Origin of the sequence: Vibrio rumoiensis, from assembly GCF_002218045.2 — a bacterium.
GTDB classification, from domain to species: Bacteria; Pseudomonadota; Gammaproteobacteria; order Enterobacterales; family Vibrionaceae; genus Vibrio; species Vibrio rumoiensis.
Window position 1 is genome coordinate 2,474,779 of sequence record NZ_AP018685.1, and the last position, 115,343, is coordinate 2,590,121.

The window sequence follows — 115,343 nt, forward strand, 5'->3', positions numbered from 1 at the left end:
TTTGAGCCGTTCTGGGTAAGGAATTCAGCTAGTTCTAGATAGCTTGCACCGTCATCATTACCGTCAAAATAAGACAATTGCGTCATTGCAGAAGTGAAATGAAGCCTTTTACCATCACCTTCACGGTCAAACCGCTTGGTAAGAAAAATATGGTGATGCGAACCAATGCTTTCTACCTTTGATTCTGCCATATTAATCCCAGCATCGAGAGCCATTTGGTAAACAACAAATTCCCATAGCCCTATGTCATAATCATCATAACGGCTTGGGAATTTAGCCAACCAAAGGGTGTTGTCAACATCTCTCACGGATGCTTTCGGGCGAGCGCCACCTAGTGATGAACCTGGAGAGATAAGCATGTTAAGCCATTTGAGATAATCTGGGTTATCAAACTCAGGTTTATCCTCCACACCATTTGCTGCTTGCTGCAGTTCAGTCAGTGATATCATCGCTGGCGCGGCCAAGTCTTCATTTTCATCAAGGAATGGGCCGTCATGCGAGGTACGGAAGCGTAGAGCGCCCATACGAAACGAGTCATGCACACCCAATAGATAGTCTGTTTCAAACAGTTTGTTTGCTCTACGTTTTTCGTGACGTGCTATCACCGCTTCTCTGCGCTGCATCAGTAATCGGCCCCAGCGATCAGGGCATGAATCCAGAAAGACTTTGAAGTTTCTGTCATCTCCTGAGTGCTGCTCCCCCACGTACAATTGAAGCGCTGGATCGATTTGGTATATGTACTTGGAAGCCAGCCACTCCTCGGCGTAATTAAAGCTAAAATGTTCCTTACCGCGAATTACAGAAGACCGTAACATACCTACAAGCATAGGTTCGCCTGTATCAATCCAACCAGCGTAGACGTAGATTTCCATTCGTTAGCAGTCCTTATCGTTTTCTTTGTAATAGCTCTATATCTTGAAGCTTCCTACCAAGCTCATCATCAAGTGCTACCTTGCCTAGATCCGCTAATAGGTCAAGTACAGCAAGCACATTAACATAGTGGCCGATAGACACTGAAGGATCACCTTTAGCTATTTTCCTCAGTGTAGGCTTGGAAATACCAGTCCTCTTGTGCATCATGTCTTGGGTTATTCCTCGGCGCATCATAGCCAACGTTATGTTCTCGCCCAAGTCATGTAGGATTTTCAGATTCTTCGGGAACACTACCGCCCCGCGCTTAGTCTGAGTGTTTTTGATGATCATATTGAAACTACACTTTCACTTTATGTATTTTAATGAAATTATAGTTTCATAATTGAGATTGGGTCAATGATATTTTCGACAAATTGAGACTAGAAAACAGGATAGGCATAATATTTAAAAAGGAAACTGCGATTTCATTTAAATGGCACTTTATGAAACCGCAGTTTCATTTATACTTTTACTGACAGTGTTTATATCTCACTCTTGTTAGTAGGTTTTAGAAATTCGTATTTTCGCCTTGCGTGTAAATTGTTGGCAAAGCATTTGCTGTATTTATGTAGTTCTTACCATCTTGGGATACGTATGGAAAAGGTGTGTAATAAATATAAAACCCATCAGGTAATACTTTCGGGATGCCGCTTATCACGACATCAAATACCCCCTTATCCCCTACTGTTCGGGCAATTAATGATGGTAAAGGTGCGGTAACTAATGTTGTGTATAATGTTGAAATTTCAGTACCATATCCATACGTATATGCTTCAACTAACTTTCCATCAAGTAGAACTTTACGTTCAGTGAGTGAGTAAGTCTGTAGTAACAGATTCAGATTGAATATTTAGCCCATTTCTTATCCATTGGCCGTCAATTTGAACTAAAAAGGTTTCCCACGTTGGCTTATTTTTGAATGCCTGCTCTACTTTAACTTCACCGTACTTCTTAAGGTTCATAACAACCTCGAATCAACGAGGCTGTTAGACCAAACAATCCCAAGCTTTATACACCGATCGCGCGGCCAAAAACATAGCAATGTAGTGACCAAATTCACTATGCCACTTCACATATCCCTTAGTAGGGACTACGTCTATATTATCCTCACTAAGGTATTAAAGTGAGACTATCCGCTTTTAGGTATATTTAATTTATTAGCCGAGTAATACGTGGATTTTTCTGTTGTAGAGTAAAGGCCGTTCACAACCTCAATGCATCTTTAATTAACACCCTACAAATCCACACTTTAATAAAAACTTAGGTGATTTCTTACATAGCCTTTTTGCATGGTTCTGGACTTAAATTTGTCAGTGCTTTCAGAATAAATAACAGATTCCAATTCCATGAATATAATAATATACTACTGTCGCTTGCTATGAGAAACGCGGCTTCGGCCCCACTCGTAGACAAATGAATTCAAATAGCCCTTTCTCTTCCGCTCATAGAGTATTGATTGCAGGTAGCACGTAATAGAGCCACTAGCTATAGTGGCTTTTGTCGTTTCTGGTATTCGTCTTGTTCACCCTTATCAAATTCAATTCGGGAAGAGTCAAAAACATCGGGTCGTTCAACTAGAAAATCGCTATCTGCCTTATCCGCATCTTCCGAATAAGTCCCCCAACTTTTTTCACTTGCAATAGAGAGTTCATCAGTGTGTGCAGTATGGCTTATTAAGCCTTCTAAAAGGTCTTTTTCTGACAACCGTTTTTTGCTCATAATTTACCTCTCGACTCAAAAGTGACTTTAGATAATTTATAGCATAATGATTAGCTATAAATTAGCCCTGAAATAAGGTATGGGGGGCAAAAACCATGTTAGTAAGAAAATCCCAATTCAAATCTGAGGGATAATTATTTAGACCTCTACGCAATACCCTGAATATAACCCTTAGCACTACCAACCGCATGTTTGAAGCCATTAGTACCGACAGCTGCCCAACTTGTTTTTGACATATCGCTTCTTTGCCCCACTTTGAAATTTGATAGGGCAATCAAATTAACAATGCAATATATTGCTAGTAATCACTTAAAAATAACCTATTTGATTCTTCTGCTATCATTAATTTGAGTGCGGGTGTCATTGGTGCTTACCTTACCACCCTTGTACTCAGGGTGCGGGTGTCATTGATGCTTACCTTACCACCCTTGTACTCGAGGATGCCGGACTCGTTACCTTTGTAATAGTTAACATCCTCTGGTCTAAAAGTCGTAACTCGAAACGCCAATCCGCAGTGCGAGGCGGCATAGGACGTAATCCGCAGAGTTGATACCCAATAAAATGCATATTATTTAAAAGCCTTTTTCCAATCATAAATTTAACTCATTGTTTTTAGTTGGTTTTTATTCTTATCAAAAATAAAAGGTAAAAATAACAATTTGTAACTAACCTTATGATTATAAAGAAAATAACGTCTTTTATGTTCAGTGTGCTATCGGGTGTGTGGCTAGTAAGTCTTGAGAGTGGAGCTGCTTTTCGCAGTATAGGTGTGCTATCGGGTGTGTGGCTAGTAAGTGATCAGCAAATGGGTCATCTTGACGCGCTGCGTGTGCTATCGGGTGTGTGGCTAGTAAGGTTACCCGGTTAACCTTGTAAATGGAGGTATTTAAAATGCCCAAAACTAGACCGCCAAAAGGAAAGAATGTATGTATTAAAACCTACCGATTTGAACTGCATAACCTTTCTAACAAAAAGAAAAAAACATTACTCCAAACTTTTAAACAATCTGAAATGGCGTATTACAAAGTGCTGTCGAATTGTGAACAAGACGCCAAAGCTTTACTTAAAATGGAAAGTAAAGTAGAACGTAAGAAGGGGCTGATAAACATCAGAAAGAAGTTGCAATCCCTTGTTAGGCCCCTACCATTTGGTTCTGCGTTAAAGGCCTCTACAATTGAATCCGTTTTAGCTCAGGTTAGTTCGTACGTGGAGCTTACACTTTCTGGCCAAGAGGCATCCTTCCACACAACACTCCCTGATATTATTGACTATAACCACTGGCTCAATGAGTTATGCCTATCATCCGATGAAGAAATCGAAACCGAAGCCCGTAATAATCTGACCTCTCTGCGTAACCCTAGACATCGGCCTCTGACGTTTGAAAAATACCGAATCTCTGATGGGTTTATGATAAACAGAGATGACAAAGGTAGATTGTTCGCCTTTCTTAACCTCTGGAGTGCGAAAGATAAGCGAGCAGAGCCGTTGGAATTGGATATGATAGATACCAGAGAAAATAAAAGAGTTAAATGCAAAACATCTACAGGTATGCTCGTACCTTTATCCTGCTCGCCGACCCAATTGAACGCACTAGAGCAAGGTCAAGCTAAAGTAGCCAAGTTAATAGCAACAGCCGACGAACGATTCTTTTTAATGGTTAGTGTTACCTTCTATATAAAAAAACGCAGCCCTGAGACTGTTATGGGGATCGATCGTGGTATTAAAGAAATTGCGGCTTATTCAGTTAGAGATCCGATATCGGGGGCTATCATTTTTACCGGATCATGCACAGGTAAGCACCTTAAAAAACACCAGCAGATCTATGAGGAAAAGCAGAAAAACAATCAAAAATTAGGAAAACGGTTTATCGATGCCTATTCTAATTACACCATTAACTTAATGCATCATCTCGCCAACGAAATTACCGACATTGCAGATAAGTACAATTGCCAAGTTGTGTTAGAGGACTTGTCTAACCTAAAAAACAACCCGAAAATGAAACGGAAACCTTTTACGAAGAGAAATAATTATTCTCGCATCCTATCTCGTCAACAATATGGGCGACTTGAAACGCTCCTGAAATATAAATTGGCAATGAAGGGCCTCCCTGAGCCGAAGTTTGTTAATGCCGCATACACGAGTCAGTGCTGCCCTGCCTGTGGCCATACAGATAAAAATAACCGACATGATCGTTCTTTTTCATGTACAAACTCAATATGTCAGTATCAAGAGCATGCCGACATAGTTGGGGCGAACAATATTGCAGGTAAACACATTCATTTTAAACACATCAAAAGTTTGATCGTTAAAGGAGAGAAATTACCTCATGATCTGAAATATAATCATTGGATAAAGGATAACCTTAGACTTTAATGAGCAACTTAACTTAAATAAATCGAAACGTTTTTCGTCCCAAAGCGAAAAAATCGCCAAAGGCACATTCAATGAAGCTGAGCAGCAAAATACCCTTCCTAAAACCAAGCCAAAGCATCATAAAAAAGGTCGAAAACCTCTCCCTAAGGAGCTTGATAGAGAAGTGATTCAACATCAGTTGAATACGCCTTATTGTGGCTGCTGTGACGCTCCTTTGCATGAATGTGGCAAAGAAGTCTCAGAAGAACTCAAAATTATTCCTCAAAAAGTCACTGTGATCCGCCATGAACGCACTAAGTACGCATGTCGACAATGTGAAAAGACTCAAACTAGTAGCAAAATCATTACGGCGCCAAAACCCGCGAGTATGATCCCCAAAAGTATCGGCAGCGCCGATGCTTTTGCCGCCATCGTAACAGCAAAATATGTGGATGCCTTACCGCTTTATCGTCAAGTTGACATCCTTAATCGTTCCGGTATCGATATTAGCCGCAGCACACTGGCTAATTGGTGCATTCAGCTTGGCAGCAAAAGCCAAATGATCATTGATGCTATGAAACATAAGCTACTACAAGAAGGGATCATTTGTGCAGATGAAACTACGGTTCAAGTGCTACGAGAAGAAGACCGTGCCGCTCAATTAAAATCTTATATGTGGGTGTATCGAAGTGGTGAGTTTACCGACTCTCCGGTTGTTATCTACGATTACCAACCAAGCCGTGCCGCCGCCTGTGCTAAAGATTTTTTAGGGCATTATAATGGTTACTTATTAAGTGATGGTTATGCCGCTTATGACAGCTTAGAGCATGTCACTCAAGCGGCTTGCCTTGCTCATGTAAGACGAAAATTCACAGATGCGCAGAAAGCGAGACCAAGCAAAAGGCAGGAAAAATAGAGAAGGCACTGAATTTTATCGCTAAGCTCTACAAAATAGAAAAAGAGACCAAAACCTTATCCCGCAGTGATCGGCAAGCTGTCAGAGAAGAGAATGCACAACCTATTTGGGAGGAGTTTCACCAATGGTTGCTTCAAGCTCAAAGTACCGCTTTACCAAAAAGTGCGATAGGAAAGGCGATCAACTATACGTTAAATCAATGGCCAAAACTCCTCACTTATATGAAAGATGGAGATATCAGTATTGATAAGAACGTAACCGAGCGTGATATCCGTCCGTTTACAACGGGACGGAAAAACTGGATGTTTTCAACATCAGTAGGAGGTGCCAAAGCGAGCGCCAATTTATACAGTCTAGTAATGACTTGCCGGGCAAATGATATTAACCCTTATTATTACTTACAACATCTCTTTACTGAGCTACCGAAGCGTCAGCCTACCGATGATCTTACCGATTTAATGCCTTGGAACGTCAATATCAGTGAAGCCGAATAAGGCTTCACCGGTTAATTGCGCGTTTACGAGTAAACTTATCAGCCAGTAGAAAGGCCACTTCAATTGAAATGACCTTTTTCTTATAAATTTATTCACAATCATATATATCTGCTTTCTATAAGTATGAAAGTAAAAAATAATGACTTTATTTTATAATACTTGTAACGGTTCAACCGTTGTCTCTAACACTGGCATCGAACTATTACGACTGCCCCATGTACGTAAAAATGTTTTCAATTTTTCTGAACACGGTTTTGAAAATAGTTCGCTAGGCGGACCTTGTTCTTCAACCTTTCCATCGGCTAAAAAGATGATCTTATCTGAGACTTGGGCGGCAAAACTCATTTCATGTGTCACGATCACCATAGTCATACCTTCTTTCGATAACTCGGTGATCACTTTTAGTACCTCTCCAACTAACTCCGGATCTAAAGCTGATGTAGGCTCATCAAACAACATAATTTTGGGTTCCGTAGCCAGAGCCCTAGCAATAGCAACTCGCTGTTGCTGCCCACCAGATAACTGATTCGGGTAATAATCCTGCTTCTCTAACATCCCCACTTTATCTAACATTTTTCTTGCCAACTCTTCGGCTTTTTCTTTCTGCATTTTTTTGACAAGAAGTAATGATTTAGTAACGTTCTTTAAAACCGTTAAATGAGGCCATAAATTAAAATGTTGAAAAACCATACAAACATCGGATAAATCCCTTTGAACAAATTTAGGTGATGCTAATAAATAATTGCCTTGGCTATCCGTCCCATACCCAATTAATTTTCCATTAACTCTCACTTCACCTTCATTATACTGCTCAAGAAAATTCATGCATCGCAGTGTTGTACTTTTTCCAGAACCAGAGCCACCAATAATACATACAACTTCACTTCGGTTAACACTAAAACTGATCCCTTTAAGAACTTCGTTTTCACCAAAACGTTTTCTCATATCGACAAGTTCAATAATTGGCTTTGATTTCATGCGAATGCCCTCTCTTGCTTATTTTGATTTACACTTAAGTATTTAGTTGTTTTGGTTTCAATCCATTGCCCAAACTTACCGACACAATACGTGATCGTCCAATAAGCTAATGCGAGTAATATATAAGGTTCTACAACACTAAATGTTTCTGTTGCCATCTTAACTGCTGCAGTCGTGATCTCTGGGACAGTGATAATTGATAAGATAGCTGACTCTTTAATTAAAATGATCGATTGGTTGGTGATAGGCGGAATAATCAACCCCAACATTTGTGGTAATTGAATATGGATCAACATCTGAAATTTAGAAAGACCTAAATCATATGCTGATTCAATCTGTCCTTTTAGAATACTATTAAATCCCGCTCTATAGATTTCAGAAAAATAAGCAGATACATAAAATCCCATACCTAAAATACCTACTTCTACAGCTTCTAGGTTCAAGCCAAACATAGGCCCACCGTAATACAATAAATAAACTTGTACTAATAATGGTGTACCTCGAAAAATCGTAATATAAGCATGATAAATATAACGTAAAATCACATAACGAGAATTGGAAATTTGGTAAATAAAAACACCAATCACAAGCCCAATAATTAAAGCTACCAAGCAACTATAAACCGTCACTTTTAGTCCTAAGAGTAACAGTGGTAAATAGTGAAGAATAAGTTCAATATCCATTAAAATTTCCTTATAAGTTCAATAACTTACATTCAATTTTTTTGCCGATAAAACTCACTAAAACCGTCAGCAATAAATATAAAATGCCTGCAGCCATGAAGAACTCTAACGGACGGTAGGTCGTAGATGAATAAGTTTGAGCAATACGCATTAAATCTACTACTGCAATCGTTGATATCAACGCTGAGTTTTTAATAATATCAATGGTTTCATTGACCAGGGCAGGCAAGGTCATTTTTATAACTTGTGGTAACTGTATGTGCCAATAGGTTTGATTTTGAGTAAGCCCACACGTCCAGCATGCTTCAAGTTGTCCTTTTGGGAGCCCTCTAAATCCACCTCTCAATATTTCTGCTTGGAATGCACCGGTATTCATACTTAATGCCATGACTGCAGCAATTACAGAAGGAATAAAAATGTCGATTAATGGCAAAAAATAAAAAATAATTGCAAGTTGCACCAACAAAGGGGTCCCACGGAAAAAGCTAATGTAAATCCGAGTCATCCCCCTTAAAGCAGACGACTGAGCATTCCTTAAAGAGCACAATCCCAATCCTAAGAAAAAACCCATAAATATAGACAATAAAGAGACCCATAATGTTGTAAATAGCCCCTCTAACAATGGTTTGTAATAAGGAAAAACAACCATAATATCAAACATAGACATCCTCATGATTATAGTGATGTATATACCCTATTAAATTAATCAATAACTGGGCTGCTAATGTTGCTGTTACCTCTGCAGGGTCATAGGCAGGAGCTACTTCGCACAAATCAACACCAACAATCGTATTTTGTTGGCATACCTTTTCTAATAACTCTTGGATTTCATAATAAAGAAATCCACCATGACTCGGAGTACCAGTCCCTGGCGCAATCGACGGATCAAATCCATCAATATCAATAGTGATATATACTTTTTTTCCTTTAGGGATGGTTTCTAATATTGCTTCCAGCCCAACCTTTCGACACTGTTGAACGGACAAGATAGTAGATCCGGCTTCTACTGCATCAATATAATCACTTGAACTTGAAGAGGACGTATTTCGAATACCGAGTTGAGTTAGCCCCGTAATATGACCCATCTCGCTCGCTCGACGCATACAGTTACCATGACCATACTTAACACCATGTCGTTCATCGACAAAGTCTAAGTGAGCATCAATTTGTAGAACATGGATATCAGAATATGAATCATAAGCGGCTAATGTAGCTGCTGTTATGGAGTGATCACCACCTAAAATCACAGGGATCGTCTTGCTTTGTAAGAGTGTTTCAATCGCTTTCGTTGCGTTATTTAATGACTGTTCACTATCGGTATGGATCATGTCCACGTCACCGACATCTACAATTTTGACCTGCTCTGACGGTAGAAATAGCGTTTTCCGTTCATGGTCATACGCTCCATTATGCCCAAATGAAAATAATGTTGATGCCTGACGAATTGATCTTGGACCGAATCTCGCTCCCGAACGATATTGGCATCCCATATCAAATGGCACCCCAATAACCGCAAAATCTGCATCAATATTTTCATCACACTCTACAATTGGACGCTTTGCAAACGTACAGTGGCCAGTAAACGGTAAATTAAGTCGAGGTTGGTTTTTATAAGACATATTAATACTCACTACAAAGAAGAAAAAGATATGGTATGAAGGCAGTTATCGATGTTATCTGCCTTTATTTAGCAAAAACGTTATTAACTAGCTGGCTCTGGTACGTATCCAGTAGGGACATCCATCGTGAAACCAAACCACTTCATTTGTAACTCTGCTAGCTTTCCACTTTTATTCAATTTCTCAATTCCATCACTAAAGAATTGTACAAGGGACGCTGAATCTTCACCTTGACGTCCAGCCCATGCGTAATAAGTATCAGGGCCAAAAGCAGGTTGAACAATTTCAAACAGATCTGGACGCTCTTTAATAATAGGGGCTAAGTTAGGGATAGCTTGAGGAACCACATCAACACGACGAGACGCAAGAGCAGCATAAGCTTCGTTATAATCGGTAAATTCTTGTATCCTCTTAACTCCTTCACCACGCTCTGGAATTAGAGTGCTTTCTTCGTAGTTTTTAACAATTTGAACTTGTGGGGATCCAGCTTGCCCACCAATTACTTTTCCAGCCATATCTAAAGGCGAATTGATCCTGCTATCCCCTTTTCTTTTCAACATGGCAACAGCAGCACTAGAAATAGGGTAAGTAAAACTGAATTTATCTGCTCTGGCTTTTGTAATAGTGAGTGACGTTACAACAAAATCGTATCGTTTAGCGGATAACCCCGCCAAGATCCCCTGTAAAGGTAAGTCTAATTGGGTTAATTTAACGCCTGGAAGATCACGCAGCACCTCATCAAGGATATCTTTTGCGTAACCAACAATCTTGCCATCTTCGAGCATTTCAAATGGAGTGTAACGAGCTTCAGTCGCAACAACAATTTCACCTTTATCTTTTATATCTTGTAATAAATCAGCATTGGCTACTGAAGTTGTGGTAGCCAATATACCAAGTGTTAATGCACACTTTTTTATTACCTTATTCACATCCATGGATAAATTGGTCATAAAGAGTTCCTTTCATTTAATTAACAGACTGTAGTTTGCTGCATACCAATAGGAAGACTCAATCAGTGATTCCTTATCCATACATAAGGATATTTAATGCACAATAGAAAGCCATTAGTGCAATATTCCGCACCAATATCGGGCAATATATTAATCACTTAATGCTATCTCTATATTTTCACAATAAAAACCAAAATAAATGTGGCATTTTTCTTGCTATTAAATCTCATAAACCGATTACTCCCATACGAGGCGTTATATGAAGCTCCCTCCATTAGAAGCTGTTCGATATTTTGAAGTATCAGCTCGGCATCTTAGTTTTACGCTGGCAGCAGAAGAATTATTTGTGTCACAAAGTGCGGTAAGTCAAAAAGTTATCTTATTAGAAGAGCGTTTAGGCTATAAGCTTTTTGAGCGAAAGCCTCGACAACTGACCTTAACCGAAAAAGGAAAGCAATTATTTCCGGTAGTAAATGAAGCCTTAAATCAATTACACGATGGCTTTAATAACTTACAAGCACTATCCAATACCAGAGCAATACAAGTGTATTGTATGCCGTCATTTGCCACGCAATGGCTCATGCCGTTACTCAGCCAGTTTAAAGCAACACACCCGCACATAGAATTAAACTTGGTTGCCGATATAAAAGAACCAACCTTCAATAGTGGCCGTTTAGACATTGCAATTAATCATGGCTTTGGTGATAAGCCACAAATGATACAAAAAGAATTATTACGAGACTATATTTACCCTGTTGCAACCCCTGAAATGATCGAAACCTATCAATTACATGACTTAAATAACCTAAATAAAGTTACCTTACTTCATGATTCAGTACCTCAAGCAAAACTCTCTACATCGTGGCAAAAATGGTTATTAGACAATAATATCAAACATGTCGATGCAAGAAATGGTTATCGATATAACCAAGCAGATTTAATTATTAGTGCCGCACAATCTGGACAAGGCGTTGCATTAGCAAGGCATGTATTAGTGGCAAAGAAAGTGGCAACTGGAAAGCTACTACCTTTAATAAATGACGTTACTCCAGATCAGAGTGTTTACTTAACCTATCTTAAAAAATGGTCAGAAAACCCAGAAATGATATTTTTTATCAAATGGCTAGAGGGAAAATCCAGAGAGTTTGAATATAACTACCATGTCAATCGCTTGGTATTAAATCAAGAGATAAATAAGGATGTATTATGTGCTCATTAGTAAATATTGTTTGATGGGATAATGGTTTTCTTTCACTCTAAGTCGACATTAATCGTAGGTTGATTTGGAGATAATAATGAAAGATATTTTAGAAATAAAAAATGGAAGCAAAACTAAAGGGACATTCTCTCCAATTGAGATGCAGTCAAGATTAACCAAGTTAAGAGAGATGATGGCAGTCAATAATATTGATGCTATTTTATTTACCTCTTATCACAATATTAATTATTACAGTGATTTTTTATATTGTGCATTTGGCCGTAATTTTGGACTTTATGTTACTCAAGAAAGCTCAACAACCATCACCGCAAATATTGATGGTGGATTAGGTTATCGCCGTAGTTTTGGAGAAAATGTTGTCTACACAGACTGGAAACAAGATAACTTTTACAGAGCCATTAAATCGTTAAGTAATAATGAAAAAACAATCGGTATAGAGGGGGATCATGCCCCTTTAATCGTGCGCGATAAATTAGCAAGTACAGTGCCAACAGCACAATTAATTGATATCAGCTCTGATGTAATGAAAATGCGCATGATTAAAAGTGCTGAAGAGATAGCGATCATTAAGAATGGTGCGCGTATTGCAGATATTGGTGGATATGCATGTAAAGATGCCATCCAAGAAAATGTAGGTGAGCATGAAATCGCCATAGCATCAACCGATGCAATGATCCGTGAAATAGCTAAAACATATCCTCATACAGAAATTCGAGACACTTGGACTTGGTTCCAATCGGGGATAAATACGGATGGCGCGCACAATGCCGTAACAACCCGACAACTCCAAAAAGGTGATATTCTCAGCCTTAACTGTTTCCCAATGATTGCTGGTTACTATACCGCTTTAGAAAGAACACTCTTCCTTGATTATTGTACCGATGAACAATTAAAAATATGGGAAATTAACTGTGAAGTTCATCGTCGTGGTTTAGAACTACTTAAACCGGGGACTCGCTGTTGTGATATCGCGGCTGAACTAAATGATATTTATCGCCGACACGGTGTTCTAGACTATCGAACATTTGGATATGGTCACTCCTTTGGTGTCTTAAGTCATTATTATGGTCGAGAAGCAGGGTTAGAACTTCGAGAAGATATCCAAACAGTATTAGAACCGGGAATGGTGATATCGATGGAGCCTATGTTGATGATCCCTGAAGGTGAGCCTGGTGCTGGTGGTTATCGAGAGCACGATATTTTAGTACTTACAGAAAACGGCAATGAAAATATTACTGGTTTTAAATTTGGGCCTGAACATAACATAGTGAGTGCTTGATGAAACAGTACTTACCAATATTATCGGCAATGGTGACAATTTTAATGTGGTCATCACTAGCCAGTTTAACGGTGGGCATCAACCATATACCAGCCTCTCTTTCTGTGGGTATTGTATTACTTATCGCCATGCTTCCTGGAATTAAATATTACCGTAACTGGAAGTTACCTATAAATGTATGGCTTACAGCGATCATTGGTATGTTTGGTTATCATTTTTTGCTATTTGATGCGTTCAGTCGAGCACCTGCGGTAGAGGTCAATATGATCCAATATCTATGGCCATTATTTATAGTTATTGGAAGCCCGTTATTTGGAGGGGACAAGCTCAATCCTGGTCATATCATTGGTGCAATCATGGCATTTAGTGGAGTGGTTCTTGTTATGTCTAGTAACCTTGAAGAACATAACAGTGCATATTGGTTTGGTTACCTTGAAGCGTTTGCAGCAGCATTACTTTGGGCAGGATACACATTATCTAACCGGAAGCACAAAAATATGCCATCTTCTGCAATTGCTGTTGTTTGTGGTATCTCTGGAATTTTATCCTTATGCGTTTTCGGATTGACCTATGTTGAAGTTCCTCAAATAAGCTATTTAGATTTACTATTTATATGCTTACTAGGGCTTGGTCCTATGGGATTAAGCTTTTATACATGGGACTATGCCATGCGTAATAGTGACCCTAGATTTATCGGTTCCTTAACGTATTTAACGCCACTATTATCTACTGTGATGTTAACTATTTTTTATAATAAATCAGAATTAACCTTCGAACACTTAATGTCCTTAACCTTAATTATCACTGGTTCATTCTTAGGAAAGTTATTTATGATGTTACAAAAAAATCACCAAATAAAAACGACATAAACGTAAACCCACAATTAACCGGTGAAGCCTTATTAGGCTTCACTGATATTGACGTCATTAAAGATGTGTTGGAAGTAATAATAAGGGTTTATATCATTCGCCCGACAAGTCATTACTAAACGGTATAAATTGGCACTCGCTTTGGCACCTCCTTTCAATTAGAAGAATATCAATGACTCAATAGACATTAATACACGACTTAGAGTAAGAAATGACGTTCGAATTGCCTGAAACTATGTGGCCAATTTTCATTGACCGCTACACCAAGGACAGATAATCCATCCATGGATTTTCTCATCTAACTGAACCACTGCCAAGACAGCACGGTATAAAAAACCACCAGAGATAGTTTGATCAAAAGGATCACGAAAATGAGACGTTTTCGATCTAATTAAAACCTATAAAAGCAAGCACTTAGATTAAAACAACAATAGACGCTGGCCACCTAGTTATAGGTGATATCACCACCTCGCAAATCATTAGGTGAATAGAAAGTAAAAGCGCTTAAATTCACTCATGCCAACCGGATCTACTGGTTGGCATTTTTAAAACCACAATCAACGGCTAAACTGATTATCTAACCAATTAAATGCCTCTTCTTGCATATCCCTGATTTCAGATAATAACTGCGACATTCATGGAATGGTGTAGAAGAGGAAACCAACTGCTGAAAGTGGTACGCTCTTCTCGCCAAAGAAACAAGCGGACTACCATGAATTATCAGCAGTTGACCGAGGGAAGACGATACCAGATTTCTGCCCTTTTAGAACAGGGAATTTCAATTTCTGAAATTGCCAAAACCGTAAAATGTCACCGCTCAACTCTCTATAGAGAGTTGAGACGATGCGGTACAAAAGAACAATATTCACCAGATACAGCCCAGCAACTATCTAGGGCAAAGCGATTAAACGCATCTAAGTATCGAGTACCGCAACAACGTGTCGAATTTATTGAGTTTTTAATAACGCAAGACTGGAGTCCAGAGCAAATATCTCACGTTCTTACTCGTATTGGAGAAAAAGTCAGTCATGAATGGATTTACCGTTTTATTGCCTGCAATAAACGGCAAGGCGGTAAACTGTTTCGTCATTTACGCCAAGGTCATAAACGCTATAGAAGAGGCAAGAAAGATAAAGCTCCCGCAATAAAAAATGCCATTTCAATAGATGAAAGACCCAAAGATGTCGATAATCGTACACGTTTTGGTGATTGGGAAATTGATACAGTTCTTGGTAAACATGGTACGGGCGCTATTGTCACAATCTTAGAGCGAGCCACACGGTTTTATTTAGTAAAAAAAGTGCCTTCAAAATCAGCAGAAGATGTGACCAGAGCGACGATAGACTTATTACGGCCATACAAACGATTTGTTCATACTATAACGGCCGATAATGGCAGAGAATTTGCGGGTCATATGGAAGTAGCACAAGCCTTAGAAACCGATGTGTATTTTGCTCACCCTTATAGTTCTTGGGAGCGCGGTGCTAATGAAAATGCTAATGGCCTGTTGAGACAATATATCAAGAAAGGAACAGATTTACGGTCGGTGAGTGATGATGAAGTTGAGCGAGCCCAACTTCGGATAAATTATCGTCCAAAGAAGTGTTTAGGGTTCAAGCAACCAGCCGTCATTTTTAGCAAAATGATGTTGGCTGCTTGAAATTACAAATGTCGCAGTTCGGAGTTGAATTTGGGTCTTTTGTAAAAGTATGCCCTTTATCCGGCCAAATTTTTGTTTCTAATTTATCGCTAGCTTGATTGGCCTCCCACACCGCATGCAAAGTATCAAAAGCATCATTAACCGACTCAGTAGGGAAAAGACCATCTTGCCCACCCGCATAAACTAACATTGGTTTAGGAGCACTCAATGCAGCAATATCGGGATAATCCAGATAACGGGAAATATAAGGGTGCAGCATTGAAAAGGCCGATTGCCCTTTTAATTGATTATTTCCTGGTACCATTAATCCTTTCATTGTTCCCATCCAACAATCAACAATACTGGCCGTTATAGCATCCGATAATGCGGCAAGCTGCCAAGATCTGAACGCCCCCATTGAGAATCCAACCGCAGCCACCCGCTCTTTATCCACTTCAGGACGACTCGCGAGAAATTCAGAAGCCCGAAAATCTTCTAAAGCAATAATTCCAGCAAAAGAAGCTCCTAAGTTAAAAAGATTTGCTGCAAGCGCCTGCTGTGAATTGGTGGTAAAGCCTAGCACCGAGCGATCTCCCCACCCTAACGCATCGATAGAAAGGACAACATACCCACGTTTAGCTAATTCGTCTCCCGGAAAACGGCCAGAGAAAAATTTATCAGCCCATGCTTGTGATGAAGCTAATCGAGCATCGTCATTCCAGGTTTGAACGAATTTTTCTTTTCCAATATCAAATTTACTACCATGATCATGCAAGAATAATGCAGCAGGGAAAGGCCCCTTACCTTTAGGAACTAATAAAAAGGCAAGCACCCGACTTTCATCACTGATATTAAAAACTACTTTTTGGGCGGTATAACTTCCTCTATCCACTTCATCTATAACAATAGGCTCAAAAGGTGTCGTATCTTGATAAGGGAAAATGATTTGCCGCGCTTTTTCTTGACCATTTATTCTCCATTGTTCTGGTGAAAGAGTATTCTTTTTCCAGCCCAAAGAAAAAGTCATTCTCTCTTTTAGCTTATTGTAAAATAATGGAAAGCTTCGTTCTGGACTATCAATGGCTTGAGTTTGATATTTCGCTTTACTGACTGTGTCGTCCGCCAACAGCGTGGACGAAAAAGCAACCAAAATAGACATTAATGTCGGAACGACTAAATGACTCTTCATAAAAAACCTTTTAATAATGAAACGGCTTTTTAAAAATAAGGATTAATAGTTAACTTTTTCGTTAATCTCATCACAAATCTATTTTTTACCTAATAGTGCAATCTGTTATGAGAGATCACTCACGTTCAAAGGTTAAATGAATAATACGTTTCTTTTTGACCCCTTTTAATATCCCCTATCTAATTTGGTTCTTTTATGAACTAAAAAATACCATTTTAGCTCGCAAATGAACCATTACCACCACACTATAAACAAAAGGCTCACGATTGAATCATGCCTCCTTTACTTGGATCTTTTATGGTCTTATATTGGTACTGTAGAGATTATAAAGCTCAATTAAGAACTCTGGTATAGGCAAGATTATGAACCCAAAAGTGTTACAGCTACGCGATCAGGTAAATTCACTTGAATCTCATATGCATTCTGTTCTTGAAGAACTGTTGCACAATATAGAAGATTCCGTTGACCGTCCCATATCGACATATCCTATCTACGATAAAAATAGTCTGGTTGCGGATATGCAACGACGTAAGAAAGCAATCTCATTAGAAGAATTAGAACTTCAAACTGATATTTCTAGTTCAACGATAAAGCGCATGCTTAAAGATCCAAGTAAAACATCGCTAGATAATTTTTTAACCATTGCTAATGAATTAGGCATGAAGATATGGATAGAAAAGTAAAAGTTCTACTGTATGGGAAGTTTTGCGGTGTACTAACCCAAGATGTGCATGGGTTTACCTTTGAGTATGATGCTTCGTATAAAGGACGAAGCTTGTCACTGAGTATGCCACTAAATGAAAAGATATTTGAGAGCAAAGAGTTACACCCATTCTTTCTTAGCCTTGCGCCAGAAGGTTGGCTGAAAAAGCGCTATTCTGAGTTACAGAAAATTGATGAAAATGATCCGCTTGGTATGCTTTTGTCAAATGGCAAAAACTTACTTGGCGCAGTACAACTGATGAGGTTAGAAGAGTAATGTATCCTAGTAACAGAAGCCTTATCAGCTTAGTTGATCTTAATAACTCTAATCGTGAGCAAGAAGAATATAAAAAAGGCGAGATAAAAGCTCTGCTTGGTGCAAGTAAGTATCAAATGCGTTTGCCTTTTACACGTGAGGAGTTTGTTAATGAACTGCCCAAAAAACAGAAAGGCATGAGTATTTCTGGTTATCAACCAAAATTATCGTTAGCAATTAACGATGAAAATGAGCTCGGAGTTGTAGAAGAGAAGGCTTTGTTTATTCTTAAACCTTCGCCCACAGAGTTTCCTTATTTAGCGGAAAATGAGCATGCCACTATGTTGGTGATGAAAGCGCTTGGTTTTGATTTACCTCCGTTTGGTTTGGTTCGCTTTCGTGAAGAGGACGAAGACAGCGAGCGCGCTTTTATTATTAGACGTTATGACCGTTTAAAAGCAGGCGAAGAAGCGATCCATCAAGAGCAGCTAGATGCGGCCATGAGTGTTAGCGAAAAGTACGGGAAGATAAAAGATGATGGTGAGGGTTATATTAGCTACGAGCAGGCCTGCAAATTCTTAATCAGTCATGTAAACAGTAGCTTGTCATTTAAAAGGGAGCTGTTTAATCGGGTACTAACCGCATATTTCCTTGGTAACAATGATCTCCATTTGCGCAATATCGGCATACTTTTGCCAGAGAAAGGCGCAGCACAACTCGCGCCTATTTATGATTATGTATCGATAGCTCCTTACCCTGACTACATTGCTAACGAAACCACATTAGCACTACCGCTTTTAGCTAGCGAAGAAGGTGATAATGGAAATACGAGCGGCTATATTTCACATTGCACCTATACTGGCTTTGATTTTCTCACGTTTGCTGAAAATATTGGGATTAAGCCAAAGTTAGCTAAAAAATGGATTGAAGAACTTTGTGCAAATACAAAGAAGATTAAAGACATCTACCAGAATAGTTTCATGCCTGAAGCACATATTGTAAAGGTGACGGAGTGGATTGATAGTCGGAAGAACTACTTACTTCAACTTGAACACGTAGACATCGATTAATTCTTTTAAGGTACCGTAACGATAATCAATATTGTTGTTATAGCGGACAAATGCCATCGTGAGATGTTGAACATTTTATACCCCCACCAGAGAATAACGCCTCATTTATACCTTATAGGGGATAATTGAGAGTATATCCTCTAGTAGGGATATACTCTCAATAATCCTCACCAAAGGATAAATACATCTATTTAGACCTATCTAACGCTATCCGAGAGCAGTAGTAGCACAAGCCTTAGAAACCGATGTGTATTTTGCTCACCCTTATAATTCTTGGGAGGTAACTATTCACCCGCGAGCTATTGACGTCGGTTTATGCTAAGAATACTGGCGTCTGATAATCCTCTTTAAGCATATGGTGCTCGACGATTTTACGCAGCCACTTATAAGCTGAGATTTTCTGAAGCTTGGCGGTTTCTATCAGTGAGAACATTCGCTCACGGAACAGATCTCCTCGATATGAGCGAGTCACGTAACAGCACTTTCTCATCAATATATAATTACGCAGGACTCGCTCTGCAGCGTTGTTTGTTAACGGGCACTTGGAGTCATCCATAAAACGCCAGACCATAGTGTCATCAGCGATGAGGTTTCGACATCTACCTCTATATCGTTTTGAGCATTGATAACTGCCCAATTTGAGCCAATGAAGCCAGCTCTTTCGTAACCGCCGGAGTCGGCGGTAATACTGGCCTTCGGTAATTTTTCCTTCGATATACCGGTGGTGACACCTGAATACGCTATGAGCGATTAAAGCGAGTTTTTCTCCGATTTTTTGGTTTTCAGGACAAACGCTCTCCTCGATTGCAATGAGGTTCCTTAATATGTGAGCCCAGCATAATTGCCGCTTAGATTCGTCGATATATTTGTAGGCAGAATATTGATCCGTCACTAAAAGGTGTAAAACCGCTTCACCAAGTAGTCGTTTGGCAGCATGTTGGCTTCTTCCGCTGTTAATTTGGAAAAAGGCGACATCATTGCTTAGTGCGGCCCACATCCAGCTTTTATCCTTATTGCGCTGATGCGAAGTCTCATCAGCCATAATCAGTTTAGATGCTTTGACTGTTTCATGGATTTGAGCATGCGTATCGGCTAAGTATTCCGTGACTCGCCCTTGTGCCGCAGATATTGCACCTGTTGAGAAGTTAAGTTGGAAGACATCTTTCAACATAGATTGTATTTTACCTATGCTTTGGTGGTGCTGGGTTGCTTGGATTGCGATAAAGCTATGTAGATTTGGCCCCATTTGAACATCAGGCACATACTCTGGAAGCTCCGCTTGATGCTTATCACCACACCATGAGCACTCGCCTTTAAAGACTTGATGCTCAATAAGTGTGTACGAAATATCAGGCAAATCGAAGATTTGATGTCGTTTGTAGGGATGTCGATTTGGAACAACACAGCCACCGCAATGGCATGTCTTGTTTGGTAAGTATTGCTCAACCGAGGCACTGTCTTCAACGGGGTGAAGCAGTCGGCGATGGCCTTTATGACCTGGTTGAGCTCCTTGCTTTTTTCCTGATTTCTTCCGATTAGGTGAAGTATTCTTAGCTTTATTATGCATCCGATTAGGTGAAGTATTTTTAGCTTTATTATGCAAAGGCTGCTGTGATGGTGGCACAGAAGAGTTTCGACTATTTTGATTTAGTCGGTCTTCAAGTTCAGCCAACTTATTCCATAAAAAATGGATGATATCTTTCGCTTCTTCAGGCGAATCGAAATCTGGCGGAGGTGGTAATGTTTTCTTATTCATACCTCCAGATTGCCACCGAAAAAAGATCACTCAAGTTGAATGTGGGATCAAGTTAACCCGGTCACATAACTTTAGTGTCAAGGCCTCGCGGGTGAATAGTTACGCTGAAACTGTTGTAAAAATTATACGAAACGGTTTATTCCTGCATTAGCTGCGGAAACTCGGATATTGAATTCGCTGTTTCACGAGTAAATTTTAGGTAATGATTCACCCGCGAGCTATTGACGTGGGTTTATACGAAGAATACTGACATCTGATAATCCTCTTTTCTCGACCATTACATTTTGATACAAAATGTTTGACTTTGTTACAGGCAGCCTTAAAATGCCACCATAATGATATTAATTATCATTATCACCATAAGGACGAAGGTAGTTATGAATTTTAAAAAAACATGTTTCTCATTGGCATTTATTGCCACGCTTAATATGGCGGCGCCCACTCAAGCTGCGGTCAACATTGATGCAGGTCTTCAAGAATACAAAACATTTTCAGTCGATAAAATTGATGATCTTGTGAACCAAACTCAAACATTTGTCGATTATTTACATGCCGGCAAGTTAGAACAAGCTAAAGCTTTATATCCAATTGTTCGTATGAACTTTGAAACTGTCGAGCCGATCGCCGAAAGCTTTGGTGATTTAGACCCTAGAATTGATGCACGTAAAGCGGATTTAGAACCTAATGAAAAATGGACAGGCTTTCACCCTATCGAGGAAATTCTTTGGGTACAAAACACCACCGAAGGCACTGAAAAATATACTGAACAGTTAATTGCTGACGTAAAAGAGTTGCGAGCCAAAGTCTCAACAGTAGAAGTAACACCAGAATTAATGGTGCAAGGTGCCGTGGATTTATTAAACGAAGTATCAACCAGTAAAATTTCTGGTGAAGAAGAAATTTTTTCCCATACCGACCTATATGACTTCCAAGGCAATATTGATGGTGCCGAAAAAATCTATGTGATATTCAAACCGCAATTAGCCGACATGGATCCTACTTTAGTTAGCACTCTTGATGACCGTTTTGCGAAAGTTAATCAATTACTTGCACAGCAAAAAGAAGGTGACAAATTCAAAGATTATACTGAACTCAGTGATAATGATATTGCAGGTTTAGCGGAAGCAGTCAATAAATTAGGCGAACCTCTTGCTCAAATGGGCATTATCTTGGAATAAATAAATGACCAGTAAACGACAAATTAAATCATCTATTGAACGTTCAAGCATCTCTCGTCGTCTACTGCTAAAAGGGGCCGCTTTAAGCGGCTCTTCCCTATTACTGGGAAAAGCATTAGCAACGCAAACGACATCAGATACCCAATCCCAAACATTACCCACAAAGCAGCAAGCGACCAACAGCCTCGCACCTTATGCTGAAGGTTATGTTCCATTTTATGGACAACATCAAGCTGGGATCACCACCATTCAGCAACGTCATATTTATTTCATGGTGCTGCAATTGGACAACACAGACAAGCAAGCGGTTATTCAATTACTGAAACAATGGACAAAACAGGCGGCCTTATTAACGCAAGGTAAAAATGTTGCCAAATATAGCAAAAATAAATATGTCCCACCTTCAGATACTGGCGAAGCGGATAATTTGCATCCATATAATTTGAGCTTAACTTTTGGCGTATCACCATCATTTTTAGACAAACTGGGTCTACAAGATAAAGCACCGGCTGAATTCACCCCACTGCCTCACTTTCCAAGAGACCAGTTGCAAGCACAATATACTGGCGGCGATATTTGCATTCAATCTTGTGCCGATGACCCACAAGTTGCTTTCCATGCAGTAAGACAACTTGTTCGTTACGCACGAACCTCGATGGTTTCTATGCTATGGGCACAAAGTGGTTTCAATTCCTACGACAAACAAGACACTCCTCGTAATTTATTCGGTTTTAAAGATGGCACCGCCAACGCCTTAACGTTAAAGCAAGCCGATAAATACATTTGGGCCGATTCACCAAACTGGATGCGTAATGGCAGCTATATGGTGGTTCGTCGTATTCAAATGCATTTAGAAACTTGGGATCGCACCAGTTATGGCGAGCAAGAAAATACTTTTGGTCGTAATAAAGCAAGCGGTGCCCCTATGGGTCAACATCATGAATTCGATCCTATTGATTCATCGTTAACCTCAGAAAAAGGTGAACCGATAATGCCGATTGACTCACATGTTCACTTGGCTCACAGCACAGGACAACAATTATTACGTCGTTCATTTTCTTATGTGGAAGGCATCAATACCCGTACCAGTCAATATGACTCAGGGTTATTGTTTGTCTCTTTTCAAAAGTCTCCACAACAATTTATCGATATCCAAAATGCATTTGGAAAAATCGACAAGATGAACGAATACATTACCCATATCGGCAGTGGACTTTTTGCCTGTTTTGGTGGCGTAAAAGAAGGAGAATACCTTGGACAATCATTACTTGAAAGTTAACCCGATCCCCCTTGTAAAACGCTTTCTTCTTTGTGTTTTAATGTTGGTGAGCTTCTCAACTTTGGCGGCGGATAAAATCAATTTTTCGCCGGCTTATATCTCTCTTTCCGACGCTATTGGCGCGACTAAAAAGGGAGATACAATATCGGCGCAACAAGATTTACAGCAAATGGAGCAATACTTACATACCCTAGATATTGCTGATACCGCTAATAAGAAAAATGTCACTGATGCTATTATTCAAGCGAAGCAAACTCCAAGCGTTGCACAATTGACCTTAGTATCATCATCATTAATCAAGCTTGAAAAATATGTTAATCCAGTGGATTACGCGACGATGCGCAAACAATTTATTAAGCGTGTAATGCCAACTTATCAAGCAATGGCAGCAGCAATTGACCAACAAGATATGAGCCAATTGCAAACCACATTTCGAATGTTCAACCGCGCGTGGGCTAAGCGAGAACGTGTCGTGCATGAAACCAGCATGGGACATTATGGAAAAATAGAGACCGCCCTTGCTTTATTAAATGTTGAAAAAGCAAGATCCGAACCCTCCTGGGAGCACATTAAACAACAAAGTGATGCATTAGGAGCGGCCTTAACCAGTTTTAATAATGGAGAAGTGATTGCAACTAGTAATAGTGATATGACTCTCAATGACGGCATTGGTATTTTGAATACAGCATTAAGTGATTATCAACAACAAAATTCACTATCAGGTAATCAAGAGTTGCTAACTTTTATTCAAAACTGGCCAACCTTTGAAAGTGTGGTAAGTACCCGATCTTCTGCTCTTTATACACGAGTAGAAAATCAACTCCCATTAATCATTGCGGCTAACGGAAACCCTAAACACCAACAACAATTACAACAGATCATCACTGATCTCTCACAATTGGACCCTGCTGGACATTACAATGCTGTCGATGCTGCTTTGATATTATTAAGGGAAGGATTAGAAGCCTTATTGATCGTTATTGCTTTGTTTTCAGCAATGAAAGCGACAGAACAAAAGCGCGGACAATATTGGGTTATTTCTGGTGCCATATTGGGCCTTATTACCAGTTTTGTATTAGCGTGGGCTTTAGTTCTATTCTTACCAACCAATATGGCTGGTCATACTAGAGAAACATTAGAAGGCATCGTCGGTTTATTTGCAGTCGTCATGATGCTATTTGTCGGTATTTGGCTTCATAATAAATCTTCTGCCGATTCATGGAAACGGTTCTTACAAAAACAAACGACGCAAGCTTTAACTATAGGAAGTTTTCTTTCTTTAGGTGCATTAAGCTTTTTGGCGGTGTTCAGGGAAGGTGCTGAAACGATTTTATTTTATGCGGGTATTTTACCTAACATTGAACTCAATCAATTCTTGTTAGGTATGACTATCGCAGTGACCATTTTGGCCCTAGTGACCGTTATAATCTTAAAAACTTCGGTCAAGCTACCGACTCCAATCATTTTCAAAATGTTCACATACCTGATCTATTTCTTGGCATTTAAAATGTTGGGAGTCAGCATTCATGCTTTGCAGTTAACCGGAAATATAAGCATCCATGTCATTGGGTCACTGCCAACAATCAACACGATAGGCTTTTATCCAACCATAGAAACTATCATTTCACATTTGGTTTATGTCCTAATTTTTATAGGATCTATGTACTTACAAAAGAAAAAGTCAAAAGGATAATTTACAGAAATCATCCCAAAAAGATGAACAACCTGATAGGTTTTTCTGCACTGAAGAAAAATACTTTAGAAGCGGCTATACGAGGTAATAAGAAGATAATTGGAACAAATCACACATTAGAATTGACCAATCAACGGCAGAAAATGTTGATCAATTGTTCCATTTCAAATCGTTTCACTCACCTCGGAATGCTCAATAGTGACCGAGTCGCTTAACTGTATCAAAAGATCTCTTAAGTTGAGTATTACAACACAGCCCATATTTATTAATAAGAACGACTTAACCAGTAAGGCTATGAGAAATCGACTCTTGCTGGTTAGTCTTTTAAAGGTGACTCTACCCTAATTACCTTTAATAATGGTCGAGTATCCAGTTAGTGGAATAAATCGATAAAAAGATAAGGACAATCAGAAGGACTGGGATCGCGAGTACCATTGCCAATTTTTTCATAATGGTTGGTTTATCAAATACCACACCGGCTTCTTCTCTCACTCTTCTATCTTCATCAAAATGCCATTTAATGGCGAAGTAAGCACCAATAGCTAATACAATTAACTTTAAAGCGCCAGCAAGATACGGAAATACATTAGCCCAATTACCGTTCATTATTTACCTCCATTTAACAAATACAGCCACAATTTTACCACTGTATTGACTTAATAAAAAATTCTCACTTAAAGAACTATCGCTGCCAAATTCGCTATTCCACTCAAATTCACTATTCCACTGACATTCACGATGCCACTGAAAGTAACCTGTAACACCAAATAGTAGTGATTCGACGTAATGACATAGGCACGCACATCAATCGCAAAAACTTGGCTTAGCAATCTCATTGCGCTTTATTGGTTGTAAATAAGTTATTTAACTATCATAGTTTATGAAGAAGATTAGATTTTTTCGGAAAAGCTGTGCTGTTTAACATTAACTGATGAGTAAAAGAGTAATCAATCGCATAAAAGGCCTGATTTCAGATAATAACTGCGCTTATGGTGAAACGCATATTTTCAATGCCCTTAAGGGCATTGCAGGGGTTTATAGATTCTGTATTTCAACTTGCTCAAGTCCCACTCACTTGTCCCCATTATTCCTGTATTAGTCGCCGGGCTAAAGAAGTTGAAGTCTCATTCAAAACAAAAACTCGTGGCACGATACAGCACTTAGCCATTGATTCTACTGGCCTCAAGGTTTATGGCGAAGGTGAATGGAAAGTAAGGAAACATGGTACCGATGGGAAGCGTCGGATCTGGCGTAAATTACACCTTGGCGTTGATATTGTTACCCATGAAATTATTGCGGCAGAATTAACTTTATCGAATATCAGTGACGGAGAAGTTCTACCAAATTTGCTAAAGCAAACACGTCGAACCATCTTAGAGATATCAGGCGATGGCGCTTACGATACTCGACAATGCTATGAAGCCATTCGGATCAAAAAAGCCATCCCACTTGTGCCTCCAAGACTCGGTGCCGTCTTTTGGGAAAAGGGACATCCACGCAATCTATCCGTTGGTTTTCAGCGGTTTTATGGATCAAATAAACAGTGGAAAACCCGGTTTGGGTATCATAAAAGGTCAATATCAGAAACGGCGATGCATCGCGTCAAAAAGCTATTGGGCGGAACACTAAGCTTAAGAAATTATAATGCTCAAGTTGGAGAGGCTTACGCAATGATCAAAGCTTTAAATAAGCTAACAGGGCTAGGTATGCCTAAAACTTACCGAGTTGATCAAAATAACACCATTCAGGTATTTTTACCTCTAAATGTGAATTACGCAACAAAACCGAAACTGAGCCCCATTTTTTAACAAGAAAAAAATCGACGATATAATTGATTCTACGATTGAGTACGTGTCAACTTGGCGTCAACTTGCTAATGAATGGGATGTACCAAAAACACTGATAGATGAAGTACAAAAAAATTTGCGACGCGATATTTAGCTTAGTGGAACATTTAGGTCATTAAAGTACCACAACATATATCCTATGCTATTGAATTTATAATCAGTTACTATTAAATAACACCATAAATATAAATACATGCAATGCTATCTAGGACAGAGACATGCCATATATTCAAAACACAATCAATGCGCTACAGCACAGTAGTCCTGCGCAAAAAGAATTTTATCAAGCCGTCGAAGAAGTGCTCTCTTCACTCGCTCCTCTCATCGAAAGCAACCGTCAATATCAAGACCAAGCCATTATCGAACGCATTATTGAGCCAGAAAGGCAAATCTTGTTCCGTGTGCCATGGGTGGATGACCAAGGTAAAGTACAAGTGAACAAAGGCTACCGTGTCGAATTCAACTCAGCGCTCGGTCCATACAAAGGTGGCCTACGATTCCATCCATCAGTAAACGCCAGCATCATCAAATTTTTAGGCTTTGAACAGATCTTCAAAAATGCACTAACCGGTTTGCCAATCGGTGGCGGCAAAGGTGGTTCGAACTTTGATCCTAAAGGAAAATCTGACGGTGAAATCATGCGTTTTTGCCAATCCTTCATGAACGAGCTTTATCGTCATATCGGCCCAACAACAGACGTCCCTGCAGGTGACATCGGCATTGGCGCACGTGAAATCGGTTATATGTTTGGTCAATACAAACGCTTAACAGGACGTTACGAAGGCGTATTAACAGGAAAGAGCTTATTGTGGGGCGGCTCATTAGTACGCAAAGAAGCCACAGGATATGGCGCGGTGTACTTTGCAGAATACATGCTCAATGACCGTGACGACTCGCTGAAAGGTAAAAAGTGCTTAGTATCAGGTGCAGGTAACGTAGCAATCTATGCCATCGAAAAACTGTATCAAATCGGGGCATTACCGGTGTCATGTAGCGACTCACGCGGCACGATTTATCACGAGCAAGGCATCGACCTTGAGTTACTCAAAGTGCTAAAAGAAGTGAAGCGCTGCTCGCTAGAAGAATACCTAAACACTTATCCAGATGCAGTGTATACCGCAGTTGATGATTACCCAAGTGACGGCCATGCTGTATGGCGTTATCAAGCGGATGCGGCCTTCCCATGTGCCACCCAAAATGAATTAACATTAGCGGATGCACAAGCACTTCTCAGCAATGGTTGTCAGCTTGTTAGTGAAGGTGCAAACATGCCAACTACACAAGAAGCGGCCAACGCAATTGTGGATGCTAAAATCGCTTATGGGCCAGCAAAAGCGGCCAATGCGGGAGGCGTTGCAACCAGTCAACTAGAAATGGCGCAAAATGCCAGTATGCAAAACTGGACCTTTGAAAAAGTCGATACTCATTTGCAAGAGATCATGAAAAACATTTTCACAACGGCCAATGAAGCAAGTAAAGAGTTCGGTCAACCTGGCAATTTAGTCCTAGGGGCTAACATCGCAGGCTTTAGAAAAGTGGCTGACGCTATGATTGAACAAGGTATAGTGTAACGCCTAGTCGATCCCCATTCCTCTGAGCTTAGGCTCATGTTTATACATCGCCCTCAAGGTTAATACATATAAAAATCCGATAAACACTTAATATGTTTATCGGATTATATTCATTTATTAGTATTTCACAGGTCAACTCATTATTGTTGAGCAGACCAATATTTCAACTAATGTCATAACTTTATAGTCTTAAACAAATCTGCTTAAAAAAACAAATTTATTGATTCGCCTCTAACCATTGAGTATATAAACCAAACGCCAATTCTTTGTTTTCTGTTAGGATACGTGGCATAAGATCTTGAGAGTCTTCATAAAACACCATGAAGTCATCATTACTCATTGTCGTAGGCGATATAGACAAAAGACCATCCTCTGTAACACCCGTAATATGAACATGATAACTAGGATTATGCGCATCATCGGTTAAATACCAGAACATATCGTCCCCGAAGCTTGAGTCTACGAGTTCAAACTTACCAGTGCCTGGATTGTAGTCTGAAATTTTCATTCTTGGATACTCAGTTCCGCTAAAATCAATAAGGTCTCCAGTAAATTCCATTTTGACAATAAATGGCTTTGTTCCTTGGCTATCCCCACTCGAATCATCCATAACATAATAAAATGTTTTTCCAATAAAATCGGATTCGACAATGTTATGAATTGGATCTAACCCTGTGGTGAAATCCATTTTTGAATAAAAAGTCATATCACCTTGATCGGCAATCGCTAACGCAAACTCATCACTTTGATAAATGACACGCTCCATTCCATCAGATCCACCATCATCATTAAGGAAGCTAAAACCATTGGCGTTGTATTCAATATCATAACTATCGCTGCCTAAACTGACGGCATTAGTCTCAGCAGAAAACGTCACCTTTTGAACACCTTCATTATCCGAGGAATGATAATATTCACTCATACTCGTTATATAAAAGCTGTTTCCTTTAAAGTAGTCTTCGACTGTTTTCGGTGCTTCCGTGACCTCAAAAACATCGTCTGTTTTGGTGATCACAATATCATCCAAATCGGTACCATTATTAATCGCATCATTCAATTGGGTCAGTATGTCCTTTGAATCCGATAACAATGCCTCTTGATCCGCACCATCACCAATTCTCAGAGTTAAAGAGCGTGCTAATGCGTGGATTTTTTTGGCTGAGTCTGAGCCATCCGCTTTTGATTTGACATAATCACCAGACAGAATGCTTTCATCCACACCAAGTTGTGTCGCAAGCTCTGATAATGACATGTTATTTTGATAAGCAATGGTTGAATACGGGGTAATATAACTTGCAGAAGAAGGCGCAATAAAATCAAAAGAAGCCGTTAATTTACCCGCTTTATCGCTATCCGATGTTTGTCCGGCAATCGCTTTAATAATGACATCATATTCACTGTCTGACTCAGGGATCACAAACACACCTGAATCATCTGTTAGGCCCAAATACTCATCGGTGTCGGCTACCGTATTTTCATTTCGGTCCACATAGACATCAGCGGCAGAAAGATAACCATCAATAGCCATAATCGACTTCCCTGCATCTGAGGTGCCGTCACTTGATGAGGTATCGTCTGAATCATTACCACCACAACCGGCTAATATTAAAGCAATCGTTATGCTTAATGTTGACACTGCTTTCTTATTGAACATCCTTTATTCCTATATTTTACGATAAGATCGACCATTTCAATTGATGAACCTGACAAATGTCAGGGCCAGGTCAATTCTACACATAGCTAGAATAGATTTACTCAAGAAAACAACTGATTACATAAATCACACAAACCAACAAAACATTGATCACACAAATACAATAAACCCCACATATATGGCTGGATTATTGATTTATTTCTGTGCTAACACCCTCGATGGATCAAACGGCATCACTAAACAGGTCAAAATGAAAGAGCAATGTAGAACCTTAACCGATAAAACAAGCCATCAAAAAAGCGCGAAATCAGTGCAACGTACTTTGCGGTCAATAGTGCGTGAACATTTTCGCCGGTTTGCTGAGACAGATGTTTATCAAGAGCACAAAAGTTATTGATAAACCAACTAACACTTGCGCCAGCGGTCATGGCACCGCCAAACATATAGATCCCTTGATGACCATTCACTACATGTGGCATGGAAACTAATCCATTTTTAGCGTTGGCTTCATGATGAATGAACCCCCAACACATAGAAGACCCAATCATAGCGACATGCTCACCTGGACCACAAACCCCAGCGGCATAGGTTGACATAGCCGCATCCACGCCTCCTGCTAAGACAGGTAATGTGTTCGGCAGTCCGAACAATGTTGACATTTCATTGGTTAAATGACCGACTACTTCGCCTGAGTAAAGGAGTCGTTGTGGCATCATTGATAGAGGGATCCCCAATAAAGAAGCGGTTTCTTCTGACCAGTCTCGATTATGCATATCATAGAGGCCACCAATATTCGCTGCCGAAGAGTGGTCTATCGCTATCTCGCCAGTTAAGCGATAGTTTATATAACTATTGGGCGGTAGAAAGTAATGCGTTTTTTGCCAAACGTCCGGTTTATGCTCCTTCAACCTAAGCATTTTGGTATAGCCGAAATAGCTATCACAACCATTACCAGACACAGAAAATAGCCGTTGGGTATCCACATTTTGATTAATTTTATCGACTTGATCAGTTGCTCTGCGGTCCATCCAAATTAAACAGGGATGAATTGGCGTGATAGAGCGGTCCACTGGAACACCCGCACCACCATAGAGTGTACTCACGCACAAAGCACGAACGTCATTACCGTCAACTTTTGCTAAGATCTCATGAATTATTTCTGCAACTGCATTAAACCAATCGTCGGGGTTTTGCTCAGCCCACAAAGGATAAGGTTGAGATAACGGATATGCGCTAGAAGCTTGTTCTATTATTTCTCCTTTTCGATTCATCAATAAGCCTTTGGCACTTTGAGTACCAACATCAATACCAACAACGTAACTCATGACCAGTCCTTTTGTGCCTACAACACCATCATATTAAACAAATTCACAATATGCACTCATCTTCTTCTGTGCTTCTTCCATTGTTGGCATGGTTAATGCTGTACCATGCTTTTCTACCGCACAAGAGGCGTAAGCCGAAGCAAATATGACCGCTTTTTCTAGAGTATCTCCGTCAGCTAAACGAGCCGCTAATGCACCGTTAAATGAATCGCCAGCGCCAGTGGTATCAACGGCATCAGCGGGAATGCACGGAACAAGCTGCGTCCGACCTTCGTGTGACAACAACGCCCCCTTTGATCCTAAAGTAATAATGACGTTCTCTACTCCTTTTTGATGTAACACCGCAGCAGCTTTCTCTGCGCTAGTACGATCGATAACTTCAATACCTGTAAGCAACTCAGCTTCAGTTGTATTAGGAGTAATGAGGTCAATTTTCGCAAAGAGCGGTTCTGGTATTGGTTGGTATGGTGCCGGGTTAACAATGGTATAAACAGATTCACGATGCGCTTTTTCAATTAGCGCTTGTAAAGCATCAATATTATTTTCAAGTTGAGTGAGTAAAATATCACTGGCTTCAACAACTTTCAGTGCACGTTCAACCTCTTCATGAGTGATCGTCATATTGGCACCTGGATGAACCGCAATCATATTTTCGGCACCGTCATCAGAAACAAAAATTAACGCTTTACCAGTGGGTACATTTTCAGCCGTAAATAACGTGAAAATTTCTAACCCTGCATTATCTAACATACGGTGGCAAATGTCGGTGTACTCATCTGTACCAATTTTTCCAATGAAATGAATTCGAGCACCAGCTCGAGAAGCAGCAATGGCTTGATTGATACCTTTACCACCAAGGCCAGTCATGCTGTCGTGAGCAATGAGAGACTCTCCGGGTTTTGGAAAACGTGGGACGTTAACTACAGCATCAATATTGAATGATCCAAATACACATACACGTCCTTTCTGGTTCATATAGCCTCCATAACGGCTGTTGCCATATCATCGACCATTTTTTTCCACGAGCTTGGTAAGTCACCGTTGATACCAAATAGCCCACTTGAACCCATGACCAACACTTCAGCTCCTGCGGCGTACATACGCTGATAAGTTGTTTTATTGCACGAACCATCCACTTCGATTAAGTATTTATAACTATGCTTCTCACGCAGTTTGACTAACGCGCGGACTTTATCTAGGCTTTCAGGAATAAAAGTTTGACCAGCAAAACCAGGATCCACTGTCATCACTGTCACCTTATCAAGATGACTAAGGTAAGCTTCTATTTGATTCAGAGGTGTTGCGGGGTTAATGACAATACCCACTTGTTTTCCAGCTTCTTTTATTTTATTAATAAGTCTAAACGCTTGATTTCCAATCACCTCACACTGCATTGAGATCATATCGGCTCCGGCCGAAATCAAAGGATCAATCAAGTTTTCAGGATTGGTAACCATAAGATGACAATCAATGGGCGCGGTAGTGTATGGGCTGATCTGACTGACAAAATAAGGTGACAAAGTCAGATTTGGCACAAAGTGGCCATCCATAATATCGACATGATAAAAATCTATACGTTTATTGAGAAATGCTAATTCGGATGGCAGATCCATTAGATTCATACACATTAGTGATGGTGCAATTTTAAAGTTCATTACTGTTATCCTCTCACCGTTTCGTCGGCGACCTTTGGTTTTTTTGATGCTAATTTGAGTTTTAGACTATCTGCATGTTTATTTTTCAAGAAGCGGTATACCAAGACAAAAATGAGCGCGAGGCCCCACATCGCGAGACTAAAGTGCGAAGACACCCCCATCAGATTGAGTCCCGTAGAGATAACTTGGAGCACAACTAAAGCAAGCACGACATCGAGCACTTTGCCGAAACCACCAAAAGGGTCCGTCCCGCCAAGAATGACGGCCAATACTGTGACCAGAAGATAAGAATCACCATATCCCATGCGAGCTGAGTTAAATCTAGCCATCATGACTAGCCCCGCCAACACACATAACACATTAGAAATGATGTAAACATGTGCCATGACTCGATGTGTATTGATGCCACTGAAATACGTTGCGTTGATGTTCGAACCAATTAAATAGACCGCTTTGCCATGATGTGTTTTTTCTAAAAAGACATACAGTGCAAACGACACGGCTAAGAACAATAACAGCGAGACAGGTATGCCCATCCAAGTACCATTACCGATAAAGAGCACCACTTCTGGCATATTACTAATGGCGGCGCCGTGGGTGAGCCAAATACCTAGGCCACTTAGTGTTGTCATTACCGCCAGTGTCACTAAGATAGGATGAATACCGATGCGGGAGATAAAGTAAGCCGATAACCATCCAACCGCGATTGCTATAATAATTGCGCCAATTAACCCAATCGTTAAGAACACACTTTGCGTGACCAACCCTGCTTCCGCTGGCATAAAGTGGACTAATATCCAAGCAATGAACAAGGCGGTTATATTTGAGGTGGTAATAATAGATAAGTTTAAACCACCTGAAAGCATCGCAATGAACATGCCTAAAGTAATGAGTCCCAACTCTGGTAATTGAAATGCCATGCTACTGAACGTGACAGAAGCAAGGAATTTTCCTGGGATCAAGAAGGAAAATACCCCGACGACAATCGCAATTAATCCCAGTAAACTTAGGGTAGTCTCACCCAATTTATTTACGAATTTCATATCTGCTCCTAACTAAAGCCGACGTTAGTTTCTTGACGTTTGCCGTAATGCGTAATGACAATCGCCGCGATAATGACGAGGCCCACTGCCACGTCGGAAAAATAGTTTGAAACGCCGATGATGTTCAGGCCATTTTTAAGTAAACCGATTAAGAATACGCCCATAAGCGTTCCCCATACTGTCCCTTTACCACCAGATAAGCTTGCACCGCCCAAAACCACCGCTGCTAATACATCCAGTTCGGTTCCAACTAAGGCGTTTGGGACAACTTCGGAAGCGCGATAGATCTGTACTAACCCACCGAGTGACGCCATCGCACCACAAAAACCGTAGGCGATAAGATGAATGACACCCACATTAATACCGATGCGACGAGCTGATTCTGGATCACCACCCGTGGCATAAATTTTTCTACCAAGGTTGGTTTTCGTCAGTACAAACCAAGTGAAGAATGTCATTACTATAAGGACAGTGAGAGGTACGCCAAGTTGATAGGATTGTCCATTCCACTCAAAAGGAAAAACGGTGTACCAATCTAATAACCAACCTGGTAAGTCGTATAAGCTGTGACCTTTGGTTATCCACATTAACAACCCAAACAGCACCGATTGCATACTGATAGTGATAATGATAGAGATGATATTGAAATAGTAGATAAGCACCGCATTGATCAAACCAAAGCCAATGCCAAGTACGATGCAAATGACCAAGGACAACAGCGGGCTTTCAATACCAAGGCTCATCGCGATAGTCACCACCATGTATTGTGTCACTGATGCGATTGCTGCGAATGAGATATCGATACCGCCAGTTACCAATACAACAAATAACCCCAAGGCGAAGATCCCGGTCACGGAATAACTTTCCGCCAAGTCGAGAAAGTTGCGTAACGTTAAAAAGTTATCGCTTAAGCTTGAAAAAAACAACACCATGAGTGCAATGACGACGATAATCCAAGCTTCAACTGATTTGGGTAACACCCGTTTAAATTTATCCATTGATGGTCTCCATCAGTTCATGTTCTGTAACAGAGTGTGTATCAAATTCCGATATGATTTTTCCTTGTTCAAAGTGGAAAACTTTATCGCAGTTGTAATACACCTCAGACACTTCATCAGAGATCAAAATAACGGAAACGCCTTGGCGAGAAAGCTGCTCAACTAATTGATAGATACTGTCTTTAGCGCCCACATCCACACCGACTGTTGGTGAATCTAAAATAAGGATTTTCGGTTGGGTCAAGATCCATTTCGCAAGAACAACTTTTTGTTGATTTCCTCCCGACAAGGATGAAATGGGTAAGGAGAGATCAGCGACCTTTACGCCCATATTTTGAATCCATTCCGAGACGGTTTTCTGTCTGAGAGGTTCATCAATAAGCCCCGCAGGAGTGACGAGCTGATCCATAATCGAGACCACGGTGTTATCACTCACGGATTGTTCGAGAATGAGCCCTAAAGTGAGTCGGTCTTCTGATACATAACCAATCCCTTTTTTGATAGCGTCCTGATGGTTTTCAAATTGCGTTTCTATGCCATCTATAAATATTCGGCCAGAATCCGGTTTGGTAATACCAAACAAAGATAACGCCAACTCGGTGCGACCCGAGCCTAATAAACCACATAGGCCAATGACTTGTCCTAGCTTGAGTTCGAAATTAATATCTTGGTATTGATTAGCGCGAATTAAACCTTCTACTTTCATCACAACGGGGGCATCTTTTGCTACTTCAACGTTACGCTTTTGGTGTGAAATACTAAGTCCTGTCATTAACTCGGTTAGTCGTAACGGCGTCACTTCGGCAGCAGGATAGGTACCGACCATCACTCCATCTTTGATGACAGACACGTTGTCGGAGATCTCTAGCACTTCATCAAGTTTGTGGCTGACAAAAATGACTGCAATACCTTTAGCTTTAAGACGATTGACAGTCGAGAGTAGTTGATTGACCTCTGTACGCGTCAGTGAGGCCGTAGGTTCATCCATTATCACGAGCTTAGCTTCAGAGACTAATGCACGACAGATGGCGATTTGTTGTCGCTGTGCAATAGGCAGATCTTCTACTCGGGCATCAAGGTCGAGATCAAACTGAAATTCCTCTATTAGACGTTGAGCAATATCATGAGCATTCTTACGTTTAAATAAGGAAAAGCGGTGCGTCAACTGAGTTGTAAACGCAATATTTTCAGCCACCGACAAGTTGGGAAAAAGAGATAAATCTTGATAGATGACCTGTACGCCAAGTTCACATGCTGTGTTCGGCGTAATATTATGTGTAGCGACACCATCAATACTGATTTGAGCGCCAGGATCGGGCTTATGTACACCACAAATAATTTTGATAAGTGTGCTCTTACCTGACCCATTCGTGCCAGCTAAACAACGAACTTCGCCATAATTAAGTGTAAAGTCCACATCATTGAGAGCTTTGTGCCCTCCAAAGGATTTGGTTAGTTTTGATATACGGATGTAGTGATCCGTACCATCATTAAAATGAGTATCCATAGCATGTCCTTATCGGTGAAGCGGTTTGCGGGAGCATCCTCCCACAAAGTTTGGGCTATAGACCCAATGCGACTAAGCGCGGTAGGTTTTCTTCATTGAGTGGTTCTAATTTATTACCGTAGATATTGTTATCAGTCACAACCACAGGGCCTAATCCTTCTATAGTCATTCCTGTTTTAATGTTATCGTTGTTCATTGTCATTTCAGCGATGCGAACAAATACTTCACCTGCAGTGAGTGGATTCCAAATAAATCCTCCTTTTAAGGCTCCTGATTTTACTAGGCGTTGACCTTGGCTTGCAGAGAATGGACCAAGGACACATGTTTGATCTATTTTGTTTTGGCGTTGAACCACACGTGCCGCACCGATTGGGCCTTGAGAACCAAATCCAACAATACCTTTCAGATCAGGGTATTTTGCAAACAAATCGTTTGTTGTACGCATGGTGTCATCAACAGATTCTGCCACACCAAACGGGTCAGATATTTGAGTCATTTTGGGATAATGCTCGTTAATATAATCGACCATTGCTTCATGCCAATCCATATGCAATTGCACTGTTAATCCACCAACATAAGTCACATATTTACCTTCTTCCCCCATGCAACGTGCAAGTTCTTTCGCATAAGTCTCGCCATAGATTTTTGCATCTGCTAACTCGAAGTCCCAATCAGCAAACTTTTGATTCGGTGACTCATGCACAATTACTTTAATGCCTTGTTCTTGTGCTTTCTTTAAAACAGGTTCTAGCACGGTTGGATCGTTAGGCACAACGCCGATAACATCCACTTTTTGCGCAATTAGGTCTTCTATTGCACGTACTTGTTGAGCTGGGTCGGCTGCCGTTGGGCCAATCATCCACGCATCAATACCGTGTTTCTCAGCTTCAAGTTCAATACCCTTTTCCATTGCATTAAACCAAGGGATACCACCAACCTTTACAACAACCCCCATGCGAATAGGATCATTCGCTAAAGCGGCACCAGAAAAAAGAAGAGTAGAAATAATTGTCGTAGTCAGAGCTTTCACTTTCATGAGTAAACCTTTTGTTATGTAATAAGAGGTGTCACGTTGTTCCAGGCGAATTCTCGCCTAAGATCTGCTCCTGGTTCATTGTCTAAGATCGCTACATCAATTTTATTGAATCCTACACATTGATAAGGAGCTACATTTTTATATTTCGCGTTATCAGCAAGTAAGTAGACCTTCTTGCTCACTTCAATCATGGTCCGCTTTAATTCCATCGTATGTTGGCTGGTTTCACTAATTCCTTCTTCGTTGTATCCAGAACAAGAAATAAACAACTTATCAACGTTAAATTCACTTAATGCACGTTGAGCCAATTTGCCCAAGAAACACGAGTCGGTCGGTGAAAAATCACCACCTAAGCACACCAAGCGTATGTTCGACTTGGAAGCAAGCGCATGAATATGTTCAAGCGATGGTGTTAGTACTGTCATTGTTATATCGGGCAACTGCCTAGCTAAGAACCATGAAGTCGAGCTACCATCAAGTAAAATAAAATCATGCGGTTGAATATGAGAGAGAGCAATCTTGGCCAGTGCCATCTTTGCTTCCGCATTTTGTTGTTTTCGGCGATAAAAACCGACTTGTTCTTTACCTATGGGATGTTCGTTGCTTACTAAATTGGTTGACGTTTTCTCGTTATGATCAACACTTAACATGGCATTGGAATACAATGCACCTCCGTAAGTACGTACCAGCAGATGCTGTTTTGTCAGTGCTGTTATGTCGCGTCTTATTGTCTCTTTAGAGCACTGAAGCCGTTCGGCTAAATCGTTAACGATAACGGAGCCGTCCGTCTCTGCAATTTTTAGAATTTCAGCCTGTCGAACTTGTTGTAGCATGTATCCCCCGATGTCCAATGTATATTAAGGTGATTTACGCCCAGTCACTGTGGGCATGTTCATAAACAAAATATACGAGACTGCATAAGCTCGCTTTGTGATAGAACACTCAGCGATTCGCCTGGGTAATGTGATAAATCTCTAATTTCATAATATTCATGACCGTTTTGGTTTTTTTTTTGTGAACTGAATTCATTGATGAGTGACAACAAAAGTCAAAAACGGTCATGACTGCTTGTGACTGTTTTTGTTTGTTATGACCGATTAAGTAGAAATGCACTGAAAAAGAATGTTATTTCAATCGTTGTTCACCAAACCTTATTGAGATGAACATGTGATTTCATGCACTTGAGTTAACTTTAGATATTGAGGGATTACGTTAAGGCTTCACCATGGCGACATGATCAGAAAAAGCACCTAAATACCAAGAAAAATCACATTTAATTTTTGATTTAAAAGAAAAAATGATTTAGATGAGTTATGAGGACAATTTAGGCACTATGAAGACAAGTTAAATAGCAGATCCAAAAAGTCAATCGGAGAGTCCTAAAGATCGCGATGAGTAAAAAGAGGAAAGCTGTGGGGTTCACAATTCGGGGGGAATTTAAGAAGCCCACACAGGGTATCAATGAACGTGGGAGACCAATACTTGGACGAGTGAAAGTTACTCAGTTCTCATGCCTATAACAAAGACAATGTGAGCAGTGAACTACTCTTTGTTTACTTTTTGATATCACAAGCGTGATTAAGAAGATTTGTACATGCCTTTAAAATACGCTTCCAAAGTGATATCCCCAAACGCGGGCGCTATCGTATCCTCAGCACTTACAGTAAGAAAAAACTCAGCAGGGCCGCCAATGCGTTCGGGGAGTTTTGAGCATATTACCAGAGCCAACTTCCTCAAGCCGTCCGGTAAAAGGGTGATCTTCGCTTCTTTTTCTTGGCAACGAAAAGCCAATTCGGCTACCTCCATTACCGATAAAATTTCCGGTCCTCCCGCATTCAGCTCTCTTTCCTCCTTGTCGATGGCCATAGATTCACTTCCAAACAAGTTGTCTTAATCGGTTGGCATGCACAGCACAATCTTGCTTAAGAGTATTTTGCTCTTCTACAGAATTTGCACTTAAACCTAATTGGTAAACAGTCGTCACCCAAAGATACAAAGCTAAATCCTCAACAGAGCCGAACAGCACGAAGCGAGTAACATCCTCACAATAAGCTTGGTACTCATCACGACAATCCTCCCAATCATTTACACCGATAGGGTCCCATTGTAACCATAGATATTCATCAACACGATCTACAGCCGTTTGGTGGCGAACTGGCTACTGCGCCGTTGCTTCATAAGCAATACCAGTAATTGGATTTTCTGACTCTAATTCTAGTTTTCGAAGTTTCGAAAGCTTTTCATACATTGAAGTTAATAATACTTTGCTTATTTGTCCTTCGGTAGTTTCAAAAAAGCTGATTCTACCTTCATAAAAAAATTGGTCATGGGAAAGCTGGCTATCTGAATCAACTGCATTTGAATATAAATATCCAACCAAGGGATACTCATCCTTTTGCGCATTATAATCGACACAAGCTACCTTTTTGTTTTGTAACATAGGCTCTCCTGACAAGGAGTAATGACCAATGAACTCCGGTTTCGTTACTGGTTTACAGTCGATATCAGTAATAGGGATATCGGGAAGTAATGAGCGATATTTATCCTCGATTAAGGCTAACTCTCGATAAGTACGAGCGGTATCATTCCGAAGGAGAGATTAGGAATCAAGAACAGTGTGCCCCATTGGGACAACCTCCCCCTCTCCTCTTCCAGCCCTTACCCGCCAAGCCTTCCCAGCGATTCACTCAATCCTCTTGAGACAGAAAAGTCGCTCAAATCAGAACAATGAGACGCTCTGGGTCGAAAATTTCTGACTATGAATGTGGCAAAAATGGCACCGAACAATCACATAACGACAGCACGGGGTGTTTTGATGATCTACATGTCATCAGAGATTTCTTGATCAATATGGTGCGTTTTATTAAGAGAATTTTAAAATGGATAACATGCGGTATAGCGTCTTATGTCGCACAATTCATTTTCTAATTACGTAGCCTAGGCTAACGCACTTGTCTCGATGGTAAAATATCCAAATTGAATAACACCAAAGGCTCACCTATGAGCCATTAATGTTAATAAAAAAACATAAGAGTCACTAGTGAAACAAAAACCATTTACAAAGACTATTTTTGAGCTTATATTTTAAAAAATAAATAAAATGGACCATATCTGAAACACTAGGAGTTACGCTATGAATCCTAAAGTGCTACAACTTCGCAATCTCACCAGTAAGCTTGAGTCCGACATTCACGAAGTTTTCGAAGAGATGCTTAGCAACGTAGAAACCTCAAGCAACCGTCCTATTTCAAGTTACTCAATTTACGAGACGAACACTCTGATTGATGATATGCAATCACGAAAGAAAAGTATCTCATTAGAAGACCTTGAATTGCAGACGGATATTTCTAAATCAACGATAAAACGAATGCTTAAAGATCCAAGTAAGACTTCGCTAGATAACTTTTTAGCCGTTGCTAGTGAACTAGGAATGAAAATATGGATAGAAAAGTAAAAGTTCTTTTGTACGGTAAGTTTTGCGGTGTATTGTCTCAAAATGAACAAGGTTTTATATTCGAATATGAGCCTAGTTATAAAGGCCGTAGCTTATCGCTGAGTATGCCTGTCGCCGATGGGCCATTTGAGAGTAAAGAACTCCATCCTTTTTTCCTCAGTATTGCCCCCGAAGGATGGCTAAAGAAGCGCTACTCAGAACTACAAAAAATTGATGAAAACGATCCACTAGGTATGCTTTTATCCAATGGCAAAAATTTACTTGGCGCTGTCCAACTGTTGAGGTTAGAAGACCATGAATCCGAGCAATAGAAGTCTTATTAGCCTTGATGAGCTCAATGAGCAAAATAGAGAGCAAGTCGAGTATAAAAAAGGGGAGATCAAAAAACTACTAGGTTCAAATCGATTTCAGATCCAATTACCTTTTTCGCGAGCTGAATTTGTTACGGAGTTACCAAAGAAACAAAAAGGGATGAGTATTTCCGGTTATCAACCGAAGCTTTCTCTTGCGATTAATGACGATCATCAGCTAGGGGTGGCGGTGGATAAGGCTCTATTTATTCTCAAGCCTTCACCAGAAGAATTTCCTCATCTTGCCGAAAACGAACACGCAACAATGTTAGTCATGAAATTCCTCGGTTTCGATACACCTCCATTTGGATTAGTTAGGTTCAACGATCAAGACGGCGAAGGTGAACTCGCCTTTATGATTAGGCGCTATGACCGCTTAAACGCAGGTGAAGAGGCGATCCATCAGGAACAGCTGGATGCCGCAATGGGTGTACGGGAGAAGTACGGGAAGACAGAAGGCGATGCCGAGGGATATGTGAGCTACGAGCAAGCCTGTAAGTTCTTAATAAATAAAGTAGACGGCAGCTTAAACTTTAAAAAAGAACTATTTAACCGAATACTCGTCGCCTACTTTCTCGGTAATAATGACCTACACCTTAGAAATATTGGTTTACTGCTACCGGAACAGGAGAACACTCGACTTGCGCCAATCTATGATTACGTGTCTATAGCGCCTTATCCAGGCTACATCGCAAACGAGAGCCCATTAGCATTACCTCTTCTCGCTAGTGAAGAAGGCGATAATTGCAATACCAGTGGCTATCAATCACATAGTACCTACACCGGCTATGACTTTTTAACCTTCGCACAAAATATTGGTCTCAACCCTAAACTAGCGACTAAAATGATCAAAGATTTGTGTGCTAAGCAAGAGGCAATTCTCGATATTTACCGTAATAGTTTCATGCTGCCAGAGCACGTAGAGAAAGTAGCTGAATGGATATTTAGCAGAATCAACTATTTGGGTCAATTAGAGCATGTTACTATTTAATAAATCGACTCTGTTATAAATAGTGTAGTGCCTAAAATATTTTCTCGCTACTTGTTTCAACCCAAACAATGTATCGAGAAATTAATACAATGAGCACTAATATGTATCGGAAAATCGATACAATAAGCACCAATATGTATCGGAAAATCAAGCCCTGTAATCTTCCGCTCAATTGGGGCTTTGGGTTGTGCTTTGATTACTTACGCAATGTAAAAGGTTACAGTTGGAATCATAAACGCGTTTATCGTATTTATTGTGAGTTAGCCTTAAACCTCCGAATTAAGCCTCGTCGGAGATTAAAGCGTAATAAACCCGAGCCATTAAAAGAGCCACTTCGCTCTGATCAAGTTTGGTCGATAGATTTTATGCACGATCAACTATCAGATGGGCGAAATTATCGCTTATTTAATGTTATAGATGACTATCGCCGTGAAGGTTTAGCGATTGAAGCCGGTTTTTCTTTACCAGCTTTAAGAGTTATTCGCACGCTGGAACAGCTTTTAGCATGGCGAACAAAACCCATCGCAATACGATGTGATAACGGACTACCTATTGAGTCAACCATTTTTTTAATAAAATCATCCTACGTCGCTTTTAATAGGCAACGATGATAGTAATCAGTTTACTTACGCCGTAATGTAAAAATATTGCTAACCATGATGTACAGGTGTTTATAGGTTTATTCACTAAATGGCTTTGGGGCAGAATTGAGCTAGCCAAAATAAGCTAGCTCGAAGATGGACATTTTTGAGTTACCGATTTTACTAATTTAGTAAATTACGGATTAGTTGGTGTATGGGAAAAATAACGCCCGCTTAAGCGGACAAAAATTGTTGGTTATAATGTGGAGCGAAGCGGAGCCTAACCAACTGTTTTTGTCCGTTTAAAGCGCTTGTTATGCCTTTACTAACCAGTATAAAACAGATGTTTTTACACCAAAAGCACTACCGCCATTCAGTTCACCAGATGAGATCACATTTCTACCCTTAAATTTTTTATTTACGGCCTCAATTGCTACTGATTTCACTCGATCAGCAGTGCTAAACTTTTTTATAGCTCGGTTTATACCTGAATCATATTTGACGATTCCTCTGTAATTAGGAGGCACCTGCTCAGGGTGTGTTGCTAACAGCACTGTATATATATCAGTTCTAGGAGTAGCTAATTTTTTAGCTTTTATTTCATCTCTTGCCATTGCATCAGTAAACCCTCCTATTTCATCGGGATCTAGTGCTGCGTCAAAGGTATACATAGCTTTAAGTTCGATAAGCGATTTTGGCGAGTTATTTTGTAGAATGGCTAAATCAGTGCGCTTCCATTCCCTTGAAACAGTTAAAGTATGATCTGTAAAGCTGTTATATAGGAGAAAAGCCCAGCGATCCCTAAAAGGTAGTTCAATTTTAGTCGTCAATGCTAAGTAAGCTAGCTCATCTTCTTGGAACTCCTTAGCTAACTTTTCTAAGCTTCCGATAATTTCACTCTGCAAAATTAACTCCTGAGGCATAACCGCCCAATTAACGTGTGAGCAGTGCAGGCACTGAATTTAAACACTGCGCCGTAAACACTTAACTCAACCCGAAGTGAGAGCACCAAGCGTTGCGAATCACTGTTGAATTGTTTGTTATGTTTATATTTTTCCTAGCGCTCGATCTACCGCCTGTTGCAAATGAGGTGGTTGTTTGACTGGATATCTTTCTTCAATTATCGAGCCAATTGCAACTTGTAACTCTTTTGAAAGCGAAACAATACCTGAGCCGATTGTAGGTACGTCGACGGGTTCAAACATATAACGTGCGTTGGTAAAAATATCTTTGTATAGTTCTAATTTTGACTCTAAATCTACGTGCGGCAGTCTTTCTTTCAATGCATCTTTGTCTACTTGATCAATTAATGAATACAACTCAGCAAGATTATGGCCCCGCCTCACTTTTTTGTACATCTTATACCCGTTAACTTGATGATCGATAACCAAAAATGACTTCAAATAAATCTCTATAGATAGTGCTGCATTGATCGCAGCGACCCAGAGACAACCTTCTGTATTAGATAGTACAGACGCAGCTTTTTGATAATGATTACCTGAAGAAAATACTACAGGTTCTGGAATTCTTTGCATGAAACCTCCTTGTAAACATAACAATTTAATAGACGGAAATAATCCGTATAGTTTACTAAAGCCAACTCATGGTGAAGAACTGTGAATTTACTCAGTACCTAAAACTAACCAAAAACCAGAGCCATATTTCAGATTCATGCGTATTTAGCTTTCTAACTCAAAACCCAATTATTCTAATTTAAAGCTATGCGGGATTAGCAACATGTAGCATGAGGAAATATATGGAAAAAGAAAATCATTGTAGTCGTTGCAAGGTTACTGGCTAACGAATTTTGGGGCAAAGGTGAGCCAGCTAGGAAGCAGCTGACTCTAAACTGGATTAATTAAGTTAGTTAGCATTTAGCTATAGTTGTCATGATAACCATCAATTGCAGGGCAATACTGTATATCATCTCCGAGGTCTAACGCTAAATTTATTTCATCATCGATGCGGTTATTTACATATTTTCCATCGATGAAAAAGAATTTACGGTAGCAAGAGCCAAATTTAGATCCTATGCGTTCTTTTGCAATTTTATTAGCGTCTTCAATGGTCCAAGGGTTGTTTTTGTTTCGCAAGAACTCAACACAGATGTATCCCCACTCGTGTAATCTTGAACCGTAACCTATATCCAAGTTACGGTGCTTAACTTCAGCGAAACTTAGTATCCTTGCACCTATATCAGTTGCAAAACCTTTATCGAGATACTCGGTCTTAAAGTTACGTCTAATAAGTTTGGGAGTCGTGCCTTCATACTCTAACTCATTGACCATTAGATCATCGTCAAATATAACCAATAGAGAGCTGTACTGATTCGGATTAAGCTGCATACCTCTATTGCCTTGAGCCATCGCGAATTCTTTATTAACGCCATCCATACCTTTATTTGCATTCACTATGTTAGCTTTGTGGTTGTTAGCTTTTTTAGAATGCTGTAATAGTGCATAGTAATTTGGAAAACAAGCTTCTTTTGCCGCTAATTCAAGTGCTTGGGTATGCTTAATATCTAAATCAACTTGAATTTTTTTAGCTCGTTTTTTGATATTTGAAATGAAAGATTGAGTAATATTCATATTCTTAGATCCCTAGACGAAAAGCTAAGTAAATCCACTCCTAATTTTCTTCTTCCCGCCGAAACAAATAAGAACAAAATATACAATTTAGGATTATGGTTCTCGAAAGAGTTTGCCTTATTGGAGTGAGCAGGCTTCCATCTAGCCTCAAGTCAATAACTTATCTCATACTAACTCATTAGTCAATCTGACAAAGCCTATACCTTGAGGCACCACATGGATGATAAAATCTATGGCAAACTTTCATAACGAGACTGAGCGAATCGTCGTTGCTAACAAATTTTGGGGCAAAAACCATTCCCCTTAACACCTAACCACCGGTAAATCCCCCCATCTCGTCGTATATTGAGGTGTTAACCTGTCACGCCTCATTGCCCATTTTTGCTCGATACCTTGCGCCGCTAAAAACACACTATCACTGCCATAACGTTGGTTTAGGCCATCTAATACTTTCATCAGTCTTGGGTCGTCCGGTTCTGGGTTTAACCAATCCATTTGAGTATGCTGACCTTCTACTAAATCAATCAAGCCAACCCCTATTTTGTAATAGCGAACATCAGGCTTAAACATTTGTTCCACCATTGCCATCACCGTTTTTGTGAGTACCGTAGTATCAGAAGTTGGATAGGCAAAACGGTGTATGCACTTATCATTAACGGGATAGGCATCATAAGGCGAACTCGCCGCAAAACACATCAGCACTTGGCAAAGCGATTGTTGTTGCCTTGCTTTGTAAGAAGCAATGGCAACATGCTTACTCAATGCTTGTTGCAATGATGGTAAATCAATAATTCGCTTCCCCACACTGCGGGTTGAGAAGATCTGCTTCTTATCGGCTTTGGCTTCATCCCACGTTTTACAAGGTTGGCCATTCAACTCTCGCACCGTTCGTTCCACTTCCACACTAAACTGACGCTGTGCTGCTTTTGGATCTAAACACGCTAAATCATACGCCGTTTTAATGCCCATAATAGAAAGCTTAGCTGTGAGCTTTCGGCCTATTCCCCATACCTCGGAGGCCGGCAGTAACTTCAACACATCGACGCGTTCTTTCTCCGTATCAAGCACACAGACCCCATGATAGCCTTGGATTTTCTTTGCGGCATGGTTCGCTATTTTAGCCAGTGTTAATGTTTTTCCCATTCCAACACACACCGGTAAACGACATTCCTTCCACACCGCACGACGAATAAGACCACCATGTTCCTTTAAACAAGGTAAAGCTTTGGAACAATGCTTAAATGACAGGAACGATTCATCAATAGAATAGATATGTTGATGAGGGGCAAAACGCCCTATCACCGCCATCATTTTGGCCGATAAATCCGCATACAACTCATAGTTAGACGACAGCGCGATCACGCCCAGCTTTTCACATTGAGCCTGTACTTTAAAAAATGGCGCAAACTTAGGGATACCCAGCTCTTTAGCTTGACGATTAGCCGCCACAATACAGCCATCATTATTCGATAACACCACCAACGGCTTGCCACGTAGATCCGGGCGAAACTGTAGTGGTACAGTGATTTTGGCCACCTAATTAGAGGTGATATCATCACCTCGCAATATCATTAGGTGAAAAATGACAAATAAATCCCGTAAGAATTTCAGTTCAGAATTTAGATTAGAAACTGCCCAACTTGTACTGATCATGGCTATACACATGGGGAAGCAGCACAAGCTATGAACGTTGGTTATTCAACCATTGGTAAATGGGTTAAGCAGTTAAAAGATGAACGGCAAGGTAAAGCGCCCAAAGCAACACCGATGACACCAGAGCAGCTTAAAATACGCGAACTTGAAAAAGATAGAGCGGATTGAATTAGAAAAGAAATTCTAAAAAGGCTACCGCTCTATTGATGTCAGACTCACTGAACAATTCGAATTAATCGAAAAACTCAATAAGAGCAACAAAACAAGTATTCAGTGAGCATCTTGTGTACAGCGTTTGGTATCCATCGCAGTAGCTTTAAATATTGGCAAAGGCGTGACAAATTGCCTTCAACTGAGCGACTTTTACTAGAAGAAAAGTAAGGGATGCACATGAACAAAGCGGTGGTTCTGCTGGTGCTAGAACGATAAGTTGTATCATTACGAATGACGACAGTGATATTACGCTAACTCGTTATCGTGCCACTAACTTGATGAAAAATTAGGATTAGTAAGCTGCCAATTGCCGCAGCATTCATATAAAAAGCGACAAAAGAGCATATTAATATCCCTAATTCATTAAACCGCCAATTTGATGTGACCGCACCAAACAAAGTTTGGTGCGGAGATGTTACCTATATTTGGACAGGAGGTCGTTGGGCATATCTAGCTGTCGTTATCGATTTATATTCTCGCAAGCCTATAGGCTGGGCTTTATCCAATTCGCCAGATAGCGAATTAACAATGAAAGCGTTAACAATGGCCTACGAATTACGAGGTAGACCTAAAGACGTTATGTTCCACAGCGATCAAGGAAGCCATTATACGAGTCGAAAGTTTAGACAACGGTTATGGCGATACAAGATAAAACAAAGCATGAGTCGACGTGGAAATTGTTGGGACAACTCTCCGATGGAGCGTTTTTCAGAAGTTTGAAAACTGAATGGGTTCCAAGCACGGGTTACCGTAATTTTATGAAGCGAAAATAGAGATAACTAGATATATCATTGGCTATTACAGCCAAGTCAGGCCTCACCAGCATAATGCTGGTTTAAGTCCCAATGAATCAGAACGATTATATTGGGTAAACTCTAAAACCGTGGCCAATTTTCATTGACCACTTGTATCTTGAATTTTTGGAGTTAGTTGCTTGTTTATCGGTAAGGTGGCGCAACTGTTCCCACAACTCTTCAATCAGTGCGTTTGCTTCATTAAGGTCAGAGGCTACGGGTGGTTCCTCTTGAAATTTAGGGGCTTTCTTTCTGCTCATAACAAACAGGATGAAGCACTGGAATGATCACTCAATAGTAAAAAGTGGATCAAGTGCTGAGTGTCACACTTTTTCTGTCAATAGGGGCTTGGTGAACACTTACGATTTCAGTATCAACAATTGGAGACAGCTTGTTATTAAGCATCTCAACTTTTTCAGCCACGATATCAACCGCAACGACCGCATGATGCTGAGCAAGCAACATCGCATTAGAAAGACCAACGTAGCCTGTACCAGCTATAGCAATTTTCATTTTACACTCAAACTATTTTTTCAAAATACCAACAACTTCGTTATTTTCTTTTACTAACAAAGATGTGATTCCCTTATTTTCCATCACTTCATAAGCTTCTTGTATATTAAGTTCAGGGGATATTGAAGCTGGATTAATTGAAGCGATATCTTTTGCTACTAAATCGAAGGCATCTCGGCCTTTTGACTCCATAGCTCTTCTCAAGTCGCCATCAGTGATAATAGCTAAGGCTTCACTATTTAAGTTAACTAGCGTTAGTCCCAAATGACTTGATGATATTTTATGAATAATAGAAGTAAAGTCAGCATCCGAAGGAACACTGGGAAGATTGTCAGAAAACATTTCATCTCGTACTTTCGACAGTAATCGACGGCCTAAACTCCCCCCAGGATGAAAACGTGCAAAGTTCTCAGGTTTAAAACCGCGAACATCCATTAAAGCGACTGTTAATGCATCACCCATGACAAGAGTTGCTGTAGTTGAAGATGTTGGTGCTAACTGCAGAGGGCAAGCTTCTTTAGGTACAGCAATATCTAGATGACAGTGTGAGTTTGAAGCAAGTGTAGAGTTTTCTTTACCAGTGATCGCAATAACGAAGTTATCATTATCACGTAAGAAAGGTAATAGCTTTAACACTTCATCAGTTTCACCTGAGTTCGATATAGCAATGAACACATCTTCAGGCTTCACCATTCCAAGATCACCATGAAATGCCTCACCGGGATGCATAAAGAAACTTGGTGTACCAGTACTCGCAAAAGATGCTGCTATTTTTTTTCCTATAATTCCGGATTTTCCCATCCCACAAATGATTGTTCGACCTTTTGTGTTAATAATGGCATTGATAGCCACTTCAAATTCAGAACCTAACCTTTTTGCCATGTAATCCAATCCTTCTATTTCGGTTTGAATTACCTCTCTTGCAATATCAATTGAACTAGCCATTTAAAACGTCTTCTCTTCCATTAATTTTTTGATAGTTTCGTAATCGTCACAAGTATCTATACCATGAGGGACGACACCATCAAATGTCATTGCCCCAATATTCATTCCATGGCTTAGAGCACGTAACTGTTCCAATTTTTCATAACTCTCAAGTTCATCTTCTGCGTATGAACAAAATTCTTTCAAAGCAGAAACCCGGTAGGCATAAATCCCGATATGTCTTTTTGCATATGACAAATCAGAAGGATTATCACGATTCATTGGCGACGCGGAACGAGTAAAATAAAGCGCTCGACCATTATGACCAAGAACAGCTTTTACTACATTAGGGTTTACAAAATCATCTTGGGAACATAAAGGGACTACTGCAGTTGTAAGATGGTAAGAGGGATTTGACAACGTAAATGAGACTAGCTGTTGAATAAGCCCTGATGGGATCATTGGCTCATCTCCTTGCACATTAACGACAACCGTGTCACCGCTCCACTCTTTCAACTGAGCAACCTCATTAATACGATCCGTACCGGATTGATGCAACGAGGACGTTAAAACCACTTGGATGCCCTCATCTTTTAGCACATCACTGATTCTTTGATCGTCAGTGGCTACAAAAATATCAGCTTGCTCGATGCCCGCTTCTTTACAACGCTCTATTACATGCCAAATAACAGGTTTATCAAGCAAAGTTAATAAAGGTTTACCAGGTAGTCTAGATGAGCCGTATCGTGCTGGAATTACAACTTTCACACTCATTATTTATTGCTCCATTGTTGCTACGTCATCTAAACGGATTTTGTCAAGTAAAGGTTGATATACCTCTTTTAGTGGTTTATCAAGTTGTGTCATCAACAATAGGTCAACAAACTCTCTTACCATCCCCTTGCCACCTTCAAGAGACGAAACCCAATCTGCACTATCGATAGCTAAACTATGGGCGTCAATTGGCGCCACAGCTAAACCTACCTTCTCAAAGATCGGTATATCCAGCACATCATCACCTATGAAAACAATTTGATCTGATGTGATTTCATATTTAGAGCAGATATTCATTAAAGCGGGAAGTTTGTTTTTACAACCAGTAATTATTTCATCAAAACCCAGTTGTTGGCATCGAGTATCTAAAGCTGAACTCGCTTTACCTGAAATAACACCAACAAGAATGCTATGGCTACGCAATAATTCGATAGCCAAACCATCTTTAACATTAAATGATTTGAAGAACTCACCGTCTTGACTAATATAAATTGAGCCATCAGTCATTACCCCATCAACATCAAGCAAAACCATTTTGATACTATTACAGACCTGCTTATCCAACATAATTAGACCAATTTAGATTCAATAAAAGCGCGACGATGAACGACTTCATCAATCTCAAGCAAAGTCTCTAGTAGTTCTTCCATATGTTTCAGTGGCAACATATTTGGACCATCACATAATGCTTTATCTGGATCTGGGTGAGTTTCCATAAACAAGCCATCAATACCAACAGCCACTGCAGCTCTTGCAATAGCCGGAACATGATAGCGATTCCCACCAGTTGAACCATTCAGAGTACCTGGCATTTGGACACTGTGCGTTGCATCCATTATAACCTTACATCCTGTTTCTTTCATGATCGTTAAGCCAGGCATATAGTTAACGAGTTGACCAAAACCAAAGCTAGTCCCACGATCACATAGCCATATATCATCGTTACCGACTGCACGACATTTCTCTACCACTGGAGCCATGTCTGATGGATGCATCCATTGACCTTTTTTAATATTTACTGGCTTACCCATTGAAGCAACTCGTTGAATAAATCCAGTTTGACGAACAAGAAAAGCTGGAGTTTGCAAAACATCAACAACTGAAGCAACTTCATCTAAGGGAGTGTCATCATGGACATCTGTAATAATTTTCACACCTAACTGGTCTTTTGCTTTTTGAAGAATCTTCAATCCCTCCTCAAGTCCGGGACCGGTAAAAGCAGAAGCTGACGAACGATTGGCTTTGGTGAAAGAAGACTTGGCGATATATTCAATACCAAATTTACTCGTTATTTCTTGTAACTGTGCGAAAGTATCGAGGACTAAACCTTCAGATTCAATAACACATGGGCCCGCAATTAAAAACATAAACTAACCTCTATCCAACATATCAATAATTCTGTCTATTTGTTTTTCTGAAAACGAGTTACCCGCTCCCTGTATTGAATAAACAAACCTCAAGTATTCAATATAGTGGCGACGTTTATCCATATCAATATTCTCTGATAATTGAACTCTTATATTTGAAACTAAGTTCTCTTTATTTGATTCAATAGATACATTTTCAAAATTATATATAGATCTCCCTAAGGTAATGATGGGAGTATTAGTAGATAATACTTGCAGTAATGCACTAGAGTTAACTGAAATAACCAGCGAAACATTTTCCAAAAAATTGTTATCGATGTTTGCTTTAGTTATCTTTGAGTAACTTTCGAAAGAATACTTATTCAAATCGTTGGGATGTAATTTGAAAACCAATTCATAATTATCTCCCAGGCCCAACTCCGTAAATGATTGCTGAATTAAGTCAATCACCTCTTGAATTTTAGAAAAATCACTGTGGACTAAGAACTGAGTATCAAGCTCTAACTGCAGAGGGACAAAAATCAACTTTTTACTAGAAGAGTTTGTTTTTTCCGAAAATAAATCTATTTTATTTGAAAAAAGAGAAGTGCATTTATGAACATAAAATCTTTTTATGTATTCAGAAAAAGTATGTCTTTTATGAACAACACGAGCCTCTCTTCCTAAGAATGTACCTAACTTCGAAAACACTAAATATCTAAAGAAATTAATATACGAATATAACGAATCATGTGAACTATTTACAATTTCATTTGAATAATAACTTTTAATATCCTCACCTTTACCCACAAATGATAAATATTCATCTTTAACCCGAGAATTAGCATTTACACCATGCCGATCTACAATAGTAGTAATAGGCCTAAATAAACCTTGCTCTGTAACCAAATAATCAATATTCATTTCTTTACATAACATAACAGCAATGGAATGCTGCCATCTCAAGTCATTATGTAACAACACGAGCCTTATCTCATTATCTATAAGAAAGCTTCTAAGGTAAACATAGAATTTAGTCATATACGCCAACTCGGAACTGGAAGGCTTCCTTTTCTCGACCTTCTTTAGAAATGACGTGAAATGATTATTTATCTGTTGAACAAGTTCAATGTCAACACTTGTAACATTCAAGTTGGTTCTTTTAAAAATAGTTTCAATATACAAACATTCAAAATCTGGCAAATAGTGTTTTAGTCCGAAAGAACTAAGAATCGCTATTTTTCTTCCTTTATACCTATCTGCTATCTTATTATGCAGTGGTGAGTACATCGGATCTAATGATAGCACATTACCTATCTTTTCATTCCTTTTCATAATAACCTATTTTAAAAAAACTATATCGAAGTACCATGAACTAAATAAGCCCATTTCAGTAGAACAAAATACCTAGTGACTTTATCATTAATTTAAAATCTTTATACTTTAACGCCTTTTTCATATTTGCCTTAATAAGATAACGTCTAACTTTTGAGTTGTTGGGATATTTATCTATGATCATTCGAGATGCAATTATAGCTTTTGAACTATTTTTTGATATTTTGATCGCTGTATCGACCCTATAGAGTGTTAAAGGTTCTTGGATTGAAACTATCTTTCCTTCATTTGCTATTCTTAAGTAAAAGTCATAATCTTGTATAGCAGGAAGATTGATATCGAAGCCTCCACACGAAGAAGCAGCATCTCTATTAACCATAATACAAGAGGTTGTACCGATGACATTATTATTAAAAAGAGAAAGTAATGGTTGTTCTTCATCTATTTGTCGAAAAGATACTCGACCAGATGAAAAGTTAGCATTCTTAAACATTCGTTTTGCTGTATAGCAAAGAACTGCATTTGTTAAATCTAACGTCTGAATCTGTTGTTGAATCTTGTTGTCAGTCCATAAATCATCATCATCTAAAAATGCGACATACTTTCCAGTCGCAAGTGATAATCCATAATTCCTAGAATAACAAGCGCCTTTGTTCTCTGAATTTCTGTAATAAATCAATCTTGAATCATTTTTATCTTTAATAATCTTTTCATTATCGAAATAACTCGGAGAGTTATCATCAACAACAATAATTTCGAGATCTGAATGAGTCTGTCGTAGTACAGAGTCCAAGGCCAAATTCAATAGATCTGGTCTTTCATAAGTTATAATTACAATAGTTACTTTCATTATCCCACCATCACACTATACGGGTCAGTAAATAAAACCCTGATATAAAAAACAAACAAACAAACAAAGACTAAAAATCTGACCGAAAGTTTTGACTTTGAGTCAAAAAAATCAAAAACAAAAGACAGAGAGGCAACAAAAAATACAACGTAATAAATAGGAATCCTTGACAATATAAGAATATTACCAAACAAGTTGTATAGTACAATATATAAAAAAGAAAGATTCAATATATATATCTTAAACCGATTAAACTCTCTAGAAAGGCAAAACACTAATATTATTCCGAGCATAAATAAAAAAACACTTTTAATCCCTAGTGATGTATTATTATATGATAGTCCACTAATCAAAAATATCTGATATTTTTCTGGGATGACTGATAATCCAATATAAACGATACTTACAAGTGTTTGCGGCCTAAAGGAGATAAGAAAAGAAATAAAAAGAAGTCCATAATAAATCCATTTATTATACTTCCACTTGATTGCAATTATAAAAGGAAGAGCAAGTAGAACACTAATATGAAAGTTTGCAGCAACTACCAAAAATAAAATGAACCTAAATATTAGCCCTCTAATTAGAAAGAGAATAGATAGAGAATAAAAAGAAATCGCAATAGCTTGTCTTATTCCTGAATGGAAAAAAAAGAATGGGCCTAAAGCAAGAAAAGCAGCTAAGGTAATGGCATTAATACTATTTGTTTCTTTTAAAACATATAATATAGGAGTAAACATTAGAATTGCAGAAAAAATAAGATATGCTCTGAAATCACCACCTAAAAATATAACAAACTCAGTACTTTTTATATATAGATATTCTTTACTCTGAAAAACAAAACTGTCAGGATTACCCTGTGATATATCATAAAACATATCTATGTATGACTTTGTGTCATTACCTGTTTCCATCCCCCTTAGTCCAAAAATCAAGATAAATAATAAAAAAACCAGCAATGCAGAAATATATTTAAGACTATAGTTTTTTAAATTATAGTAATTAGAGGACAAAAAAGATATAAGAAAGAAAAAAGCTATATAGCCATATATACCCATAGTATTAATAATCCAAAACGCCTTTATATGCACACTTTAATGCATCCAATAGTGAGCACTTACTTTTACCGCTAAAATGATGCTTTAAAATAAGTCTACACAATAACAAGGAACCGATTACTTTCCCATAAAAGTAAACGTAATAACCGGATTTTGCATAATAAAATTCCTTAACAATTATAGTTCCTGAAGACTCTTTAGGGTGAACAAATAAGGAAAGATCAGTACTTAATATTCTATAACCATTCTCTATTATTTTTGTAAGAAATATTGGCTCTTCACCAAGTTTATATTTAGCGCCCAAGCCAAATCTCTCGTTAAAAAGTATCGTCTTGTCACTATTTGTAAAACTAGCCCCATTACCAATAATTTCAATTGATGAAACGCTTCGTACAGACTTTAAGTCATGCACTAAAGGTCTACTTTCATAATCTTTAAACCATTGTTCAAAAGACCATACTCGACTGATTAGTATGTCCGCCTTTTTCGTTACAAATTCATCATAAATATCACTAACATCTACGTCTTGATATATTACGTCGTCATCTGTCAGAACAAAAATTGATTTTTTATAGTTGTTAAAGAAATATTCTAAAAGTATATTTCTACTTTTTGACAAACCTAACACTCTACTTTCGATATAAATAATATCGCTTCTATCAATTTCACTTTTTATAAAGGAAGTATTTGAAACCTGATGGCATATCACAAATATCTTATTTGAATTTTCTTTTGGTATAGATTTCAATACTAGATCAATTCCTTCATCCTTTGTACTGATTAAATAAACTAACTTATTATATTCCATCATTTTCTAACTCCAAGGTAGTTTAAATATTTTCGGATTTTGCATTTTATTGTAACTAACCATTTTTTATGACCATTCAAATGTTTAGTTTTTAAAAAAGAATGATCATCGCCCCCCCAACTCTTCCCCCACCAATGTATCGCATAAGAATTTTCGGTAAGTTTAGATTCATGGAAGCATTCAGTGTAATGGTAAGGATAAAAATATTCTTCTGGATATATTGTGGCTATACCTTGGAAGTTTCCATTGCGTTTAAACACGTGACTAATAACCCTAGGTATTGTATAAAATTCAACCTGAAAAATCTCATTTCTATAAAATTCAATCAATTCCCGCAATATTATGTTATCTTTTGTTGAACCAATAATTCCAGCACTAATATGCTCCTTATCTTCTTTTCCAATGAAGAAAGGTACATTAATTAAATTGGATAATTCTCTTTCTAAAGTGATATCAGTATCTAAATAGATACCCCCATGTTGATATAGAACCTTTAGACGAATATAATCTGAAACAAAAGCCCATAATTTCCTTTCGTAACATTCTTTAATGAATTCAGATTCTAAAAATATTTCTTCTAAATCCAAATTTGATTCATTCCATTCAAAAAACTCATAATCCGGTAGAATAATTTTCCAGTTACGAATACACGCATTTACAAAATCACTTTTCTCATTATTTCCAACCCAAACATAATGAATTTTTTTAGGAATCATTTTACAGTTCCTCTCAGTCCGTCCGAAATAAATTTATTTTTTATAAAGAATATAACTATCGCTTGTATTATTTGCAATATAATTAAACCGATCAACCCCCAAGTATCTGTAAAATATTGTAGGCAAACCAGATATAATAAATTGACTGAAAGTATAAGTTTAAGAACCTTTACCTCATGTCCTGAATATATCGCGACTGTATGCTGATAAAACATCGAACTAATGATTACTATATAAATAAGATATGTGAAAATTTCGTTTTTAAACAAAATTAACTCTGGGGAAGTTATAGTAACAATAAAATCAAAACCAAAGTAAGAAATAAAAATAATACTAAAGGAAAAAAATATGTACAGTGTAGTAAATCTCTTACCTAATTTAAGTACTTTTTTGATATTTCCACTTGCAATAAGTCGGCTTATTTCAGCCCCAAAGAACTGGACAAATACAGAAATTAATTTCAATACAATTGCCCCTAACTTTTCTAGTATCTTATAAATACCGACATCCTGAAGTGACATCAAATTAGCAATTAATATTGGGGAAAGCTTTTTTATTGGTAAATCAAGATTACTATTAATATTAGAAGTTATTGTATATTTCATAATTTTAACATCAACCTTTTCAAATCTAAAACCTCTGTAACCCATGTCGTTCTTTTTTATACAGAAATAAATAAAATCTAAAGTCAACACTAGCAGCGAAGAAATAGAAATGACAAATGCATAATATTCTACTTCTAAGTTTTCATTGCTTGAAATATAGTATAATAGACATGTAATAGCTGCTACAATAAAATTCCTAAAAGAAATCCATTTGAAATATCCATAATATCTATATACTCCTTCAAACGTTCCTGAAATGTTAAAGAGAATATAGAATGAAATTATATATAACAACTCGGATACTAGGCCATCCCAACTTAGAATTTCAGATATAAAACTAATAGAAGCGTAGCAAACTATAAAACCTAACACCGCAGTGATCATATCAACTAAAAATAGTTTATTAATAAGCTTTGTTTTTAGGATTGTACTTTTTTCATAAGGTATGAATTTTATAATCGCATCGATTGATTGTAAATTAACTACTGAACCAATTACCATTATATATGAAAACGCTAACATTAGAGCCCCATAGGTTTCGACTCCCAATGACTTAACCATTATATATAATGAAAATATAGATATTAACCCTGTGCCAATTGAGCTACAAAAAAGCAGTATTAAAGGTCTTATAACCTTTGTTTTTAAAGCACTTGATATAGTTTTCATTTTTTTACCATACGTTAACTCATCTATATTCTATGGTGTACATGGCTATTTAACACCATAGCTAATAAATATACTTGCAGAAATAGATTTATCAACTACTGTATCCACGGAAATCGCATGAACATCACCGTCACGTAAGGCTTACGAGAACCTTACTTAGGTAATTTTCATCCATTGCGCAGTTCATCCGTTTACGTTTAATGCCACCTTTAAATGTGGTTTCACTCTTTAATAAGTTCAAACACATCTGCCTGATCCTTGCAAAGGCCTCTGCTCGATCGTCCACTCTTATACGAGAATTGTCCTCACAAAATGCGGTATCAAGTGACCAATGCATTACCTCTACACCCCAATGGGAGCGTGTCGCTTCAAGCAGCTTTTGAGCTTCTAATTCTTTAGAACATATGTAGTAGCGAACACTTACATCTTGCTCTGTTGCTACCGCTGATTCTTGCCGAATCGAAGCGACGATACCCATGGATTTGAGTTCAGGCCACTCATGCTCAATATCACCTAGGACTGACAAGTCGAGGTTTACTAAAGCTACTCTCGTTTCGATTCTTCCGTGACTTTTTTCTTGTGTACTGTAAGAGCTACCATCAAAATTTTGAAGCATGTCCATGCGAAAATAATCATCAAAAGCTTGTTCTAGCATTCCCTGATTACCTTTAACTGCCAACAAATAATCCGCTTCTTTATCTAGAATTTTCTGCGCGATTTTCTTTTGGCACCCCATAGCATCAATAGTAATCAAGCACCCCTTCACGTCTAGCAAGTCAAGTAGTTTAGGGATCGCGGTAATTTCGTTACTCTTACTATCAACCTTCTGTTGCCCAATACTCATTCCATTCGCAGTGGCAAAAGCGTTCACCATATGGATCGTTCCCTTGCCTTTTGAACGGTTATAAGAGCCACGTAATGTTTTACCGTCGATAGCGATGACTTCACCATCCGTCAATACATGACAGTCTTTCATCCAGGCTATAAAGCTTCTTTGCAGCGCAACTGGATTAATCATCCCCATCACACGAGATAGAGTATCCGCAGAAGGAATACCAGATTCAAAGTCACCATATCGTTTGAGAAAATCTAAACGAGCATTGCCAAAATCAATAATGCCATCCCAACCATCATGACCTGACAAAACGCCACAAATTGTCAACAAGATAATGTCTGATAATTTGTGTTCTACTTTGCCTTCTTGTCGGTAATCTTTAATGATTTGGAAGTGCATAAATGGGTTGATTAACTCGCTCATATTTAGGCTCCTATATTGTCTAGGAGCTATTACAAAACAACGAAAATGATCTACAAGACGATCTTTTATTTCATGTGGTTACATTCAAAAACTGAGAGTAATGAGGCATAAGCAACTAATTCGTGGTATAGCTGCAGCCCTTATATATCAACAACCTTCATGCGGTTTCCCTGGCCTTCCCAGGTATCTTGACCAGACAAAACACCACAAATTGTCAGTAGAATAATATCGGGCAATTTATGATTAACTTTTGCGGCTTGACGATAATCTTTAATTGCTGAAAAGTGCATAAATGGATTGATAACTTTTGTCATTGTATTGCTCCAAATCGAGTATGGAACCATTAGACAACAAACGAAATGATCTACAATCTGATCCTTTTTTAAATAATATGGATGTGATGTTAATGATGAAACAAGTTATAAACGGACTAGATTCGTAGGTTTCTAAAGTTCGCTTAGCCCTTTTAAAGTGGGAGTGTTCATGCGATTTCCCTGATAGCAGGCAGGCTACCGCACAGAGGTCTGTAATGAAGACTCCCTGTCTCATTGAATGCATATTGTTGATGCTACGCGTTGGACGTGACAACTTTAAGAAAATCTACCATATATTCGGTCGAATCCGTTGAACCAAATCAAACTCATGGCGTTGAGCATCATGAACCCGCCACAACCACACTCAAAAAGCATAAGTCTTATGAATGAATGGCACTGGTATTATGCCGCTACAGTTTACTTAAGCACACACAAAAACCCAGTCTTTTTTGAAAATAAGTTTCGATTAGTTTGTAATCAATAAAGGCTGAGCAAATTTTAAGCATCAAGATACTCGCAAGATCACTCGATGGCTATTCTTAATTTGAGCTAAAAGTTTTTCGAAGTGCAGGACATTTTTGCGGAATGATCTGGAGAAATTTACGCGTTTTCTCGCTTTACCTAGGTGGCATTTTTGCCACATGGTCTCTCAGGTTTTTGAAAGAGGTGAGACAACTTTGTTTCGGTTTGAGACAGTCGAAATGATGGGAGCGCTTGTGAAGTCTAGGTTTTGCTTAAGTTCAGGTTTTTCATCCCAATAGGCTCCACCCCCTATATTGTGGTGGCATTTGAGGTTGTTGCTGTGCATGTTGCTCTGGCGATTGTGGCTGGCTCACATAGAACTCCTGAAAATTTGACACGCTACCACGGAAAAATCATGAACATCCCCGTCAATAAAGGCTTGCCAGAACCTTCAAAAGGTACTCTGAATCCATCGCACACATCACTCTTTTGTGTTTAATGCTCGCTTTCAAAGTCGTTTCACTCTTCAGCATGTTTAAACACATCTGCCTGATCCTTGCAAAGTTCTCTGCACTTTCTTCCGCTCTTTTTCGGCAAGCATCTTCACCAAATGTCGTATCGAGGGACCAGTGCATCGACTCAACTAACCAATGTGAACGCGTTGCATTTAACAATTCTTTCGCATTTAAATTCTTCGAGCTAATGTAGTATCTCACCGTTATTTCTGACTCTTTCGCCACGGCTTCTTCTTGTCTCACAGAAACAACGATACCCATCGTTTTTAGCTCGGGCCAATCAAACTCTAAATCACCTAAAACGCTTAAATCTGTGTTGGTTAATGCCAACCTAGTTTCTTGTCTACCACGTGATTTTTCTTGTGTACTATAAGAATCGCCATCGTGTTTTTGTAGCATGCTCATATCGAAATAATTATCGAATGCTTGCTCCAAACGACCTTGATTGCCCTTTACCGCCAACAAATAATCTGCGTTTTTGTTTAGCACTTTTTGAGCAATTTTCTTTTGGCACCCCATGGCATCAATAGTGACCAAACAGCCTGATATATCAAGCAGTTCGAGCAACTCTGGGATGGCAGTAATTTCATTACTTTTTTCGTAAACTTTATGCTGCCCGAGACTCACGCCATTTTCAGTCGCAAAAGCATTCACCATGTGAATTGCGCCAAGGCCGCGAGAGTCATCATAAGAGCCCCTGACAGTCTTACCATCAATTGCAATGACTTCACCTTTAGTTAGCTCACAGCAATCTTTCATCCATTCAATGAAGCACTTTTGCAGTCGAGTGGCGTTAATCATTCCCATCGCTCTAGCTATTGTCGATGTTGAAGGAACACCATGACTAAAATCACCAAATCGCTTCAAAAAATCCAAACGAGCCTCACCGTAAAGGCTAATCGCTTTCCAGTCATCTTGACCAGAAAGCACAGCACAAATTGTTAACAGAATGATATCAGTTAACTTGTGCTCGACTTTACCTTGTTGTCGGTAATCTGGAATAACATCGAAATGCATAAATGGGTGCTGGTTACTCATCGTTGGACCTCCAATTTGTCTATGGAGGTATTAGAAAACACTGAAAATGATCTACAAATCGATCATCGGATAATTGATTGTTGTGTGATAGCGCTAACTCATAAAGTTCAAAATTTGAGAACCTGCTACACTACGAAGCCTGTAAATACGGGCATGTTCATGAATTTTCCCTGGACACGCTACCGCCCTAAGGTTAGACGCATCCTCAAGACGTATTTAAAAATGGAAATAAAAAATTTGAGCGGATTCTACCACTAACTAGGGCTCTGCGCGAGCGTACGTAGGACAAATCCCCATCAAGATACCATTCTTACTTATGACATTTTAGTAACAATTTCCAATAACAAAGGATAACTTGATCGAAAACAAAACTCCCTATCCAGATTTTCTAGCACAAATCTCTTAGAATTCATTTAAATCAGCAGGTTAAACTTTATTAATAAGGTGTACTTATGACTCGAGGAAAATATCAGTTACATGATGAATATGACTATTTTCTTCTCCATCATGGAGGAAAAAGTACCGTTACCGGTTCTTGCCACGAATTGCGTATTAATGATTATGGCATCTTAATCGATTGTGGTTTATTTCAAGGTAAGGATGCCGCTTCCGATCCTATTTCTGCTCTCAATATTGAATTTGATGTTAGCCATATCGAAGCCTTGGTGATTACCCACTCACATATTGACCATATCGGTCGCTTGCCTTGGTTACTCGCTGCTGGATTTAATAAACCGATTTATTGCACCAAAGCCACTGCCGCATTGATTCCATTAATGTTAGATGATGGGTTAAAACTCCAATTAGGGTTAAACAGCAAGCAACGTAAGGCAATTTTAGACAAGATAACAGCATTGATACAGCCTGTGGAATACGGGAAAAGTGAGGAGATAGAGCTGGGAACTGAGGACGCTTCGCTCGAGAACCGAAAAGATAAAAGCGAAAAGACCGCAAAAAAAAGCCCGGATCTCGGTTCTCGAAGCAAAGCACACTCGCTATCTTTTTCATTCCAGCCTGCAGGACATATTCTTGGTTCTGCCTATGTTGAAATAACCTTGCCTAACGACGAAATTATTGTGTTTTCTGGTGATTTAGGGCCGAGGAACACACCACTACTCCCGGATCCAGTGTCACCACAACGTGCTGATTACTTGGTTATTGAAACCACTTATGGCAACAAACAACATGAAGATGTTAGTGCTCGCTCACTTCGGCTAGAGAAGATAGTAAAACAGTCTTTATTAGATGGTGGGGTGATTTTAATCCCGGCCTTTAGTGTTGGTCGTACTCAGGAAATTCTCTTTGATATTGAACAATTGATAGAACACAGCATTGAGACCCAAACCACTTCAGATGATTTTTGGCAACAACTGCCAATTATTTTAGATTCCCCTTTGGCATTAAAAGTCACCAAGCAATATGAACACTTTAAGCAGCTGTGGGATGGCGAATGTATTGGCTCAAACAAACGTCCAAGTTCACAACGTCACCCTCTGTCTTTTGAACAGCTCATCACTATTGATAACCATAAAGAACATGAACGTTTAGTTAACCGGTTAGCCTCAACCAATGAGCCTGCGATTGTTATCGCCGCCAGTGGGATGTGCAATGGTGGGCGTATTATGAATTATCTACAGTACCTCCTTCCGAAAAAAGAAACCGATATCATTTTGGCAGGTTTTCAAGCTTATGGAACGCTTGGTCATGAGCTACAAGAAGGCGAACCTTATGTGTTCATTTCTAATCAAAAGATAAAGGTAAATGCGCAGGTTCATTCGATGTCTGGCTATTCAGCACATGCAGATAAAGAGGATTTGTTGGCATTTATTGAAGGCACTGGCTCACCGATTAAACAAGTCCATTTAATTCATGGGGAGCCCGCAGCGCGAGATAAATTCAAAGATATTCTTAAAACAAGATTTATAGGAGACATTATTGGTTAGAAAAGGTTACGGGATTCGGGGACGCTACGCTCGAGAGCCGAGAGCCGAGAGCCGAGAGCCGAGAGCCGAGAGCCGAGAGCCGAGAGCCGAGAGGATTTTACAAGAGAAAAACTAGGAATATAGGTTTAATTTACTAATGAGATATGAAAATTTAGATGTATGGAAAAAGAGCGTTAATCTCTCATGTTCTATTTATTTGTTAATGAAAAACAATCGTGATTTTGGATTTAAAGATCAAATATGCAGATCCGCAGTTTCTGTCGCCAGTAACATTGCAGAAGGTTACGAACGTATACACAGGAAAGAAACCATTAACTTTCTATCCATCGCTAAAGGTTCTATTGGTGAGCTAAAAACTCAAATTATTATTGGCTCTAAGATAGGTTACATATCTGAAGCATCTCATCTAATACAAGAATGTGAAGCCATAGCGAGAATGCTAGGCTCTTTAATAAAAAAACTGAGGCAAGACTAAACTGATTATTACCTTAGCTGACAAGCACTCAACGATTCGCTTTATGCTGTCGCTTTTCGGCTCTCGAGCGAAGCGTCCTCGCCACTAGGAAGCTCTTCCATTTTTTTCGATTCCCTAGCGCAGCGTCATCGGCTCCCAGCTCTTGAAGTTCGCTTTTATTTCCTCTCTCAACTTATCTTCTGATATACTTTCCCCTGTCTGTCTTTAAATTCTTTAGGAAGTAAATATGATTATCGTTACTGGCGGCGCTGGCATGATTGGCAGCAATATTGTTAAAGCATTAAATGAAGCTGGTCATAACGACATTCTCGTCATCGACAACCTAAAAAAAGGTAAGAAATTCGTTAACTTAGTCGACCTAGACATCACCGATTATATGGACCGTGATGACTTCCTAACGCAAATCATGGCTGGTGATGACTTCGGCCCAATTGACGCGGTTTTCCATGAAGGTGCTTGTTCAGCAACCACCGAATGGGACGGTAAATACATGATGCTTAACAACTATGAGTATTCAAAAGAATTACTTCACTATTGTGTTGAGCGTCAAATTCCTTTCCTTTATGCCTCATCAGCCGCTACTTACGGTGCACAAGACAAAGACTTTATTGAAGAGCGTGAATATGAAGGCGCACTGAATGTTTACGGTTATTCAAAGCAGCAATTTGATAACTACGTGCGTCGTTTATGGGCAGATGCCGAGGCGCACGGTGAGAAACTGTCTCAAATTACCGGCTTCCGTTATTTCAATGTTTACGGCCCCCGTGAACAACATAAAGGTGGCATGGCTTCTGTTGCCTTTCACTTAAACAACCAACTACTTGCTGGTGAAAATGCCAAATTGTTTGAAGGCAGCGATGACTTCAAACGTGATTTCATATACGTCGGTGATGTGTGCAAAGTAAACTTATGGTTTATGCAACATGGTGTATCGGGCATCTTTAACTGTGGTACCGGCAAAGCAGAACCTTTCCGCGCGGTTGCTGAAGCAGTGGTTAAACATCATGGCAAAGGCACCATTGAATCCATTCCTTTCCCAGAGCATTTAAAAGGCGCTTATCAAGAATATACTCAAGCTAACTTAGATAAACTGCGCGCTGCCGGTTGTGATGTGGAATTTAAAACCGTAGCGGAAGGTGTGGCTGAATATTTGGTTGAAATTAATAAGTAAGCCGAGAGCCGAGAGCCGAGAGCCGAGAGCCGAGAGCCGAGAGCCGAGAGCCGAGAGCCGAGAAGATTCTCGTTATCGCCTTTTGAATGTAAATAGATTATTCGAGTATTTATGACCCAGCTACGTGATGATTTTGATGAGAAAGCGTATAACCCAACGTTTGAGTGGTCTTTTTTAGCACCAAAATATTGGGGGACTTGGATTGCGCTAACGTTTGCTTGTTTATTCGCATTTTTACCTCGCTCAGCAAAACTGAAGCTATCTAAATTTATTGCGAAACAAGCAATAAAACTAAAATCAGGGGCAACTCATCGCGCTCGGATTAACTTGTCTTTATGCTTTCCAGAAAAGTCTGAATCAGAACGTCAAGCTATCCTGTATAAGCTATATGTCACTGCTTCTATGTTTATGTTGACGTTTCCTCTATTGTCACTGCGTAGCAAACATTGGTTAGAAAAAAATACTGAAATTCGTGGCTTTGAAAATCTACAAAACGTATTAAATAACGATGAAAATGTGATTTTATTAGTGCCACATACTTGGTCGATTGATATTCCAGCCGTGCTTCTAGCCTCACGCGGCCTTCCCGTATCGGCAATGGCTAAAGGGCAAAAAAACAAAGTAGCTGATTGGTTAATGCACAAGCAACGCGTCCAATATGGTGGCCGAGTTTACGATCGCAGCGTTGGAATAAAGCCCTTTATCAAGTCGGTCCGAAAAGATAAGTATTTGGGGTATTATTTACCTGACGAAGATCTGGGCCGTGAGAACAGTGTTTTTGTTGATTTTTTTGCGACTCAGAAAGCAACGATTTCTGGCTTAGGTCGCTTATCTAAGCTTAGCCAGGCGAAAATCGTCCCGCTCTTTGCTATGATCAATACCGATACAGGTAAGTTTGAGCTCGATTTTTACCCAGCACTGCCATTTCCAACTGGGGATGAGCACCAAGACGCAAGAATGATGAATGAGTGTATTGAGCATTATGTCTCAGAGAAACCTGAACAATATATGTGGATTTTGAGATTTTTAAAAACTCAAATAAATAAAGTCAATGTATATAAGCAGCACTATTAACATGAAAAATAAAACAATCAAATACTTAGAAGCAGCCTCAATGCTCAGTTTCTTTTATGTTTTTTCGGCCATGTTAATATTGAGAAGCAGTGATAAAATAGCTGTTGTTATTTTCATTATATCCACGGTGAGTTCACTCATTCTTTCTAAAGGGAAGATCGATATAAAAAAGCTAACACACCCACCAATGTTAGCATTATTAGCAAGTTGTGTGTTCGCTATAGCTAGTTATTATACCCATGGTTCAAGCTCAAGGGAACTCAGAGCATTGCTAGCTTGCTACTTCCTATTATTAGCGTTTCCTTGGCATCTAATTACACTAAAGAGACTTTCATATTTACTATTACTAGGTAGCGTATTTTCGTTATTATACACCACTTATCATTCTTTATACTTAAATCAACCTAGAGGTATATGGCCCATCAACGCAATACCGTCTGCAACTATGTCAGCAACAATATGCTCATTAAGTCTTTGTTTATTTTTCAACATTAAAGAGCCAATATTACGAAGAATACTATCCATAAGTTTTATTATTAGCCTAATAACAGTTTTATTAAGTGATACCCGAGGGGCCTGGGTAGCATTAATTCTTACCATGCTTGCCATTATAATCCCGAACATAAAAAGAAATAAAAAAAACATAATTTATTTATTCATCATAGGTATTTCATCAATAACATTACTACAGCACCCCATATCAGAGCGATTCCATCAAACAGAAAAAGAAATAGCCAAAATTTCATCAGGAAATTACCATACATCCATTGGTTTAAGGTTACAGATGTGGTTAGCAGCATCGGAAATAATAAAAACCAATCCTGCACTAGGTAGTGGAACTAGCCATAAAGAGTTGCTACAGCAATTATATAAAGACAAAAAAATCCCCTCTATTATCGCAAAAGAAAGGCCAGCTCACTACCACAATCAATATATAGATAAAACAGTAAAAGGCGGATTAATCGGATTGTCACTTTTTTTAACTATATTAATATCACCATTACTTACAAAGAAAGCTCCCAAAATACAAAAACATCTTATTATGTGCATTGTCAGTATTTACGCCATTGCAAGTTTAACAGATGTTCCTTTTAACCACGGCCAAACAATAATATTTTTCTTATTACTCACCATCCCTCTTAGCTATAAAAATGAAAATAATGAGGAGTTTTAATCTTGAACAAAATTTACATTATAAATATGAAAAACTCAGTAGAGCGCAAAAAAAACATTTCAGAACAACTTAAAGAAATAGGGTTATCATTCGATATTTTCACAGCTATTAATGGAAGAGACAAACCTCAACACCCATTAATTAACAAATATTCAAAAGAATTAAGCTTTAAGAATAAAGGCCAATATTTAACTCCAGGTCAACTAGGGTGCTATGCAAGTCATTACTTATTATGGCAAAAATGTATAGAATTAAATGAAAGTATCATTATCATTGAAGATGATGCGAAAATTCACACTAAACATTTTTTAAGCTTTATAAAGAACATTAACTCTATCCCTGAAGACGTTGAATGTATTCGTCTTTTTAAAAACAAACGTAACCACTTCACCTCAACATTTCATGCAAGTTGCGGAGAAATTGAAATACATCAATTCTCGAGGGGTCACATGAGTACAACCGGATATTACCTAACACCAACTGGTGCCAAAAAATTTATAACAAAATCCAACCAATGGTATTTGCCGGTCGATATTTATATGGATCAATTTTGGGTGAATGACGTTGTATGCTATGGCACAGTACCTGCTTGCTTAACAAATGATAAAAAATTCGATTCAGATATTGGCTATGCAAAAAAGAAAAAATTAACATTAAAAGGGAAGTTAAACAGAGAGATATTTAATTTATCTCAAACTATAAATAGATACATATTTAATTTTAAAAACTATAAATAATTATCTACATAGCATAAATACTACATTATTGATAAGATAACTATACCTACATTACAACACACCATTTATTTAGCTAAAAGCAATAAACTGTGAGTAGTATAAATATATATGGGGGAATACTTCCTGAGATATTGTTACTGCAAGAATAATTAGAATTCCACTAAAAACAAAAGTACAACATGTACACCTGACAAATGACGGCCCCCATGAATATAACAAACTCTACCACTGGAATTTTCTAACACAAACATAAAAAGAAGAAATTTGACATTTAAGGGGCACCCTAACGGTAAAAAATAGCTTTTTACAAAGAAAAATTTAACATTGATACACTCAGCCTAATATACCGTTTGAAGTATTAATGATAATAAAAAAACCAAGAATTATTGGAGGTATGTCAGTGCCTCATACCTATCCACCCCCAAAAATATAATGTTGAATTTATTATTTTCGAAGGCTATTCACCCAAACGTATCAATTAATAGATATATTACTTAAATTAAACATAGTTTCTAAAAGTAAGTTCACAATCCCAAGGACTTTAATATGTAACTTACTCGTTCTTTATAAATCACGTCATTAGTATATTTAGTTCGATAAGTTTGCTTTGATACTACGCTCTTAAAAAACTCTGAATAACTGTCATTCAACTCAGCATATTGATTACTCAATTTATTAATTTCATCCCAAACATTCATATATTCCTTAATGACCTCATTGAATAAATAAAACATCCAAAAATAAGGAGTGCAGTATTTTTGTTCCAAATCATTTAATAAATCAAAGCCACTTCCACTCTTTGAAATATATCTCTCATCACGCACAAGCAAGTAGGTTGATTTCAACCCTCTTACATCTAAATTATGGATCCTAGGTTTCAATAGATAATCTAATGATTTTTCTAACAAATCCTTTATAATTGGGTGATTTTTTTCTGACGCTAAAAACCAAGAAACTAACTGCCGATCATTGGCCGTTTTTTCTCGAAAACAAAAAAAACCTGTTTTTGATATAGTTAGCCACATCGACAATGGTTTCTTGCAAAATGTAGTAGCATCCGCCCACACACCACCAAACTGATTAAGTAAATACAACCTCAGAAGATCACTTTTCCCTGCTGCACCTAAATTAACTGTTGAATATTTAAAAATTTCAAAGAAATCAAAGCCAATTAAAACTTTCAAGCTATGAACATCTAAACAAGTTACCTTATAGTCAGGATTTAGTTTAACCCAAGATTGGTAACTTAACTTAACCACATCTGGAGCGGTATCTAATCCTGAATCCCAAAACATCCAGATAACTTTATCATCTCTACTTATAGTCTCCTTCTCTAATAACAAGTTTTTAAGCTCTAATATTCTAGCTTCATCATTAGAACTCCTCATATTTGAAGGAGACAGTTTACATTTGAAGACCCTTAAATACTCAGATATTAGCCGATTAAACTTAGCCATATTTTACACCTTATCAAATATCTGATTTATTTTTTTCCAACACCCATAACCCAGCATATTTATTAAAATTACCCGTTGCATATCTCACTGCCACAATAAAACCGATTCCACCATCCAAAACACCAAGGCGGATAAAATAAATATGGAAAAATACCCATAAAGCTCGGAATGAAGCAACCATCAAACCATGGCTTTTCTTTCCTTTACGATGATACTTCTGAGAACCTAGCCATGCATATTTTGCAGACTTTTCTAGCCCATGACCAAAATCTCTATGGGTAAAGTGCAGCAGATAGCCTCTTAGCTTCCCGACACTACCTTTTGGTGCAATGATCTTTTCATGAACTTCATCTTCCGTAAAGTAAGCGCCTTCACGCTTAATTAAACGAGTAACATATCGAGCACTTCGTCCATGCTTTAAGATTTTTCCGTAAATAGTCACCCCCCATTTAAACTTAAATGAGGTTTCTTTTATTTCATCGAGGCTGAGTAAATGAATAATCTCTTCTTTTAATTGTGTTTCTACGGCTTCATCCGCATCTATAGTTAAAACCCAATCACATGTAGCCTCGCTTAACGCCCTTTGCTTCTGTTTACCAAAGCCTGGCCAGTCTGTAACAAACACCTTATCGGTATATTCTTTACAAATATTCACAGTGCCGTCTTCAGAACCACTATCGAATACGATAATTTCATCTGCAATATCTTTTACAGATTCAAGGCATGTACGAATCCTATCTTCTTCATTTTTAGTAATAATCGTGACAGATAAGGAATGTTTTTTCTTCATCATCGTATTCATTAATGCACCTTATGAAATTATTTCAATTTCCAATAATTCAATTTCTTTCTTAATTTATAATGTCTAACAAAATTTAATGGTTTTTTCTTTAAGCCCGCAAGACCTTGTTCAATCAATTCATTGGTAGCCGCAATGACCCTTTCACTTGATTTGCCATCTGTGTATGGATGTAATTCTTCACAGTAAGAATCAATGGCAGACATCAAATCAACAGGATGACTTAGGGCTAACTCTAATGATTGTTCAATTTCATTTACTTGAGTAATGTTGAGCAAATGATCTAGCGGTATTTGATTATTAAATGTAACAACCGGCTTTCTTTGTAAGAGAAACATTAACAAAATTGATGAGGTATCACACAGCATGACATCTGCGGCCTGCAGTAATGGGATCACGTCATCAGTTTCTATAAAGGTTAAGTTTTCATTTTGAATTGATTTATATTTATCTACTGTTGATTTTGCCATTTTAGGATGAAACTGGACTAACCAACGCCATTTTCCTGTTTGAGATAACTCTTTAATGGTATCGAAAATAGTTTCAGCACAAGATAGGCGCTCAGTAAAAGTAGAGCATAACAATATCGTCGAGCGGGTATCACTTTTATCAACATAAGGGTTGTCAGTGATAGGAGTGAAGAGAGGATCGAGTGTTGACCACCCAGTTTCTTTCACTTTAAAAAAGCCATGTTCTTTAGCTAATTCTTGAAACTTTTCAGTCGTATTTGGGCCTTGTGTACAATATAGGTCAAAGCAACCACGGATTTTAAAATGTTGCATTTGCCGCTTACCAGAATGAAAGCCATGGAATACACCTACCTTAACCCCTGGGATAAAGCGTGGCACAATATTTCCAGGAACAAAGACGGCATCAGGGTTCCAGCCTTTTACTTCTTCAATCGAGTTTAATCTAACTTCATCGTTCTTCAAAAAACTAGGATTGGCTTCTTTGCCTTCAAAAAACCAACGGACTTCACCACCTTGTTGACGGATAACGTGCTGCAAAGGACGAAGTATCGCATACGAATAATTTTGCGAAATATACATTAAGTATTTTTTATTGTTCATTGCTAATACCGCAGGTTTGTAGGAGACTTATCAATTATCTGGCCATTAAATAAAAAAGCCATTCTACTGAATTAAACTAAGCTCAAAAAAGTTAAGTTTACCTGATTTCATTCCATACTGGATCAATTTTATCTCTATTAGGTATTCGTCATGCTATTAAGATGGTTGTATACATTCTTACTGACCTTGCTGTCTCCGATATTCCTTTTATCTCTTTATAAATCAAAACCGAATAAACCTAAGTTTGGTTCTCGCTGGAAAGAGCACTTTGGCATCACTCCCCCGCCCTGTGACCAAACCCAACAACCTATTTGGATTCATACCGTCTCTGTTGGTGAAACCATTGCTGCCACCCCCTTTATCAAAAAACTGAAAGAACAATACCCACACACACCAATAATAATCACCACCACAACAAGCACTGGTGCCCAACAAGCAGAGAAACTGGCCGATATTGCCGAACACCGGTATATGCCTTTAGATTTGCCTTTTGCGATAAAAGGTTTTCTAAAACAAACTCGTCCGCAACTTATGCTCATTATGGAAACCGAGCTGTGGCCGAATACCTTACATTATGTCGCCAAAGCTGATATCCCTATTGCTGTCATTAACGCTCGTCTATCAGAACGTTCTGCGATTCGATATAGTAAGTTTCAACCAATTTTTAATTTATTAGCTCAAAACTTATCGCTCATACTATGCCAACATAAAGACGACGCAGAGCGTTTCACTCGACTTGGGATAAATGAACAAAATGTGCAGATCACGGGAAGCTTGAAGTTTGATATCTCTGTATCGGACCGTATTATCGCAGAAGGCGAAAATTTAAGATCAAGACTGGGCAAGCAACGTCCAGTTTGGATTGCCGCCAGTACGCACCAAGGTGAAGATGAACAAATGTTATCAATTCATCAGAAACTTCTACAGCTCCACCCAAATGCTTTACTGATACTTGTGCCAAGACATCCAGAGCGTTTTAATGATGTGTTCCAAGTTTGTCAAACCGCAGGTTATAAAACCCATAGACGTACCGAACAAGCTGAAGACTTACGAGATACCCAAATTTATTTAGCTGATACCATGGGTGAAATGATGCTTTTACTAGCGTCTAGTGATGTATGCTTCATGGGAGGCAGTTTGCTTGGAGATAAAGTGGGAGGGCATAATTTATTAGAACCTGCGGCTATTGGTTTACCCTGCTTGATCGGCCCTTCATTTTATAACTTTACGGATATCACTCAGCAACTGTCTCATGCTGGTGCATGCTTTGTTTGTCAGGATCAAAGTGAGTTGGCTGACACTTTAATCACATTATTTCAAGAGTCACAACTACGCCAGCAATGTAAAACAAAAGCCTTACAGGTTATTGCTCAAAATACTGGCGCAGTTGAACGGAGTTTACAATTAATTAAATCACTACTCTTAACAACTACTCATACCAACAAATAATCGTTACTTCCTAAATCGACTAATTTGCTCCAAAGCCTGCTGAACATATTGATAGTTTGGTGAACCTTCTTTTTGGTGATTGCTGATATCCATAAAGTGAGATTGGCCGGTTGCCCCAACCTCTAAAATTGAATCTTTAGAAACAATGCCATAACCACTATAGCTGGAGATGAGCATCCAAGGTCTTTGTTGAGGCTCCTCAAATAAATTCACGCCTGTTGAGTAATCATCTATAGGGCTTGTTACACCTAAATACTGTGTCATTAGTGTCGGCACAATATCTTCGTGGCTAGTAAACTCATTGTTCCAATCTTTGCCTATATGCTTCGGAACGTTGGGACCAACAACGATAAACGGGACTTTAGTTTGGGCTGGAGTAAAGTTACTGTTATGTCCCCAATAATTTAATTTATTATCATTGAGCTCTTGTGCATGATCTCCAGTGATAATTATCACCGTATTCTCTAAATCCCCTGTTTCTTTTAGCTTATCGATCACTTGTTTCGCTAAACTATCAGTAAAGTGCACACTGGTTTTATACCGATTCATAAACGGCGTAACATCCGTTTCATTATTCAGCTCTAAATAGTTAATCGCCTTGAGTATTGGTTGGTATTGATGCTCATAATTTTTAGGGAAATCGTACGCATGAGGCGAATCATAGAACAAAAATGAGAAGACAGGCTTAGATTGGTCACGCTGGTCATACCAAGCTTTCCAGTCTTTAGTCAGGTTAATATCTCGCTCTGGAGATGAGTTGCCTTCCGAACGAATACGCAGGTTTTTTACGTTGGCAAATACCGTTTGATCAAATTCTGGCGAGGTTAACTTAGCCGCTGCAAACAATCCTAATTGATAATCCATTTGTTGTAAGCGGTCCATAAATACAGGCGACTTATGATTCGCTAAAAAGCTATGCCAATACGTTCCAGGCAATCCATAAAACATACCGAAAATCCCGGTCCTGGTAGCATTGCCCGTTGAAACATGATTATCGAAGCTTTCACCTTGTTGAGCTAACGCCCATAGATTCGGAGCATTATCTTTGTTAAACGTATCAAAACGCCATGAATCTATCACTAAAAACATGATGTTAACCGGTTTATCTACCGTTTTGGTTTGCAGTGGAGAAAGTGGGTAATTTAAACTACTCCCTCCTTTTAACGCCATTGATTTCTGCTTTTCAACCGCTTCTTTATTTAACCAGCCATGCTTTTCCATAAATGAGTTAGCCGTTGCAGGCTGGAAAAGAGGTAAATATTGCTTAACGATGCTAATCGGCTGATAAGCATTGGCCGCCGCCCAAATATGAAGACCATTACAAATAAGCGCCATAATAATGGTTAAGTAAGTAAACTTGCGACCAAGTTTGATTCGAGTGAAAGTCGGCTTCGATGCAATTTTTACCAACAACCAATATTCTAAAGCCACTAAAACAAGTACTCCAGAAATTGCCATTAGCCAAGTGATAATAGGAAAATCGACAACATCACCAGAGAAAACCAATTCAACCACAACGGCATTCATATGGAATCGATATTGAGCAAACACAAAAGTATCGATGATCAGAATACACAAGGCCAATGAAGCGATGACAGCAATGCAAATTCGACGAATAGGTTGTGGTAACAACAATAAAGGTATCGTGACCAGCCCTATCACTGCCGCGAGCAAGGTCATTTGGCTCCAAAGACCAGAAACGATAAAACCTAGACTTAATCCATCACTGGGAAAAGTGGGAAGATAAACAAAGTAGCGTATAGCGATCAAAATGGCTAAAACGGCGTTAATGAGTATAAACCAACCATGGTTATGGAGTTTTTGCTTAAACGTCAAAGGTACTGCTGGGTGAGAGATTGTATTCAAGAAAAATGCCTGCTTAATAAAAAAGTTATTGATGATACCCAGCTTCTAGAGCTGCCCAATTGGAACCTTGAACCCAATTAATTTGCCTCTTACCTAGTTCTTTTTGAAAAGAGCGCAGTAAACGATCTAAGTTCGACTTTTGCCATACCTTGATGCTTGTCTCTCCGAGATCGGGTTCAATATGACATTTATCAAAATCAATAATCCACACCTTATTATCATTATCTAACAAAATGTTATGAATATTGAGATCGGTATGATTCACGTTGGCTTGATGCAACTTTTTGATCTGCTGACCAATGGCTTGGTAGACTTCATTAGTTAATGTTCTCTGCTGCAAAATGGCAACCAGATCTTCAGCGCCTTCAATTTTTTGCGTCAAAATATCAGCTTGATAGCATACGGTTCGCTTCACTGCTCGCGCCGCAATCGGTTTTGGGACATTCACACCCGCTTTCACTAAATGCTGCAATAGTTGGAACTCTTCACAGCTTCGAGTTTGGTGCCATTGAGTAAACCAGTAGTGATCCTTCACTATTTTTCCAAACAAACCACCACGTCGATAGTGACGTAAAGCCGCTGGTAATGTATCGGTTTGCACAAACCAAGTTGTTCCCCGCCCTTGCGCTGAACCTAATACTTTATTTTGCTCATGCCAAAACTCAGGATTAAAGACCTGATTAACTAATGCTTCACTAATTAAAGTTTCATCAAACCAGATGACTTGTTTGTGTGATGTGAGTGCTTTCATTATGGATTACTCAATTTAACGTGTAGGTCATTATGAGTAAATACTAATCTTCTATCAACAATGAGTTATGATAAGTTTCGAGAAAGATTTGACTATGTATCATAAGAAGAAAATTGTAGAATACCCCACCCATTTCTACGGGTTAAATGACCAACTCCAATAAGAGATGCCGTGATGTTTCAATCTTACTTCCTCCATAATATAAAAAATTTTTGCATTGTAATCCTAACTGCAATCTTGATTCTCATGGCCTCTAGGTTGTGGTTTCTCCTAAAAATCACAGATATCCCACTCATCCTACAACATAAACAAGATTTTATTTTATCGGTAATAACTGGCCTTAGGTTCGACATCAAGGTCTCAGTTATTGCATTCTCGCCAATCTTATTATTTGGCAGCTTTTGTGCACTAGCACGCCCTAGTTACCTTAAGTTTTTAACATTTAAAATGTATTACATCGCAGTAATTACATTTCTTTTAATCAGTATTTCTATTGGTAACTACTATTTCTATACAACTTATGGCACTTACTACGATGTTTTCATGTTTGCCTTTTTAAATGAAGAAAAACAGGCAGTCATGGTTAGCATGTGGCAAGATTATCCAATTTTATCTGCTCTTTTGGTTTCAACTATAGTTACATTACTGATAACTAAAGCAACGCATAATATTTCAAACCTACAATTAAAATCAGCGAAAACAGAAGCAACTCTATCAAGTAGAAAAACCGTAATGATAGGAATAGTCAGCTTAATTATTGTGGTTATTCTGGCTCGCGGTTCTATTGGAACTTTCCCTTTAGGGAGATATAACGCTAACGTTTCTACCTTTACCGCCCTCAATACTGTCACCCCAAATGCATTTATGGCGATAGATTGGGCTAGAAAGGATTATCAAAAACAAGCTGTTTTAAAGCCGGTGTCTGAAGATGACTTAAAAAAACTCATGAACAAAGTCATTGGCCAATCGACTCCGGTTTATCATACCCCAAAAAATACCTATTTAAATTCTCACCAACCAAATGTTGTTTTGGCACTAATGGAAAGTATGGGAACAAATTTTTTAGTAGAAGATAAGGCAGATACTAACGATTTGTTGGGTAATCTACGTCCACATTTTTCGCAAGATTTTTTATTTAAGCGCTTTCAAGCCGGTACTAGTGGCACTTGGGATAGCATTATGATGATGCTAACTCAAAGTAATAACTCAAATATTAGCCAGTCTGCCTATAAAAAAGTAAAACTGGAAAGCTTAGCGGTTCTACCATATAAACGTTCTGGCTATGAAGTTAGCTTTATTTATGCAGGGGCGAGTACTTGGCGTAACTCTAAGCAATATTTACTTCATCAAGGGTTTGATCACTTCTATGATCATGACGATATCTTAAAGCAATTTCCTGATGCTAAATTGACAGATGGCGAATGGGGCTTGGCCGATGAATATGCATTTAAATTCACTCAACACATTTTAAACACGAGTGAAAAACCACAAATGATTTTCATCATGTCGTTGACCAATCATCCTCCGTTTAAATTACCTTCATCTTATAATGTTAAAGCTACGCACCTAAGCCAAAGATTGAAAAAAATGGCTATGAATGACCACAGCGAAACTCTGTTATCAGAGCAAACTTACCAATATGCAAGTAGCTCTCTTGGTGATTTTATTTCATACATAAAGCAAGATCCCAAATTACATAAAAATACGATAATAGCCGCCTCGGGAGATCATCATATGCGTAATATGAATATGGACATAAAAACTGAGTACGCTATCAGTTATGCCGTTCCTTTTTATATGCATATCCCTGAGGACATTTTAAACAACGTCTCTCATACCTATGACCCACAGCGAATTGGTTCACACCGAGATATATTCCCAACGCTATACCATTTTAGCCTGTCAAATCAAAGCTATATTAGCTTAGGTGGGCAAAATTTATTTGGCGAAACGGTAGACAATATAGGTTTTAATAAAGATAGAGTCATCACACTATCTGGTGCTTATGATCGAAAAAGACCACAAGATCTTTATCCATGGCAAGCTGATAAGCTTCATACAAAACCTAAACCTATAGAAAATTCAGAGTCACATTTTTTACAAGACCATGATCAATTACAATCTATGTATATTCGTCACTTAGTTAATAAAAAATAGTTATCGTTGAGTAAACTCGGAGAGAAAAATGGCTTTATTTCAAAACCAGCCTAAATCACTATGCATATTACGTCTCTCTGCTATTGGTGACGTTTGCAATACCATTGCCGCCGTTCAGTGTATTCAAAGACAATGGCCACAAACTGAAATCACCTGGATAACGAGTTCTTTAGAAGCCCAACTACTCGAGGGGCTTCCCAATATGAAAGTGATCATATTTAATAAGAAAAAAGGATTCAAAGGCTATATTGAATTATGGGAACAGCTTAAACACCAACGCTTTGATGCTTTACTGCATATGCAATACGCATTACGAGCCAGCATTGTGACCCTTGGGATAAAAGCAAAATATAAATTAGGTTTTGATAAGCAGCGTAGCCAAGATTTTCAAACTTGGTTTACCAATGTAAAAGTGCCGTCTCCTCAAGAGCTTCATGTACTCGATGGGCTACTTGCTTTTGCAAAAGAGCTCGGCGTTGAAGATATCACCCCAAGCTGGAATATCCCCTACACGCAAAATGATGAAGCTTGGGCTAACGAATATCTATCTAATGATAAAAATGTTGTTATTGTACCTGCGGCAAGCAAAGCCTACAAAAACTGGAATGCAGAAGGGTACGTTGATGTGATTCAACATGCTCACAATCTAGGATGGAATATTATTCTCGCAGGAAGCCCAGCCCAAATAGAAATTGAACTTGCAGAAAAAATCCAACAACAAGTGCCATTCGTCACCAATACGGTAGGTAAAAGTAGTATTAAGCAACTTGTCGCTTTAATCGATAAAGCGACGATGGTTATCGCTCCAGATACTGGTCCAACTCATATTGCTAATGCAATGAGCACACCTGTCATTGGTTTGTATGCTCACCACAACCCAGCAAGAACTGGACCTTATCTATATAGAAAGTACGTGGTCTCTGCCTATCAAGACGCCATTGAAAAAGAGCACAACAAACCGATTGAACAATTAGCTTGGCGAACTCGAGTAAAAAACCCTCAAGCTATGAATTTAATTAGCTCCGAAGACGTCATATCTATGTTTGATTCTGTATGCTCAGATAAGAGCTTTCATTAACACGATTAAAAACGCCGACTTCCTTAACCTGAAAGCCGGCGATAAATGTTATTTTTTTAGATTTGATAAAATTCTTTATACCAATCAACAAAATTCGCAACGCCTTGTTTAACGGACATCGATGGCTTGTAACCTGTCACATCAAACAAATCTTGCGTATCAGCATAAGTGGCATAAACATCACCAGGCTGCATTGGCATGAAGTTTTTCTTCGCTTCTACTCCTAGCGATTCTTCCAATGCTTCGATGAATTCCATCAATTTCACTGGGTTACCATTACCGATGTTATAGATTTTATAAGGCGCTGAACTGGTTGCTGGTGAGCCTGTTTCAACGGTCCATTCTGGGGTTTTTTCAGGGATCACATCTTGAATACGGATCACGCCTTCAACGATATCGTCAATGTAAGTAAAATCACGCTGCATGTTACCATTGTTGTAAACGTCGATTTGTTTACCTTCAACCATCGCCTTGGTGAATTTAAACAATGCCATATCCGGACGGCCCCATGGACCATAAACCGTAAAGAAACGCAGCCCTGTTGTGGGTACGCCATATAAATGAGAATAAGTATGCGCCATTAATTCATTGGATTTTTTGGTAGCAGCATAAAGCGAGATCGGGTGGTCAACACTGTCTGCGGTATCAAATGGCATTTTTTGATTTAACCCATACACAGAACTCGAAGATGCATAAACTAGGTGCTCAATCTTATGATGACGGCAGCCTTCTAAAATGGTTAAGTGACCGACTAGGTTACTGTCCGCATAGGCCATCGGGTTATCGATAGAATAACGCACCCCAGCTTGTGCCGCTAAGTGAATCACTCGTTGAAAACCTTGCTCAGCAAACAATTGAGCCACACCTTCACGATCAGCCAAATCCAGCTCAATAAAAGTGAAGTTTTGATGCTTAGCACGATTTAAGCGAGCATGTTTTAGCTCTACCGAGTAATAGTCATTAAGGTTATCAATACCAATCACATCATGGCCTGCTTCACACAAGCGCTCGACAACGGACGAACCAATAAAACCAGCCGCGCCTGTCACTAAATATTTCATGTTAATTCCTATCAATTCACTATACTTCCTTGATTTTATGCCACCTTACTTACAATCACCACTAACAATTCATGTTAATCAAGAAACCCATGGATATTGATAGATTTACTGACCATGTTTTGAAATACTATTAAGCAGATTCATTGATAAATCACTAATCACGTTAAAGTATCAAATGAATCACGATTGTTTATAGCATTTCTATCACCAAGAATTTGATTCCCAAATAGCGAGCAAATCACGATGACAAAATTAACGACGCCGGCCATTTACCCTGGAACGTTTGATCCAATCACCAATGGTCATTTTGATTTGATTAAGCGTAGTGCTCGTCTGTTCGATAGCGTGGTCGTTGCCGTAGCAGAAAGCCCAAGCAAAAAAACCATGTTCAGTTTGCAAGAACGAGTCGATATGGTGAAAGAAGTCACCAAAGACTTAGAGAATGTCACTGCGGTGGGATTTTCAGGGCTATTAGTGGATTTTGCTAAGCAACAAAAAACTAATATTTTGATTCGTGGTTTACGTACCACTGTCGATTATGAATATGAGTTTGGGTTAACCAGCATGTATCGTAAATTGATGCCGGAATTAGAAAGTGTTTTCTTAACCCCGACCGAAGAGTTTGCCTTTCTTTCTTCTACTATTGTTCGTGAAGTGGCGATTCATGGTGGCAATGTTGATCAGTTTTTACATCCGTATGTGGTTGAGAAAGTGAAAGCAAAAACGTGACTCGTTTATCGGGCGCTTCGCTGCTCGTCACTAGGAAAAGATAAGAGCAAAAATTTGTTGCGTGATGCGTGAACGCTTCGCTCCATGTTGCGCAAAAGTGCATTCGAATCTCGCTTCTGCGCTTCCGAGTCACGAGCAGCGAAGCGCCCTAACAACGAAAAACGAATTACGAAAACGCTTTCTCCTGACACCTTTCACAATAAAAACTATTTCTCTGACCTATTTTTTCTTCCACAATCAACTCGCCACAAGCCGGGCACGGTTTACCGGCTTTACCATAAACTTGTAATTCTTGAGCAAAATAGCCCGGTTTACCATCGGCTTGATTAAAATCTTTAAGCGTTGTGCCACCTTGAGTGATCGCACGACTTAGCACTTTCTTTATCTCATCCACCAGCAAAGTGATCTGAGAGAGTGTTAACTGGTTAGCAAGGGCTTTAGGGTGGATCTTCGCGCGGAATAAAGACTCACTGGCATAAATATTCCCAACCCCAACCACGACTTTGTTATCCATAATAAATTGTTTAGTCACCACTTTACGCTTTTGGGCTTTTTCAAATAAATACTCAGCATTGAAGTCATCGGTTAATGGCTCAGGGCCAAGGTGACTCATCACATCATGCTCCCCCCCCGCCTCACACCATAACCAAGCCCCAAAACGACGCGGATCGTGGTAGCGCAGCACTTTGCCATTGGTTAATGTAAGATCGACATGATCATGCTTATTGGGCTCGATCCATTGATCTAACACTCGCAAGTTACCCGACATGCCTAAGTGGATGATGGCAGTACCTTGATCGGTTTCTATCAGTAGATACTTTGCCCGGCGTCGAATAGATCGAATGACTTGGCCTTGTAGTAGCAAGATCTCTTCTGGCACTGGCCAACGCAGTTTAGGTTGCCTAACCTCGATTTTTTGAATGGTTTGATTAAGAAGGTGCGGAGTGATCCCCATTCGGCTAACTTCAACTTCAGGTAGTTCGGGCATAAATCGTCCTTGATAGGTGTGTATTAGGAAATTATACGGGAAAATAGTTGCGAGATCCGAGTGCGCTTCGCTTCGTGTTGCGGGGAAGATCATTCGAGCCTCGTTTATCGGGCGCTTCGCTGCTCGTGGCTCGAGTAACGAGAAGCGAAGCGCCCTAGCGACGAGAAACGAAAAAAAACCCAGCCTACCGAAGTAGTCTGGGTTTTTAATTTCTAAAGAGGAAAACCAATTACTTGATTTTAGCTTCTTTGTACATAACGTGCTGGCGAACTACTGGATCAAATTTCTTGATCTCAAATTTGCCTGGCATGTTACGTTTGTTTTTGTCAGTTGTGTAGAAGTGACCTGTTCCAGCAGATGATACTAGACGGATTTTCTCACGAATGCCTTTAGCCATTGTTCAATTCCTCTTATACGTTCTCGCCACGAGCACGGATATCAACAAGAACAGCATCGATGCCTTTCTTATCAATAATACGCATACCCTTAGCAGTTAGACGTAGTTTAACAAAGCGTTTTTCGCTTTCGACCCAAAAACGGTGAGTTTGTAGGTTCGGCAGAAAACGACGCTTGGTAGCATTTCGTGCGTGTGAACGGTTGTTACCCGTTACAGGACGCTTACCAGTTACTTGGCATACTCGGGACATGAATGTCTTCTCCAAATCGTTTCAGCTCGATATCACCTTGGGGCAAAAACCGCTATGGAAAAAACCATACCAAGGCTATCAAAGGTCGCGCATTATACTAACTTGACATGCATTGCTCAAGACCTGTGCGGATCCTTTTTAGGAAAAACACGATCTTTTTTTGAACAGAACAGTTTTTAAACGCTTTTTTTTGCACAAGAACACAGAGCTGAATAAGGTTCTATAAAATTAGTGCGCGGATTGTAGCAGATTCTGACCGACTAACAAGAAAAAAGGAAGTCTAATTTTGATTCAACGACCAATTAAAAAATAAGTTCCTGGCTCCTGGTTCCTGGTTCCTAGAAAAAGCGACCACAACACTTTGTTTATTAAGCATCACCTTTTATATTTACTTAACAGAATAGACTCTTGATTTTATTAACCCAGCCAACATTCGACTAACCTGCAAGATATCTTGTTGTAATAACTTGTATTGCTGCTCTTCAAGGTAGCCAAACTCTTTTGCTAATAATATCTGGGTATATAGTTCTCCAGTCGACCCTTTCGCTATATATAAAAACCGCACTGATTCCTTCACTGTTTCACGCTCTTCACCTTCCGCAATATTAGATGGAATAGAAACGGCAGAGCGTGTGATCTGATCTTTAAATCCGTAATCTTTACAATACTTAAAGCTTGTATGAATCAGAAGCGCAACCCCCATACTTTTCCGCCACACTTCTAATTTTTCATAATTCATATTCCATCCTTCTTTATTAACTCGAATCCTTACAACACGCTCAGATCTCTAGTTTCAAACTGGAATATCAGAAACGCTTTTCTTTTCCTAAAACTAGGGACCAGGAACTAGGAACCTTCTTCTCTCCCTAGAAACTAGGAACTAGAAACCTTCTTTTCCCGCGCGAAGCGCTATTCACATCCACCCTCTTTCAGCAAACGATACGACCTCACCATCGCCGATCACAAAATGATCCAGAATCCGTATATCCACCAATGCCATCGCTTCGACTAAACGACGAGTGATACGCCGATCCGCATCACTCGGCTCGGCAACACCTGAAGGATGATTATGCGCAAGAATTAAAGCGGCAGCATTATGCTGCATTGAACGCTTCACCACTTCTCTCGGGTAAACGCTGGCGGCATCTATCGTCCCTTCAAATAACACTTCATCACTGATCACACGATTTTGGTTATCGAGAAATAACACGTAAAACGCTTCTCGCTGCCTATCACGCAAGACACTGCTTAAATAATGTTTGGTATGTTCAGGGCTGGTTAAAGCATCCCCCCGCTTAATGGTTTCAGCCAGATAACGCTTGGTCATTTCAACCACGGCTTGCAATTGGGCAAATTTCGCCGAGCCTAACCCTTTATGTGAACAAAATTGAGATTGACACGCTGAAAGTAACGTGCGCAGTGAACCAAACTCTTTTAATAAATGATCCGCGAGTTCTATCGCATTCATTCCTTGTAATCCGGTACGCAGAAAAATTGCCAATAATTCGGCATCCGATAACGATTGAGGTCCCCGGGCAAGTAACTTTTCTCTTGGGCGAGACTCTTCAGGCAGCATTTTTAAAGACATGACAAACACTTATATTAAATAAAACTCGATAACATCAGCCTTTACTACCTGACTCAAATAAAGAAAGCCCAAAAGTCGATAAGATCTTAACAATGGGTGAAAGGAAAAAAGGTTACAATCAAAACGTTAATTCGCTCTAAACTCACCGGAACAAAGTTTATCCATGCAGATGCATCACCATTTTATAAACTTATGGTAACTTATACCCATTGGCTTCATGAGTGTTCTAATAATCTTTTCTATAACAATTCGATATAGAGAAGAAAAAAGACGAAAACCATGTCTATGACGGTCTCATTTCATTTAAATCAGGTACGGTATTGTGATTGAACAAAGCTTGGCTGGAAAAAAAATCCTATTGGGAATTAGTGGCGGTATTGCAGCTTATAAATGCGCAGATTTAACCCGTCGTTTGATTGAACGTGGCGCACAAGTTCAAGTAGTGATGACCCCAGCGGCAAAAGAGTTTATTACGCCGCTTACCATGCAAGCCGTCTCTGGACGTCCAGTATCCGATAGTTTATTAGATCCTGCTGCTGAAGCCTCAATGGGTCACATTGAATTAGCCAAATGGGCCGATTTAATTCTACTTGCGCCCGCCACTGCCGATTTAATTGCCAGAATGCGAGCGGGAATGGGCAATGATTTACTCACCACCTTGATTCTTGCTTCCAATGCGCCAATTGCGGTTGCGCCTGCAATGAACCAACAAATGTACGCCAATATCGCGACCCAAGAAAACCTCGCGGCTCTTGCTCAACGCGGCATGATGATTTGGGGGCCTGCTGCCGGTCAACAAGCCTGTGGCGATGTGGGCTACGGCCGAATGTTAGAGCCAATGGAGCTAGTTGGGCATTGCGAAGGTTTCTTCGGGCCTAAACCACTACAAAATATTAAGCTAGCGATTACTGCCGGCCCGACGCGTGAAGCCATTGACCCGGTGCGTTATATCTCGAATCACAGTTCAGGAAAAATGGGATTCGCCATTGCAGAAGCCGCGGCTAATATGGGTGCAACAGTGACCCTAATCAGCGGCCCGGTCTCTTTAGCGACCCCGAACGATGTCCATCGCATTGATGTTGAAAGCGCAGAACAGATGCATCAAATAGCCATGGAACATGCGGTAAATAATGATATTTTCATTAGCTGCGCTGCGGTTGCCGATTACCGCCCAAGCAATGTCGCAGAACAAAAAATTAAAAAAAACGCCGATAACGAACACATGCAAATCGAGATGGTGAAAAATCCCGATATTGTTGCCTCGGTTGCCGCATTAACCAAACAGCGCCCCTTTACCGTAGGGTTTGCAGCCGAAACTCAAGATGTTGAACAATACGCTCGTGACAAACTGAAAAAGAAAAATTTAGATTTAATCTGCGCCAATGATGTTTCAGTGGCAGGATTAGGCTTCAACAGTAACGACAATGCCTTGCATTTATATTGGAATACTGGCGAAAAAGCGTTAGCAACCGCAAGCAAAGCACAACTTGCCAAACAATTGCTCAATATCATCGCGAGCGATTTATTCCGTAAAAAATAATTTAATCAATAAAAGAAGACATTGAAACATGACCAAGAAAATTGATTTAAAAATTTTAGATAGCCGCATCGGCGACCAATTCCCGCTTCCAGCTTATGCGACTGAAGGTTCGGCAGGCTTAGATTTACGTGCTTGTTTAGATAACGCTCTAATGGTAGAGCCGGGTCAAACTCACTTAGTTCCAACGGGTCTTGCCATTCATATTGGCGATCCAAACCTTGCTGCAACGATTCTTCCTCGTTCCGGCTTAGGTCATAAACATGGTATTGTGCTTGGCAATTTAGTGGGCCTAATTGATTCTGATTACCAAGGTCAATTAATGGTTTCAGTCTGGAATCGCGGCCAAGATACTTTTACTATTGAACCTGGTGACCGCATCGCACAATTGGTGTTTGTTCCCGTCGTCCAAGCAGAATTTAATATCGTCGCGGATTTTGATGCAACTCAACGCGGCGAAGGTGGGTTTGGTCATTCGGGGAAAAAGTAAAGAAGTCCCTAGTTTACTGGTCCCTAGTTCCTAGAAAAAGCAAATAGATGGAGCGAAATCCGAGCACGCTTCGCTTCGAGTTGCGAGAAAAAGCGTTTCCACGCATAACGAAACTCGAAACCGTTCTTTTGCTTTCGGCTCCCTAGCGCAGCGTCCCCGCAACTCGCACCTAGGAACTAGGAACTAGGAACTAGGAACTAAATTTATATCAGAACTTATAACGATAATTAAAAATAAAATAGACACATTATTCATCACGCTTTCAGACAAGGAAAAACCATGGCAGGGCCAAAAAAACATAATCGTCGTGAAGAGATCCTTCAGGCATTGGCGCAAATGTTAGAGTCAACTGAAGGGGCATCGCGTATTACGACTGCGAAGTTAGCCAAACAAGTTGGTGTATCTGAAGCGGCGCTTTACCGTCACTTTCCAAGTAAAGCACGCATGTTTGAAGGCTTAATTGAGTTTATTGAAGATGCCCTACTGTCACGCATCAATCGTATTTTGGCTGAAGAAAAAGATACCTTGAACCGCATCCGTTTGGTCCTACAATTGCTATTAGCTTTCGCCGAGCGTAACCCGGGCTTATCTCGCATCATGTCAGGACATGCATTAATGTTTGAAAATGAACGTTTACGTGGCCGTATTAACCAATTATTTGATCGTATTGAAACTCAACTACGTCAAATCTTACGTGAACGTCAAATTCGCGAAGGCAAAAGTTTTCCGGTTGAAGAATCTATTTTAGCAGCTCAATTGCTAGGGCAAGTGGAAGGTAGTTTGAACCGTTTTGTTCGTTCTGATTTTAAATATCAACCAACGGCTAACTTTGATCAATACTGGGCGTTACTGAAAGCGCAGATGGAATAAAAGAACGCAAATTGTTGCTAAGGAAAGCGAAATCAATCGAGGCTCGTTACTCGGCCGCTGCGCTTCTTGTGTCTCGAAAAAGATAACAGCGATTGCAAAAATCGAAATCATTTCGAGCGACGAGTCACGAGAAACGAAGTGCCCGAGATTCGTCAATCTTTTAACCATCAATACGCATAATTTTAGAGAGAAAGAAATGACCGATAACACAACCATCCCGAAAAAAGAGGAATCTCTGGTCAATTTTGTGCCACCAAAGTTTTCAATGAGCTTACTTCACCCTAAATATTGGGGCATTTGGTTTGGCTTTGGATTCATCGCTTTACTGGTCAATGTTCTCCCTTATCGAGTTTTATATTGGATAGGTCGCTCACTCGGCTACTTATCAATGTTTGCGGTCAAAAAACGCGTGAAAGTGGCTCAACGTAACCTTGAATTGTGTTTCCCTGAAATCAGTAACACGCGCAAAGACTACTTAGTCAAAGAGAACTTTAAGAATACTGGCTTTGCAATTTTTGAAAGTGCTATTGCATGGTTTTGGCCTGATTGGCGTTTAAAAAAGCGCGTCGGTTATTACCACGTTGACCGCCTAACTAAATTTGAAGAGCAAGGCCGCGGTACATTGATCTGCGGAGTTCATGCATTGAATGTCGAGCTAACTGCTCGCTGTTGTGCCCTTTTTTCTCCAGGTTATGGTGTTTATCGCCCACACAATAACCCTGTGTTTAACTTCATTCAGCATTGGGGTCGTACTCGTAACGGCAACATCATGGTTGATCGTAAAGACGTAAAAGGTATGCTCAAGGTGCTACGAAAAGGTAAAAAGTTATTCTATTTGCCCGATCATGATTATGGCCCGAAAAATGCTGTGTTTGTCCCTTTCTTCGCCGTACCGGATGCCTGTACTACCACTGGTACTAGTGTGTTAGTCGATGCTAGCAAATGCGCGGTATTACCTGTTTCCTGCTTCCGTGTCGGTTTCCGTTATGACTTCCGAATTGAGCAAGATATTAGCGAAGGTTTCCCTCGCCGAGACCCAGAAGGCGCTGCCATTCACATGAATAAAACCATTGAAAAGCTCATCCTACGCGGTGGTGATCAATGGATGTGGTTACATAAGCGCTTTAAAACGATGCCAGATGGGAAGAATAAAGGGATTCGGTATAAATAAGTTACTAGTTATTAGTCCCTAGATTCGCTGCGCTGCTAGGAAGAGCAAAAGATTGGTGCGAGGTACGTGCACGCTTCGCTCCGTGTTGCGAGAAAAAGCTTTTCTATGCTTCTCGCATCATGCTACACAAAACAGCTATTTCGCTTTTCGGCTCCCGAGCGTAGCGTCCTCGCAACTAGGAACTAGGAACTAGGAACTAGGAACTAGGAACTAGGAACTAGGAATATTAAACCAAAACCGAGAACCAACATGCAATCACAACTCCTCTCCGCAGTTCCTCTAACCTCTCTTTCAGGCGTCGGTGCGAAGGTGGCTGAAAAACTCGCCAAGATAGGTTTGCATTCAATTCAAGATCTGCTTTTTCATTTGCCGCTGCGTTATGAAGATCGTACTCGCATCTATCCCATTGCCAAATTACATACCGGCCTATTTGTCGCCATTCAAGGGCGAGTGATGAGTTGTGATACGCACTTTGGCCGTAAAAAAATGCTGACCGTTAAAGTCAGCGATGGTAATGGCACATTGACGTTACGCTTTTTCAACTTCAATGCTGGCATGAAAAACAGCTTTGCTGAAGGTCGCCCTTTGTATGCTTATGGAGAAATTAAGCGTGGCAACATGGGACTTGAAATCATGCACCCTGACTATCATTTTTTAAATGGTAGTGATGCACCAGAACTCGAACAAAGCTTAACGCCTATCTACCCCACTACCGATGGTTTACGTCAAAATACCCTCAAGAGTTTAACTGACCAAGCCCTAGCGTTATTAGACAGTTCGGCGGTAACCGAATTACTGCCAAGTGGGCTATACGACCATCAAATCACCTTAAACCAAGCACTGCATACGATTCATCGACCTTCACCAGATATTGATATGCAACAGTTTGAGCTAGGTAGACACTCGGCTCAACGTCGATTAATTATTGAAGAATTGCTGGCTCAAAATCTATCCATGCTGGATGTACGTAGTCAAGGCCAACAAGATCTCGCCTTACCATTAACCTGTACAAGTCAGCTCAAGCAACAATTACTTGCTACTCTGCCTTTTAGCCCAACCAATGCCCAAGCTCGTGTGGTGGGTGAAATTGAACAAGACTTGCAACAACCACATCCAATGATGCGCTTAGTGCAAGGTGATGTCGGCTCAGGCAAAACGCTGGTTGCTGTGTTAGCCGCCACTCACGCTTTGGAACAAGGTTATCAAGTTGCATTAATGGCCCCGACCGAATTATTGGCAGAACAACATGCCATTAATTTTGCTCAATGGTTAGAACCTTTAGGTATTTCCGTGGGTTGGTTAGCCGGAAAATTAACGGGGAAAGCCAAGCAAACTCAGCTAGAACGTATTGTTTCTGGTGAGGCCAAAATGATAGTAGGCACTCACGCACTGTTTCAGCAACATGTTGAATTTAATCATCTCGCCTTAGTGATCATTGATGAGCAGCACCGTTTTGGTGTCCATCAACGATTAGAGTTACGTGAGAAAGGAAAGAAGCAAGGCAGTTACCCTCACCAGTTAATTATGACGGCAACGCCCATTCCCCGTACTCTGGCCATGACTGCCTATGCCGATCTTGAAACCTCTGTCATTGATGAACTACCACCGGGCCGAACGCCTATTCAAACCGTCGCCATCGCCGATACTCGCCGCAAAGATATTATCGAGCGTGTACGAGTGGCTTGCGCCGAAGAAGGCAAACAAGCCTATTGGGTATGCACCTTAATTGATGAATCGGAAGTATTAGAAGCTCAAGCGGCTGCCGATACCGCTGAAGAATTGCAACGCCAACTACCTGAGCTAAAAATTGGTTTGGTACATGGCCGCATGAAGCCTGCTGAAAAACAGCAAGTCATGCAGCAATTTAAGTCGGGTGAATTACATTTATTAGTCGCCACCACGGTGATTGAAGTTGGGGTTGATGTACCCAATGCCAGTTTGATGATCATTGAAAACCCTGAACGCTTAGGTTTAGCGCAACTGCATCAGCTACGAGGTCGCGTTGGTCGAGGCTCGGTGGCTAGCTCTTGCGTACTGCTTTATCACGCCCCACTGTCCAAAACGGCGCAAAAACGTCTCGGGGTACTGCGCGAAAGTAATGATGGCTTTATCATCGCTCAAAAAGATCTCGAAATTCGAGGTCCAGGTGAAGTCCTTGGCACCAAACAAACGGGATTAGCAGACTTTAAAATTGCCGATTTATTGCGTGATCAATATTTGATCCCCGAAGTGCAACGCATCGCTCGTCACATCCATCAGCAATACCCAAGTAATGCAAAAGCCATCGTTCAGCGTTGGCTAGGTGAACGAAGTGAGTATGTAAAAGCGTAAAGCGGTTGCGAGAACCGAGTGCGCTTCGCTTCGAGTTGCGAAAAGCAAAAGGAATATCGTCTATCGGGCGCTCCGCTGCTCGTCACTCGGAAAGGATAAAAGCTTAAAAAAATAAAGGTTCCTAGTCCCTAGTTTCTGGTCCTGAGGAAGATCGGTTCTACCTTTACACTATCGACCAACACAATGAAGATACAGCTACCTTAGGAACAAAAAATACAGTCATCCTGAAAACGAGGTACGAGTTATCCGGGATCTAATCATTTCGCGCTGTATGTAAATCCCTGATGTCGCTAAAGCTCCTCAAGGATGACGCCTCACTTTTAGCATCCGCTTTTACTCGCAACACGAAATATCCCACTCAAAACCAAAAATCCGTCATTCCGTACATAAGCCTAAGCGAAGACGATACGGAATCTCCCGCCACGATGTACTCACTCAATGACGATAGGAGATCCTGAACTACGCTCCTACGTCGCTTTTCAGGATGACGTTTAACTTTTAGCACCCGCTTTTACACTCAATACGAAACACACCACTCGAAACCAAAAGTCCGTCATTCCGTACATGAGCCTAAGCGAAGAAGATACGGAATCTCCCGCCACGATGTACTCACTCAATAACGATAGGAGATCCTGAACGGCGCTCCCACGTCGCTTTTCAGGATGACGCTTCACTTTTTAACCTCCACTTTTGCTCGCAACCCGAAACACACCACTCGAAACCAAAAGTCCGTCATTCCGTACATGAGCCTAAGCCAAGACGATACGGAATCTCCTATCGCGATTGCCCCTCTCAAGGGCTGTAAGAGATCCTGAACTGCGCTCCTGCGTCGCTTTTCAGGATGACGCCTCACTTTTAACATCCGCTTTTACTCGCGACACGAAACACACCACACGTAACAATCTTTTCGGCTCTCGAGCGCAGCGTCCCCGAACCCGAGCCATCACGCAATCGTTTGCTTTATTTGTACAACTTCTTATAATATGCGCAAATTCTTGACGTATCAGTCAACTATCACTTGGATAATAAGGAAGTTTATGAGCTCCCATCGCCCGACAGAACTCGTTTATCAACTCAACGACCGACCACCATTGCCACAAACCGTTTTTGCGGCATTACAACATCTGTTAGCCATGTTTGTTGCGGTCATTACGCCTTCTCTTATTATTTGCCAATCTTTAGGGGTTCCCGCAGAACAAACCAATACCATTATTAGCATGTCATTGTTCGCTTCGGGGATTTGTTCATTTATCCAAATTCGCACTATTGGCCCTGTTGGCTCTGGCTTATTATCGATTCAAGGCACCAGTTTTAATTTCCTAGGCCCAATCATTGGCGCAGGCTTGTCTTTAAAAGCTGGCGGCGCTTCGATAGACACCATGATGGCCGCGATTTTCGGTACCATTCTAGTGGCTTCTAGTGCGGAAATTTTCCTATCTCGTATTCTGCAATATGCTCAAAAAATCATTACCCCATTAGTATCAGGCATCGTGGTGACCTTAATTGGGTTAACGCTGATCCAAATTGGTTTGGTCTCGATTGGTGGTGGGTATGGCGCCATGGAAAACAACACCTTTGGTCGTTTAGATAACCTAGCACTTGCCGGTGTCGTATTAGGTTTAATCGTAATTTTAAATCGAGCAAAAAATCCATACTTACGGGTCGCCTCAATCGTAATTGCCATGTTGGTTGGCTGCATTGTGGCTTACTTTATGGGTATGTTGGATTTCAGCCAAACCGCTCATACTGAGGTAGTCGCGCTTCCTATTCCAATGCAATTTGGCCTTGGTTTTGATTGGTCTTTGTTTATTCCTTTGGTACTGATTTTTTTAATTACAGCATTAGAGGCGATTGGCGATATCACTGCAACATCGGAAGTTTCTGGCGAACCTGTCGATGGGCCTGTTTATCTAAAACGTATCAAAGGTGGCGTGTTAGCCGATGGTTTGAACTCAGCCATTGCTGCGGTATTTAATAGCTTCCCGAATTCTACCTTCAGCCAGAATAACGGCATCATCATGCTGACTGGTGTGGCGAGTCGTTATGTTGGTTACTTTATTTCTGGCATGTTGATTATTCTTGGACTATTTCCGGGCGTTGCGAGCTTTGTTCAGCTAATTCCAGAGCCAGTTTTAGGCGGGGCGACTATCGTGATGTTTGGCACCATCGCCGCGGCAGGTGTACGCATTATTTCCCGTGTCGATTTAGATCGCCGGGCGATTTTGATCATGGCGTTATCATTTTCAATGGGACTCGGCATTGCTCAAAAACCAGAAATACTGCAATTTATGCCAGAGTTTATTAAGAGTATTTTCTCATCGGGTGTTGCAGCAGGCGGTATCACGGCGATTATATTGAGTATGGTGCTGCCAGCGAGTAAGGAAGATTAAAAAGCGGAGCGAATCTCGTTTATCGGGCGCTTCGCTGCTCGTTACTCGGAAAAGATAAAAGCGTAAATTCACAGAACAATAAAACATCGTCATTCCGTACATGGGCCTAGGCGAACAAGATACGGAATCTCCTATCGCGATTGACCCTCTCAATGACGGTAGGAGATCCTGAACTGCGCTCCTACGTCGCTTTTCAGGATAATGTAATGGACCCACCCTTTTATACGGCTTCGCAATGAGCCATGATGAAAGTGTCAAACTACATCAAATAAGGGCAGGTCCACTATGAAGATTACAACAGCTGGCTTGGATATAGCAAAAAATAAGTTTCATTTTTATGGTGTTAATCAAGTCGGGAAGAAAGTTAAAAAACGAGTGCTAACTCGTTCTGAAGTTCTTCCTTTCTTTAGCACATTAGAGCCAACATTGGTTGTCATTGAATCTTGTGGAAGTGCAAGCCATTGGGGAAGAAAACTCAAAGAGCTTGGTCATGAAGTAAAATTAATAGCACCACAATATGTGGTGCCTTATAGACGAAAAAATAAAAATGACTTCAATGATGCCGAAGCGATAGCGGAGGCGGCTCAACGAAGTAATATGACTTTTGTACCGATTAAGACAATAGAACAACAAGATGTTCAAATGCTACTGAGAGTACGTGACCGACATATTCAAAGTCGAACACAGCTCAGCAATCAAATCCGTGGCTTGCTCGCAGAATATGGATTAATTATCTCATCGGTGGGCAGAGCAGCCTTAAGGAAAGAATTGCCAGAGTTTTTAGAAGATGCTGAAAATGATTTAACCAGTACAAGTCGAGCCTTATTCTCTGAACTCTATGAAGAGCTCATACAGCTTGAATCTGTGATTAAAGAGTATGATAAAAAAGTCGAAGGCATGGTTAAATTAAATGATATCTGTCTTCGAGCCCAAACCGTTGTTGGTATAGGGCCTATCACCGCAGCGGCACTTTATGCTGCCATTGGAAATGGACATAATTTTTCAAATGGTCGCCATTTTTCAGCATGGTGCGGGTTGGTGCCTAAACAGCACTCAACTGGCGGAAAAAGCGTTTTGTTAGGGATAACGAAACGAGGTAATCCTTATTTACGCACTTTACTGAATCATGGTGCTCGAACGGTTTTAAAATATTGTGAAATGAAAGATGATAAATTGAGCCTATGGGCTCAAAGGCTTAAAAAAGAAAAGCATTACAACCAAGCCAGTATTGCAGTCGCAAATAAGTTAGCAAGAATCGTCTGGGCAGTAATCAGCAAGAATGAAAGCTATCAAGTCGATTACGTTTAAGAAGTAATAGAGTAAAACACTCACCATCAGTTGCGAAATGAGTTTGAATGGATAATAAACAGTTAAACTGAGCTACTTAAAAACTACCTGCGTCATAGGCTCTTAGAAGCCGTCGGGATGATAAAGTTAAGTAGCAGCAGATTGCATCCAGGCTATGGGATTAAAGCCCTATTAATAAGCCGAATATATGAAGGCAATAACTATTTTATTAAACGCTCAAAATCACTTGCAAAGGTAGTGTTTAGAAATCTGTGTCATTTCTCCTAAAATAGACAAAAAAGGAATGACACATGAATAATGATTTCGATCTAGAGCAAGCCATTAAAGCTCTTCAATCTGGACAAGATTTAACAGGCAAAGATGGCTTTTTAACTCCTCTTATCAAGCAAATTACGGAAGCTGCTTTAAAAGCTGAGCTTGCACAACACATCGATAATGATGACCAGCCAAATCGTAAAAATGGAACCTCTAAGAAGACTGTTAAGTCTTCTGTCGGAGCATTTGAACTTGATACTCCTCGCGACCGTTCAGGCTCTTTTGAACCTCAACTTATCAAGAAAAATCAAACCAAGCTGACTGATGAAATTGATCGTAAAATCCTTTCTATGTTCTCGTTAGGAATGAGCTATCGTGATATTCGAGGACATGTTGAAGATATGTATGGTATCGACGTCTCTGAGGCCACAATTACTGCTGTCACAGACCGCTTAATACCAGAGCTTAAAGAATGGCAGCAGCGTCCATTAGACGCTATATACCCGTTCATTTGGCTTGATGCCATCCACTATAAAATTAGAGAGGATGGTCGTTATGTCAGTAAAGCGATATACACAATCTTAGGCTTGAATATCGACGGTAAAAAAGAACTACTTGGGTTATACCTATCAGAGTCTGAAGGCGCAAATTATTGGCTATCAGTTTTAACTGATTTACATAATCGAGGGGTTGAGGATATTTTAATCAGTTGCGTAGATGGCTTGGTTGGCTTCCCTGAAGCCATTGCCACAATTTATCCAAATACTGAAGTTCAATTGTGCATCGTCCATCAAATTCGGAACTCAATAAAATATGTCGCATCTAAGCACCAAAAAGAGTTTATGGCAGATCTGAAACCAGTTTATCGAGCGGTAACTAAGGAAGCAGCTGAAATAGAGTTAGACCGATTAGAAGCTAAGTGGGGCCAACAATATCCAATAGTATTACGCTCATGGCGTAATAAATGGGTAAACCTGTCGGTTTACTTTAAATATCCAGAGTATGTTCGGAAAGCCATATATACCACCAATGCTATTGAGGCGGTACATCGTCAGTTTCGAAAGCTGACCAAAACTAAAGGTGGTTTTCCAAATGAAAACAGCTTGCTTAAGCTGTTGTATGCTGGGATATTGAATGCGTCTAAGAAGTGGACAATGCCAATCCAGAACTGGAATATGACATTGTCTCAACTGGCGATTCATTTTGAAGGTCGTTTGGATGACGTCTTAGATATTTAGTCAAAATTAACTGACACAGAATTCTGAACGCCCTCCTTGCAAACTGGGTGGGTCCATATATGACGCTTCACTTTTAGCTTCCGTTTTTACACGCCACACAAAACACGCCACTCGAAAGTCAAAATCCGTCATTCCGTACATGAGCCTAGGCGAACAAGATACGGAATCTCCTATCGTGATTGACCCTCTCAATGACGGTAGGAGATCCTGAACTGCGCTCCTACGTCGCTTTTCAGGATGACGCGTCACTTTTAGCTTCCGTTTTTACACGTCACACAAAACACTCGACTTCGCCACAATAATTCTTCAGCTCTTTCTTTTTCAAGTAACGAGAAGCGAAGCGCTCTAAGCACGAGTAACGAAAAGCCTGTTTACCCTTCTCTAACCAATCTCTTCTCTTTCTTCGCTGTTGGAATACTAATCTGCACTTTCAAACCGCCTTCGGTACGGTTGGTGACGACAATCAAGCCTTGATGTTGGCTGACAATTCGTTTGACAATCGCAAGCCCTAATCCTGCACCTTCACTGCTGCCTCGCGCAGTATCGCCACGGGTGAAGGGTTCAAATAACGATGCCAATTGTGCTTTATCAATACCAGGACCGTTATCTTCAACGGTTACCCAAACTAACTTATTATCAGCCGTCATACCGGTAGATACTTTAATCCAACCATTGCCATAGCGTAATGCGTTAACAATTAAGTTAGACACCACTCGCTTTAGCGCTACCGCTTCACCGAAAGCATGGCGAATATCTTCTGTGACCGTCAATTCAAAATCGGTACTGTGTTTATCTTGCTCTGCATTTACTACTTCCGACACAATTTGATTTAAGTTTACTGCTTGGTGATCTTTGGTGTGTGCCGGTTTCAGGTAATCCATAAACTGGCTAATAATGTCATTACATTCTTCAGTATCTTTAATCATGCTTTCAGCAAGATAGTCATCTTCCGGTGACATCATTTCAGTGGCTAAGCGAATACGCGTTAACGGGGTGCGTAGATCGTGACTGATCCCCGACATCAATAACGCGCGATCTTCTTCCAAAGCCTGAATGCCTTTTGACATTTGGTTAAACGCTTTAGTTACTGCCAAAATTTCAGTAGAACCTTTTTCAGGCACAGGTTCAGGTATCTCACCTTTACCAACCTTTTTAGCCGCGGCTTCTAACGCCACCAGTGGACGGTTTTGCAGGCGCATAAAAAACCACATGCCAGCAATCAGTAACAAGGCAATCAGTAAGCTATTTCGGAATAAAGGCGCAAAATCTTTTTCGGTTAATTCAGTTAACGGGATACGGATTAAACGATGGGGTAAGTTGTCGATCTTAAGCCACAGCACATAACTTTCACGCCCTAGAATCAACCTAACTTCCGTTGGAGACCCGACTTGTGAACTCATCTCTTCACTTAAAAAATCAATCGCCGAAGCATGATAAAACTCTTGAGCCTCAAGGGCATCATCCGGGTAAATGGAGACGCCTAACTCAGCCAACAACTCCCGTCGAAACGGCCGCTCAGACTCATCGGTTCCTTTTAACATATCTTCTTCATCTAACATTACGCGCACTTCATGCGATAAAATCCGGTTAAACTGCTTAAGGCTCGGCAGTAACGCGTAGTTAAACACGATCATATAAGATAAAACTTGGCTAGCGATCAGAAGAACCACTAAGAAAAAAACGGTTTGAGTGCGAGAACTGCGAAAGCGAAGCATGAGAAAGTACCGATTAAATAAGAAATAGAAAGGTTACTGATAATTAAAAAGAAGTTTGATAGTCATTAGAGTAACCGTCAATAAGTTCACGTATATCGAGTCTAAGGAGCTTCGCTCCTCGTAACTAGACAAAGCAAAGAGAGCTCCCTCAATACCTTACTGATAGTTGTTCCAACAATACAAATTATCTGATTAGTGTAATTTACTATTAAAATAAAAGCGCGTTGCTTTGCAGCTCTGCGCTTTTTCGAGTAACGAGCGACGAGCTCCGTATTAAACCTTCTTCCCATCCGGCACAAACACATAACCCAATCCCCAAACCGTTTGAATATAACGAGGGTGGCTTGGATCTTCTTCTAACATGCGGCGCAGACGAGAGATTTGCACATCAATCGAACGCTCCATTGCGGAATATTCACGGCCACGAGCCATATTCATCAACTTGTCGCGAGACATTGGCGTGCGTGCATTCGTCACCAAAATCTTCAACACTGCAAATTCGCCCGAGGTTAATGGCATTGGCTCTTCACCGCGGAACATTTCACGAGTTCCTAAGTTAAGCGTAAATTCGCCGAATTTGACAATTTCTTCATCTGAGCTTGGCGCTCCCGGGGCTTCAACCGATTGGCGGCGAAGTACCGCACGTAGACGAGCTAATAGTTCACGTGGGTTAAACGGTTTTGGTAAGTAATCATCGGCACCGACTTCAAGCCCAACGATACGATCGATTTCATCACCTTTAGCGGTCAACATCACAATTGGTAGTTGGTTGTTGTCTTTACGTAAACGTTGGCAGATCGATAAGCCATCTTCACCAGGCAACATTAAATCCAACACCATTAGGTGAAAATTTTCACGCGTTAATAAACGATCCATTTGCTCAGCATTGGCAACACTACGGACTTGAAAACCTTGCTCTGATAAATAACGCTCAAGCAATGAACGCAGACGAGCATCGTCATCAACCACTAGAATTTTATAATTTTCTTGTTGCATTCATTTATTCCTATTTAACTGTCTATCGGTGACATTAACAATCACCAAACGCCTAACGACCAGAATACTTAAAAACAAAGTCTATTGTCTTTAACTAAGTACCAGTTTGTAACAAATACATACCTTTTTTATGGATTTTGATATCGAATTGAGTTTACAAACCACTCTTTATCACCATCTGGTGTTTTTACCACCACCTCATCATCCACTTCTTTTTTCAGCAACGCGCGTGCCATGGGTGAATCAATCGAAATATAGTCTTTCGCATCACCGTAAATTTCTTCCGGCCCCACAATACGAAATGACTTCACATCACCGGCTTCGTTTTCAATTTCGACCCAAGCGCCAAAAAACACTTTGCCTTCTTGCTGCGGCGAGTAATCCACAATCGTCACTTCTGGCAGAAATTTACGTAAAAATCGTACCCGGCGATCAATTTGACGTAATAGCCTCTTATTGTATTGATAATCAGCATTTTCACTTCGATCACCTAGACTGGCCGCCCAAGTCACGATCTTAGTGATCTCTGGGCGTTTTTCATGCCATAAATGATCATGTTCAGCTTTTAGCTTATTATAGCCCTCTCGGGTGATCAGTTTGGTTTTCACAACAATATCCCGATAAAAAGAATCGACTAGAAATTAAGGTTATTTTACTTGTTTTTAAAGCTTTTTATTATTCTAGCTTAGATTAATTATGTTAATTTCATGCCAACTCAGGATTAATCCCTTGCTCCCTAAGGGATTAGCTTGCAGAATCCTAAGCAATAAAAGCATCATAATAAAAGAGAGACTCCATGAGCCAACAGAACCAAATCTGTCAGATCATCGCTCAAGAATTAAATGTTCGCGTTGAACAAGTTCTTGCTACCGTCACCTTGATCGACGATGGCAACACTGTGCCTTTTATCGCGCGTTACCGTAAAGAAGTCACCGGCGGCTTAGACGATACCCAATTGCGTAATTTAGATAGCCGTTTAAGCTATTTACGCGAACTTGATGACCGCCGCCAAACCATCCTTAAATCGATTCGTGAGCAAGATAAGCTGACCCCTGAGCTTGAAAAAGAAATCTTAGCCACCGATAGCAAAACCCGTTTAGAAGATCTCTATCTACCTTACAAACCCAAACGTCGTACTAAAGGGCAAATTGCGATTGAAGCTGGCCTTGAACCACTTGCCGACGCGTTATGGCAAAACCCACAACTCGATCCTGAAGTGGAAGCGGCAAAATACATTAAAGATTCGATTGCCGATACCAAAACAGCACTGGATGGTGCGAGCGCCATTTTAATGGAACGCATGGCGGAAGATGCCGACCTTTTAGACAAAGTGCGTACTTACTTGCAAAAAAATGCCGAACTGCAATCACGAGTAGTGACCGGCAAAGAGCAAGAAGGCGAGAAGTTTAAAGACTACTTTGAACATAACGAACTTATCAGCCGCGTGCCGTCACACCGCGCGCTCGCGATGCTACGTGGTCGCAATGAAGGCTTCTTACAATTAAGCCTTAACGCCGATCCAGCGCAAGAAGAAAGCGTCCGTGGCTCTTATTGCGAAACCATTATTGCTGAGCATTACCGTATTCACTTTAACAATGCCCCTGCCGATAACTGGCGTAAGCAAGTGATCAGTTGGGCGTGGCGTATTAAGATTTCAATGCATCTTGAAACCGAACTGATGGGCGCGATGAAAGAACGCTCTGAAATCGAAGCGATTGAAGTATTTGCGACTAACCTAAAAGACTTGTTGATGGCAGCACCGGCTGGCCCTCGCGCTACTTTAGGTTTAGATCCAGGTTTACGCACCGGCTCAAAAATTGCGGTAGTCGATGCGACAGGTAAAGTACTGGCAACAGAGACTATCTACCCACATCAGCCGCATAACAAAGTGGAAGCTTCCACCAATACCATTTTGAAATTAGTGAAAGCACACAATGTCGATTTAATTGCGATTGGTAACGGCACCGCTTCTCGTGAAACCGATACGTTAGTGGCTGACATCATCAAGCGTCACAACTTAAAAGTACAAAAAATCATGGTCAGTGAAGCCGGTGCATCGGTGTATTCGGCGTCTGAATTAGCCGCCAAAGAATTCCCAGAAATGGATGTATCGCTGCGTGGCGCAGTGTCGATTGCCCGTCGCTTGCAAGATCCATTGGCTGAATTGGTGAAGATTGATCCTAAATCGATCGGGGTGGGTCAATATCAACACGATGTTAGCCAGTCAATGCTCGCCAAACGCCTAGATGCCGTCGTAGAAGACTGTGTGAATGCGGTTGGGGTCGATGTCAATATGGCGTCTGCCGCCCTATTAACTCGTGTAGCCGGTTTATCGACTACGATGGCGCAAAACATTGTTGACTATCGTAATGAGCTGGGTCGTTTTGAATCACGCTCCGCACTGAAAAAAGTGCCTCGTTTAGGGCCTAAGGCGTTTGAACAATGCGCTGGCTTCTTGCGTATTATGGATGGTAAAAACCCGCTCGATGCATCTTCTGTTCACCCAGAAGCCTACCCGGTAGTGAAAAAGATTGCCGAGCAAACCGGTAAAGCGACGAAAACCTTAATTGGCGATAGTGAGTTCTTGCGTAACCTACGAGCCGCTGATTACACCGATGAGACTTTTGGTCTGCCAACCGTCACCGACATCATCAAAGAGCTCGATAAGCCGGGTCGCGATCCTCGTCCTGAGTTTAAAACCGCAACCTTTGCCGAAGGGGTTAATGAGGTTAAAGATCTTGAAATCGGGATGATTTTAGAAGGTGTGGTATCGAACGTGGCCAACTTTGGTGCCTTTGTCGATATTGGTGTTCACCAAGACGGTCTCGTGCATATTTCCGCCTTAACCGATCGCTTCGTTGCCGATCCACGTGAAGTAGTGAAAGCCGGTGATATCGTCAAAGTCAAAGTGATGGAAGTCGATATTCAGCGTAAGCGTATTGCCCTCACAATGCGTTTAAATGATGAACCGGGCGAGCAACCGTCACAACGTGGCGCGAAACCGAGCAACGATCGTCGTCAAGCGCCTAGGCAGCAAACACAACGCCAAGCAGAACCCGCGAATGCTGCAATGGGCGGTGCTTTTGCGGCCGCGTTTGCTAAAGCGAAGAAGTAGAAAAGAGGTAGCGAGTTACGAGGAAAAGCATGCTCGTAACTCGTATTTCGGACGCGTTGCGGCTCGTGGCTCGAAAAAGCGAAAAGACTGGAGCGGGAGCCGAGTGCGCTGCGCTTCGGGTTGCGAGAAGAAGATTTTCGTCGCTCTGGTATAGAAGATACGGAATCTCCCACAGCATGTTGAAACTCAAATTGCGGTGGGAGATCCTGAACTACACTCCTTCGTCGTTATTCAGGATGACGTTTTTCTACACGACATAAAAACACTCCATATACCAAGCCTTCCCAGCCACGAGCAGTGAAACGCCGGAAAACCGAGTACCGTAACCACTTTTCAGCTTACGAGCGCAGCATCCCCACATCTCGGATCTTCCCGTCAATCCTACGTCAATAAATGTTAAACCTTGAACATCCCTGTTAACAACTGAGCAACCTATCACTACACTCATCTCTACAATATAAAAAGATCTTATAGGGATGTAATCATGAAATATTTAGCAGCAGTGTTAGCAACGTCAGCCTTAATTCTTACCGGATGCGGCTCCGACTCATCGGATAGCGAAAAAACCGCTAACGTCTCTTTTGCCGTATCCGATGCGCCAGTCGATGAAGCTGAATCGGTAACCATCGCGTTTACTCAAGTTGAACTTATTCGACAAAACGGTGAGCGTGTTTTGTTAGATGTCGAACCAGACTCTCCGGGAGTGGATTACCAGCAACTGGATTTACTTGATTATCAAGGGTCTGACTCTGAGTTGATCATTACCCAACAACCAATCCCAGTCGGTGAATATAAAAATTTAATTCTACACATTAGCGATGATTCTAATGTCAATTTTGTTGTGGATGCTCAAGGGACACAACCGCTAAAACAACCAAGTAATAAACTACAACTCGGTGGCTTTACGGTAAGTGAAGATGCGACTCAAGCATTCACTATTGAATTTGATTTACGTAAATCTTTAGTGATGCGCGGTAATCAAAATAATAACAATGGTTATATTCTCAAGCCTCATGGCGTCACGATTGTTGATAATGAAAAGGCGGCAACATTGAAAGTGACAGCTCCAGTATGTGCATTGGAAGATGCTAATTTCGTTTATTTGTACCAAGGTAAAAGTTTAGACCAAGGTAAACTTGGCGATCTTTATGATCAAGAAGATGAAGAATTTAGCAGCGACGTTCCAGAAGGAACCATTGCACCGTATGCAACAGCTGAAGCTAATATTTCTGGCGAATATGAATTTGGCTTTTTACCAACTGGAGACTACACCATTGCACTTTATTGTAATGGCTCAGATGACGATTCAATCCAGTATGATGGTTTGACTATTCCACAACCCGCAGGGAAAGTTAAAGAAGTCACATTAGTTAATGGAGACGTAACCACCGTAGATTTTGCCATTTAACATTGATTAGGCTTTCCATCCCAAAAGGCGGACCGAGTTCCGCCTTTTTCTCCGCTATTACACAAGCAATGAGCCGAGCATAGACATTAATCGCAGTGATAGTGGCTGAGTGATGGTTATCATTGAATATTTCAATTGAAATAACATTTAAAAACGATATTTAAGCGATCTTGGTTATGGGAAATGGAATCAACTAAATAAGGATGACAACTTAAATTCATCATCTTTATGATTGAGCGACTGATGTAGACGTTAAAAGCTCGATCCACAAACCGAGCTTTTAAATTAAGGAGCTCTAAAATTAACGATTTAAGAACTGTACCGCTTTATCTGGAAAATCGGTAAACACACCGTCGACCTTAGCTTTGTTGTAAAAGATATCCAACATGTCAGTAAAGTCTGTAGCATAACTTGGGATACGACCTTCATCGGCTCGGAAGGTATAAGGATGAATTTTTAGTCCCTCTTTTTTAGCAAAAGCAACCAATGGCATCACATTGATATTCGTTGGCGTCGACTTTTCATCAATCACCATTGGTTTCCAAGGGCCAATACCATCTGCATATTGCGCGACTTTGTGCATGCCATCCGCTTTAAACATCCAGTCATAACTATAAGGTGTGGCTTTATCACCGTTATACACCATGGTTTCATTCCAATCGGTATACGCGATTAATTGTACTAACTTAAGATCCATCCCCATCGCAGGCATTAATTCTTTATCAATACGTTTGAGCTCGATAGGATCAAAAGATTGTAAATAAACCTTATCTTGCTTATTGGTGTAACCATATTTTTTCAACATGGTCAGCACCGCTTTACTGATATCTTTACCTTCATGACGATGGAAAGCTGGCGCTTTAATTTCAGGATACAAACCAATGCCATAACCGAGTGTTTTGTTTAGGCCTTGGATCATTTCAATTTCTTCAGCAAAAGTTGGAACAGAAAAATTTGACTGCCAAATAGGGAATCTCCCTTGAAATGCAGCTTTAGGTTGGCCTGACTCATCCAATACAAATCCTTCGGTCACTTTTAATTGTTTAATTTCTGCCAAGGTAAAATCAATCGCGTAATAGCGGCCGTCTTTTCTCGCACGATTTGGAAAGATCTCTGCCACATTGGTCACACGGTCCAAATAATGATCATGCAATACCACCAATTGATCATCTTTGGTCATCACCACATCTTGTTCGATGTAATCGGGCTTCATCCCGTACGCTAACGCTTTTGCTGGTAAAGTATGTTCTGGCAAATACCCCGAGGCACCGCGATGAGCAATAACAATTTGCTCAGGTTCTTCACCAGCCCAACTTATGTTCAATGCACAGATATTCGTGACAATCATCACCCCCAGTAAACGGATTCTTTTTTTCATTATTCTTTTGTTTGGTAACTTTTGGCTCAACAACATATAAAGATCCTTATCAAGTCGCTAAAAAATAGCCCTTATAAACTGCTATAAAAAATTCACTATGCTTATTCGGAGTGACTCCTTAACTAAACCATAGTGAATTTTTAATGACACAAGAGCGGCACTTATCCATCATAAGCGCCGATTTCTTACCAATATATTGCTAACTTAATTTCACTTTTAGGCTATTCTCACCACGGTATTTACCTTCACCAAAATGAGCCACAATGAAGCAAAGAATCGAAATTACACATGCTGAAGTCAAGACCATGAATCCACCATCCCAACCGAAGTGGTCAACGGTATAACCAAGGATAGCATTTGCAGCAACCGCCCCACCCAAGTAACCAAATAGGCCCGTTAATCCTGCCGCTGTGCCAGCCGCTTTCTTTGGCACTAATTCAAGTGCGTACAAGCCAATTAACATTACAGGGCCATAAATTAAGAAACCAATTGTAATCAATGCCAGCATATCGATAGTTGGTTGACCCGGTGGATTAAACCAGTACACCAACACGGCTAACGTAACCAAAACCATAAACAAAATTCCAGCTGGTGCACGCTTACCTTTGAATAACTTATCGGAAATCCAACCGCACAGTAATGTCCCTGGGATACCTGCCCACTCATATAAGAAATAAGCCCATGAGGATTTATCAACGGTGAAGTGCTTTACCTCACCAAGATAAACCGGTGCCCAATCCAATACGCCATATCGAATTAAATAAACAAAAGCGTTTGCCACCGCAATAATCCATAGCACAGGATTATTGAATACAAACTGGAAGAAAATTTCTTTCGCTGAAAGCTCTTTTTCATGCTCTTGGCTGTAATCATCTGGATAATCGTCTTTATATTCTTCAATTGGTGGAAGTCCACATGATTGAGGGGTGTCCCGTACGGTTAGCCAGATATAGAAAGCCACTAAAAGCGCGGCAAATGCAGGTACATAGAAAGCCGAACGCCAATCATCATTAAATGCCCATAGACCAACTAAAAACAATGGGCCAATCAAACCACCGCCCACGTTATGCGCAACGTTCCAGACCGAAACAATTTCACCACGCTCTTTCTTTGACCACCAATGCACCATGGTTCGACCACAACCAGGCCAGCCCATCCCTTGGAACCAGCCGTTTAAGAATAATAGAATAAACATTGCTGTCACACTGCCGGTCGCCCATGGCATAAAACCAAAGCACAACATAATCAATGATGACATCACCAATCCAACCGTTAAGAAATACCTTGGGTTGGAACGATCTGACACACTGCCCATCAAAAATTTAGATAAACCATAAGCAATCGAGACAGCTGAAAGCGCTACCCCTAATTGCCCGCGAGTAAAGCCCTCTTCAATCAGATATGGCATCGCCAAACTGAAATTTTTACGTACTAAGTAATAACCCGCATAGCCAAAAAATATGCCTAAAAAAAGTTGCCAGCGTAAGCGAGTATAGGTAGAGCTGATCTCATCATCGCCCAAACGCTCAATGTGCGCTTTAGGTTTAAAAATATGGATCATAATGACCTCGGTGAGTATTAATGTGAATTGAGAACATATTTTTTTGACGTCTATGGTTACTTTAGGATCAGCAAAATACTCGCGTAAAAAGCAAGTACCAAGAACCATATCTATCGATATAAAAATATGAGGTTTAAAATGAGTAACCCGTTATTGGGACTCGGTTGAAGCAAACTGGGGCATAGAAACCATATTACAGTTGCTTCTATGCCCGTCGTTTATGTTAATTATTCGTATTATGAGTCACTTACTCTTGCACCCAGCCTTTGGCACACTCAACTGCACGCTTCCAGCCATCATGACGGCGTTGACGTTTACCATCATCAGCACACGGTTGGAATGAGCGATCCAACACCGACTTGTGTTTCAACTCATCAATGCTGCCCCAGAACCCAACCGCTAAACCGGCAAGATAAGCGGCCCCTAATGCGGTGACTTCTGTGACGACAGGACGTTGCACTTCAGTATTTAATACATCCGATTGGAACTGCATTAAGAAGTTATTGGCCACCGCGCCACCATCGACTTTCAAGAAATCAAGCTTGATACCGGAATCCGCCTGCATCGCTGAAATAACATCTAAAGATTGATACGCGATACTTTCTAGAGTGGCACGAATAATATGATTGCGGTTCACTCCACGAGTTAAGCCAACAATCGCACCGCGAGCATACGGGTCCCAATGTGGCGCCCCTAAGCCAGTAAACGCGGGCACCACATAAGCGCCATTAGACGTTTCCACTTTAGTCGCAAAGTATTCCGTATCGGCTGCATCGCTAATAAGCTGCAATTCATCACGTAACCATTGAATCGACGCGCCCCCCATAAAGACCGCCCCTTCCAATGCATAGCTGACTTCGCCTTTCGGGCCACACGCCAGCGTGGTTAATAGGCCGTTTTGTGAGGTGACTTTTTTATCGCCTGTATTCATTAACAAGAAACAACCTGTGCCGTAGGTATTTTTGGCTTGCCCTGCTTCCACACACATTTGACCAAACAAGGCCGCTTGCTGATCACCGGCAATGCCAGCGATTGGAATACGCGTACCACCTTTACCACCAATGTTGGTTTGAGCGTAGATTTCAGAAGACGATTTCACTTCTGGCATCATGGATTTAGGGATACCCAGTGCATCAAGAAGTTTGTCGTCCCACTCAAGCGTATTGATGTTAAATAGCATGGTACGGCTGGCGTTCGTTGGATCAGTAACGTGAGTGCGCCCTTGAGTCATATTCCAAATTAGCCATGAATCAACGGTGCCAAACGCCAACTCACCCTTTTCAGCTTGTTCACGCGCCCCTTCTACATTATCCAAAATCCATTTCACTTTGGTGCCAGAGAAGTATGGGTCAACCACTAGGCCGGTATTTTCTAGAATGTATTCTCCAAGTCCGGCTTTTTTTAGCGCTTCACAAATGCTGGCGGTACGACGACATTGCCACACAATCGCGTTATAAATAGGTTTACCGGTAGTGCGGTTCCAAACAATGGTCGTTTCACGTTGGTTGGTGATACCAATTCCAGCGATTTCATCAGAATGAAGACCGCCTTTGGCTAACGCTTCCACTAAGGTTGAACTTTGCGATGCCCATATTTCTAGTGGATCATGTTCTACCCAACCCGCTTGAGGATAAATTTGGGTAAATTCTCGTTGCGCGCTACACACAATATTGGCATCACGATCGAGTACGACGGCACGAGAACTGGTTGTGCCCTGATCGAGAGCGACGATATATTTCTTTTCCATGATATTTTCCTATTTTTAAATCGTGATGTTTCTATTTTTTAATTATTAGACATTGGTTGACACTTGCGGTGCATTTTCAGCGGGTTCATTCGCTGCATTTTGGTCATCAGTAAGATATAAGCCGATCACTTTCGGATATAGCCAACCACCAAAGGAAGCCCCGAAGATTGGCGCGAGAATCGGAACAATAAAGTAAGGGATATCTTTACCACCAGTGAGCGCCATCTCCCCCCAACCGGCTAGGTAGGCAAAAAACTTCGGCCCGAAGTCACGCGCTGGGTTCATCGCAAAGCCGGTCAAAGGTCCTAGCGAACCACCAATTATCGCAATCAATAAACCGATTAATAATGGCGTCACCGCCCCATTAGGTGCACCATTGCGATCATCCCCTAACGCTAAAATCACGAACATCAACACCGCGGTAATGACAAACTCGACCGCAAACGCCCCACCAAAACTTAATGCTGGATTCGGGTAAGTTGAGAAAATACCCGCTAAGGCTAGGCTTTCTTGAGAGCCTCGCACCATATTATTGGCAAGTTCATATTCGTTAAATAAATTGCTATATAAGGCATAAACCAAAGCCGCTGAGCTGAAAGCCCCTAAAAGCTGAGAACCGATATAAGGAACGACTTTTCGTTTATCGAAACCATGAAACAAGGTTAATGCAATGGTCACTGCTGGGTTAAGGTGTGCCCCCGACACACCTCCCGCACAATAGATGGCAATCGCGACTCCGAGCCCCCAAATAATACTGATTTCCCATTGACCAAAACTTGCCCCAGTTAACACTAAAGCGGCGACACATCCGACCCCGAAAAAAATCAGTAGGCCAGTACCGATAAATTCTGACAAACATTCTCCGAGCAGCTGCTTTTTATTATTTTCTAATGACATTTTGACGACCTATTATTAGTGAAGCAATGACGGTTGGGTGGTGCTGCTATCTCGAACAAGATTTACCCACGTCAACTCGACCGCTTCTAGTTATTGGAAGAATTCGTTGCTAAACCTACAACATGTTTCATTTATGTAAACAAACAATCAACATAAATATGCGTACGCTCATGTTTTTAATTATTCGAACACAAATGAACGATATTGAATTCCAAAAACCAATAATGAAAATCAACAACATACGAATAACAAATAGTTAAAAATGAAAAAACACCAAAGAAAAACAATATAAAGCACATAAAATACAAACAGATAAATACAAAAAGCTCGGTATTCGTACAAAAAATATCAAAATAGAACTGGACAGAAATTTTATTTTCGGTAGATTAAACCAAAATGCTCGAACGAACATTTAATCGCTAAATTCGAACAGAGGTTAAGATGAACAAGCCAGGAAATGTAAATACAGTGTTAGACATCATTGTTGTCGGTGGTGGTATCAACGGCGCAGGAATCGCTGCCGATGCTGCAGGTAGGAACTTAAAGGTCGGTCTTTATGAATCGAGTGACTTTGCTTCTGCCACTTCATCTGCCAGTTCGAAATTAATCCATGGCGGCTTACGCTACCTAGAGCATTATGAATTTCGTTTAGTCTCAGAGTCGTTGGCTGAGCGTGAAGTATTATTGAAAAAAGCGCCACATATCGCCAAACCAATGCGTTTCCGTTTGCCTCATCGCCCATTTTTACGCCCTGCTTGGATGATTCGCGCGGGATTATTCCTTTACGATCACTTAGGAAAACGCACGACCTTAAAAGGCAGCCATAGCGTCAACTTTCGCCCGACCCATGTGCTAAAAGAAGAGATGGTCAAAGGCTTTGAATACTCAGATTGCTGGGTCGATGATGCGCGTTTAGTACTACTCAACATTCAACAAGCCGAGCAACATGGTGCTGAAATTAAAAACTACTGTCATGTAGAAAAAGCGGAGCGAGTCGGCGATTTATGGCATGTCACCTTATTTGATAAGCGCACCAATACTCGCTTTGAACGTCAATCTCACGCGTTAGTGAATGCCACTGGACCTTGGGTGCGTAGCTTCATTACCGATAATATGGATGCACAATCACCGTATGGGATTCGTCTCATCAAAGGTTCACACATCATCGTGCCTAAGATCCATAATGAAGAGCAGGCTTACATTCTACAAAACGACGATCAGCGTATTGTGTTTGTGATCCCCTACCTTGAAGACTACTCATTGATTGGCACCACCGATGTCGAATATAAAGGCGATCCTCGTCAAGTCACGATTGATGAGCAAGAAATTAATTACTTAATCGATGTGGTAAATAAACATTTTATCCATCAAATATCGCCAGAGGATGTGGTCTCAACTTACAGTGGTGTACGCCCACTATGCGATGATGAATCTGATTCACCGCAAGCCATCACACGTGACTACACCTTGTCACTTGAGCAAGAAAGAGAAGAAGCACCATTGCTGTCTATTTTTGGTGGTAAATTAACCACCTACCGCAAACTGGCAGAGTCGGCGATGAAGCAACTTTCACCATTCTTTCCACAAATGGGAGACAGTTGGACGGCAGAATCAATACTCCCTGGTGGCCAAGGTTATGATGAAAACTTGTTGGCAATGAAATTGCGCCAACAATGTCCTTGGGTGAGTGAGAAAACACTGCGTCGTTATTGTCACCAATATGGTGTGAATGCACACATCATGCTCAAAGGGATAACAAACGAAAGCGACATGGGCAAGCACTTTGGGCAAGATGTATACCAATGTGAAATTGATTATTTACTCGCTCATGAATATGCCTATACCGCTGAGGATATTTTATGGCGTCGCACCAAGTTGGGTATTTTGCTTTCACAAGTAGAACAAGCGCTCGTGAACGATTATATCGAACAGCAATCTCAAAGTGCTAATGAAGATAAGCTCGATTGCTCAAAAAAGGTGGGATAAATATAACGTTTTGAGCATGACTTGAGTGTAAGTAAGGAGATAAATTGCCTTTCATTGCGCGAATAACGTAAACTATTTTCAAATTTTATCGGTAACGTAAAAGGGAAAATGACGTGAAAGCGAGTGAAAGGCATAAAAAAATCATCGAATTGGTCAAAGCTCAAGGCTACGTGAGTACTGATGATTTAGTGGCTATGTTTGATGTTAGTCCTCAAACTATTCGCCGCGATCTCAATGAATTAGCCGATGCCAATAAAATTCGCCGAAACCATGGTGGTGCCACGCTCACCAATAGCGCAGAAAACTCACCATATAGTGACCGCAAAGTGATGAATCAAAATGAAAAAAACAACATCGCCCGCGCACTCGTCAAGCACATTCCAGACGGTTCAACCCTATTCATTGATATTGGCACCACGCCGGAAGCCGTCGCCAAAGCCTTACTTGAAAGCCACCAGCAGCTACGGATCGTTACCAATAATATTAATGCCGCGATTATTTTGATGAGCAATCCGGATTTCAAAGTAATTTTAGCTGGCGGTGAAGTACGCAATAAAGATGGTGGTGTGACCGGCGAAGCAACGCTGGATTTCATTTCTCAATTTCGCTTAGATTTCGGTATTTTAGGCATCAGTGGTGTTGATTTTGATGGTTCACTGCTCGATTTTGACTACCACGAAGTAAGAGTGAAACGTGCGATCATCGAAAATAGCCGCGCAGTATTCCTACCGATCGACCATTCTAAATTTGGCCGTAATGCGATGGTGAATTTAGGCAAAATTGAAGATATCGATTTGATTGTCACCAACCAACGTCCACCAAAAGAAATTACGGCGTTGATTAAAGATTTAGATATTAAGATTGAAGTTATAAAAGCGTAAAGGTTCCTAGTTTCTAGGAAAAAGAATTCGAATCTCGTTTCTCGGTCGCTGCGCTACTCGTCGTTCGGCTGTTCACTATACGTTTCTTTTTCAAGCGACGAGAAGCAGAGCGCCCTAGCCACCAGCAACGAAACTCTTTTACGCTCTACGCGCAAACAAACTCCGTCATCCTGAATAGTGAGGCACGAACGTAGTTCAGGATCTCCTATAACAAGCGACCTCTCAAAGGCACTCGTTCAATCTCAACACGCTTTGGGAGATCCTGAACTGCGCTCCTACGTCGCTTTTCAGGATGACAATGTTTTATTCTGTCTTGCCTCTTCTAGGAACTAGGAACCAGGGTCTAGAAACCTTCTTTTCACATAACTCTTAACTCGTGATCGATTAACTAACCACAAACTCCGTCACCTTCTCACAGAACGCCTCATGCTCGGTCATAAAAGGCGCATGAGACGAGGATTGAAAGATATAACTGTCACTATTCGGTGCATATCCCCCTACTAAATCCGCGACTTTCTTTGGCACTAATCCATCAAGGCGACCGTATAAGCGCAGCATTGGCGCTTGAATATCAGATAAAGCTGGACGCAAATCCACTTGTGCGAGAATATCGAGCCCTAAAGCCAATGCTTCAGGATTCGGCATCGGGCGCGAAAACACTTGCTTTTTAATGGCTTTGACATCCTTTCTTGCCGACGGACTACCTAAAGCTTGTAAGGTCATAAAGCCTTCAATCGTCAGTTTAAAATTATTGGTCAATTGCTCAGTAAAATCCGTCAATACCTTAGGCATAATGCCACGCCAACCTTTTTCGGCAGCAAACTTCGGTGAACTAGCCAGTGTAATCAATTTGTCGACTCGATCAGGATGCTTTAGTGCAATGTTGGTCGCCACCAAACCACCTAATGACCAACCAAGATAGACCGCCGTTTTAGGCGCTTGGGCTAACACTTGACGACAAATATCATCCAGATCATCCGCGCTTGCTTGATGGCTTAACCCATAACCGGGTAAATCTACGCTATGAACACGAAATTGTACCGATAACGCATCTATGGTTTGCTGCCATACTGCGCCATTCATTCCCCATCCATGAATAAGAACAATATCTTGTCCTTCACCTTGCGATTGCCAATGCAGTTGTGTCATTGCCTTTTCCTACTAATTTCATACCTAGTCGATATTGTTCTGGTTAATGATGACATTATTGATTCAATTTTTCAGCTTATCGCCAATGAAATTACTCGAACGCATAAAACACGGCTTACCTAGTCAGTGTCATTTATGTCGCTTAACCATCACACCACAAGACGCCCATTCGTTACATAGCCTTTGGTGCCAACATTGTGTTGAACGTTTTATCGATACTACCCCTCGCTGTCAACGTTGTGGCTTGAGAACCGTTACCCCGGTAGAGCAATGTGGTCAATGTCTGACGCAACCTCCAAAATGGGATCGTTTGTATTGCATTAATGATTATCAAGCACCACTAAAAGCCTACGTTCAAAAATTAAAATATCGTCGTCAATTCTGGTTAGCTAGCGAGCTTGCTTTGTTACTTGCGCCGATGATTAATGAGCCTTGCAGTGAAATCATTCCAGTACCGTTACATTGGCGTAGACAGTGGTCGCGAGGTTTTAATCAAAGCGCTGAAATTGCCCACCATTTAGCAAAATATTGGCAAAAACGAGAATTTGATTGCCAAGTCAACCATGAGGTTTTTCGCCGAATTAAAGCTACGCCACAGCAGAAAGGATTAACTAAAATTGAACGTCGACGTAATACCAGGCGCGCTTTTCAATTAAAGAATATTCCCCTCACTCAACATGTGGCACTGGTTGATGATGTCGTCACCACGGGCAGCACTTTAGAACCGTTATGTGTATTACTGAGAAAAGCAGGCGTCAAACAAATTGATGTGTACTGCTTATCTCGCACCCCCACACCGAATTAAGTTAACTTATATCAAAGATGATTAGCGGTGTAGTGAAGCGAATGAACACTATCAACAAAGCGGCAGCGCCCAGTACCAAGGAGATAGATCAAGTTTGTTGAAATTATCAGTAAATTGGTTTGATCCCTACGGTAAGAGGAGTAAAATAACCGAAAAGCCCACTAAAATAGTCAGGTATTAGTCGTGTCAGATACAATTACTATTACAGAAAGTGCTCAAGAGCATTTTGCAAAACTACTGGAACAACAATCTAATGAAACTCATATTCGAGTTTTTGTAGTAAACCCTGGTACACCTAACGCAGAGTGTGGCGTATCTTACTGTCCACCAGAGTCGGTTGAATCATCAGATACTATCTTTGAATTCAAAGGCTTCAACGCTTACGTTGACGAACTGAGCCTGCCGTTTTTAGAAGAAGCAGAGATCGACTTTGTAACCGATAAAATGGGCTCACAGCTAACACTAAAAGCGCCCAATGCCAAAATGCGTAAACTGGATGACGATGCCCCTCTGATGGCACGTGTTGAGTATGCGATTCAAACGCAAGTAAACCCACAGCTCGCCAGTCACGGCGGCCATGTTAGCCTTATTAGCATTTCTGATGATGGCGTAGCACTGGTGCAGTTTGGTGGTGGTTGTAATGGTTGTTCAATGGTCGATGTCACGCTAAAAGAAGGCATTGAGAAGCAGTTAGTTGAACAGTTCGCCGGTGAGTTAACCGCGGTACGTGATTCAACAGAACACCAATCGGGTGAACACTCGTATATGTAATTAAGGAACGAGGTTTCTAGTCCCTAGTTTCTAGGAAAAGCAAATTCCGTTTCGTTGCTCTTCTATCTAAAAAGCCAGAAATCGCTCTGGCTTTTTTATTTATCCAATTGTAAAACTCAGCCTGCTTTTTCTATAAGCGAAGCGTAACTAGGAACTAGGAACTAGGAACTAGGAACTAGAGACCTTCTCTCAATATCTCATCCCAACCAATACTCTCATCCCCCAACACAATAAAGTTTGGATTTTCTAAAGTATCTCGTTCGTTGTACGACAAAGGCTCTAATCGAGTGCTGAGAATTCTGCCTCCCGCTTCTTCAACAATACATTGGGTTGCAGCGGTATCCCACTCTCCGGTTGGTCCTAAACGAATATAACAATCCACCGCGCCTTCCGCGACCAAGCACGCTTTTAATGCCGCCGAGCCTAATGGCACTAATTCATAGTTACGAGCCGGGGAAAGCTTTTCAGTAATGCGATTGATGTTTTGACGACGGCTGATCGCAATGGCAATCGGCTGATCAGGTTGTTCGTGTTTTAAGGTATGAATGCGTAGGCTGTCATCCATTTCAGGGATCTTCCATGCGCCTTTGCCTTGATAAGCAAAATAGGTCACACCTGAAACTGGCGCATACACCACGCCCATTACTGGCTGGTTATGTTCAATCAACGCAATCACGGTCGCGAAATCGCCGCTGCGAGCAATAAACTCTTGGGTTCCATCTAATGGGTCAACAAGCCAATAACGCCCCCATTGTGAACGTTTTTTAAGACTGATATCGGCATCTTCTTCAGACAGAACCGGAATGTTAGGCGTCAGCTCCGCTAATTGCTGCATAATGATTTTATGGGCAGCTAAATCCGCCGTGGTGACTGGCGTGTCATCGGCTTTGGTAAACTCTTGATAATCTTTATTTTGATAAATTTCTAAGATGCGTTGACCGGCTTCACGAGCAATGCCGATCACTTGAGGAATAAGGTGAGAAAGATCGCTTTGCGTCGCAGCCATAATAAACGTTCCTTATTGAGCGTTGAGCGGGTGGTTATTTAAGGCTCGTAATGCCAACATCAGCGCACTAATACTGCGGGCTTCACAAAAGTCCATGTGGGTCAGCAGTTCTTCCGCTTGCTGCAATGGCCAACGGATCACTTCTAATTCTTCCGGTTCATCACCTTGTAGACGTTCAGGGTATAAGCCAGTCGCCAGAAACAACGTCATGTGGCTTGAGAAATACGACGGCGCCAACACCACTTGTTTCAGTGGCACGAATGTATCGGCGCCCATACCAATTTCTTCTTTGAGTTCACGATTAGCCGCTTGTTCTGGCGTTTCACCAGGATCGATTAACCCTTTAGGAAAGCCTAATTCATAACGTTCCGTTCCCGCGGCATATTCACGGATCAACAGTAGGTCACCTTCCTCTGTCACGGGAACCGTCATTACGCTACCACGATTACTTGGCTTCATCCGTTCGTAAGTACGCTCTTCACCGTTAGAGAAGCGAAGCTCTAAAGATTCAATGGCAAATAAGCGAGATTGTGCCACCACTGATCTGGATAATATTTCAGGGTGCTTATGCTTTGTCATTTCATGTCTCCTTAAGCCAATGAGGGCGCTTATTGTTCTTGAGAGAGTTTATAATTTCCCTGCAAAGCTAAATTGGTAGCGACCTTGAGCATTCGGTTCACCTAACCATTTTAGCTGCTCTGCCATCGATGATGGGAATTCAGCGCCCGGCTTAAACCAAGCCATCGATTGATAGCGAGCTTGTTCATTTAGGCTAGCTTTAAATTCACTGCTCACTTGCGAGTTATTTTGTTTTCCCTGCACTTCAATATTTTGTGCCTGACAAGTAATGTCGGCAATCACCGGGCCGGGAGTTAATTGACCAATCGGTGAAACAATATCACTGCCTGTCCATGCAATGCTACCTTTGGC

General features: G+C 40.3%; 100 protein-coding genes and 7 pseudogenes (2 of these 107 only partly in view). 43 read left to right on the forward strand and 64 right to left on the reverse strand.

Translation table 11 applies throughout. The features are described from left to right. The 4 genes from VRUMOI_RS11285 to VRUMOI_RS11295 all read right to left on the reverse strand — a co-directional run. Positions 1 to 872 carry the 5' portion of a type II toxin-antitoxin system HipA family toxin gene (locus tag VRUMOI_RS11285; protein ID WP_089139629.1) on the reverse strand. The gene continues 370 nt to the left of window position 1, outside the view, so only the first 872 of its 1,242 coding nucleotides appear in the window; it begins with the start codon at positions 870 to 872; its stop codon lies off the left edge, out of view. 13 nt (positions 873 to 885) lie between these two features. Beyond that, complete coding sequence (locus VRUMOI_RS11290) at positions 886 to 1,203, reverse strand: helix-turn-helix domain-containing protein (protein ID WP_089139628.1); 318 nt, start codon at positions 1,201 to 1,203, stop codon at positions 886 to 888. A gap of 515 nt (positions 1,204 to 1,718) precedes the next feature. Further along, positions 1,719 to 1,874: a hypothetical protein gene (locus VRUMOI_RS19240; protein ID WP_162598369.1), complete on the reverse strand. Its 156-nt coding sequence runs from the start codon at positions 1,872 to 1,874 to the stop codon at positions 1,719 to 1,721. Between the two features lie 523 nt (positions 1,875 to 2,397). Then, entirely contained in the window at positions 2,398 to 2,631 is a 234-nt protein-coding gene (locus tag VRUMOI_RS11295) for a hypothetical protein (protein WP_089139627.1), read from the reverse strand. An 891-nt stretch (positions 2,632 to 3,522) separates the two neighbouring features. On the opposite strand from VRUMOI_RS11295, the gene VRUMOI_RS11305 reads away from it, so the two are divergent. Beyond that, positions 3,523 to 5,004 (forward strand): RNA-guided endonuclease InsQ/TnpB family protein, encoded by a 1,482-nt coding sequence (locus VRUMOI_RS11305; protein ID WP_162598370.1) that lies wholly within the window; start codon positions 3,523 to 3,525, stop codon positions 5,002 to 5,004. A 1-nt stretch (position 5,005) separates the two neighbouring features. After that, a pseudogene (gene tnpC / locus VRUMOI_RS11310) lies at positions 5,006 to 6,393 on the forward strand (IS66 family transposase); the annotation flags it as partial. A 222-nt stretch (positions 6,394 to 6,615) separates the two neighbouring features. Here the strand turns inward: tnpC (VRUMOI_RS11310) and VRUMOI_RS11315 are convergent. From VRUMOI_RS11315 to VRUMOI_RS11335, 5 genes and pseudogenes are all read right to left on the reverse strand, one after another. Further along, positions 6,616 to 7,371, reverse strand: a pseudogene (locus VRUMOI_RS11315) (amino acid ABC transporter ATP-binding protein); the annotation flags it as partial. After that, positions 7,368 to 8,054 carry an amino acid ABC transporter permease gene (locus VRUMOI_RS11320; protein WP_089139624.1) on the reverse strand — a complete coding sequence of 229 codons (687 nt, stop codon included), beginning with the start codon at positions 8,052 to 8,054 and terminating at the stop codon, positions 7,368 to 7,370. The pseudogene VRUMOI_RS11315 and the gene VRUMOI_RS11320, both read right to left, overlap by 4 nt. Before the next feature lie 10 nt (positions 8,055 to 8,064). Next, entirely contained in the window at positions 8,065 to 8,715 is a 651-nt protein-coding gene (locus VRUMOI_RS11325) for an amino acid ABC transporter permease (RefSeq protein ID WP_089139623.1), read from the reverse strand. After that, on the reverse strand, positions 8,708 to 9,673 hold the full coding sequence (speB, locus tag VRUMOI_RS11330) for an agmatinase (RefSeq protein WP_089139622.1): 966 nt from the start codon (positions 9,671 to 9,673) through the stop codon (positions 8,708 to 8,710). Before speB ends, VRUMOI_RS11325 begins: the two co-directional genes overlap by 8 nt. Before the next feature lie 83 nt (positions 9,674 to 9,756). Then, positions 9,757 to 10,623: a transporter substrate-binding domain-containing protein gene (locus tag VRUMOI_RS11335; RefSeq protein ID WP_197712944.1), complete on the reverse strand. Its 867-nt coding sequence runs from the start codon at positions 10,621 to 10,623 to the stop codon at positions 9,757 to 9,759. A gap of 259 nt (positions 10,624 to 10,882) precedes the next feature. Between VRUMOI_RS11335 and VRUMOI_RS11340 the strand changes: the two genes are divergently transcribed. The 4 genes from VRUMOI_RS11340 (at position 10,883) to VRUMOI_RS11355 (ending at position 15,650) form a co-directional block, all read left to right on the forward strand. Beyond that, the gene (locus VRUMOI_RS11340; protein WP_089139621.1) at positions 10,883 to 11,842 is read left to right on the forward strand and encodes a LysR substrate-binding domain-containing protein; all 960 of its coding nucleotides are present in this window, start codon (positions 10,883 to 10,885) and stop codon (positions 11,840 to 11,842) included. A 76-nt stretch (positions 11,843 to 11,918) separates the two neighbouring features. Then, positions 11,919 to 13,121, forward strand: a complete 1,203-nt coding sequence (locus VRUMOI_RS11345) for a M24 family metallopeptidase (RefSeq protein ID WP_197712945.1) — start codon at positions 11,919 to 11,921, stop codon at positions 13,119 to 13,121. Further along, positions 13,121 to 13,990 carry a DMT family transporter gene (locus tag VRUMOI_RS11350; RefSeq protein WP_089139620.1) on the forward strand — a complete coding sequence of 290 codons (870 nt, stop codon included), beginning with the start codon at positions 13,121 to 13,123 and terminating at the stop codon, positions 13,988 to 13,990. The genes VRUMOI_RS11345 and VRUMOI_RS11350 overlap by 1 nt, the downstream gene beginning before the upstream one ends. Before the next feature lie 712 nt (positions 13,991 to 14,702). Next, positions 14,703 to 15,650: an IS30 family transposase gene (locus VRUMOI_RS11355; protein WP_110410617.1), complete on the forward strand. Its 948-nt coding sequence runs from the start codon at positions 14,703 to 14,705 to the stop codon at positions 15,648 to 15,650. On the opposite strand, the gene VRUMOI_RS11360 is transcribed toward VRUMOI_RS11355, so the two are convergent. After that, positions 15,625 to 16,818: a dienelactone hydrolase family protein gene (locus VRUMOI_RS11360; protein ID WP_089138411.1), complete on the reverse strand. Its 1,194-nt coding sequence runs from the start codon at positions 16,816 to 16,818 to the stop codon at positions 15,625 to 15,627. The genes VRUMOI_RS11355 and VRUMOI_RS11360 overlap by 26 nt on opposite strands. 362 nt (positions 16,819 to 17,180) lie before the next feature. On the opposite strand from VRUMOI_RS11360, the gene VRUMOI_RS11365 reads away from it, so the two are divergent. From VRUMOI_RS11365 to VRUMOI_RS11375, 3 genes are all read left to right on the forward strand, one after another. Beyond that, entirely contained in the window at positions 17,181 to 17,501 is a 321-nt protein-coding gene (locus VRUMOI_RS11365) for a helix-turn-helix domain-containing protein (RefSeq protein WP_089138410.1), read from the forward strand. Continuing rightward, positions 17,486 to 17,797 carry a HipA N-terminal domain-containing protein gene (locus tag VRUMOI_RS11370; RefSeq protein ID WP_089138409.1) on the forward strand — a complete coding sequence of 104 codons (312 nt, stop codon included), beginning with the start codon at positions 17,486 to 17,488 and terminating at the stop codon, positions 17,795 to 17,797. Before VRUMOI_RS11365 ends, VRUMOI_RS11370 begins: the two co-directional genes overlap by 16 nt. A gap of 116 nt (positions 17,798 to 17,913) precedes the next feature. After that, positions 17,914 to 18,846 (forward strand): type II toxin-antitoxin system HipA family toxin, encoded by a 933-nt coding sequence (locus VRUMOI_RS11375; protein ID WP_197712946.1) that lies wholly within the window; start codon positions 17,914 to 17,916, stop codon positions 18,844 to 18,846. A gap of 313 nt (positions 18,847 to 19,159) precedes the next feature. Here VRUMOI_RS11375 and tnpC (VRUMOI_RS11380) read toward each other — a convergent pair whose 3' ends face one another. Next, a complete protein-coding gene (gene tnpC / locus VRUMOI_RS11380) occupies positions 19,160 to 20,602 on the reverse strand; it encodes an IS66 family transposase (RefSeq protein WP_089138407.1) in 1,443 nt (480 codons plus the stop codon). 377 nt (positions 20,603 to 20,979) lie between these two features. Here tnpC (VRUMOI_RS11380) and efeO point away from each other — a divergent pair, with 377 nt between their 5' ends. The 3 genes from efeO to VRUMOI_RS11395 are packed head-to-tail and all read left to right on the forward strand — an operon-like array spanning position 20,980 to position 24,752. Beyond that, positions 20,980 to 21,780, forward strand: a complete 801-nt coding sequence (efeO, locus tag VRUMOI_RS11385) for an iron uptake system protein EfeO (RefSeq protein ID WP_197712947.1) — start codon at positions 20,980 to 20,982, stop codon at positions 21,778 to 21,780. A 4-nt stretch (positions 21,781 to 21,784) separates the two neighbouring features. Further along, positions 21,785 to 23,059, forward strand: coding sequence for an iron uptake transporter deferrochelatase/peroxidase subunit (gene efeB / locus VRUMOI_RS11390; RefSeq protein ID WP_089138406.1), 1,275 nt, complete (start codon positions 21,785 to 21,787; stop codon positions 23,057 to 23,059). Beyond that, positions 23,034 to 24,752: an FTR1 family iron permease gene (locus VRUMOI_RS11395; RefSeq protein ID WP_089138405.1), complete on the forward strand. Its 1,719-nt coding sequence runs from the start codon at positions 23,034 to 23,036 to the stop codon at positions 24,750 to 24,752. Before efeB ends, VRUMOI_RS11395 begins: the two co-directional genes overlap by 26 nt. Positions 24,753 to 25,103: 351 nt before the next feature. On the opposite strand, the gene VRUMOI_RS11405 is transcribed toward VRUMOI_RS11395, so the two are convergent. Next, positions 25,104 to 25,358, reverse strand: a complete 255-nt coding sequence (locus VRUMOI_RS11405) for a hypothetical protein (RefSeq protein WP_089138403.1) — start codon at positions 25,356 to 25,358, stop codon at positions 25,104 to 25,106. A gap of 368 nt (positions 25,359 to 25,726) precedes the next feature. Here VRUMOI_RS11405 and VRUMOI_RS11415 point away from each other — a divergent pair. Together VRUMOI_RS11415 and gdhA are read left to right on the forward strand one after the other, a co-directional pair. After that, positions 25,727 to 26,470, forward strand: a pseudogene (locus VRUMOI_RS11415) (IS5 family transposase); the annotation flags it as partial. Positions 26,471 to 26,817: 347 nt separating this feature from the next. Next, complete coding sequence (gene gdhA, locus VRUMOI_RS11425) at positions 26,818 to 28,170, forward strand: NADP-specific glutamate dehydrogenase (RefSeq protein WP_089138402.1); 1,353 nt, start codon at positions 26,818 to 26,820, stop codon at positions 28,168 to 28,170. A gap of 217 nt (positions 28,171 to 28,387) precedes the next feature. Here the strand turns inward: gdhA and VRUMOI_RS11430 are convergent, their stop codons facing one another. From VRUMOI_RS11430 to VRUMOI_RS11480, 11 genes are all read right to left on the reverse strand, one after another. Beyond that, positions 28,388 to 29,824, reverse strand: a complete 1,437-nt coding sequence (locus tag VRUMOI_RS11430) for a hypothetical protein (RefSeq protein WP_089138401.1) — start codon at positions 29,822 to 29,824, stop codon at positions 28,388 to 28,390. A gap of 245 nt (positions 29,825 to 30,069) precedes the next feature. Beyond that, entirely contained in the window at positions 30,070 to 31,149 is a 1,080-nt protein-coding gene (locus VRUMOI_RS11435) for an FGGY family carbohydrate kinase (protein ID WP_089138400.1), read from the reverse strand. Positions 31,150 to 31,182: 33 nt separating this feature from the next. Further along, a complete protein-coding gene (rbsK, locus tag VRUMOI_RS11440) occupies positions 31,183 to 32,124 on the reverse strand; it encodes a ribokinase (protein WP_089138399.1) in 942 nt (313 codons plus the stop codon). After that, a complete protein-coding gene (gene alsE, locus VRUMOI_RS11445) occupies positions 32,121 to 32,804 on the reverse strand; it encodes a D-allulose 6-phosphate 3-epimerase (RefSeq protein ID WP_089138398.1) in 684 nt (227 codons plus the stop codon). Before alsE ends, rbsK begins: the two co-directional genes overlap by 4 nt. Before the next feature lie 5 nt (positions 32,805 to 32,809). After that, positions 32,810 to 33,847 carry an ABC transporter permease gene (locus VRUMOI_RS11450; RefSeq protein WP_089138397.1) on the reverse strand — a complete coding sequence of 346 codons (1,038 nt, stop codon included), beginning with the start codon at positions 33,845 to 33,847 and terminating at the stop codon, positions 32,810 to 32,812. Positions 33,848 to 33,855: 8 nt separating this feature from the next. Continuing rightward, on the reverse strand, positions 33,856 to 34,845 hold the full coding sequence (locus tag VRUMOI_RS11455) for an ABC transporter permease (protein ID WP_089138396.1): 990 nt from the start codon (positions 34,843 to 34,845) through the stop codon (positions 33,856 to 33,858). Continuing rightward, positions 34,838 to 36,352: a sugar ABC transporter ATP-binding protein gene (locus VRUMOI_RS11460; protein ID WP_089138395.1), complete on the reverse strand. Its 1,515-nt coding sequence runs from the start codon at positions 36,350 to 36,352 to the stop codon at positions 34,838 to 34,840. The genes VRUMOI_RS11455 and VRUMOI_RS11460 overlap by 8 nt, the downstream gene beginning before the upstream one ends. Positions 36,353 to 36,407: 55 nt before the next feature. Beyond that, positions 36,408 to 37,388, reverse strand: coding sequence for a substrate-binding domain-containing protein (locus VRUMOI_RS11465; protein WP_089138394.1), 981 nt, complete (start codon positions 37,386 to 37,388; stop codon positions 36,408 to 36,410). Between the two features lie 14 nt (positions 37,389 to 37,402). Next, positions 37,403 to 38,221, reverse strand: coding sequence for a DeoR/GlpR family DNA-binding transcription regulator (locus tag VRUMOI_RS11470; protein ID WP_089138393.1), 819 nt, complete (start codon positions 38,219 to 38,221; stop codon positions 37,403 to 37,405). Positions 38,222 to 38,966: 745 nt separating this feature from the next. Then, positions 38,967 to 39,254, reverse strand: coding sequence for a hypothetical protein (locus VRUMOI_RS11475; protein WP_089138392.1), 288 nt, complete (start codon positions 39,252 to 39,254; stop codon positions 38,967 to 38,969). Between the two features lie 292 nt (positions 39,255 to 39,546). After that, positions 39,547 to 39,828 carry a hypothetical protein gene (locus VRUMOI_RS11480; protein WP_089138391.1) on the reverse strand — a complete coding sequence of 94 codons (282 nt, stop codon included), beginning with the start codon at positions 39,826 to 39,828 and terminating at the stop codon, positions 39,547 to 39,549. Positions 39,829 to 40,521: 693 nt separating this feature from the next. Between VRUMOI_RS11480 and VRUMOI_RS11485 the strand changes: the two genes are divergently transcribed. The 4 genes and pseudogenes from VRUMOI_RS11485 to VRUMOI_RS11500 form a co-directional block, all read left to right on the forward strand. Further along, a complete protein-coding gene (locus tag VRUMOI_RS11485; protein ID WP_089138390.1) occupies positions 40,522 to 40,842 on the forward strand; it encodes a helix-turn-helix domain-containing protein in 321 nt (106 codons plus the stop codon). Further along, the gene (locus VRUMOI_RS11490) at positions 40,827 to 41,153 is read left to right on the forward strand and encodes a HipA N-terminal domain-containing protein (RefSeq protein ID WP_089138389.1); all 327 of its coding nucleotides are present in this window, start codon (positions 40,827 to 40,829) and stop codon (positions 41,151 to 41,153) included. Before VRUMOI_RS11485 ends, VRUMOI_RS11490 begins: the two co-directional genes overlap by 16 nt. After that, positions 41,137 to 42,183, forward strand: coding sequence for a type II toxin-antitoxin system HipA family toxin (locus tag VRUMOI_RS11495; protein WP_089138388.1), 1,047 nt, complete (start codon positions 41,137 to 41,139; stop codon positions 42,181 to 42,183). The genes VRUMOI_RS11490 and VRUMOI_RS11495 overlap by 17 nt, the downstream gene beginning before the upstream one ends. Before the next feature lie 170 nt (positions 42,184 to 42,353). Further along, a pseudogene (locus VRUMOI_RS11500) lies at positions 42,354 to 42,728 on the forward strand (DDE-type integrase/transposase/recombinase); the annotation flags it as partial. A gap of 350 nt (positions 42,729 to 43,078) precedes the next feature. On the opposite strand, the gene VRUMOI_RS11505 reads toward VRUMOI_RS11500, so the two are convergent. The 4 genes from VRUMOI_RS11505 to VRUMOI_RS11520 form a co-directional block, all read right to left on the reverse strand. After that, positions 43,079 to 43,669, reverse strand: a complete 591-nt coding sequence (locus VRUMOI_RS11505; protein WP_089138387.1) for a hypothetical protein — start codon at positions 43,667 to 43,669, stop codon at positions 43,079 to 43,081. Positions 43,670 to 43,810: 141 nt separating this feature from the next. Next, on the reverse strand, positions 43,811 to 44,299 hold the full coding sequence (locus tag VRUMOI_RS11510; protein ID WP_089138386.1) for a hypothetical protein: 489 nt from the start codon (positions 44,297 to 44,299) through the stop codon (positions 43,811 to 43,813). A 339-nt stretch (positions 44,300 to 44,638) separates the two neighbouring features. Beyond that, positions 44,639 to 45,352 (reverse strand): hypothetical protein, encoded by a 714-nt coding sequence (locus VRUMOI_RS11515; RefSeq protein WP_089138385.1) that lies wholly within the window; start codon positions 45,350 to 45,352, stop codon positions 44,639 to 44,641. A gap of 303 nt (positions 45,353 to 45,655) precedes the next feature. Beyond that, complete coding sequence (locus tag VRUMOI_RS11520; RefSeq protein ID WP_110410661.1) at positions 45,656 to 46,888, reverse strand: Y-family DNA polymerase; 1,233 nt, start codon at positions 46,886 to 46,888, stop codon at positions 45,656 to 45,658. Positions 46,889 to 46,934: 46 nt separating this feature from the next. Between VRUMOI_RS11520 and VRUMOI_RS19245 the strand changes: the two are divergent. After that, positions 46,935 to 48,119 (forward strand): annotated as a pseudogene (locus tag VRUMOI_RS19245) (IS3 family transposase). A gap of 12 nt (positions 48,120 to 48,131) precedes the next feature. On the opposite strand, the pseudogene VRUMOI_RS19730 reads toward VRUMOI_RS19245, so the two are convergent. The 15 genes and pseudogenes from VRUMOI_RS19730 to VRUMOI_RS11600 form a co-directional block, all read right to left on the reverse strand. Continuing rightward, positions 48,132 to 48,272: pseudogene (locus tag VRUMOI_RS19730) on the reverse strand (DUF6444 domain-containing protein); the annotation flags it as partial. Between the two features lie 49 nt (positions 48,273 to 48,321). Further along, the gene (locus tag VRUMOI_RS11535) at positions 48,322 to 48,525 is read right to left on the reverse strand and encodes a hypothetical protein (RefSeq protein ID WP_269459972.1); all 204 of its coding nucleotides are present in this window, start codon (positions 48,523 to 48,525) and stop codon (positions 48,322 to 48,324) included. A gap of 12 nt (positions 48,526 to 48,537) precedes the next feature. Further along, positions 48,538 to 49,470: a KpsF/GutQ family sugar-phosphate isomerase gene (locus tag VRUMOI_RS11540; RefSeq protein WP_089138366.1), complete on the reverse strand. Its 933-nt coding sequence runs from the start codon at positions 49,468 to 49,470 to the stop codon at positions 48,538 to 48,540. Continuing rightward, a complete protein-coding gene (gene kdsB, locus VRUMOI_RS11545; RefSeq protein WP_089138365.1) occupies positions 49,471 to 50,223 on the reverse strand; it encodes a 3-deoxy-manno-octulosonate cytidylyltransferase in 753 nt (250 codons plus the stop codon). 3 nt (positions 50,224 to 50,226) lie between these two features. After that, on the reverse strand, positions 50,227 to 50,790 hold the full coding sequence (locus tag VRUMOI_RS11550; protein WP_089138364.1) for a KdsC family phosphatase: 564 nt from the start codon (positions 50,788 to 50,790) through the stop codon (positions 50,227 to 50,229). A gap of 2 nt (positions 50,791 to 50,792) precedes the next feature. Further along, positions 50,793 to 51,590, reverse strand: coding sequence for a 3-deoxy-8-phosphooctulonate synthase (gene kdsA, locus VRUMOI_RS11555; RefSeq protein ID WP_089138363.1), 798 nt, complete (start codon positions 51,588 to 51,590; stop codon positions 50,793 to 50,795). 3 nt (positions 51,591 to 51,593) lie between these two features. Next, on the reverse strand, positions 51,594 to 52,904 hold the full coding sequence (locus tag VRUMOI_RS11560; RefSeq protein ID WP_089138362.1) for a capsular polysaccharide export protein, LipB/KpsS family: 1,311 nt from the start codon (positions 52,902 to 52,904) through the stop codon (positions 51,594 to 51,596). A gap of 55 nt (positions 52,905 to 52,959) precedes the next feature. Continuing rightward, a complete protein-coding gene (locus VRUMOI_RS11565; RefSeq protein WP_089138361.1) occupies positions 52,960 to 53,754 on the reverse strand; it encodes a glycosyltransferase family 2 protein in 795 nt (264 codons plus the stop codon). Next, positions 53,754 to 54,809, reverse strand: coding sequence for an EpsG family protein (locus VRUMOI_RS11570; RefSeq protein WP_162598371.1), 1,056 nt, complete (start codon positions 54,807 to 54,809; stop codon positions 53,754 to 53,756). The genes VRUMOI_RS11565 and VRUMOI_RS11570 overlap by 1 nt, the downstream gene beginning before the upstream one ends. A 4-nt stretch (positions 54,810 to 54,813) precedes the next feature. After that, positions 54,814 to 55,620 (reverse strand): hypothetical protein, encoded by an 807-nt coding sequence (locus VRUMOI_RS11575; RefSeq protein ID WP_089138359.1) that lies wholly within the window; start codon positions 55,618 to 55,620, stop codon positions 54,814 to 54,816. Further along, entirely contained in the window at positions 55,617 to 56,333 is a 717-nt protein-coding gene (locus tag VRUMOI_RS11580; protein WP_089138358.1) for a glycosyltransferase, read from the reverse strand. The genes VRUMOI_RS11575 and VRUMOI_RS11580 overlap by 4 nt, the downstream gene beginning before the upstream one ends. Next, complete coding sequence (locus tag VRUMOI_RS11585) at positions 56,330 to 57,607, reverse strand: lipopolysaccharide biosynthesis protein (protein WP_089138357.1); 1,278 nt, start codon at positions 57,605 to 57,607, stop codon at positions 56,330 to 56,332. Before VRUMOI_RS11585 ends, VRUMOI_RS11580 begins: the two co-directional genes overlap by 4 nt. A gap of 130 nt (positions 57,608 to 57,737) precedes the next feature. Beyond that, positions 57,738 to 58,865 (reverse strand): ISAs1 family transposase, encoded by a 1,128-nt coding sequence (locus VRUMOI_RS11590; RefSeq protein WP_089138356.1) that lies wholly within the window; start codon positions 58,863 to 58,865, stop codon positions 57,738 to 57,740. A gap of 173 nt (positions 58,866 to 59,038) precedes the next feature. Then, positions 59,039 to 59,179, reverse strand: a pseudogene (locus VRUMOI_RS11595) (transposase family protein); the annotation flags it as partial. An 890-nt stretch (positions 59,180 to 60,069) separates the two neighbouring features. Then, positions 60,070 to 61,194 (reverse strand): ISAs1 family transposase, encoded by a 1,125-nt coding sequence (locus VRUMOI_RS11600; protein ID WP_107922908.1) that lies wholly within the window; start codon positions 61,192 to 61,194, stop codon positions 60,070 to 60,072. 452 nt (positions 61,195 to 61,646) lie between these two features. On the opposite strand from VRUMOI_RS11600, the gene VRUMOI_RS11605 reads away from it, so the two are divergent. From VRUMOI_RS11605 to VRUMOI_RS11630, 6 genes are all read left to right on the forward strand, one after another. Beyond that, the gene (locus VRUMOI_RS11605) at positions 61,647 to 63,137 is read left to right on the forward strand and encodes an MBL fold metallo-hydrolase (protein WP_089138354.1); all 1,491 of its coding nucleotides are present in this window, start codon (positions 61,647 to 61,649) and stop codon (positions 63,135 to 63,137) included. A gap of 136 nt (positions 63,138 to 63,273) precedes the next feature. Next, a complete protein-coding gene (locus VRUMOI_RS11610; RefSeq protein ID WP_089138353.1) occupies positions 63,274 to 63,612 on the forward strand; it encodes a four helix bundle protein in 339 nt (112 codons plus the stop codon). 226 nt (positions 63,613 to 63,838) lie between these two features. Beyond that, positions 63,839 to 64,783, forward strand: coding sequence for an ADP-glyceromanno-heptose 6-epimerase (rfaD, locus tag VRUMOI_RS11615; protein ID WP_089138352.1), 945 nt, complete (start codon positions 63,839 to 63,841; stop codon positions 64,781 to 64,783). A 111-nt stretch (positions 64,784 to 64,894) separates the two neighbouring features. Beyond that, complete coding sequence (lpxM, locus tag VRUMOI_RS11620; RefSeq protein WP_089138351.1) at positions 64,895 to 65,857, forward strand: lauroyl-Kdo(2)-lipid IV(A) myristoyltransferase; 963 nt, start codon at positions 64,895 to 64,897, stop codon at positions 65,855 to 65,857. 1 nt (position 65,858) lies between these two features. After that, entirely contained in the window at positions 65,859 to 67,031 is a 1,173-nt protein-coding gene (locus VRUMOI_RS11625; RefSeq protein WP_162598372.1) for an O-antigen ligase family protein, read from the forward strand. 2 nt (positions 67,032 to 67,033) lie between these two features. Next, positions 67,034 to 67,768: a glycosyltransferase family 25 protein gene (locus VRUMOI_RS11630; RefSeq protein WP_089138349.1), complete on the forward strand. Its 735-nt coding sequence runs from the start codon at positions 67,034 to 67,036 to the stop codon at positions 67,766 to 67,768. Positions 67,769 to 68,292: 524 nt separating this feature from the next. Here VRUMOI_RS11630 and VRUMOI_RS11635 read toward each other — a convergent pair. Genes VRUMOI_RS11635 through VRUMOI_RS11645 form a run of 3 tightly spaced genes read right to left on the reverse strand, consistent with a single transcriptional unit; the run spans position 68,293 to position 71,094 of the window. Next, positions 68,293 to 69,225 (reverse strand): capsular polysaccharide synthesis protein, encoded by a 933-nt coding sequence (locus VRUMOI_RS11635; RefSeq protein WP_089138348.1) that lies wholly within the window; start codon positions 69,223 to 69,225, stop codon positions 68,293 to 68,295. A 13-nt stretch (positions 69,226 to 69,238) separates the two neighbouring features. Then, the gene (locus VRUMOI_RS11640; RefSeq protein WP_231897525.1) at positions 69,239 to 70,018 is read right to left on the reverse strand and encodes a glycosyltransferase family 2 protein; all 780 of its coding nucleotides are present in this window, start codon (positions 70,016 to 70,018) and stop codon (positions 69,239 to 69,241) included. 26 nt (positions 70,019 to 70,044) lie between these two features. Continuing rightward, positions 70,045 to 71,094: a CDP-glycerol--glycerophosphate glycerophosphotransferase gene (locus VRUMOI_RS11645; RefSeq protein WP_174208804.1), complete on the reverse strand. Its 1,050-nt coding sequence runs from the start codon at positions 71,092 to 71,094 to the stop codon at positions 70,045 to 70,047. 150 nt (positions 71,095 to 71,244) lie between these two features. On the opposite strand from VRUMOI_RS11645, the gene waaA reads away from it, so the two are divergent. Then, positions 71,245 to 72,543, forward strand: coding sequence for a lipid IV(A) 3-deoxy-D-manno-octulosonic acid transferase (gene waaA, locus VRUMOI_RS11650; protein ID WP_089138346.1), 1,299 nt, complete (start codon positions 71,245 to 71,247; stop codon positions 72,541 to 72,543). 3 nt (positions 72,544 to 72,546) lie between these two features. On the opposite strand, the gene VRUMOI_RS11655 is transcribed toward waaA, so the two are convergent. Together VRUMOI_RS11655 and VRUMOI_RS11660 are read right to left on the reverse strand one after the other, a co-directional pair. Continuing rightward, positions 72,547 to 74,379 (reverse strand): DUF3413 domain-containing protein, encoded by a 1,833-nt coding sequence (locus VRUMOI_RS11655; RefSeq protein WP_089138413.1) that lies wholly within the window; start codon positions 74,377 to 74,379, stop codon positions 72,547 to 72,549. A 55-nt stretch (positions 74,380 to 74,434) separates the two neighbouring features. After that, on the reverse strand, positions 74,435 to 75,160 hold the full coding sequence (locus VRUMOI_RS11660; protein ID WP_089138345.1) for a 3-deoxy-D-manno-octulosonic acid kinase: 726 nt from the start codon (positions 75,158 to 75,160) through the stop codon (positions 74,435 to 74,437). Positions 75,161 to 75,334: 174 nt separating this feature from the next. Between VRUMOI_RS11660 and VRUMOI_RS11665 the strand changes: the two genes are divergently transcribed. Beyond that, on the forward strand, positions 75,335 to 77,317 hold the full coding sequence (locus VRUMOI_RS11665) for an LTA synthase family protein (RefSeq protein WP_089138344.1): 1,983 nt from the start codon (positions 75,335 to 75,337) through the stop codon (positions 77,315 to 77,317). 28 nt (positions 77,318 to 77,345) lie between these two features. Continuing rightward, positions 77,346 to 78,395 (forward strand): glycosyltransferase family 9 protein, encoded by a 1,050-nt coding sequence (locus tag VRUMOI_RS11670; protein WP_089138343.1) that lies wholly within the window; start codon positions 77,346 to 77,348, stop codon positions 78,393 to 78,395. 56 nt (positions 78,396 to 78,451) lie between these two features. On the opposite strand, the gene VRUMOI_RS11675 is transcribed toward VRUMOI_RS11670, so the two are convergent. Then, positions 78,452 to 79,456, reverse strand: a complete 1,005-nt coding sequence (locus VRUMOI_RS11675) for an NAD-dependent epimerase (RefSeq protein WP_089138342.1) — start codon at positions 79,454 to 79,456, stop codon at positions 78,452 to 78,454. Between the two features lie 243 nt (positions 79,457 to 79,699). Here VRUMOI_RS11675 and coaD point away from each other — a divergent pair, with 243 nt between their 5' ends. Beyond that, the gene (coaD, locus tag VRUMOI_RS11680) at positions 79,700 to 80,185 is read left to right on the forward strand and encodes a pantetheine-phosphate adenylyltransferase (protein ID WP_089138341.1); all 486 of its coding nucleotides are present in this window, start codon (positions 79,700 to 79,702) and stop codon (positions 80,183 to 80,185) included. Positions 80,186 to 80,351: 166 nt separating this feature from the next. Here coaD and mutM read toward each other — a convergent pair whose 3' ends face one another. From mutM to radC, 5 genes are all read right to left on the reverse strand, one after another. After that, on the reverse strand, positions 80,352 to 81,173 hold the full coding sequence (gene mutM / locus VRUMOI_RS11685) for a bifunctional DNA-formamidopyrimidine glycosylase/DNA-(apurinic or apyrimidinic site) lyase (RefSeq protein ID WP_089138340.1): 822 nt from the start codon (positions 81,171 to 81,173) through the stop codon (positions 80,352 to 80,354). 229 nt (positions 81,174 to 81,402) lie between these two features. Beyond that, the gene (gene rpmG, locus VRUMOI_RS11690) at positions 81,403 to 81,570 is read right to left on the reverse strand and encodes a 50S ribosomal protein L33 (RefSeq protein WP_002535344.1); all 168 of its coding nucleotides are present in this window, start codon (positions 81,568 to 81,570) and stop codon (positions 81,403 to 81,405) included. Positions 81,571 to 81,583: 13 nt separating this feature from the next. Further along, on the reverse strand, positions 81,584 to 81,820 hold the full coding sequence (gene rpmB / locus VRUMOI_RS11695; RefSeq protein WP_004728407.1) for a 50S ribosomal protein L28: 237 nt from the start codon (positions 81,818 to 81,820) through the stop codon (positions 81,584 to 81,586). Positions 81,821 to 82,208: 388 nt separating this feature from the next. Further along, positions 82,209 to 82,559, reverse strand: a complete 351-nt coding sequence (locus VRUMOI_RS11700) for a four helix bundle protein (RefSeq protein ID WP_089138339.1) — start codon at positions 82,557 to 82,559, stop codon at positions 82,209 to 82,211. A 174-nt stretch (positions 82,560 to 82,733) separates the two neighbouring features. Further along, entirely contained in the window at positions 82,734 to 83,408 is a 675-nt protein-coding gene (radC, locus tag VRUMOI_RS11705; RefSeq protein ID WP_089138338.1) for a RadC family protein, read from the reverse strand. A 325-nt stretch (positions 83,409 to 83,733) separates the two neighbouring features. On the opposite strand from radC, the gene coaBC reads away from it, so the two are divergent. From coaBC to VRUMOI_RS11745, 8 genes are all read left to right on the forward strand, one after another. Then, positions 83,734 to 84,948 (forward strand): bifunctional phosphopantothenoylcysteine decarboxylase/phosphopantothenate--cysteine ligase CoaBC, encoded by a 1,215-nt coding sequence (gene coaBC / locus VRUMOI_RS11710; RefSeq protein ID WP_089138412.1) that lies wholly within the window; start codon positions 83,734 to 83,736, stop codon positions 84,946 to 84,948. Positions 84,949 to 84,976: 28 nt separating this feature from the next. Beyond that, positions 84,977 to 85,435 (forward strand): dUTP diphosphatase, encoded by a 459-nt coding sequence (gene dut / locus VRUMOI_RS11715; protein ID WP_089138337.1) that lies wholly within the window; start codon positions 84,977 to 84,979, stop codon positions 85,433 to 85,435. Between the two features lie 279 nt (positions 85,436 to 85,714). Then, complete coding sequence (slmA, locus tag VRUMOI_RS11720) at positions 85,715 to 86,305, forward strand: nucleoid occlusion factor SlmA (RefSeq protein WP_089138336.1); 591 nt, start codon at positions 85,715 to 85,717, stop codon at positions 86,303 to 86,305. Between the two features lie 235 nt (positions 86,306 to 86,540). Then, complete coding sequence (gene lpxL / locus VRUMOI_RS11725) at positions 86,541 to 87,476, forward strand: LpxL/LpxP family Kdo(2)-lipid IV(A) lauroyl/palmitoleoyl acyltransferase (protein ID WP_408646273.1); 936 nt, start codon at positions 86,541 to 86,543, stop codon at positions 87,474 to 87,476. 249 nt (positions 87,477 to 87,725) lie between these two features. Then, entirely contained in the window at positions 87,726 to 89,807 is a 2,082-nt protein-coding gene (gene recG / locus VRUMOI_RS11730; RefSeq protein ID WP_089138334.1) for an ATP-dependent DNA helicase RecG, read from the forward strand. Positions 89,808 to 90,844: 1,037 nt separating this feature from the next. Continuing rightward, positions 90,845 to 92,197, forward strand: coding sequence for a uracil-xanthine permease family protein (locus tag VRUMOI_RS11735; RefSeq protein WP_162598373.1), 1,353 nt, complete (start codon positions 90,845 to 90,847; stop codon positions 92,195 to 92,197). A gap of 285 nt (positions 92,198 to 92,482) precedes the next feature. Then, positions 92,483 to 93,505: an IS110 family RNA-guided transposase gene (locus tag VRUMOI_RS11740; protein WP_110410663.1), complete on the forward strand. Its 1,023-nt coding sequence runs from the start codon at positions 92,483 to 92,485 to the stop codon at positions 93,503 to 93,505. Positions 93,506 to 93,795: 290 nt separating this feature from the next. Beyond that, the gene (locus tag VRUMOI_RS11745; RefSeq protein WP_105903604.1) at positions 93,796 to 94,998 is read left to right on the forward strand and encodes an IS256 family transposase; all 1,203 of its coding nucleotides are present in this window, start codon (positions 93,796 to 93,798) and stop codon (positions 94,996 to 94,998) included. 371 nt (positions 94,999 to 95,369) lie between these two features. On the opposite strand, the gene envZ is transcribed toward VRUMOI_RS11745, so the two are convergent. From envZ to greB, 3 genes are all read right to left on the reverse strand, one after another. Then, entirely contained in the window at positions 95,370 to 96,713 is a 1,344-nt protein-coding gene (envZ, locus tag VRUMOI_RS11750) for a two-component system sensor histidine kinase EnvZ (RefSeq protein WP_089137731.1), read from the reverse strand. Positions 96,714 to 96,986: 273 nt separating this feature from the next. Beyond that, entirely contained in the window at positions 96,987 to 97,709 is a 723-nt protein-coding gene (ompR, locus tag VRUMOI_RS11755) for an osmolarity response regulator transcription factor OmpR (RefSeq protein WP_089137730.1), read from the reverse strand. A 128-nt stretch (positions 97,710 to 97,837) separates the two neighbouring features. Next, complete coding sequence (gene greB, locus VRUMOI_RS11760; protein WP_089137729.1) at positions 97,838 to 98,317, reverse strand: transcription elongation factor GreB; 480 nt, start codon at positions 98,315 to 98,317, stop codon at positions 97,838 to 97,840. A gap of 188 nt (positions 98,318 to 98,505) precedes the next feature. Between greB and VRUMOI_RS11765 the strand changes: the two genes are divergently transcribed. Then, positions 98,506 to 100,824 carry a Tex family protein gene (locus VRUMOI_RS11765; RefSeq protein WP_089137728.1) on the forward strand — a complete coding sequence of 773 codons (2,319 nt, stop codon included), beginning with the start codon at positions 98,506 to 98,508 and terminating at the stop codon, positions 100,822 to 100,824. 484 nt (positions 100,825 to 101,308) lie between these two features. Next, positions 101,309 to 102,232: a DUF4382 domain-containing protein gene (locus VRUMOI_RS11770; RefSeq protein WP_089137727.1), complete on the forward strand. Its 924-nt coding sequence runs from the start codon at positions 101,309 to 101,311 to the stop codon at positions 102,230 to 102,232. A 301-nt stretch (positions 102,233 to 102,533) separates the two neighbouring features. Here the strand turns inward: VRUMOI_RS11770 and glpQ are convergent, their stop codons facing one another. The 4 genes from glpQ to VRUMOI_RS11790 all read right to left on the reverse strand — a co-directional run bounded on the left by glpQ (position 102,534) and on the right by VRUMOI_RS11790 (position 107,815). Continuing rightward, the gene (gene glpQ, locus VRUMOI_RS11775) at positions 102,534 to 103,580 is read right to left on the reverse strand and encodes a glycerophosphodiester phosphodiesterase (RefSeq protein ID WP_174208814.1); all 1,047 of its coding nucleotides are present in this window, start codon (positions 103,578 to 103,580) and stop codon (positions 102,534 to 102,536) included. A gap of 229 nt (positions 103,581 to 103,809) precedes the next feature. Further along, a complete protein-coding gene (gene glpT, locus VRUMOI_RS11780) occupies positions 103,810 to 105,171 on the reverse strand; it encodes a glycerol-3-phosphate transporter (RefSeq protein ID WP_089137742.1) in 1,362 nt (453 codons plus the stop codon). Positions 105,172 to 105,418: 247 nt separating this feature from the next. Next, positions 105,419 to 106,918, reverse strand: coding sequence for a glycerol kinase GlpK (gene glpK, locus VRUMOI_RS11785; RefSeq protein WP_162598374.1), 1,500 nt, complete (start codon positions 106,916 to 106,918; stop codon positions 105,419 to 105,421). A 45-nt stretch (positions 106,919 to 106,963) separates the two neighbouring features. Beyond that, on the reverse strand, positions 106,964 to 107,815 hold the full coding sequence (locus VRUMOI_RS11790; protein ID WP_089137724.1) for an MIP/aquaporin family protein: 852 nt from the start codon (positions 107,813 to 107,815) through the stop codon (positions 106,964 to 106,966). Between the two features lie 441 nt (positions 107,816 to 108,256). Here VRUMOI_RS11790 and glpD point away from each other — a divergent pair, with 441 nt between their 5' ends. Both glpD and VRUMOI_RS11800 read left to right on the forward strand, forming a co-directional pair. Further along, positions 108,257 to 109,801 (forward strand): glycerol-3-phosphate dehydrogenase, encoded by a 1,545-nt coding sequence (gene glpD / locus VRUMOI_RS11795; protein ID WP_089137723.1) that lies wholly within the window; start codon positions 108,257 to 108,259, stop codon positions 109,799 to 109,801. Positions 109,802 to 109,914: 113 nt separating this feature from the next. Continuing rightward, complete coding sequence (locus VRUMOI_RS11800; protein ID WP_089137722.1) at positions 109,915 to 110,682, forward strand: DeoR/GlpR family transcriptional regulator; 768 nt, start codon at positions 109,915 to 109,917, stop codon at positions 110,680 to 110,682. 384 nt (positions 110,683 to 111,066) lie between these two features. On the opposite strand, the gene bioH is transcribed toward VRUMOI_RS11800, so the two are convergent. Further along, positions 111,067 to 111,831, reverse strand: coding sequence for a pimeloyl-ACP methyl ester esterase BioH (bioH, locus tag VRUMOI_RS11805; RefSeq protein ID WP_089137721.1), 765 nt, complete (start codon positions 111,829 to 111,831; stop codon positions 111,067 to 111,069). 49 nt (positions 111,832 to 111,880) lie between these two features. Between bioH and VRUMOI_RS11810 the strand changes: the two genes are divergently transcribed. Next, positions 111,881 to 112,636, forward strand: a complete 756-nt coding sequence (locus VRUMOI_RS11810) for a ComF family protein (RefSeq protein WP_231897458.1) — start codon at positions 111,881 to 111,883, stop codon at positions 112,634 to 112,636. A 183-nt stretch (positions 112,637 to 112,819) separates the two neighbouring features. Beyond that, a complete protein-coding gene (nfuA, locus tag VRUMOI_RS11815; protein ID WP_089124673.1) occupies positions 112,820 to 113,407 on the forward strand; it encodes a Fe-S biogenesis protein NfuA in 588 nt (195 codons plus the stop codon). 175 nt (positions 113,408 to 113,582) lie between these two features. Here the strand turns inward: nfuA and cysQ are convergent, their stop codons facing one another. The 3 genes in view from cysQ to VRUMOI_RS11830 are tightly spaced (at most 48 nt apart) and all read right to left on the reverse strand, a layout consistent with a single transcriptional unit that may run on beyond the window. After that, entirely contained in the window at positions 113,583 to 114,413 is an 831-nt protein-coding gene (cysQ, locus tag VRUMOI_RS11820) for a 3'(2'),5'-bisphosphate nucleotidase CysQ (RefSeq protein WP_089137720.1), read from the reverse strand. Between the two features lie 12 nt (positions 114,414 to 114,425). Then, complete coding sequence (gene nudE / locus VRUMOI_RS11825; RefSeq protein ID WP_089137719.1) at positions 114,426 to 114,992, reverse strand: ADP compounds hydrolase NudE; 567 nt, start codon at positions 114,990 to 114,992, stop codon at positions 114,426 to 114,428. A 48-nt stretch (positions 114,993 to 115,040) separates the two neighbouring features. After that, positions 115,041 to 115,343: the end of a type II secretion system protein N gene (locus tag VRUMOI_RS11830; RefSeq protein WP_089137740.1), read on the reverse strand. 447 nt of this gene lie beyond the right edge of the window; the window shows 303 of its 750 coding nt (coding positions 448-750); its start codon lies off the right edge, out of view — the gene reads right to left on this strand; it ends in the stop codon at positions 115,041 to 115,043.

Excerpts from the sequence above, each read along its gene's own strand:
- VRUMOI_RS11290 (WP_089139628.1), bottom strand. The coding sequence starts at position 1,203 with ATGATCATCAAAAACACTCAGACTAAGCGCGGGGCGGTAGTGTTCCCG.
- VRUMOI_RS19240 (WP_162598369.1), bottom strand. The coding sequence starts at position 1,874 with ATGAACCTTAAGAAGTACGGTGAAGTTAAAGTAGAGCAGGCATTCAAA.
- VRUMOI_RS11295 (WP_089139627.1), bottom strand. The coding sequence starts at position 2,631 with ATGAGCAAAAAACGGTTGTCAGAAAAAGACCTTTTAGAAGGCTTAATA.
- VRUMOI_RS11305 (WP_162598370.1), top strand. The coding sequence starts at position 3,523 with ATGCCCAAAACTAGACCGCCAAAAGGAAAGAATGTATGTATTAAAACC.
- VRUMOI_RS11320 (WP_089139624.1), bottom strand. The coding sequence starts at position 8,054 with ATGGATATTGAACTTATTCTTCACTATTTACCACTGTTACTCTTAGGA.
- VRUMOI_RS11325 (WP_089139623.1), bottom strand. The coding sequence starts at position 8,715 with ATGTTTGATATTATGGTTGTTTTTCCTTATTACAAACCATTGTTAGAG.
- speB (WP_089139622.1), bottom strand. The coding sequence starts at position 9,673 with ATGTCTTATAAAAACCAACCTCGACTTAATTTACCGTTTACTGGCCAC.
- VRUMOI_RS11335 (WP_197712944.1), bottom strand. The coding sequence starts at position 10,623 with ATGACCAATTTATCCATGGATGTGAATAAGGTAATAAAAAAGTGTGCA.
- VRUMOI_RS11340 (WP_089139621.1), top strand. The coding sequence starts at position 10,883 with ATGAAGCTCCCTCCATTAGAAGCTGTTCGATATTTTGAAGTATCAGCT.
- VRUMOI_RS11345 (WP_197712945.1), top strand. The coding sequence starts at position 11,919 with ATGAAAGATATTTTAGAAATAAAAAATGGAAGCAAAACTAAAGGGACA.
- VRUMOI_RS11350 (WP_089139620.1), top strand. The coding sequence starts at position 13,121 with ATGAAACAGTACTTACCAATATTATCGGCAATGGTGACAATTTTAATG.
- VRUMOI_RS11355 (WP_110410617.1), top strand. The coding sequence starts at position 14,703 with ATGAATTATCAGCAGTTGACCGAGGGAAGACGATACCAGATTTCTGCC.
- VRUMOI_RS11360 (WP_089138411.1), bottom strand. The coding sequence starts at position 16,818 with ATGAAGAGTCATTTAGTCGTTCCGACATTAATGTCTATTTTGGTTGCT.
- VRUMOI_RS11365 (WP_089138410.1), top strand. The coding sequence starts at position 17,181 with ATGAACCCAAAAGTGTTACAGCTACGCGATCAGGTAAATTCACTTGAA.
- VRUMOI_RS11370 (WP_089138409.1), top strand. The coding sequence starts at position 17,486 with ATGGATAGAAAAGTAAAAGTTCTACTGTATGGGAAGTTTTGCGGTGTA.
- VRUMOI_RS11375 (WP_197712946.1), top strand. The coding sequence starts at position 17,914 with ATGCGTTTGCCTTTTACACGTGAGGAGTTTGTTAATGAACTGCCCAAA.
- tnpC (WP_089138407.1), bottom strand. The coding sequence starts at position 20,602 with ATGAATAAGAAAACATTACCACCTCCGCCAGATTTCGATTCGCCTGAA.
- efeO (WP_197712947.1), top strand. The coding sequence starts at position 20,980 with ATGAATTTTAAAAAAACATGTTTCTCATTGGCATTTATTGCCACGCTT.
- efeB (WP_089138406.1), top strand. The coding sequence starts at position 21,785 with ATGACCAGTAAACGACAAATTAAATCATCTATTGAACGTTCAAGCATC.
- VRUMOI_RS11405 (WP_089138403.1), bottom strand. The coding sequence starts at position 25,358 with ATGAACGGTAATTGGGCTAATGTATTTCCGTATCTTGCTGGCGCTTTA.
- gdhA (WP_089138402.1), top strand. The coding sequence starts at position 26,818 with ATGCCATATATTCAAAACACAATCAATGCGCTACAGCACAGTAGTCCT.
- VRUMOI_RS11430 (WP_089138401.1), bottom strand. The coding sequence starts at position 29,824 with ATGTTCAATAAGAAAGCAGTGTCAACATTAAGCATAACGATTGCTTTA.
- VRUMOI_RS11435 (WP_089138400.1), bottom strand. The coding sequence starts at position 31,149 with ATGAGTTACGTTGTTGGTATTGATGTTGGTACTCAAAGTGCCAAAGGC.
- rbsK (WP_089138399.1), bottom strand. The coding sequence starts at position 32,124 with ATGAACCAGAAAGGACGTGTATGTGTATTTGGATCATTCAATATTGAT.
- alsE (WP_089138398.1), bottom strand. The coding sequence starts at position 32,804 with ATGAACTTTAAAATTGCACCATCACTAATGTGTATGAATCTAATGGAT.
- VRUMOI_RS11450 (WP_089138397.1), bottom strand. The coding sequence starts at position 33,847 with ATGAAATTCGTAAATAAATTGGGTGAGACTACCCTAAGTTTACTGGGA.
- VRUMOI_RS11455 (WP_089138396.1), bottom strand. The coding sequence starts at position 34,845 with ATGGATAAATTTAAACGGGTGTTACCCAAATCAGTTGAAGCTTGGATT.
- VRUMOI_RS11460 (WP_089138395.1), bottom strand. The coding sequence starts at position 36,352 with ATGGATACTCATTTTAATGATGGTACGGATCACTACATCCGTATATCA.
- VRUMOI_RS11465 (WP_089138394.1), bottom strand. The coding sequence starts at position 37,388 with ATGAAAGTGAAAGCTCTGACTACGACAATTATTTCTACTCTTCTTTTT.
- VRUMOI_RS11470 (WP_089138393.1), bottom strand. The coding sequence starts at position 38,221 with ATGCTACAACAAGTTCGACAGGCTGAAATTCTAAAAATTGCAGAGACG.
- VRUMOI_RS11475 (WP_089138392.1), bottom strand. The coding sequence starts at position 39,254 with ATGGCCATCGACAAGGAGGAAAGAGAGCTGAATGCGGGAGGACCGGAA.
- VRUMOI_RS11480 (WP_089138391.1), bottom strand. The coding sequence starts at position 39,828 with ATGTTACAAAACAAAAAGGTAGCTTGTGTCGATTATAATGCGCAAAAG.
- VRUMOI_RS11485 (WP_089138390.1), top strand. The coding sequence starts at position 40,522 with ATGAATCCTAAAGTGCTACAACTTCGCAATCTCACCAGTAAGCTTGAG.
- VRUMOI_RS11490 (WP_089138389.1), top strand. The coding sequence starts at position 40,827 with ATGGATAGAAAAGTAAAAGTTCTTTTGTACGGTAAGTTTTGCGGTGTA.
- VRUMOI_RS11495 (WP_089138388.1), top strand. The coding sequence starts at position 41,137 with ATGAATCCGAGCAATAGAAGTCTTATTAGCCTTGATGAGCTCAATGAG.
- VRUMOI_RS11510 (WP_089138386.1), bottom strand. The coding sequence starts at position 44,299 with ATGCAAAGAATTCCAGAACCTGTAGTATTTTCTTCAGGTAATCATTAT.
- VRUMOI_RS11515 (WP_089138385.1), bottom strand. The coding sequence starts at position 45,352 with ATGAATATTACTCAATCTTTCATTTCAAATATCAAAAAACGAGCTAAA.
- VRUMOI_RS11535 (WP_269459972.1), bottom strand. The coding sequence starts at position 48,525 with ATGAAAATTGCTATAGCTGGTACAGGCTACGTTGGTCTTTCTAATGCG.
- VRUMOI_RS11540 (WP_089138366.1), bottom strand. The coding sequence starts at position 49,470 with ATGGCTAGTTCAATTGATATTGCAAGAGAGGTAATTCAAACCGAAATA.
- kdsB (WP_089138365.1), bottom strand. The coding sequence starts at position 50,223 with ATGAGTGTGAAAGTTGTAATTCCAGCACGATACGGCTCATCTAGACTA.
- VRUMOI_RS11550 (WP_089138364.1), bottom strand. The coding sequence starts at position 50,790 with ATGTTGGATAAGCAGGTCTGTAATAGTATCAAAATGGTTTTGCTTGAT.
- kdsA (WP_089138363.1), bottom strand. The coding sequence starts at position 51,590 with ATGTTTTTAATTGCGGGCCCATGTGTTATTGAATCTGAAGGTTTAGTC.
- VRUMOI_RS11560 (WP_089138362.1), bottom strand. The coding sequence starts at position 52,904 with ATGAAAAGGAATGAAAAGATAGGTAATGTGCTATCATTAGATCCGATG.
- VRUMOI_RS11565 (WP_089138361.1), bottom strand. The coding sequence starts at position 53,754 with ATGAAAGTAACTATTGTAATTATAACTTATGAAAGACCAGATCTATTG.
- VRUMOI_RS11570 (WP_162598371.1), bottom strand. The coding sequence starts at position 54,809 with ATGGGTATATATGGCTATATAGCTTTTTTCTTTCTTATATCTTTTTTG.
- VRUMOI_RS11575 (WP_089138359.1), bottom strand. The coding sequence starts at position 55,620 with ATGATGGAATATAATAAGTTAGTTTATTTAATCAGTACAAAGGATGAA.
- VRUMOI_RS11580 (WP_089138358.1), bottom strand. The coding sequence starts at position 56,333 with ATGATTCCTAAAAAAATTCATTATGTTTGGGTTGGAAATAATGAGAAA.
- VRUMOI_RS11585 (WP_089138357.1), bottom strand. The coding sequence starts at position 57,607 with ATGAAAACTATATCAAGTGCTTTAAAAACAAAGGTTATAAGACCTTTA.
- VRUMOI_RS11590 (WP_089138356.1), bottom strand. The coding sequence starts at position 58,865 with ATGAGCGAGTTAATCAACCCATTTATGCACTTCCAAATCATTAAAGAT.
- VRUMOI_RS11600 (WP_107922908.1), bottom strand. The coding sequence starts at position 61,194 with ATGAGTAACCAGCACCCATTTATGCATTTCGATGTTATTCCAGATTAC.
- VRUMOI_RS11605 (WP_089138354.1), top strand. The coding sequence starts at position 61,647 with ATGACTCGAGGAAAATATCAGTTACATGATGAATATGACTATTTTCTT.
- VRUMOI_RS11610 (WP_089138353.1), top strand. The coding sequence starts at position 63,274 with ATGAGATATGAAAATTTAGATGTATGGAAAAAGAGCGTTAATCTCTCA.
- rfaD (WP_089138352.1), top strand. The coding sequence starts at position 63,839 with ATGATTATCGTTACTGGCGGCGCTGGCATGATTGGCAGCAATATTGTT.
- lpxM (WP_089138351.1), top strand. The coding sequence starts at position 64,895 with ATGACCCAGCTACGTGATGATTTTGATGAGAAAGCGTATAACCCAACG.
- VRUMOI_RS11625 (WP_162598372.1), top strand. The coding sequence starts at position 65,859 with ATGAAAAATAAAACAATCAAATACTTAGAAGCAGCCTCAATGCTCAGT.
- VRUMOI_RS11635 (WP_089138348.1), bottom strand. The coding sequence starts at position 69,225 with ATGGCTAAGTTTAATCGGCTAATATCTGAGTATTTAAGGGTCTTCAAA.
- VRUMOI_RS11640 (WP_231897525.1), bottom strand. The coding sequence starts at position 70,018 with ATGATGAAGAAAAAACATTCCTTATCTGTCACGATTATTACTAAAAAT.
- VRUMOI_RS11645 (WP_174208804.1), bottom strand. The coding sequence starts at position 71,094 with ATGAACAATAAAAAATACTTAATGTATATTTCGCAAAATTATTCGTAT.
- waaA (WP_089138346.1), top strand. The coding sequence starts at position 71,245 with ATGCTATTAAGATGGTTGTATACATTCTTACTGACCTTGCTGTCTCCG.
- VRUMOI_RS11660 (WP_089138345.1), bottom strand. The coding sequence starts at position 75,160 with ATGAAAGCACTCACATCACACAAACAAGTCATCTGGTTTGATGAAACT.
- VRUMOI_RS11665 (WP_089138344.1), top strand. The coding sequence starts at position 75,335 with ATGTTTCAATCTTACTTCCTCCATAATATAAAAAATTTTTGCATTGTA.
- VRUMOI_RS11670 (WP_089138343.1), top strand. The coding sequence starts at position 77,346 with ATGGCTTTATTTCAAAACCAGCCTAAATCACTATGCATATTACGTCTC.
- VRUMOI_RS11675 (WP_089138342.1), bottom strand. The coding sequence starts at position 79,456 with ATGAAATATTTAGTGACAGGCGCGGCTGGTTTTATTGGTTCGTCCGTT.
- coaD (WP_089138341.1), top strand. The coding sequence starts at position 79,700 with ATGACAAAATTAACGACGCCGGCCATTTACCCTGGAACGTTTGATCCA.
- mutM (WP_089138340.1), bottom strand. The coding sequence starts at position 81,173 with ATGCCCGAACTACCTGAAGTTGAAGTTAGCCGAATGGGGATCACTCCG.
- rpmG (WP_002535344.1), bottom strand. The coding sequence starts at position 81,570 with ATGGCTAAAGGCATTCGTGAGAAAATCCGTCTAGTATCATCTGCTGGA.
- rpmB (WP_004728407.1), bottom strand. The coding sequence starts at position 81,820 with ATGTCCCGAGTATGCCAAGTAACTGGTAAGCGTCCTGTAACGGGTAAC.
- VRUMOI_RS11700 (WP_089138339.1), bottom strand. The coding sequence starts at position 82,559 with ATGAATTATGAAAAATTAGAAGTGTGGCGGAAAAGTATGGGGGTTGCG.
- radC (WP_089138338.1), bottom strand. The coding sequence starts at position 83,408 with ATGTCTTTAAAAATGCTGCCTGAAGAGTCTCGCCCAAGAGAAAAGTTA.
- dut (WP_089138337.1), top strand. The coding sequence starts at position 84,977 with ATGACCAAGAAAATTGATTTAAAAATTTTAGATAGCCGCATCGGCGAC.
- slmA (WP_089138336.1), top strand. The coding sequence starts at position 85,715 with ATGGCAGGGCCAAAAAAACATAATCGTCGTGAAGAGATCCTTCAGGCA.
- recG (WP_089138334.1), top strand. The coding sequence starts at position 87,726 with ATGCAATCACAACTCCTCTCCGCAGTTCCTCTAACCTCTCTTTCAGGC.
- VRUMOI_RS11735 (WP_162598373.1), top strand. The coding sequence starts at position 90,845 with ATGAGCTCCCATCGCCCGACAGAACTCGTTTATCAACTCAACGACCGA.
- VRUMOI_RS11740 (WP_110410663.1), top strand. The coding sequence starts at position 92,483 with ATGAAGATTACAACAGCTGGCTTGGATATAGCAAAAAATAAGTTTCAT.
- VRUMOI_RS11745 (WP_105903604.1), top strand. The coding sequence starts at position 93,796 with ATGAATAATGATTTCGATCTAGAGCAAGCCATTAAAGCTCTTCAATCT.
- envZ (WP_089137731.1), bottom strand. The coding sequence starts at position 96,713 with ATGCTTCGCTTTCGCAGTTCTCGCACTCAAACCGTTTTTTTCTTAGTG.
- ompR (WP_089137730.1), bottom strand. The coding sequence starts at position 97,709 with ATGCAACAAGAAAATTATAAAATTCTAGTGGTTGATGACGATGCTCGT.
- VRUMOI_RS11765 (WP_089137728.1), top strand. The coding sequence starts at position 98,506 with ATGAGCCAACAGAACCAAATCTGTCAGATCATCGCTCAAGAATTAAAT.
- VRUMOI_RS11770 (WP_089137727.1), top strand. The coding sequence starts at position 101,309 with ATGAAATATTTAGCAGCAGTGTTAGCAACGTCAGCCTTAATTCTTACC.
- glpQ (WP_174208814.1), bottom strand. The coding sequence starts at position 103,580 with ATGATTGTCACGAATATCTGTGCATTGAACATAAGTTGGGCTGGTGAA.
- glpT (WP_089137742.1), bottom strand. The coding sequence starts at position 105,171 with ATGATCCATATTTTTAAACCTAAAGCGCACATTGAGCGTTTGGGCGAT.
- glpK (WP_162598374.1), bottom strand. The coding sequence starts at position 106,918 with ATGGAAAAGAAATATATCGTCGCTCTCGATCAGGGCACAACCAGTTCT.
- VRUMOI_RS11790 (WP_089137724.1), bottom strand. The coding sequence starts at position 107,815 with ATGTCATTAGAAAATAATAAAAAGCAGCTGCTCGGAGAATGTTTGTCA.
- glpD (WP_089137723.1), top strand. The coding sequence starts at position 108,257 with ATGAACAAGCCAGGAAATGTAAATACAGTGTTAGACATCATTGTTGTC.
- bioH (WP_089137721.1), bottom strand. The coding sequence starts at position 111,831 with ATGACACAACTGCATTGGCAATCGCAAGGTGAAGGACAAGATATTGTT.
- VRUMOI_RS11810 (WP_231897458.1), top strand. The coding sequence starts at position 111,881 with ATGACATTATTGATTCAATTTTTCAGCTTATCGCCAATGAAATTACTC.
- cysQ (WP_089137720.1), bottom strand. The coding sequence starts at position 114,413 with ATGGCTGCGACGCAAAGCGATCTTTCTCACCTTATTCCTCAAGTGATC.
- nudE (WP_089137719.1), bottom strand. The coding sequence starts at position 114,992 with ATGACAAAGCATAAGCACCCTGAAATATTATCCAGATCAGTGGTGGCA.